Genomic DNA, 112,988 nt, shown 5'->3' on the forward strand with positions numbered 1-112,988 from the left:
TCGGGCCCGCCGAGCTCGGGCCCGCCGCGCTCGGGCAGGGTCGCGCCCGGGCAGGGGCGCCCCCGGCCGAGATGAACGTCAGGCACATTTGATCATGACCGCGAGGTGCCTGAGGTTCATCTCGACTTGACCTGAAGTCGGCTTCAGCTCGTAGCGTTCCGCCCCATGGACGTGAACACCTGGTCGGCGCTGCGCGCGGCCTCGCAGGAGGCGGGGGTGCGGCACGCGCCCGTACCCGCCACGATCCGGCGGATCGCCGGGTTCGCGCGGCCGCATCGCCGTCGGATCGGGCTGTTCGTGCTGTTCAGCGTGGTCGGTGCCGTGCTGACGGTGGCGACGCCGGTGCTCGCCGGGCGGGTCGTCGACGCGATCGACGCCCGCTCCGGGTTCGAGGTCATCGGCGGGCTGGCGGGACTGATCGCCGCGGTCGCCGTCGCCGAGGCGGGGCTGGGGCTCGTCACCCGCTGGTTCTCCGCGACGATCGGCGAGGGCCTGATCCTGCAGCTGCGGACGGCCGTGTTCGACCACGTGCAGCGGATGCCCGTCGCGTTCTTCACCCGGACCCGCACCGGTGCGCTCGTCAGCCGCCTGAACAACGACGTGCTCGGTGCGCAGCGGGCCTTCTCCGACACCCTGTCCGGGATCGTCGGGAACGTGGTCACGCTCGTCCTCACGCTGGTCGTGATGCTCACGATCTCGTGGCAGGTCACGCTGCTCGCGCTCCTCCTGCTGCCCGTGTTCGTGATCCCGGCCCGGCGGATGGGCCGCCGACTCGCCCGCCTGCAGCGCGAGGCCGCGGACCACAACGCCGCCATGAGCACCCAGATGACCGAGCGTTTCTCCGCGCCGGGCGCCACGCTCGTCAAGCTGTTCGGGCGGCCCGCCGAGGAGTCCGCGGAGTTCGCCGCGCGGGCTGGGCGGGTGCGGGACATCGGGGTGCGGTCGGCGATGGTCCAGTGGGTGTTCGTGACGGCGTTGACGCTGGTCTCGGCGCTGGCCCTCGCCCTGGTGTACGGGGTCGGGGGGTCGCTGCTGAGCGCCGGCGAGGTCGTCTCGCTCGCCCTGCTGCTGACCCGGCTGTACGCGCCGCTGACCGCGCTCGCCGGGGCGCGGGTGGAGGCGATGGGGGCGGTCGTGAGCTTCGAGCGGGTGTTCGAGGTGCTGGATCTCGTCCCCATGATCGACGAGCCCGCCGCGCCCCGGCGGCTGCCCTCCGGCCCGCTCGAGGTCCGGTTCTCCGGGGTCGGCTTCGCCTATCCGTCCGCCGACAAGGTCTCGCTCGCCTCGCTCGAGGAGGTCGCCACCCTGGACACCCGCGGCGGCTCCCCGGTGCTCCACGACCTCTCGTTCACCGTGCCGGCCGGGACCATGACGGCGCTGGTCGGCAGCTCGGGGGCCGGGAAGTCGACCATCGCCCAGCTGCTCGCCCGGCTGTACGACGTCGACTCGGGATCGGTGTCGCTCGGCGGCGTGGACGTGAAGGACCTGCGCGCGGCGGATCTCCATGGCGACGTGGGGTTCGTGACGCAGGACGGGCACCTGTTCCACGACACGATCCGCGCCAACCTGCTGCTCGCCGCGCCGGGCGCCTCCGAGGACGCGCTGTGGGACGCGCTGCGCCGGGCCCGCCTGGAACCGCTGGTCAGAGGCTTGGACGACGGCCTGGACACCGTCGTCGGGGAGCGGGGGTACCGCCTCTCGGGCGGGGAGCGGCAGCGGTTGACGATCGCGCGGCTGCTGCTCGCGAAGCCGCGGGTGGTGGTGCTCGACGAGGCGACCGCGAGCCTGGACTCGACCTCGGAGGCCGCGGTGCAGGCGGCGCTGGGCGAGGCCCTCGCCGGCCGGACCGCGCTCGTGATCGCCCACCGGCTCTCCACGATCCGCGACGCCGACCAGATCCTGGTGATCGAGGACGGGCGGATCCTGGAACGGGGCACCCACGGCGAGCTGCTGGGCACGGGCGGCCGCTACCTCGAGCTCCACACCACCCAGTTCGCCGCCGCCTGAGCCCCGCCGCCCCGACCCTCGTGAGTGGCAATAGCCGCCATAGCGACTATTGCCACTCACAGGAGGGTTTCTATCCCGTCGAGGAGGCGGGCGAGGCCGGTCTCGAAGATCTCGTCGAGGTCGAAGTCGATCTCTTGGCGCAGGAAGACCCGGACGGAGGTCGGGAAGGCGCCGGACTCCATGACCGCACGGGTCTCGGCCTCGCGGGCGATCAGCCAGTCCGCCGGGCTGGTGCCGGTCTCCGCGGCCTCCCGGTGCTCGATCTCCAGGCTCGAGGCCCAGCCGTGCACGAACCCGAACAGAGCCAGGTGCAGGCGGAAGATCGTGGGATCGTCCAGGCCCGCACCGCTGAGCGCGCGCAGGTTCCACTCCGAGTAGGGCATCTGGTTGACGCCGGCGGACGGCCTGGTCAGCGACGCGGTGCGGGCCAGCCAGGGGTGCCGGCGGTACATCGCCCACAGGCTCCGGCTCGACAGCTCCAGCTGGGCGCGCCAACCCTCGGGCGGGACCGCGGGCAGCGGGCGCTCCCCGAACACCGCGTCCCGCATGAGCAGCAGCAGCTCCTCCTTGCCGGGGACGTGCCGGTAGAGCGACATCGCCCCGGCCCCGAGCGCGCTCGCGACCCGGCGCATCGACAGCGCGTCGATGCCCTCGGCGTCGACGATCACGATCTCCGCCCGGACGATCCGTCCGCGGCCGAGCTCCGGTTCGGGTTCCGGGGCGCCGGAGCCCGTCTCGACCACCGTGCCGACGCCCGGCACGACCCGCACCAGGCCTTCCTGGCGCAGGGCCGCGATCACCTTGCTGGCCGTGGCCATCGCGATGCCGAACTCGGCGACGATCGTGCGCGTGGAGGGCACCCGCTCCCCCGGTGCCAGCTCACCGGCCTCGATCCGCGCCCGGATGACCTCCACGACGCGCCTGTACGGCGGTGCCGTCACCGCGCCTCCCCTCGTCCGCACTAGTACACCACGCCGGTGCCCTAGTGCACTAGTACGGTTTGCCCGTTGTTCTGATTGTTGCAGGAAAAAGGCTTGGCGAACACCTGCGTACGTCGTACTCTCTGCTGCATCACCTATGGAAGGGAGCACGGCCATGACCACCGTTCTCGTCTCGGGCGCCGGCATCGCGGGCCCGGCCCTGGCGTACTGGCTGCACCGCCACGGCAGCACCGTCACCGTGGTCGAGAGCGCCCCGGCGCCCCGGCCCGGAGGGCAGACCGTCGACCTGCGCGGTGCCGGCCGCGAGGTCGTCGAGCAGATGGGGCTCATGCCCGCGATCCGTGAGGTCGCGATGGAGCAGGAGGGCATCGCGTACGTCGACGCCTCGGGCGCGCACGTGGCCGAGATGCCGGTCGATGCGTTCGGCGGCGAGGGGATCGTCTCGGAGATCGAGATCCTGCGCGGCGACCTCGCCCAGGTCCTGCTCGACGCGACGCCGGACGTCGAGTACGTCTACGGCCGCCGGGTCACCGCGCTCACCGACCGGGCCGACGACGTGGAGGTCACCTTCGACGACGGCACCGTCCGCACGTTCGACCTGGTCGTGGGCGCGGACGGCCCGCACTCGGGGATCCGGCGGCTCGCCTTCGGCCCGGAGGAGCAGTTCGTGAAGCCCCTCGGCGGGTACACGGCGTGGTTCACCGCGCCCGATCCGGTCGGCCTGAACGGCTGGTACGAGATGTACAACGAGCCGGGCCGGGTCGCGTCGATCCGCCCGGACAGCACGGCGGGGCGAGCCAAGGCGGGCCTGAGCTTCCTGTCGGACCCGATCCCCTACGACCGCCGCGACATCGACGCCCAGCGCGCGCTGCTCGCCGCCCGGTTCGCGGGCATGGCCTGGGCCACCCCGGAACTCGTCGAGGCCGCCCGTACGGCCGACGACCTGTACCTCGACAGCGTCGGGCAGATCCGGATGGACCACTGGACGCGCGGACGGGTCGCCCTGGTCGGCGACGCCGGCTACTGCCCCACGCCGCTCACCGGCCTCGGGACGACCCTCGCGCTGGTCGGCGCGTACGTCCTGGCGGGCGAGCTGTCCCGCACACCCGACCACCGGGTGGCGTTCGCGGCCTACGAGGAGCGGATGCGGCCGTTCGTGAAGGAGGCGCAGACGCTCCCGCCCGGCGGCTTCACCGGATACTGCCCGAAGACCCGCGGCGCGATCCGGATGCGGGTGCTCACCACGAAGGCGATGGTCAGCCGCTGGGGGCAGCCGATCGCGAAGAAGCTGTTCTTCTCCCGGTCGAAGGCGATCGAGCTGCCGGACTACTGCGGGATCAGCGCCTGAAGTCGTCCGGGGAGACGTCGTCGAGGAAGTCCCGGAACTCCTGGACCTGCTCCTCCGGCGGGGCCGCCGAGCCCTCGACGGGGAAGACCTCCGAGACGTCCTGACCCACGTCGTCGAGGATCTCGTCGGCGACGCCGATCGGCAGGTCCTCCCGGACGGCGACGGCCAGCGCGTCGCTGGGGCGGACGGAGACCCGGAGATCGTTGTCCAGCACCAGCTCGGCCGAGTAGACGCCGTCGACGAGGGCGGTGATCTCCGCCCCGACCAGCCGGCTGCCGAGCGCCTCGACCACCGGCAGCAGCACGTCCTGGCTCACCGCGGTCTCCTGGTCGGCGCCCTCGCGTTTGCCCACCGAGATCACCTCGGCCTGCTGGGCGCGCAGGAAGACGGGCAGGCAACGGTCGCCGTCCACCTCCCCGAGGACCAGGACCGGTTGCCGGCTCCGTGCGTGGACGACCAGCCTGAGCACCCGCATCGGCCTCATCCGTCCAGTGTGCTGGCTCACACGAGATCGGGCTGTCTCAGTTCGAGACTGCGAGGCTCGGCCGAACTTGTTATAGTTGTTCCATAACAAGATGGAGGTGCGGACATGGACGGGACGAGGCGACGGGCGCTCCTCACCGGACTGCCGTCGGTCGTCGCCGCGGTGCCGGGGATCGTGCTCCTGGCCCGGGCGTGGGACGGGCTCCCGGAGGTCGTGGCGACCCACTTCGGGCTCGGCGGGGCCGCGAACGGCTTCGGCACCCGGGCGACGCTGCTGGGCACGGTGATCGTGCTGCCCCTGGTGCTGGGCGGGCTGTTCGGCCTGATCGGGGCCATGACGCCGGGCCGGCGGGGAGCCGGGTTCGATCCGGCGAAGATCCTCGGCGCGGCGAGCTGGGCGGGCGGGGGCCTGCTCGGCACCATCGGGGTGCTGCTCGTGCTGGCCAACCGGACCGCCACGGCGGAACGGCTGCCGCTCGGGGGCCTGCTGCTCGGGCTCGGCGTCGCGGTCGCGCTCGGCGTCGTCGGTGCCCTGGTCATGCCGCGCAGCACGCTGCAGCCGGGGGCGGACGTGCCGACGCCGGCGCTGGAGCTGGGCGCCGGGGAGCGGGCGAGCTGGAGCGGCTCGTGCTCGTCGGTGTTCGTCACCGCGCTCGGCGGGGTGCTCGTGGTCGCCGGCCTGCTGCTCTTCTGGGCCACGCCCGGCCCGGCCGGGGCGATCATGGGCGCGGCCGGGCTGCTCGTGCTCCTCTTCGGCTCGGCGCGGACCACCGTGGACCGCCGCGGGCTGACGGTCGGGCTCGGCGTGTTCGGGTGGCCGCGGATCCGCATCCCGCTCGAGGAGGTCGCGTCGGCGTCCACCGAGGACGTCGCGGCCCTGCAGTACGGGGGGCTGGGGTACCGGATCGTGCCCGGCGGGGTGGGCGTGATCGTGCGGCCGGGGCCCGCACTCGTCGTCACCCGGCGGTCGGGGCGGCGGCTGACCGTCACCGTCGACCATCCGGAGACGGCGGCGGCGCTGCTCAACGGCCTGCGCTCACGGGCCGGGTGACGGCCGTGCTGATCAGGGTCGATCCCGCGCGACCGATCCCGCTCGCGGACCAGATCGCGGCCAGCGTGCGGCGCGGCATCGCCGACGGCGCCGTCGCGGCCGGCGAACGGCTGCCGCCGGCCAGGGAGCTCGCCGCCTCGCTCGACGTCAGCATCCACACCGTGCTCGCCGGCTACCAGAAGCTGCGCGACGAGGGCCTGATCGAGCTGCGCCGCGGGCGGGGGGCCACCGTCCGGGCGACCACCCGTCCGGGGCACGCCGCCGTCCTCGAGCTGGCCCGCGGGCTGGTCGACGAGGCGCGGAGACACGGGCTGGGCGACGAGGAGCTCGTCGACCTGGTCCGGACGGCCCTCTAGATTGGTCACCCGATAGCCTCACCCCGACGAGAAGAGGGGTGGAACGCACGTGCGCGGCAACCTGTTCGCGGTGGCGGTGGACCTGGTGGTGCTCACCGTCCGCGACGACCGGCTGCACGTGCTGCTCGTCCGGCGGGGTGAGCGGCCCTTCGAGAGTCACTGGTCGTTGCCGGGCGGTTTCGTCCAGGCGGACGAGGACCTCGGCGACACCGCGGCGCGGGAGCTGGCCGCGCAGACCGGCAGCGCCACGGGCGACGCGGTCTCCGGGCACCTCGAGCAGCTCGGCGGGTACGCCGCCCCGGACCGGGACCCGCGCGGGCGCGTGCTGTCCGTCGGGTACCTGGCGTTGCTGCCGGAGGTCCCCGATCCGGTCGGGCCGCTGCAGGCCGCGTTCCTGCCGGTCGAGGACGTCTACGGGCTGGCCTTCGACCACGACCTGATCCTCGCGGACGGCATCGAGCGGGCCCGGGCGAAGCTCGAGTACACCACCCTGGCCGCCGCCTTCTGCCCGGCCGAGTTCACCGTGACGGACCTGCGCCGGGTCTACGAGGCGGTCTGGCGCACGGAGATCGACCCGCGGAACTTCCAGCGCAAGGTCACCTCGACACCGGGCTTCCTGGTCCCGACCGAGACGAGGGTGACGGGAGGCCGCGGCAGGCCCCCACAGCTCTTCCGCCGAGGCCCGGCCACCACGCTGCATCCGCCGATGCTCCGCGAGCCGGCAGCCGCCCTCTCCTGACCGACCGCGTTAGGGAACCATAACGCGATAATCCGGCCCCGAAATTCGCGTTATGGTTCCATAACGCGACAGAAAAGGGGCGGGGGTTAGAAGCGGGGGTGTTCGCCCTTGAGGGTCACTCTCGAGCCCAGTTCGCCGGTGCCCTCGCCTCGGGAGACCTCGCCGAGGACCCAGGCCGGGACGTGGCGGGCCGTCAGGACGGCGAGGGCGCGGTCCACGTCGTCCGGCGGGAGGACGGCGACCATGCCGACGCCCATGTTGAAGGTCTTCTCCATCTCGACGCGCTCGACGCGGCCGCGGCCGGCGATCAGCTTGAACACCTGGTCCGGGGTCCACGAGCCGCGCTCGGCGGTGGCGACCAGGCCCTTCGGCAGCACCCGCTCCAGGTTGCGGGCGAGCCCGCCGCCGGTGATGTGCGAGAACGTGCGGACGCCGGTCTCCGCGGCGAGGGCGAGGCAGTCCCGGGCGTAGATCCGGGTCGGGACGAGCAGCTCCTCGCCCAGGGTGTGGCCGAACTCCTCGACGTGCCCGTCGAGCGGCATGCGCGCGATGTCCAGCAGCACGTGCCGGGCCAGCGAGTAGCCGTTCGAGTGCAGGCCCGAGGAGCCCATCGCGACCAGCACGTCCCCGGGGCGGACGCGCTCGGGGCGCAGCATCGTCTCGGCGTCGACGATCCCGACGCCGGTGGCCGAGAGGTCGTAGCCGCCGGCCTCCATCAGGCCCGGGTGCTCGGCCGTCTCGCCGCCGAGCAGCGCGCAGCCCGCCTGCTGGCAGCCGTCCGCGATGCCCTTGACGATCGTCGCGATCTGGTTCGGGATGACCTTGCCGACGGCGATGTAGTCCTGCAGGAACAGCGGCTCCGCGCCGCAGACCACCAGGTCGTCGACCACCATGGCGACCAGGTCGAGGCCGATGGTGTCGTGCTTGTCCATCGCCTGCGCGATCGCGACCTTCGTGCCCACCCCGTCCGTGGAGGACGCCAGCACCGGCTCGGCGTACTTGCCGAGCTTCGGGGCGAAGAGGCCGGCGAACCCGCCGATCCCACCGAGCACCTCGGGGCGCGTCGCCTTCTCGGCGTACGGCCGCAGCTGCTCGACGGCCTCCTCGCCCGCCTCGATGTCCACGCCCGCCGCGGCGTAGCTGGCGTGGGGCTGGTGCTGGTCGGATGTGGGCATGGATCGGTCTCGTTCCTGGTCAGCGCGGGGACGCCGGGCGTCCACAGTCGTCGGTGCGCGGGGCACCGGGGAGTCAGGGCCTGCTGAGGGCTTCCGCAGCACCGTAGCCCACGGCGAGCGGGGCCGAGGGATCCCGAACCGGATCGTCCGGTGCGACCGATCCGCTCCGCTGCCCCGCCTCGAGCAGGTGCTTGCCGAGCCGCGCCTCCTCGGGGAGCGGGATCGGGTACTCGCCGTCGAAGCACGCGCAGCACAGCCGGCTGCGGGGCTGCTCGCTCGCCGCGACCATGTTGTCCACGGAGACGTAGGACAGCGAGTCCGCCCCGATGGAGCGGCGCACGCCCTCGGTGTCCAGGCCGGACGCGACGAGCTCGGCGCGGGAGGCGAAGTCGATCCCGTAGAAGCACGGCCAGCGCACGGGCGGCGACGCGATCCGGACGTGGACCTCGAGCGCCCCGGCCTCGCGCAGCATGCGGACGAGCGCCCGCTGGGTGTTGCCGCGGACGATCGAGTCGTCCACCACGACGAGCCGCTTGCCGCGGATCACGTCGCGGAGCGGGTTCAGCTTGAGCCGGATGCCCAGCTGGCGGATGGTCTGCGACGGCTGGATGAAGGTGCGGCCGACGTACTGGTTCTTCACCAGGCCCTGGCCGTAGGGGATACCGGAGCCCTGCGCGTACCCGATCGCGGCCGGGGTGCCGGACTCCGGGACCGGGATCACCAGGTCCGCCTCGACCGGGCTCTCGCTCGCGAGCCGGCGGCCGATCTCGACGCGCGCGGCGTGCACCGAGCGGCCGGCGATCGAGGTGTCCGGGCGGGCCAGGTACACGTACTCGAACACGCAGCCCTTGGGCTCGGGCGCGGCGAAGCGGGAGCTGCGCAGCCCGTCGGCGTCGATCGCGAGCAGCTCGCCGGGCTCGACCTCGCGGACCATCGACGCGCCAACGATGTCCAGCGCCGCGGTCTCGCTCGCGACCACCCAGCCGCGCTCGAGGCGGCCGAGCACCAGCGGGCGCACGCCGTGGGCGTCCCGGGCGGCGTACAGCGTGTTCTCGTCCGCGAACGCGAACGAGAAGGCGCCCCGGACGCGCGGGAGCAGCCGCAGCGCGGCCTCCTCGAGCCCGATGTCGGCGGAGGTGGCGGCGAGCAGCTCGCACACCAGGTCCGAGTCCGTGGTGGCCAGCAGCCGGGAGGCGGACGAGCTCCCGCCCTCCCCGGCGAGCGCGGTGACCTCGTCCCGGAGCTCGGCGGTGTTCACCAGGTTGCCGTTGTGACCGAGCGCGATGCCGCTGCCGGTGGCCGTGGTGCGGAAGACCGGCTGGGCGTTCTCCCAGGTCGTGGACCCGGTCGTCGAGTAACGGCAGTGGCCGACGGCGAGGTGGCCCTTGAGCGAGGACAGCGTCTGCTCGTCGAAGACCTGGCTCACCAGCCCGAGGTCCTTGAACACGACCATCCGCCGGCCGTCCGACACGGCGATGCCGGCCGCCTCCTGCCCGCGGTGCTGCAGGGCGTAGAGGCCGTAGTAGGTGAGCTTCGCGACGTCCTCGCCGGGAGCCCAGACGCCGAAGACGCCGCACTCCTCCTTGGGCGAGTCGTCGGAGACCTCGGGGAGCTCATCGGGGGTGGTGGGTACGGGGCCGGTGTGGAGGTTCCGGTCGGAACTCAACGCACTCGCTCCTCGAATCGGCGGCTCAGGCTACTCGATCGTACGCGCCGGACCGCCCGGAACCGAGTCTCCGGGACGGGCGTCACCGAACCAGCGACCCTGGCCCTGGTCGCACCCGAGCCGGGCCAGCCGTTCGGCCTGGACCTCGGTCTCGATCCACTCCGCGGTGACCTCGAGCCGCAGCGCGTGGGCCATCGAGACCAGCGAGCCGACGATGCTCTCGTCCACCGGGTCCGGACGGTCGTGGCGCAGGCCGTCGATGAACGAGCCGTCGATCTTCAGGGCGTGCACCGGGAGCCGGCGCAGCCACGCCAGGCTGGAGTAGCCGGTGCCGAAGTCGTCCAGCGCGAGCCGCACCCCGGCGGCCCGCAGCGCGCTCAGGGCGTCCATGGAGGCGGGCTCGTCCCCCAGCACCGCCTGCTCGGTGATCTCCAGCTGCAGCCGGTGCGGCGCCAGGCCGGTCTCGGCGAGCACCGACACCACCTCGTCGACGAAACCCTGCTCGGGCAGCTGCACCGGGGAGACGTTCACGCTGACGTACGGGGCCCTGCCGTCCGGGCCGGGCGCCCAGCCGGCGGCCTCCCGGCAGGCCCGGGCGAGGATCCAGCGGCCCAGCGGGACGATCGCGCCGCTGTTCTCGGCGAGCTCGATGAACCGGCCCGGGCCCAGCAGCCCCTGCTCCGGGTGCTCCCAGCGGACGAGGGCCTCGTAGCCGCGCACGACGCCGTCCCCGAGGCCGACGAGTGGCTGGTACCAGAGCCGGAACTGCTCCCGGTCCACCGCCCCGCGCAGGCCCGCGACCAGGGCGAACCGCGCTGCCTCCCCGGCGTCTCGCTCCGGGTCGAACACCGCGCGGGTGCCGCCGCCCTGCGCCTTCGCCCACGACAGGGCGACGCCCGCGGCGCGCTCGAGCTCGGCGGGGCACTCCACCGCCGTACTGCCCTCGGCGATACCGATGCTCGCCGTCACCCCGACCCAGCGGCCGCCCACGTGGAAGGGCGCGGCCAGCGACTCGAGCAGCCGGTCCGCCACCGCACACACCTCCCCCACGCCCTCGGGATCGGTGAGCAGGACCGCGAACTCGTCCCCGCCGGTGCGCGTGACCAGGTGCGGGCCCGCCGCCGTCCGGAGCCGGTCCGCGAGCGCGGCCAGCAGCTCGTCGCCCACGGCGTGGCCCTGCGCCTCGTTGACCCGGCGGAAGTCGTCGACGTCGATCGCGCAGAGGCCGACCCGCGCGGTCCCCGGACCGAACGCCTGCCGCACGGCCTGCTCGGTGAGGTCCCGGTTCGGCAGCCGGGTCAGCCGGTCCCGCGACGACGCCTCGACGAGCCGGGTCCGCAGACGGTAGCGCTCGGAGACGTCCTCGATCACCGCGATCAGATGGCTCGGCCGGCCCGCGGAGTCCCGGATGAGCGAGCCGGTGACGTGACCCCAGACGTGGCCGCCACCGAGCGCGGCGAAGCGGACGTCGATGCTCATCGTGTCCGGTAGGCCCGAGACCAGCCGGCGGTACGCGGAGTCGAACGCCTCGTAGTCGTCCGGATGAACGAACGCCGCCGCCGGGCGGGGCAGCGGCGGGGTCTCCATCAGGCCGAGCATCCTGCAGGCCGCGGGATTGAGGTCGACGACCTCGCCGTCGAGCGTCGCGACCGCGATGCCGACCGGACCCTGCGTGTAGATGGTGCGGTAGTGCGCCTCGCTCTCGGCGAGCGCCCGCTCCACGTTGCGCCGGGCGCGCAGGGTCGCCCGCATCAGGTCCTCCTGGGCCTGGTGCGCGCGGAAGCGCAGGGCGCCGGCGAAGCCCGCCGCCAGCTCGTCCAGGGCCAGGACCAGCCGCAGCCGCTGAGACGGGCCGACGAACCCGAGGGCGGCCGGTGCGGCGTCGCGCAGCAGCCGCAGCGTGCCGGGCAGCACGTCCTCGGGCGCGTCCCCCACGATCCCGGTCCGGTCCCCGCAGAAGCCGGAGGCCGCCAGGTCCGCGCCGATGCCGCGGGCGGCCAGCGGCCAGAACGGCTCCGCGGCCAGGGCGGCACCGAGCCGGTCGAGCAGCACGCCGAGCGTCTCGACGTTCTCGGCGGAGTCCGCGGACGCCTGCGGCAGCAGCTCGGCCCAGCGCGCGGCGAGCTGCACGACCTCGGGCCGCGGCGTGCGCGCCTGCGCCGGGACCGGCCCGACGGATCCGGCCGCGACCCGCCGCAGCGGACCATCCGCGCCCGGAAGGTGACTCACTGCAACCATGCAGCCACCTCCCGTCGCCCGTCGGGTTCACCAGCCTGCCGATCGGGGCAATCTTCGACCTCGTGACGCCGTTTCGCCACCAGGAGGAGACCAGCATCCCCCATTCGGGGACTCAGGTCACCGGTGGGTTCAGCGCAGCGGCAGCAGGGCACCCACCTCGCCGGCCCGCGAGCCGGACGCACTGACCGCACCCGAGGCGACCGCGTCCGCCCAGGTGGAGCGGCCCGTCGCCAGGGCCAGCCAGGTCCTCGCGTCCGCCTCGACGATGTTCGGCGGGGTCCCCCGGGTGTGCCGGGGACCCTCGATGCACTGGACGGCCGCGTACGGCGGGATCCGGAGCTCGACGCTGTGCCCGGGGGCCAGCTCGACGACCGCGGCCAGCGACTCCTTGACCGCCGCCTTGATCACGCTGCGTGCGGGCGCGGGCCCGCCGTCGAGCCAGGCCTCGAGCTCGTCCGCCTCGCTCACGCGCTCTCGAACAGCCGGGGCAGGGTGGCTTCCCAGGCCTCCCGCAGCTCGGCCAGCGGCAGGGCCGGGATCTCGGCGATCTCCAGCGCGTCACCGCCCACGGTGCCCAGCCGGGTCGCCGGGACGCCGGCCTCGCCCGCCGCGACCAGCAGCGCCGCCGCACCCGCGGCCGGGACCGTGACCAGCACGCGGCCGGTGGACTCGGAGAAGAGACCGACGAACGGGTCCACGGTCGGGAGCGTGACGCTCGCCCCGTGTCCACCGACCAGCGCGGCCTCGACGAGGGCCTGGGCCAGGCCGCCGTCGGAGAGGTCGTGGGTGCCGGTCAGCGTGCCGGCCTGCGCGGTCAGCAGCTGCGCGAGCCGCCGCTCCCCCTCCAGGTCGACGGCCGGGGGCCGCCCACCGAGGTGGCCGTGCGCGACGTGGGCCCACTCGCTGCCGCCCAGCTCGTCCGCGGTGTCCCCGAGCAGCACGATCGCGTCTCCCTCGGTGCGGAACCCGGACGGGATGCGGTCCGCGACGTCGTCGATCACGCCGAGCACGCCGACGACCGGAGTCGGCAGGATCGCGCTCGTGCCGGTCTGGTTGTAGAAGGACACGTTGCCGCCGGTCACCGGGATGCCCAGCTGCGCGCAGCCGTCGGCCAGGCCGCGGACGGCCTGCGAGAACTGCCACATGACGTGCGGGTCCTCGGGCGAGCCGAAGTTCAGGCAGTCGGTGACGGCGAGCGGGACGGCGCCGCTGGTGGCGACGTTGCGGTAGGCCTCGGCCAGCGCGAGCTGCGCGCCGGCGTACGGGTCCAGCGCGGTGAAGCGGGAGTTGCAGTCCGTGGCGACGGCGATGCCGCGGCCGGACTCCTCGTCGATCCGGACGACGCCCGCGTCGGCGGGCTGGGCGGCAGCGGTGTTGCCGCGGACGTACCGATCGTACTGGTCCGTGACCCACGCGCGGCTGCACAGGTTCGGGCTGGCGACCATGCGGAGGATCTCCGCACGCAGCTCGGACGGGGCACCGGGCCGGGGCAGGCTGTCCGGGGAGTTGCGCTCGAGCTCGTCCTGGCCGGCGCCGCGCTCGATGGGGCGGTGGTAGACCGGGCCGTCGTGGGCGACGGTGCGCGGCGGGACGTCGACCACGGTCTCGCCGTGGAAGTCGATGACCAGGTTGTCCCCGTCGGTGACCTCGCCGATGACGGTGGCGATGGTGTCCCACTTCGCGCAGACGGCCATGAACGCGTCGACGTTCTCCGGCGTGACCACCGCGCACATCCGCTCCTGCGACTCGCTGGAGAGGATCTCGGCCGGGGTCATCCCGGTGGCGCGCAGCGGGACCTTCTCCAGGTCGATGTGCATGCCGCCGTCGCCGGCGCTCGCGAGCTCGGAGGTGGCGCAGGACAGCCCGGCGCCGCCGAGGTCCTGGATACCCACGACCAGCCCGGCGTGGAACAGCTCCAGGCAGCACTCGATCAGGACCTTCTCGGTGAAGGGGTCCCCGACCTGCACGGACGGCAGCTTCTTGCGGCCGGTGCCCTCGCCGAAGGTCTCGCTGGCCAGCACGGAGACGCCGCCGATGCCGTCGAGACCCGTGCGGGCGCCGAACAGGATGATCTTGTTGCCCGCGCCCGACGCGAAGGCCAGGTGCAGGTCCTCGGTGCGCATCGCACCCACGCACAGGGCATTGACCAGCGGGTTTCCCGAGTAGGAGGCGTCGAACACGACCTCGCCGCCGACGTTCGGCAGGCCCAGACAGTTCCCGTAGCCCCCGATGCCCGCCACGATGCCGGGCAGCACCCGCGCGGTGTCCGGGGCGTCGGCCGGGCCGAAGCGCAGCGGGTCGCCGACCGCGATCGGCCGCGCACCCATGGCCATGATGTCCCGGACGATCCCGCCGACCCCGGTCGCGGCGCCCTGGTAGGGCTCGACGTACGACGGGTGGTTGTGCGACTCGACCTTGAACGTGACGGCCCAGCCGTCCCCGATGTCCACGACGCCGGCGTTCTCGCCGATGCCCGCGAGCATCTTCGACCGCATCTCGTCCGTGGTGGTCTCGCCGAAGTAGGCGAGGTGCACCTTGGAGGACTTGTAGGAGCAGTGCTCGCTCCACATCACGGAGTACATCGCCAGCTCGGCGTCCGTGGGGCGGCGGCCCAGGATCTCGCGGATGCGGGCGTACTCGTCCTCCTTGAGCCCGAGCCCCTTCCAGGGTTGCGCCTGGTCCGGCGTGGCCTCGGCCTGGGAGACGGTGTCGGCGACGGTACGGGAGTCGAGCTCGGTCACGGGTACCAGCGTAAACGCCCCCCGCCGCCGCCCCCGGAGGCGTCCGTCACCAGGCCGCCACCGCTCGAACGGCGCTGCTGCGGAACCGGGCTCGGCGGTACCGTCGGTGGCGGAGGCGCTGATGTCGAAGGTTCTGCTGCGGGTCGCGCAGGTCGTCGGGGTGCTGGTGCTGGCCGGGCTGGCGATCGGGATCGTCGTCGGCTTCCTGCACATGCTGCTGGGGATCGTGCTCGTCGTCGCGGTCGCGGCGGGTGGGATCTGGCTCTACAAGCAGGTCTCGGGTCGTTCCCGGGCGACGCCGGCCGTCGCGCCGGCGGGCGGGGGACGACGGGAGGAGCTCGAGGGTCGCGCCGTCATGGACCCGGCTGGCCGGTGCGGATGGTGCGGCTCCGCGACCCTCCACACGGACCAGTACGGCTTCCCCACCACCCCGCTGAAGTACCACCGAGCGGAGATCGACGCGCAGCTGTAGCCCGGGCGCTCAGCTGCCCGGGAGCTTGACCACGCTCACGAAGAAATGGTCGATCTGCTTGATCGCCTCGATGAAGCCGTCGAAGTCCACGGGCTTGGTGACGTAGGCGTTCGCGTGGAGCTGGTAGCTCCGCAGCACGTCCTCCTCGGCCTGCGAGGTGGTCAGGACGATCACCGGGATGGAGCGCAGGGTCTCGTCGTTCTTGACCTCGGCGAGGACCTCGCGGCCGTCGCGGCGGGGCAGGTTGAGGTCGAGGAGCACCAGGTCGGGGCGGGGGCTGTCCTCGTACGGCGGCTCCCGGCGCAGGTAGGCCAGGGCGGCGGCGCCGTCGGTGACCACGTCGAGGCGGTTGTGCAGGTGCTCCTCGAAGGCCTCGCGGGTCATGAGGACGTCGCCCGGGTCGTCCTCGACCAGCAGGACGTTGACGATCCGGGCCGGATCGGTGAGGCCGTCGGCGGTGGTCACGAGCGGTTCTCCTTGCTCCCGGCGAGCGCCGGATCGGCGGGCACCGGATCGGCGGTGCGCGGGGTCGACTGTGTCATGGGGAGGGTGAAGCGGAAGGTCGTACCCGGCTCGTCCGCCGAGCCGTGGTCCACCCAGATCCGCCCGCCGTGGAACTCGACGATCTTCTTCGCGAGCGCGAGCCCGATGCCCGTCCCGGTGTAAACGTCCCGGCCGTGGAGCCGCTGGAAGATCACGAAGATCTTGTCGACGAACTCGGGCTCGATACCGATGCCGTTGTCCGCCACGGAGAACTCCCACTCGGGGGGCTCCGCGTCGGGCCGCTCGACCGCATCCACCCGGACGACCGGCGGCACGTCCTCGCGGTGGAACTTGAGCCCGTTGCCCATCAGGTTGAACAGGAGCTGCTGGATCAGGCCCGGGTCTCCCGGGACGGTCGGCAGCCCGTCCGCGATCTCGATCCGGCCGCCGCCCTCCTCCAGCGCCGCGGCGAGGTGCCCGGTCGCGGTGCGCGCGACGGCCTCCACGTCGACCGGCACGAACCCGGTGGTGGTGCGGCCGACCCGGGAGAAGGCGAGCAGGTCGTTGATCAGCCGCTGCATCCGCTGGGCGCCGTCGACGGCGAAGTCGATGTACTGGTCCGCGCGCTCGTCGAGCTGCCCGCCGTAGCGGCGCTGCAGCAGCTGGCAGAAGCTCGACACCTTGCGCAGCGGTTCCTGCAGGTCGTGGCTGGCGACGTAGGCGAACTGCTCGAGATCGCGGTTGGACCGCTCGAGGTCGCGGGTCTGCCCGTCGAGCTTGGCGTTGGTCTCCTGCAGCCGGTCGACCTCGCGCTGGATGTGCGCCCGCATGGCCTCGACATCCGCACCGAGCTCGACGATCTCGCGAGGCCCGCCGCCCCGCACCTGCGCGGTGACGTCGCCCTCGACGACCGCCCGGGTCTGCGCACCGAGCCGGCGGATCGGGCGGAGGATGACGTCCCGGAGGCCGAGCGAGGCGAGCAGCAGGAACACCGTGGCCACCGCGGAGATCGCGATGCCGACGACGGCCACGAACGTGATCGACGAGTCGAGCCGCTGCCGGGCCTCGATCCGGGCCGCCTGCACGCCGTCCTGCAGCCGCCCGGTGCTCTGCCGGACCTGGTCGAACAGCACCCGCCCGAGCTGGAGATCGGGCGCCGGGGCGCCGGTGCGGGCCGCGGTGATCGCGGGATCGGCGTACTGGGTGCGCCACCGGTCCGCCGCCACCTCGACGGCCTGCACCGAGTCGACGATGCCGGCGGTGGGCAGGTCGTCCGCCAGACCCTGCAGGGCCCGGACCGAGGCCGCCTCGACCTCGCGGCCGCGCGGGTACGGGGCGAGGAACTCGTCGTTGGCCACGATCGTGAAGCCGCGCACCCCCGTCTCCTGGTCCAGCAGCGCCGAGGACAGGTTCTGCCCGGCCGTGACGGCGGGGGCGACCTTGTCGAACAGGGCGCTGCGGGCGTCCCCGATCCGGACCACGGCCCAGACCCCGAGCCCCAGCGCCACCAGCGAGACCACGCCCAGGACGGTGGCGCCGACGGTGAACCAGCGGCGCAGCGTCCACCGCGAGCGCGCCTCGGTGAGGTCCACGCTGTAGAGCCGCAGCGGGGAGATCCGGCGGCGGACCTCCTCGGTCACCGGGCGTCCGAGAGCATCAGGATCGCGACGTCGTCCGCGAGCGGGCCGCCGTTGATCCGCTCGACGTGCTCCACGAGCCGGCCCGGCAGATCCGCGGGCGGGATGTCCCGGTCCTCGCCGAGGACGTCGATCAGCCCCTCCTGCCACAACAGCTCGTCCGGGCGCCGCCCGCGGCCCTCGATCAGGCCGTCCGTGAACATCAGCAGGGCCCAGCCGGGCGCGAGATCGGCGCCGGTGGACACCCAGGTGGTGTCCGCGAGCACGCCCAGCGGAACCCCCACGGTGGCCTGCAGCGACATCGGGCCGGGGCGCAGCGACACCGGCGGCGGATGCCCCGCGGAACGGATCTGCAGGTGGGCGCCCCCGCCCGGGACCGGGTCGATCGTCACCGTGCAGACCGTGGTGAACAGCGTGCGATCGTGGCGCTCGCTGACCAGCACCTCCTGCAGCTTGGGCAGGACCTGCGGCTCGTCGACCCCGGCGAGCACCAGCGCCCGCCACGACACCCGCAGCAGCGCACCGAGAGCCGCCTCGTCCGGCCCGTGACCGGAGACGTCCCCGATCATCGCGTGCACGGTGCCCGAGGGGCCGCGCACGGCGTCGAAGAAGTCCCCGCCGATCACCGCCCGGGTGCGGCCGGAGCGGTAGAACTGCCGGGAGCTGACGGTGCTGCCGTCGAGCAGCGGGGAGGGCAGCAGCCCGCGCTCGAGGCGCACGGACTCGGCGGCGACCAGCTGTTCCTCGCGGAGCCGGACCATGCTGGCCTCGGCCCGGCGGCGCTCGACGGCGTACCGGATCGCGCGGATCAGCACGGCCCCGTCCGCCTTGTTCTTGACCAGGTAGTCCTGGGCGCCGACGCCGACCGCGGCGATGCCGAGGTACTCGTCGTCCAGACCCGTGAGCACGCAGACCGCCGCGGCCGGATCGGACTGGAGGATCTGACGGAGCCCGTCGAGCCCGCTCGTGCCCGGCAGGTTGAGGTCGAGGAGCACGCAGTCCGCGACCGGGAGCTGTCCCAGCGCGGCCTCGACCGACTCGGCGACCAGCACGCTCACCGTCGGGTCCACCTCGGCGAGCAGCTCCTGCACCAGGAACACGTCCCCGGGGTCGTCCTCGACCAGGAGGACCCGAATACCCGGCGGACCGGGGAGAGCTCGGGACACGTGCGGCCTCTCGGTCAGCTGCTGCGGACCGTCAGACTAGGACATCACGGCCCCCCGTCAGGCCGCGGAGACCCCGGCCAAGGCCCGCAGGACCGAGGTGAACAGGCCCAGTCCCTCGGCCGAGGGGCCGGTGAGCAGGTCGATGGCGTGCTCGGGGTGCGGCATGAGGCCCACCACGCGCCCGTTCTCCGAGGTCACGCCCGCGATGTCGCGCATCGAACCGTTCGGGTTCCCGCCCACGTAGCGGAACGCCACCCGGCCCTCGCCCTCCAGCGCGTCGAGCGTCTCGGGCGCCGCCACGAACCGGCCCTCGGCGTTCTTGACGGGGACGACGATCTCCTCGCCGGCCTCGTACCCGGCGGTCCAGGCGGTGTCGGCGTTCTCCACCCGCAGCCGCTGGTCCCGGCAGACGAAGTGCAGCTTCTCGTTGCGGGTCAGCGCGCCCGGGAGCAGGCCCGCCTCGCAGAGGATCTGGAAGCCGTTGCAGATGCCGAGGACCGGCAGGCCCTTCGCCGCCCCGTCGACGACCTCGCGCATGATCGGCGCGAGGCTCGCGATGGCGCCGGCGCGCAGGTAGTCGCCGTAGGAGAACCCGCCGGGGACGACGACCGCGTCCACACCCTGCAGGTCGTGGTCGCCGTGCCAGAGGGCGACGGCCTCGGCGCCGGCATAGCGCACGGCGCGGGCGGCGTCGACGTCGTCGAGCGTGCCGGGGAACGTGATGACGCCGATCCGGGCTGCGCCGTCCCCGCTCATACCCGCGTCACCGTCCAGTCCTCGATCACCGGGTTGGCCAGCAGGTCGCCGGCGATCCGGTGCAGCGTCTCGTCGTCGACCGACTCGTCGACCTCGAGCTCGAAGTGCTTGCCCTGCCGCACATCGATCCCGGAGACACCGATCCGGGTGAGCGCACGGGAGACCGCCTGGCCCTGCACGTCGAGGATCTCGGGCTTGGGCATCACGTCCACGACCACTCTCGCCACGCCGCCCAGCCTACGGTGACCAGCACCGACGCCTCGCGTGAGCCTCCTCTCCCGGCCGGCGAGTCGCCCGCACCACCCGCCGGGCGCGCCACCCCGACCCACACCCCCCGCGAGTCGGCACTTCCGGGAGGCCGAAACACACGTCCGCGACGGGCTGTGGCCCACGGGAACGACGGTGACCGCCCTCGACCGGGACACCGCCACGACGGTCTAACGCATCCAGGGCCGCAGCGCGCGGTCGGTCGCGTCGAGGAAGGCGGCGCGACCGTCCTCCCTGTCCGGGTGCCGGGCCAGCGCGTCGGCCGCACCCGTGACCGCCCCGATGAAGGCCCCGACGAGCGCGCTCGCGGTCACGTCGTCGAGCTCGTCCGGGTAGGCGGCGGCGAGGTGCCCGGCGATCTCCCGCTGGGCCTCGAGCTGGCGCATCAGCGCGGCCGCGTGCACCGCGGGGACGCTGCGCATCACCTGCCGGCGCACCGCAGCCTGCCGGTCGACGAAGCCGTGACCTGCGGCATCGACCGTGCGCAGGGCTCGGATCAGGACGTCCGCCGGCCGGTCAGCCGGCCCGCGTTCGGTGATCGCGGTGACCGCGGCGGCCACCCGCTCGTCCCCGCCGGGGAAGAGCAGGTCCTCCTTGCTGGCGAAGTAGCCGAAGAACGTGCGGGTGCCGATGTCCGCGGCCGCCGCGATGTCCGCGACGGTCGTGGCCTCGTAGCCGTCGCGCTCGAACAGCGCGACCGCGGCGTCGAGGATCGCCTGCCGCGTCCGTTCCCGTTTCCGCTCCCGCAAGGTCGGCACGGCGCGAGGTTAGCACTCGACGCCAACTTGCACTCATTGCAAGTTTGCATCTGATGCGAGTACGGTCGGCGGCATGACACGGGTGCTGGTGGTGGGGGCAGGGATCGCGGGATCGACGCTGGCCTGGTGGCTGGCGCGCGGCGGGACGGAGGTCACGGTCGTCGAGAGAACGGCGGGGCGGCGCTCCAGCGGGAGCCCGGTCGACGTCCGCGGTGCGGCCACACCCGTCGTCGCGCGGATGGGGCTCGCGGAACAGCTGCGCGCGGCCGCCACCCGGACCACGGAGATGGCGCTGGTCGACGAGGCCGGCCGCCGGATCGCGCGGATGCCGGTGCAGTCCGGGGACGGCATCGAGCTGCCGCGGGCCGATCTCGCCCGGATCCTCGGCGAGGCGGCGCAGGGCTCCGCGGAGTTCCGGTTCGGCGACACCGTGACCGCGCTGGCGGGCGACCCCCACGGCGTCGACGTCACCTTCGCGCAGGCGCGCCCGGAGCGGTTCGACCTGGTCGTCGGGGCGGACGGGCTGCACTCGCGGGTCCGGCGGCTGGCGTTCGGGCCGGACTCCCGCTTCGTCCGGCACCTGGGGATGCACGTCGCGACCGTCGCCCTCGACGGGGCCGCCGACCCGTCGACCGTCCGGATGCACAACGCGCCCGGGCGCGCGCTCGCGATCCATCCGGCCACCGGGCGGGAGCTCGCCGCGTTCCTCTTCCGTGGGCCGCTCGCGCCCGGCGTCGCGCCGATCGACCTGCTCGACGCGACCTACCGGGGCGTCGGATGGCGGGTGCCGGAGGTCCTGGAGCGGGCCCGCGCGGCGGACGACCTCTGGTACGACGCGGTCAGCCGGGTGCGGCTGCCGAGCTGGTCGCGGGGGCGGATCGCGCTGGTGGGGGACGCGGCGTCGTGCGTCTCCCTGCTGGGCGAGGGCTCGAGCCTGGCGATCGCCGGAGCCGCGACGCTCGCCGCGGCCCTCGCGACCGAGCCGGTCGAGGTCGCCCTGCGCCGCTACGAGCACGCCCACCGGCGGCGCACGACCCCACGCGGCCGGGCGGCGGGCGTGATGTCGCACTTCCTCGTGCCGGCGACGGGTGGGGGGATCGCGCTCCGCAACCGGGCGTTGCGGTTCGTGGCTTGACGCTGCGTGGCTTGACCTCGACCCGACTTCAGCTTGCATGCTGCCGGCATGAAGGTCATCAGGGTGGCGGAGTTCGGCGGTCCCGAGGTGCTGGAGCCGGTGGAGGTGCCCGATCCGGTGGCGGGCCCGGGTGAGGTGGTCGTCGCCGTCGAGGCGACCGGCGTGCTCACGCTCGACACGACCATCCGCCGCGGCGGCGCGGGCCCGCGGTTCGGGGTGTCCCTCCCGTACGTGCCGGGCCGGGGCGCCGCGGGGCGGGTCATCGCCGTCGGACCGGATGTGGACCCCTCGTGGCGGGGCCGCCGGGTGGTCGCGGACTGCGAGGGCTCCTACGCCGAGCAGGTGCTGGTGCAGGTTTCGGCGCTGCACCCGGTCCCGGACGGGCTCGGCGCGGCCGAGGCGATGACCGTGCTGCACGACGGCGGCACGGCGCTGGCCGTGTTCGGCGAGCTCGGGGTGCGGCCCGGCGAGTCGGTGCTGGTCCTGCCCGCGACGGGCGGGGCCGGGACCTTCCTGGTGCAGCTCGCGCGGACCGCGGGCGCCCGGGTGATCGGCGCGGCCCGCGGCCAGGAGAAGGGCGAGCTGGTCCGCTCCCTGGGCGCCGACCTGGTGGTCGACTACGCGGACGCCGGATGGGCGGACGCGATCCGCCGCCGGGTCGGCCAGGTCGACGTGGTGGTGGACGGGGTCGGCGGCGCGCTCGGGCAGGAGGCCTTCGGCCTGGTCGCGGAGGGTGGCCGGTTCTCGGGCTACGGCGCGGCGGGCGGGGCCCCGACCTCCCCGGACCCGGCCGAGGCGCACTCCCGAGGAGTGGCCGTGCGGGGAATGGACCAGCTGGCGAGCTTCGCGGCGGGCCGCCGCTCACGCCAGGAACGGATGCTCGCGGAGGTGGCATCGGGCCGGATCCGCGCCGTGGTCGGCCGGACCTTCCCGCTCTCGAAGGCCGCCGACGCCCACGCCGCCCTGGAGAACCGGGAGATCCAGGGCAAAGCCATCCTCACCCCGTAAGGCGGGCCGACGTGGCGCGAGTCGGGACCGAATCCCCGCGAGTCGGCACTTTCGGGAGGCCGAAACACACGTACGCGACGTTCGGCGGACCGGCGCCTCGGGCCGTCCGGCTCGCGGAGCGGGGGTCGGGGCCCGCCGGTTCGTCCGGGAGACCGGGACGGGCCGGCGGACCGTCCGGCTCGCGGAGCAGGTCGGACCCGCCGGTTGGTCCGGGAGACCCGGAGACCCGGGACGGGCCGGTGGACCGTCCGGCTCGCGGAGCGGGTCGGGCCCGCCGGTTCGTCCGGGAGACCGGGGCGGGCCGGCGGACCGTCCGGCTCGCAGGGCGGGCCTCAGGCCGGTTCGTCCGGTCTCCGCGATGGGCGCCCTCAGGCCGTCCGGCTCGCCGGGGTGGAGGGGAGCGCCGGGTAGGTGATCGGCCACGCCCCCTCGGCGAGCACCGCGTCGACCGTGTCGAGCACCGTCCGCACCCGGTCCGGCCTGCGGAGATCCTTCGCGCGGATCGCGACCCGGACCGCACCGGACCGCCGCGCGACCCGGACCGCCTCGGCGTGGAGCAGCCGGCAGCGCCAGCTCTCCGCGCGGGCGCGGTCACCGCGGTCCATCGACGCGTCCAGCCGGAAGCCGAGGGCACGGGCGCGGAGCACCACGCCGTCGTCGAACAGGTGGACGCCGGTCTCGTCGGCGCACACCCGCAGGCCCTGGTCGCGCGCGGCCTCGACGGTGCCCGGCGAGGCGAGCCAGCGGGGCGCGGCGAAGACGCCCGACGCGAGGCCGAGGCCGGCGAGGGCACGCCGCGCGGCGGTCAGCCGCAGGCCGGCCTCGTGCCGCGGGAGCGCCGCGAACTCGCCCTTGCGCCCGGCCCGCGAGCCGTGGGCGGCGGGATCGGGGGTGTGGTCGAAGCCGTGGAGGGCCAGCGCGTCGCCGTCGGCCGTGCGCCCGGAGAGCCAGGCGAGCAGCTCCGGGGGCGGCGGACCGGCCGGGGAGGCCGGCTGGACCAGGTGGGTCAGCGGGACACCCCGCGCGTCGAGATCGGCGGCGAGGAGGCGGGCGAGGTCGAGGGTGCCGGGCCGGGCGTCGGTGAGCCCGGACAGCGAGACGAGCAGTCGAGCGGGCATGTCCCGAAGGGAACGCTCCGGATGTGAACGTCCGGAGACGGCCACGATGCGTGTCCGGAACAGTCGTACGGCGATTCGGACGCCGGGTCTGCTCGATGCCGGGTGCAGACCCGCGCTACCCGACATGCCGATTCGCGAGGTGGGCGAGCCCGGTCCGCGGGTGGCGCCGGGGCGCGGGTGCGGCCGGGTCGCAGAGTCGGGCTCGACCTGCGGGGCTACTCCCAGGGGGTGCCGGTGATCCGCTCGTAGACCTCGGCGTAGCGGGCCCGGACCGCGGCGATCACGTCCGCGGGGACGTCGGGGCCCGGTTCCGTCTTGTCCCAGCCCGTCGAGAGCGCCCACTCCCGCGCGTACTGCTTGTCGAAGCTGTACTGCGGGCGGCCGGGCTCCCAGTCGTCGGCGGGCCAGAAGCGCGAGGAGTCCGGGGTGAGCACCTCGTCGCCCAGCACGATCTCGCCGGCGGCGTCCCGGCCGAACTCCAGCTTGGTGTCCGCGAGCAGGATGCCGTTCTTCTCGGTGATCTCCGCGCCGAGCCGGTAGACCTCGAGGGTCAGGTCGCGCAGGCGGGCGGCCGTCTCGGCGCCGACCAGGTCCTCGACCTGCGAGAACGTGATCGCCTCGTCGTGCTCCCCCGCCGGCGCCTTGGACGAGGGCGTGAAGATCGGCTCCGGGAAGCGCGACCCGTCCTCGAGGCCGGGCGGCAGCGCGATCCCGGACACCGTGCCGGTCTCGCGGTACTCCTTCAGCCCGCCGCCCGTGAGGTACCCGCGGGCCACGCACTCGACCGGCAGCATCTCCAGCGTCCGGCACCGCACCGCCCGTCCGGCGAACTCCGCCGGCACGTCGGTGGACGAGAGGACGTGGTGCGGCACGAGGGACGCGACCTTGTCGAACCACCACAGCGACAGCGAGGTGAGGATCCTGCCCTTGTCCGGGACGGGCGTCGGCAGGATGACGTCGAACACCGACAGCCGGTCCGAGGCGACCAGGACGATGTCGCCCCGGTCGGAGTAGATGTCCCGGACCTTGCCCGAGTGCAGCAGCTTCACAGGATCGCCCCGGGCGTGTACGCGGCGGAGGCCGGGTGGGCGTCCGTGATCCCGGAGATCTGCGCGACCAGGGCGGCGACCTGCGAGGTCGCGGCGCCGGTGAAGGACAGCGGATCCTTGAGCAGGTCGTCGAGCAACCCGCCCGGCAGCCCGAGCCGCGCGTCGTTCTGCAGCCGGGCGACCAGGTCGTTCTCCAGCTGGCCCTGCTCCCGCATGGCGAGCGCGACCCCGACCGCGTGCTCCTTGATCACCTCGTGCGCGGTCTCCCGCCCGACGCCCGCGCGCACCGCCGCCATCAGCACCTTCGTCGTGGCGAGGAAGGGCAGGTAGCGGTCGAGCTCGCGGGCGATCACGGCCGGGTAGGCGCCGAACTCGTCGAGGACGGTCAGCGTGGTCTCGTAGAGGCCGTCGAGCGCGAAGAACGCGTCCGGCAGGGCCACCCGGCGGACGACGGAGCAGAACACGTCCCCCTCGTTCCACTGCGCGCCGGCCAGCTCCGCGGCCATCGCGGCCGTCCCCCGCAGCACGACCTGCAGGCCGTTGATCCGCTCCGCGGAGCGGGTGTTCATCTTGTGCGGCATCGCGGACGAGCCGACCTGGCCGGGCTTGAAGCCCTCGGTGGCCAGCTCCTGGCCGGCCATGAGCCGGATCGTGGTGGCGAGCGACGACGGCGCCGCGCCCAGCTGCACCAGCAGCGACGTGACCTCGTGATCGAGCGAGCGCGGGTACACCTGCCCGACGCTCGTGAACACGCCCGCGAACCCCAGGTGCGCGGCCACCCGCGACTCGAGGTCGGAGAGCTTGGCGGAGTCCCCGTCGAGCAGGTCGAGCATGTCCTGCGCGGTGCCGACCGGGCCCTTGATCCCCCGCAGCGGGTAGCGCCCGCGCAGCTCCTCGAGCCGCCGGTAGCCGACGAGCAGCTCGTCGGCTGCGGAGGCGAAGCGCTTGCCGAGCGTGGTCGCCTGGGCGGCGACGTTGTGCGAGCGGCCGGCCATCACCAGGTCCGAGTACTCGGCGGCCCGGCGCGCGAGCCGCCCGAGGATCGCCACGGTCCGGTCCCGGACCAGCTCCAGCGAGAGCCGGATCTGCAGCTGCTCGACGTTCTCGGTGAGGTCGCGGCTGGTCAGCCCCTTGTGGACCTGCTCGTGCCCGGCGAGGGCGTTGAACTCCTCGATCCGCGCCTTGACGTCGTGGCGGGTGACGCGCTCGCGGGCCGCGATCGAGGCGAGGTCCACCTGCTCGACGACGCGCTCGTAGTCCGCGATCGCCCCCGCCGGTACCTCGACGCCGAGATCCTGCTGTGCCTTCAGCACCGCGATCCAGAGCCGGCGTTCGAGCACGATCTTGTGCTCCGGCGACCAGATCTCGACGAGCTCGGGGCTGGCATAGCGGGCGGCCAGGACGTTGGGGATCACGTGCACAGATGCTATGCGCTCACCCCTCGTGAGTGGCAATCGCTGCTGGAGCGACAGTGCTCACCCACCCCGCCGGCTGCCGTCCCCCGGCCGCCACTCACGGGCCCGCCGGTCATAGGCCCGGGTCACAGAGCCGCCGGTCAGGCGGTGAGGGCCCGGCGGAGAGCGGTCCGGGCGGTACCGCGAGGATCGGGATCGGCCTCGATCAGGGCGGAGATGACCGCCCCGTCTACGGTCTCGACCACCCGGCGCAGCCCGTCGGCGTCGAGATCATGGCCGGCGCGGGCGAGGGCGTCGACCAGCAGCCCGTCCAGCTCCACGCGCAGCGCACGCATCAGCGGCGCGAGGTAGGGGCGGCGGCCCGCGCCGACGAGCTGCTCGTACCGCAGCAGGACGGCGTCGAGCCCACCCTCGCGGGAGGCGGGGCCGAGCAGCTGGTCGAGCACCAGCTCGAACGGATCGGACTCCAGGTTCGCCCGGCCGGCGGCGAGGTCCTGGCGGCTCGTGTGCTCGACGGCGGCGGTGACCAGCTCGTCGAGGGAGTCGAAGTAGTAGGTGGTCGAGGCCAGGGGCAGGCCCGCCCGCTCGGCGACGGCGCGATGCCGGATCGCGTCGAACCCGCCCTCGCGCAGCAGCTCCCCCGCCGCCTCGGTCAGCGCCTGGCGGCGGCGCTCCCCCTTCTCGGTCGCCACCGGCACAGTCTGCCGCCCGCCCCTCGGAGCGCTCGGCCACCACACCCCCGTCCGCGAGTCGGCACAGTCGCCGAGCCCGGACCACACGCCGACGACGGCTCGCGACCGTCACATTCGCCCTCCCGAAAGTGCCGACTCGCGGGGCGGGGGCGCGTCGGTGCGGCTCGGGGCGGCTCGGTGCGGTTCGCTTGTCAGAGCAGGGGGGCGAGGGCCTTCGCGAGCGCCTCGACCTGGTCCGAGTACGGGACACCGCCGGAGTCCGACGATGCACGGGAGGTCACCGTCACCGTCCCTCCCGACCTGGTGGGCTCGGTCGCCTGCACCCATCCCAAGGCCGCGTCCGTGGGGCCCTGCTCCCCCGCGGGGGTGTCGACCACGCTGAACAGGCCGGTCAGGGCGCCGTCGGTCACGTCGAGATGGACCTCACGGCCCCCGCCGGGGCGGCAGATCATCGTGGTCGGGGCCTCCGTCGCCGACGAGAGCGCCGGCAGCGCGGCGTCGACCAGCGACCGCAGGCCCGGGTCCTGCTGGTTCACGCAGCCCCCGCCGAGGGCCGGCGGAACGGGCGCCGCCTCGCGGGCGAGCCCGCTCCCCGCGGAGTCCTGCGCCGGGGCGGACGCCGCGGAGGTCACCGAGCCGCGGTCCTGCCCCAGCACCACCCCGGTCGTCACCCCACCGGCCAGGACGATCACCGCGGCGGCGATCCCGCCCGTCACCAGCATCCGGTGCCGGCGGGCCGCGCGGTGCGACCCGGCCAGCACGTCGGAGTGCCCGAAGCCCGGCTCCGGGGTGTCCGCCACGGCGGCGCGGAACGCCGCGGCCAGCGTGTCGTCGTCGAGTCCCCTGCCCATGTCCGTCACCCCGCAGCCCTCAGATCGTCGAGCGAGTCCCCCAGCGTGGCCCGCAGCGCCGCCAGCCCGTGCGCGGTCTGGCTCTTCACGGTGCCCGGCGAGCAGCCGAGCGCCTCTGCCGCGCCCGCCACGTCCAGCCCCTCCAGGTAGCGCAGCACCAGGACCGCCCGCTGCCGCGGCGGGACGCTCCGCAGCGCCTCCACCAGCGTGGTCCGGGTCGCGACATCAGGACCTGCCGCCGCCGATTCCGGCAGCCGCTCCACGAACCGCTCGCGCCGCCACGGCCGGCGCGACTCGTCCACCACCGCACGCACGAGCGTGCGCCGCACCCACGCGTCGAGCGCCTGCGGATCGCGGATCCGCGACCAGTGCCGGTGCAGCGCGACGAACGCGGCCTGGGCGTGGTCGTCGGCGCGGTGCCAGTCCCCGCACAGCAGGTAGGCGGTGCGGCGCACGGCGTCGCGGCGCGCGCGGAAGTACTCCGCGAACGCCTGCTCGGCGGCTGCGTCCACCGTGCTCCTCTCGTGACCGTCACCCCCAGGACGGGACGGACGGGCCACACGGTGGCACGCCGGCCGCGCCTTCACCCGGAAGGAGCAATGTCCGTGACCATTCCGTGACCCGACGTTCTCCGGATCGACTCCGGCTGGCAGGATCGGCCTCGATGCAGAGACCAGCGAGGACACCGGCGCGGACCACGGCGCGCACCCGCCGCCCGGCGACGACCGCCCTGTCCTCCGCCCGGGCGAGGGCCCGCGCGAAGGCCGGGCCGATCGACCTCCGCTCGGACACCGTCACCGCGCCGACCCCCGAGATGCGCAAGGCGATGGCCGCGGCCGAGGTGGGGGACGACGTCCTCGACCACGACCCCACCATGCGTGCGCTCGAGGAGCGGGTCGCCGGCCTGGTCGGCGCCTCCGCCGCCCTGTGGACGCCCAGCGGCACGATGGGGAACCTCATCGCGCTGATGTCCCACCTGCAGCGGGGCGACTCCTTCCTGGCCCCGCGCGGCGCCCACGTCCTCGACTCCGAGCTCGGCTCCGCGGCGTGGCTGGCCGGGGGCATGCCGAACCCGCTGGAGCACGACGCAGGCCCGGGCCGGATCAGTCCCGGCGCCGTCACCCGCGCCGCCTCGACGGACGGGCCCTACTTCACCCTGCGCACGCGCCTGCTCTGCCTGGAGAACACGCACAACTCCGCGGGCGGCACCGTCACCCGCCCCGAGGAGCATGCGCAGCTCGCGGCGGCCGCACGGGCCGCCGGCCTGGCCGTGCACCTCGACGGCGCCCGCCTGTGGCACGCCGCGGTGGCGCTCGGCGCCCCGCCCGCGGCGCTGACCGTCGGCACGGACACCGTGCAGGTCTGCCTGTCGAAGGGTCTCGGCGCGCCGGTCGGCTCCGTCGTCGCCGGCTCGGTCGAGTTCGTCGCGCAGGCCCGCCGGCTGCGGAAGATGCTCGGCGGCGGGGTCCGGCAGGGCGGCGTGCTCGCCGCGGCCGGGCTGGTCGCCCTGGACCGGATCGACCGGCTGGCCGAGGACCACGAGCGCGCCCGCACCCTGGCCGCCGGCCTGCGCGAGCGCGGCTGGCGGGTCGCCGAGCCGGAGACGAACATCGTGCTCGTGGCGGTGTCCGACCTGGCCGGCACCATCACCCGGTTCACCGACGCCGGGGTCCGGGTGAGCTCGATGTCCGGCCAGGTCCGCCTGGTCACCCACGCCGACCTGTCGGACGCCGACATCACCGCGGTGCTGGACCGGATCGGTCCGCTGGTGAAGGCCGGTCCGAAGGCGCCTCCAGCGCGTCGAGCCGAGCGCGGAGCATCCTGACCTCGGCGAGCAGCAGGTCGAGCTTCTGGTCGGCCTCGTTCAGCTCGGTCTCGGTGCGCTCGGTCGACTCCCGCAGGTTCGCCACGAACCAGCCGGCGATCGACGCCGTCACCACGCCGAGCAGGGCGATCCCGGCGACCATGAGCGTGGCGGCGATGATCCGGCCCTCGACGGTCACCGGGTAGCGGTCGCCGTAGCCGACGGTCGAGATGGTGGTGATCGTCCACCACACGGCCTCGCCGAACGAGGTGATCGTCGCGCCGGGGGCGTTCCGCTCGGCCTCCAGCACGGCCAGCGCCGCGGTGAACCCGACCAGCCCCACCGTGCCGGTGACGTAGACGGCGATCCGGCCGCGGAAGTCGTCGCGCAGCTGGCGGTTCAGCACGCTGATCACCGTGACGATCCGCAGGACCCGGAGCTGGCGGAACATCGGCAGCAGCAGGATCACCAGGTCGATCACGTGCGTGCCGACGAAGCGCCACTTCCGCCGGGCCAGCGCGAGCCGGACCAGGTACTCCAGCCCGAAGACGATCCAGATGACGGTGAGCGCCGCGTCCACGACCGGCCCGGCGCCGAGCGTCGGATCCAGCACGGACCAGGCGTAGAGCGCGAGGAAGACCACGGCGAGCCCCGTCAGGGGCCAGTCGAGCCGGCGGTCCCAGGCGGCGATCCGCGGCTCGTCCGCGTACGGGTCGGCCATGCGCGCATCATGCCTGGTCACCCCCTGTGAGTGGCGATGGTCGCCGGAGCGACCATCGCCACTCACGAGGGTCGGTGCAGGAAGGACGCCAGACGCTGCAGGGCCTCCTCGACGGGCGCGGTGGCGCCGGCGAAGGAGAACCGGATGTGGTGGTGCCCGTCGACCGGGTCGAAGTCGATGCCCGGGGCCACCGCGAGGCCCGCACCGTCGAGCAGGTCGTAGGTGAACGTCATCGAGTCGCCGGTGAACCGGCTGACGTCCGCGTAGACGTAGAACGCGCCGTCCGCCGGGGCCAGCCGGTCGATGCCGAGCCGCGGCAGGCCGTCGAGCAGGAGCGCCCGGTTGGTCGCGTAGCGGGTGACGTGCGAGTCCGCCTCCGCGTAGGACTCCGGCGTCAGCGCGGCGACGGCGGCGTGCTGGGGCAGCGCGGGCGGGCACACCGTGAAGTTCCCGGCCAGCCGGTCCACCGCGCGGCGCAGGCGCTCCGGGACGAGCAGCCAGCCGAGCCGCCAGCCCGTCATGGAGAAGTACTTGGAGAACGAGTTGACCACGATCGCCTCGCGCGAGGTCTCCCACGCACACGCCGTCGCGGGCGCTCCCGGGTAGGTGATCCCGTGGTAGATCTCGTCGCTGACCAGCTGGATCCCGCGGTCCTCGCAGTACCGCGCGAGCGCCGCGAGCTCGGCCGGGTCGAGGACCGTGCCCGTCGGGTTGGCGGGGCTGGCGACGATCAGGCCCTGCAGGTCCAGGCCCTCGAGCATCTCCACCGTGGGCTGGAACCTGGTCTCGGGGCCACAGGGCAGCTCGACGACCTCGCACCCGAGCGCGGCGAGGATGTTGCGGTAGGCGGGATAGCCGGGGCGGGCCATCGCCACCCGGTCGCCGACGTCGAAGGCGGCCAGGAAGGCGAGCAGGAAGCCGCCGGACCCCGCCGTCGTGACCACGACCTCGTCCGGGTCGACGGCGATGCCGTACGCGTGCCCGTGGTGCCCGGCGATGCCGGCGCGGAGCTCGGGGATGCCGAGGGCGGTGGTGTAGCCGAGGACCTCGGTGGCGAGCGCGTCGGCCGCGCGGGCCCGCACCGCGGCCGGGGCCGGGGTGGACGGCTGCCCGGCCGAGAGGTTGATCAGGTCGCCGTGGAGCCGCTGCCGCTCCGCCGCCGCGGCCCACACGTCCATGACGTGGAAGGGGGCGATGCCGGAGCGGCGGGACGGGCCGGGCAGGGAGCTCACCGGTCGAGCCTAGGCGACGGCCCCGGGGCCGGGCGGCGGTCAGGAGAGGCCCGCCGCCCGGCCACCTGCTCAGCTGCTGAACTGCCCGGTCAGGACACCGACCACGTCGAAGATCTGGTGGTCGGTCGAGGCGACCGCGTCGTCGACGTAGGCGCCGACCGGCTCCAGCGGCGGGGTGCCGTGGGTGACGTTCTCGTCGAGGTAGGCGCCGACCGGGGCGAGCTCGGCGGCCGAGGCCTGACCGGCGACCGCGATGATCGCGGCGGGGGCGGCCAGGGCCGCGAAGCCGATCTTGGCCAGCGTGGTGCGCTGCATGGGTTTCTCGCTTTCGAGGGGGAACGGAGATTCCTTCACCCGCCGCTCACGTCGTGGGCGGCGATGACGACACCCTGACCGGTGTTCCCCTCGGTGATCAACCACGCTTCCTGGCGGTTTACACGCTGTTTGCAGGAAGATCATCTCGCCTGTAGCTACTCCGAACGGCCTAGTGCTGGTCACCGGCCGGATCCCGCTCGTCCGGTTCGGAGGTCTCAGCGACACGGCTGCGAAACACAGCCGCAACCTGCGACACGACCGGGTGGGGCGGAGATCACCGCCCGGGGACGGTGATCTCGCCCTTCTCCGCCCGCAGGCCGATGTCCGTGCGGTGGTGCGAGCCCGCCAGGTGCACGCCCTCGAGCCGGCCGTAGGCCTCCGCCCGCGCCGCCGCGAGGTCCGCGCCGGTGCCGACGACGGACAGCACCCGCCCGCCCGCCGAGACCGTCGCGCCGTCGTCGCGGCGCCGGGTCCCGGCGTGCAGCACGCCCTCGCCGTCCCCGCCCGCGATGACGTCGCCGAGCCGCGGGGTGCCCGGATAGCCGTCCGCGGCCACCACGACCGTCACCGCGGCGCCGTCGCTCCACTCCAGCGGCGGCAGCTCGGCGAGCCTGCCGGTGGCGACGGCGTGGAGCACGCCGGCGAGCGGGGTGCGGAGCAGGGCGAGGACGACCTGGGTCTCCGGGTCGCCGAAGCGGCAGTTGAACTCGATGACGGACGGGCCGTTCGAGGTCAGCGCGAGCCCGGCGTAGAGCAGCCCGCTGAACGGGGTGCCGCGCTTGGCCATCTCGTCCGCCACCGGCTGCACGACCAGCCTGACCAGCTCGTCGGCGAGGTCGGCGCCCGCCCAGGGCAGCGGCGCGTAGGCGCCCATGCCGCCGGTGTTGGGGCCGGCGTCGCCGTCGCCCACCCGCTTGAAGTCCTGCGCGGGCAGCAGCGGGACCACGGCGGTCCCGTCGACCAGGCAGAACAGGGAGGCCTCGGGCCCGTCGAGGTAGGCCTCCAGCAGCACCGGGTGGCCCTCGTCGAGCAGGTGCATGGCGTGCGCCCGCGCCGCGTCCAGGTCCTCGCTCACCACGACGCCCTTGCCGGCCGCCAGGCCGTCGTCCTTCACCACGTAGGGCGGGGTGAACCCGGCCAGCGCGTCGTCGAGCCGCGCCGGGTTGTCGACGATCACCGAGGCCGCCGTGGGCACACCGGCGGCGGCCATGACGTCCTTGGCGAAGCCCTTCGAGCCCTCGATCCGCGCGGCCTCGGCACCGGGCCCGAAGCAGGCGAAGCCCGCGTCGCGGACGGCGTCCGCCACGCCCGCGACCAGCGGGATCTCCGGGCCGATCACGACCAGGTCCGCCGTCCAGTCCCGGGCCAGGGCCACCACCGCGGCCCCGTCGCGGACGTCGAGCCCGCGCTGTTCGGCCACGGCGGCGGTGCCGGCGTTGCCGGGGGCGCAGGCCAGCGCCGTCACCTGGGGGTCCTGCGCGAGGGCGAGGACCAGGGCATGTTCGCGGGCACCGCTCCCGACGACAAGTACGCGCACGGGAAGCGAGGATAGAGGGCCCGATTCGCCGACCTGTGCGCCGTTCATGCGATCGACGTCACCCGGACGCCCTCACGACCGTTGGGACAGGCAGCCTGGAGCACCTCCGCACGAAGGGAACCCCGTGGCCGACCTCGCCACCGCGCCGCTCGTCATCGCCCACCGGGGCGCGTCCGGCTACCGCCCCGAGCACACGCTCGCGAGCTACGAGCTCGCCGCCCGGATGGGCGCCGACTACCTCGAGCCGGACCTGGTCAGCACCGCCGACGGCGTGCTCGTCGCCCGGCACGAACCCGGCATCGGCCAGACGACGGACGTCGCCGCCCATCCCGAGTTCGCCGCCCGCCGCACCGTCCGCGAGATCGACGGCATCGAACGCGACGACTGGTTCGCGGACGACTTCACCGCCGCCGAGCTGCGCACCCTGCGCGCCGTCGAGCGGCTGCCGCAGCTCCGCCAGGGCAACACCGTCTACGACGGACTGTTCCCCGTCCCGACCTTCGACGAGATCCTGGAGCTGCGCGCGCGGCTGTCCGCGGAGCTCGGCCGCGAGATCGGGGTGTACCCGGAGACCAAGTCCCCCACCTACTTCGCCCGCCGCGGCCTGGCCTGCGAGCCCGCGCTGGTCGCGTCGCTGCGCGCGCACGGCCTGGACCGGGCGGACTCCCCCGTCTTCGTCCAGTCCTTCGAGACGGCCAACCTGCGCGCGCTGCGCACCGAGCTCCCGGTCCGGCTGGTGCAGCTGATCGACGCCCACGGTGCCCCCGCCGACCTCGTCGCCACCGGGGACCCGCGGACCTACGCCGAGCTGGTCCGCCCCGACGGGCTGGCGTGGATCGCGGAGTACGCCGCGGCGATCGGCCCCGCGAAGTCCCTGGTGCTGCCGCCCGGGGGCGCCCCGACCCCGCTGGTGTCCACGGCCCACGCCGTGGGCCTGCTGGTGCACGCCTGGACCTTCCGCAACGAGAACTCGTTCCTGCCGGAGAGCCGCCGGCGCACCGGTCGCGAGGCCGACCACGGGGACGTCCTGGCCGAGTACCGGGCCTTTGTGGACGCCGGTGTGGACGGTCTGTTCACCGACCAGCCGGACACCGCGCGCGTCGCCCTGGACCTCGTCGGGCGCGGACCGGCCGCCCGGACCGAGCTCGTCAGCTCCTGAGGGCCGCGAGGAGCAGGCCGGTCGTCTCCACCGGCCGCTCCTGGTGCGGGAAGTGTCCCGTGCCGGGCAGGACGTGGTGGGTGAACCCGCCCGCCGTCCAGCGCCGCGAGAGCTGCGCCGTGGACTCCAGCAGGCACGGATCGACCTCACCGTGGATCTGGACGACGGGCATCTCGGCGGGCCGGGCGACCGCGGCGGCGAACCGGCGGCCGTCGGCACGGAACTGGGAGCGCAGGGCCCAGCGGTAGTACTCGAGGCTGCAGTGCGCGACGGTCGAGATCCGCATGGCCTCGCGGTTGCGGCGCACGGCCTCCGCGAAGTCCGCGGTGCCCACCCAGTCCGGCCCCGACCAGGCCCGCATGATCCGCTCGACGCGGGCGCCGTCGTCCGTGCGCAGGGAGCGTTCGGGGCGGCGCGGGACCTGGAAGCCGAGCGCGTAGCGGGCGGTGGCGAGTCCCTGACCTCGGGGGTTGCGCGCGATCGCGCGGCGGACGGCCAGCGGGTGCGGCGCGTCGAGCACCACCAGCGAGCGGACCAGGCGGGGGTGCAGGGCCGCGACCGTCCAGGCGATCAGGCCGCCCCAGTCGTGCCCGACGACGTGCGCGCCCGGCTCCCCGAGCGCCCGGATCAGGCCCGCGACGTCCCCGGCGAGCGTCCACAGGTCGTAGCCGCGCGGCGTCTTGTCCGTGTCCCCGTACCCGCGCAGGTCGATCGCGACGGCCCGGAACCCGGCATCCGCCAGGGCGGTGAGCTGGTGGCGCCATGACCACCAGAACTCCGGGAAGCCGTGCAGCAGCACGACGAGCGGCCCCTCACCGGCCTCGACGACGTGTAGCCGGATCCCGTTGGCCGACACCGAACGGTGCGTCCAGGGGCCGGGGACGCGGACGACCGACGGCTCCGGACGGGCGCCCACCACCCGTCAGCGGCTGAGCTCGGGGGTGTCCGAACCGGACTTGCCGCGGTTGCCCAGCACCTGGGCGGTGTCCTTGAGGGACGAGATGGTGCGCTCCGGCTTGCGGATCTTCTTCACCCGCAGGTAGCCGATGAACGCCGCCGCGCCCGCCGCCAGGATCATCAGGCCGAAGACGATCCCGAAGGCCGCCGCCCGGTTGAGCCAGATCGCCAGCAGCTCGCCGATCGCGAAGAACAGGAAGAACAGGCTGAACAGCGCGATGACCAGGGCGACGATGAAGAAGATGCTGCCCTGCACACCCTTCTTGACCTCGGAGGTCACCTCCGCCTTGGCCAGCTCCACCTCGGAGCGGACCAGGGTCGAGACGTGCGAGGTGACGTCCCGGACGAGGTTGCCGATCGACTGGTCGGCGGAGCCGGGAGCGGGCTCCTTGGTCAGCGGGATCGAGGGCAGGACGGGCGGAACGTCCGTGCCGCTGGAGCTGGTCGGGGTGGCCACCGAGGGTCCCTCCTGCTGGGCTCATCGTCTGGATCGGCTCGATTGATCCTGCTGCTCGCCGCACCCGGAGGAGGTGAGGCGGAGGTCATCCTGTCACGTGGTCGGACGGGCTGCCCGGGCGGACGGCCCCTCCGCGGAGGACTTCCCCGGATCGTGCACCCCAACCCCCGTGAGTGCGGATAGTCGCTATGGCGACTATCGCCACTCACGAGGTCATTCGTCGGGGCGGCCGCGGAGCTTCTTGACGCGGCCGCGGCGGGTCTTGGAGTCGAGGCGGCGGCGCTGCGAGCCCTTCGTCGGTTTCGTGGCGCGGCGGGCGGGCGGGTCGGCCTTCGTCGCCTCCCGCAGCGCCTGCGCCAGCCGCTCCCGCGCCGCCTCCCGGTTGCGGAGCTGGCTGCGGGAGTCGCCCGCGGCGATCGTCAGCACGCCGTCGACCAGCCGCGGTCCCAGCCGGCGCAGGGCGCGGTCCCGCAGGTCGTCGGGCAGGCTGGGCGATCCCGCGACGTCGAAGCTCAGCTCGACCCGCGAGTCCGTGGTGTTCACACCCTGCCCACCCGGGCCCGACGACCGCGAGAACCGCCAGTGCAGCTCCCGTGCGGGCACGACGACCCCGCGGCGCACGAACACGCCGTCGGGATCGTCGCTGCGGTCGTCCGGGGAGGTCACGCGATCAGCATGCCGCACGGGCGTTGCGCACGAACGGCACTTTCGTTCGTGCCCGGTGAGCGAGCGGCACTCTCGTTCACACCTACGGAGCGAGAGCGCCGTTCGCCCACACGGTCAGTCCTCGCCCTTGCCCTCGTTCAGGCCCGACTGGATCAGGCTCATGACGGCCGAGTCGGCCAGCGTGCTCACGTCCCCGACCTCGCGGTTCTCCGCGACGTCACGGAGCAGCCGGCGCATGATCTTGCCGGAGCGGGTCTTGGGCAGCTCGTCCACGACCATGATCTGGCGCGGCTTCGCGATCGGCCCGATCTCCTTGGAGACGTGGTCGCGCAGCGCCTTGATGGCCGCCTCGCCCTTGGCCTCGTCCTTCGCGACGTTGCCGCGCAGGATCACGAACGCGACGATCCCCTGCCCGGTGGTCTCGTCCGAGGCCCCGACCACCGCCGCCTCGGCCACCGTCGGATGGCTGACCAGCGCGGACTCCACCTCGGTGGTCGAGATGCGGTGGCCGGAGACGTTCATCACGTCGTCCACCCGGCCGAGCAGCCAGATCGCGCCGTCGTCGTCGTACTTGGCGCCGTCGCCCGCGAAGTAGTAGCCCTGCTCCTCGAAACGGGACCAGTACGTCTCGCGGTAGCGCTCCTCGTCCCCCCAGATGCCGCGGAGCATGCTCGGCCACGGCTTGTCGAGGACCAGGTAGCCGCCGGAGCCGTGCCCGACCGGCGTGCCCGACTCGTCCACCACGGTGGCCCCGATGCCGGGCAGCGGCCGCATCGCCGAACCCGGCTTGGTGGCCGTGACACCCGGGAGCGGCGAGATCATGATCGCGCCGGTCTCCGTCTGCCACCAGGTGTCGACGATCGGGCAGCGCTCCCCGCCGATGACCTGGCGATACCACATCCAGGCCTCGGGGTTGATCGGCTCGCCCACGGAGCCGAGCACCTTCAGCGAGGAGAGGTCGTACTTCTCGGGGATCTCCCTGCCCCACTTCATGAACGTACGGATCAGCGTGGGCGCGGTGTAGTAGATCGTGACGCCGTACTTCTGCACGATCTCCCAGTGCCGGCCCTCGTGCGGGGTGTTCGGCGTGCCCTCGTACATGACGGACGTGGCGCCGTTGGCGAGCGGGCCGTAGACGATGTAGCTGTGCCCGGTCACCCAGCCGATGTCGGCGGTGCACCAGTACACGCTCTCGCCGGGCTTGTGGTCGAACACCGCGTCGTGGGTGTACGCGGCCTGGGTGAGGTAGCCGCCCGAGGTGTGCAGGATGCCCTTCGGCTTCCCCGTGGTCCCCGAGGTGTAGAGGATGAAGAGCGGGTGCTCGGCGTCGAAGTTCTCCGGGGTGTGCTCCTCGGAGGCCGCCTCGACGGCGTCGTGCCACCAGACGTCGCGGCCCTCGGTCCAGGGGACCTCGGTCTCGGTCCGCTTGACGACGAGGACGTGCTCGATCGTCGTCCCCTCGACCGCCTGGTCCGTGTTCTCCTTCATCGGCGCCGGCTTGCCGCGGCGGAACTGGCCGTCGCTGGTGATCAGCAGCTTGGCCTCGGCGTCCTCGATGCGGGCCTTGAGCGCACCCGGGGAGAACCCGCCGAACACCACGCTGTGCAGCGCGCCGAGGCGCGCGCACGCGAGCATCGCGAAGACGGCCTCGGGGATCATCGGCAGCTGGATCGCCACCCGGTCGCCCTTGCCCACACCCAGCTCGGCCAGCGCGTTCGCGGTCCTCGAGACCTCGCGCAACAGGTCGGCGTAGGTGATCGTGCGGGTGTCGCCGGGCTCGCCCTCCCAGTGAAAGGCGACCCGCTCGCCGTTGCCGGCCTCGACGTGGCGATCCACACAGTTGTAGGCGACGTTGAGCTTCCCGCCGACGAACCACTTGGCGAAGGGCGCCTGCCAGTCCAGGACCTGCGACCACTTCTCGCCCCACGACAGGCGGTCGGCCGCAGCGGCCCAGAACGCGTCTCGATCCGCGTCGGCCCGCTCGTACCACTCCGCCGTGGCGTTCGCCTGGCCTGCGAACTCCTCGCTCGGCGGGAAGCTCCGGCTCTCCGTGGAGAGGTTGTCGAGCGTCGCTCCGGACTCGGCCATCTTCTCGTGTCCTCCTCGTGCGCCTGGCGCGCGCGGCACCGCACTGAGCGCCGGCGCTCGTCGCAGTCGAACGTAGTGCTCCGCGGTCGCATGCGCACCGTCGGTACGGAGAGGGCCTCCCCCGTTCGGCGGGGACGGGAAACCCACCGACAGCACGGTCCTTCCGCTCGGGGAACCGATCACGCGCGCACGGGGCAGGGCCGCCGTGACCCGGCCCCGGTGGCAGCATGGTGGCCGTGCCCGCCCGAACGGACCCTCTCGCGCCGCTCCTCGATCTCCCCGGGGTGAGCGCGGCCGTCGCCGGTGCGCGGGAGGCGCTCGTCCCGGTGCACAACCACACGGTGAACCGGCGCGGCTGGCCGGCCACCTCCGCCGAGGCCGCGCTGCGCGGGGCGCGGGCCTCCGCCGCGATCGACGGTGCGCCGCTGCTCCCCGCCCGGGAGGAGCACGTCTCCGATCCGGTGCTGGCCGGCGCGGTCCGGGTGGCCGACGAGGCCGGCAGGCTGCTCGCCACCTGGAAGACGGCGCCGCTGCAGGCGCTCGCCCGGCTGCACGTGCTGGCCGCCACGGACCTGGTGGAGGACTCGCAGACGCTCGGCCGTCCGCGCGAGGGGACCTCCGCCCGGCTGTCGCTGCTCGCGGACCTCGCCACCGGGGGCACCTCGGTGCCTGCACCCGTGCTCGTCGCGGTGGTGCACGGTGAGCTTCTCGCGTTGCGGCCCTTCGGGACCGCCGACGGCGTGGTGGCGCGGGCGGCGGCCCGGCTGGTCGCGGTGGCCACGGGGTACGACCCCAGGTCGCTGGCGGTGCCCGAGGTGGGTCACCTCCGCCGGGCGGCGGAGTACCGGGCCGCGGCGGCGGGCTTCGCGGGCGGGACCGAGGAGGGTCTGCGCGCGTGGATCGTGCACTGCTGCGCGGCCTGGGAGACCGGGGCGCGCGAGGGGATGACGATCGCGGAGGCGCGGAACGTCTGACACATGGTTCGGGCGGTGCCCCTCCGGAGAGGGACACCGCCCGAGTCGCACGAGAAGTCCGGGTTCCAGGCGTGCACTACGTGTCGTGAGATGGCCTCGGCGCCCGGCGTCCCGGTACGCAGGCCCACGACGACATGCCTCCCGCGGCGTGCTGTGCGTGGAGGGCCCGTCCCCTCGTGCACGGAGCCTCGAGAGGGGGAGTCGGGTGCTTCTCTGCCGCACCGACCCTGGCCTTCCGTGGGTCCGTGGGGACAGTTCTACGCCGTGACGGGGGCCACAGCAAGGGTTTCGCCGAAGTGCACCGGTTCAGCAGCGGAGGGTGTCGATCAGGTACCCCGGACGCGACCCGGACGGCGGATGCGACGCCGCACGACGTCCGTCACCATGCCCCTGATCTGCGCAAACGTGCGGGCCGCGGACGGCGGCCCCAGATGCCCGCCGAGCCGATCGCCACGATTCCGATCCCGACGACCGCCAGCGCCAGGACGGTGGGCCGCCGGGCGCGCAGGGACACGGGACTACGGAACGTGAGGACGGGCCAGCCGCGTTCCGCGGCCTCCTTGCGGAGCGCCTTGTCCGGGTTGACGACCGTGGGGTGCCCGACGGCGGACAGCAGCGGCAGATCCGTGATCGAGTCGGAGTAGGCGCGGCAGTCCGCGAGGTCGTAGCCGCGCTCGGCGGCGATCCGCCGCGCCGCCGTGGCCTTCTCCTCGCCGTAGCAGTAGAAGTCGATCTCGCCGGTGTAGCGGCCGTTGCGGGCGGCCATCCGGGTCGCGAGGCAGCGGTCGGCGCCCACGAGCGCGGCGATCGGCTCCACCACCTCCAGCCCGGAGGCGCTCAGCACGATCACCTCGTCCCCCGCCGCGTGGTGCTCCGCGATCAGCTCGACGGCCTCGGCGTAGATCATCGGCTCGACGACCTCGTGCAGCGTCTCGGCGACGACCGACCGCACCTGCGCGACCTCCCAGCCGGTGGCGAGCGCGGTGATCCGCTTGCGCAGGAGGTCCATGGTGTCCTCGTCGGCGCCCGAGAGCAGGAGCAGCAGCTGCGCGTACCCGCTGCGCAGCACGGCGCGCCGGGAGATCAGGCCCTCCTTGCGGAAGGGTCTGCTGAAGGCCAGCGCACTCGACCCGGCGATGATCGTCTTGTCGAGATCGAAGAACGCGGCGCGGGGCGCGGGAGCGATCGGACCGGGCACGGCGGGGAGCCTGCCAGACCCGCCACCGGACCCCGCACATGGGACGACCCCCGCCAGGGGGGATTGGCGGGGGCCGTCGGGCGGTTCAGCCCCGGGGGGTCGAGCTGAACCTGCTCGGACACAGTCCGAGCCATCGACAACTGTAACCGCAACGAGCGCCCCACTGCCATGACCCGTTTCGCGTCCGCGGCGGGCCCGTGCGGGCGCGCGATCCAACCATGCGGCCCCGATGATCCACAGCCCCTCCGGCCTGCGCACGCCGAGTTGTCCACACCGCACCCAGGTTGTCCACAGCTGCGCGGAAACCCGCCCCGATCCGCCCCCGGGGCCGCACGCTCGTTCCCGGTCCCGCACACGGCGGGCCGCGGGGGTCACGGGAGCGGGAATGGGCGAGCGGACACTGCTGATGGTCGAGGAGCCGGAGCTGCTCGACGCGCTGTTGAGGCTGGCCGCCGCGGCCGGCTGCGAGGTGCACCGGGCGGCCGACGCCGCCGACGCGAGACGGCACTGGTCCACGTCGCCGTTCGCGGTGCTCGACGCGGCCTCCGCGATCCGCTGCCTGTCCGGGGGGCTGCCCCGGCGCGGCGGGGTCGTGCTGGCCGGGTTCGGGTCGGCCTCGGTCGAGGCGTTGCGGTGCGCGGTGGCGATCGGCGCGGAGCAGGCGATCGAGCTGCCGGCCGGGGAGGCCTGGCTGGTCGAACGGCTGGCCCGGGCGGCGGAGCTCGGCTCGGGCGAGGATCCGGGGCGGGTGCTCGCCGTCGTCGGCGGGCGGGGTGGGGCGGGAGCCTCCGTGCTGGCCGCGGCGGTGGCGGTGGTGTCCTCGCGGACCGGCGGCCGGACGTTGCTGGTGGACTGCGATCCCCTCGGCGGCGGGCTCGACCTCGTGCTGGGTGCGGAGGAGGTCAGCGGGCTGCGCTGGCCCGAGCTCACGATCACGGACGGCCGGGTGCCGGCCTCGGCCCTGCACGCGGCGCTGCCGGCCCCGGCGATCGGCCGCTCCCGAGGTGAGCTCGGGGTGCTGTCCTGCGCCCGGTCCACCTCCGGTCCCTCGGCCGCCGCGGTCGCGGCGGTGCTCGACGCCGGCCGCCGAGCCGGCGAGACGGTCGTCTGCGACGTCCCCCGATACCCGACGGACGCGGCGCTCGCGGCCCTCGCCGAGGCGGACCTGACGGCGCTGGTCGTCCCCGCGGACGTCCGGGCGGCCGCGGCAGCGGGCCGGGTGGCGGCGGTGCTGGCGGAGCAGACCCGGCGGGTCGGGCTGGTCGTGCGGGGCCCCTCGCCGGGCGGCCTCGCCCCCTCGGATCTCGCTGCGGCCCTGGACCTCCCGGTGCTCCCGGAGATGGCGCCCGAGCGGGGCCTGGGCCGGGCGATCGAGCAGGGCGTCCCGCCCGGCCGGGGGCGCGGCCCGCTCGCCCGTGCCGCCCGCGAGCTCCTCGTGGCGCTGCGGAACGCGGGACCGTCGGACGAGCTCGAGGCGCTGTGGAGGGCGTCGTGAGCGCGGCGCTGGTCGATCGGGTGCGGGCCCGGCTCGCGACCGACGGGCGGGAGCCCACCGCGGCCGCCGTCGCGCAGGCGGTGCGCGCCGAGTCGGGCGGGGTCGCGTCCGATCTGGACGTTCTGGCCGCGCTCCGGGTACTGCGGGAGGAGTTCGTGGGCGCGGGGCCCCTGGACGGCCTGCTCCGCGATCCCCGCACCACGGACGTGCTGGTCTCCGGGGGCGGCGAGGTGCGGGTGGACCGCGGCGCGGGGCTCGAACCCGTCGCGGTCCGGCTGCCGGACGAGGCCGCCGTCCGGCGGCTGGCGCAGCGGCTCGCCCTGGCGGCCGGCCGCCGCCTCGACGACGCGAGCCCGTACGTCGACGGCTGGCTCGCCGGCAACGGCGTCAGGCTCCACGCGGTGCTCGCCCCCGTCGCGGCCGACGGCACCTGCCTGTCGCTGCGCGTGCTGCGCCCGGCGGCCCACGACCTCGGCTCCCTGGCTCGCCTCGGCACCCTCGACCGCACGGCGGAGGCGCTGGTCCGGGCGGTGGTCGCCGCCCGCCTCGCGTTCCTCGTCTCGGGGGGCACCGGTTCGGGGAAGACCACGGTCCTGGGGGCTCTCCTCGGTGCCGCCGACCCGGCCGAACGGATCCTGACCGTGGAGGACGCCCAGGAGCTGCGGCCCCGGCATCCCCACGTCGTCCGGCTGGTGGCGCGGCCGCCGAACATCGAGGGCGCGGGCGGGGTGTCACTGCGGGACCTGGTCCGCGAGGCGCTCCGGATGCGGCCGGACCGGGTCGTGGTCGGCGAGGTGCGCGGGGCCGAGGTCTGCGACCTGCTCGCCGCGCTCAACACGGGGCACGACGGCGGCGCGGGCACGGTCCACGCCAACTCCGTCCGGGAGGTCCCGGCGCGCATGGAGGCCCTCGCCGCCCTGGGCGGGATGGACCGCGCCGCTCTGCACAGCCAGCTCGCCGCCGCGGTGCAGGTGGTCCTGCACATGCGCCGGATCCCCGGTGGCACACGGGTTCTCGAGGCGGTCGGCGTCCTGGTCCGGGACCCGGCCGGGGTCTGCGTCCGCCCCGTCTGGGAGCGGGTCCGGGGCTGGACCACCGACCGCCCGCTGTTCGCCGAGCTGCTGGCCGAGCGCGCGGTCCCCCTCCCCTGGTCCGATCTGTCCACACAAGATTCGGTCTCCTTCCGATGACCCCCGCGACCTGCGCGGCGCGCGGCCACTCCCCGACCGCACCGCTGCCCCGGACACCCCGCCCGGACGCGGGACGGTCATCGTGAGCGGCGTCCTCGCGGTGCTGGCGACCGCGGTGCTGTGTGCGCCCGGATCACCTGCCCGGCAACGGGTTCGAGCGCTCGGGCCCGCGGCGTCCCGGCGCGTCGTCCGGCTGCCGCCGGCCCGGACCGGCGTGATCGTGGTGGGGCTCGGGATCGGCGCGCTGGCGTGCGGGATCGCCGGTGCCGTCGCGGGCGCGGTCACCGCGGCGGTGCTGTGGAGGCGGCGGGAGCGCGCGGCCACGCGGGCCCGGACAGCCGAGACCTCCACGGAGCTCGCCGACTCCCTCGCCCGGATCGTGGAGGAGCTGCGGGCGGGTGCCCATCCGGCGGCGGCGCTGGACGGGGTGCGCTCGGACGGGCCGCGCGCCGCCCTCGCCCTCGGCCCCGCAGCCGCGGCGGCCCGCCTCGGCGACGACGTACCGGCCGCCCTGGCCCGCACGACCGGGCCGGCGTCGGCCGATCTGCGCCGGGTCGCCGCGGCCTGGGCACTCGCCGACCGGCACGGGGCACCCCTGGCCCAGCTGCTGGCCGGAACGCTCACCGACCTGCGCTGGCGGGTGGCGTTCGAGGGCCGGGTCCGGGCCCGGATGGCCGGCCCCCGGTCCACAGCGACCGTCCTCGCGCTCCTGCCGCTGCTCGGCCTGGGCCTCGGCCACCTGCTCGGCGCCGACCCGATCGGGGTCCTGCGCGAGGGCGTGCTCGGCCAGGTGCTGGTGCTCGCCGGCACCGCCCTGCTCCTGGCCGGCCTCGCCTGGGCGGACCGGATCGCGGCAGGACCGGTGTCGTCATGAACAGCGGTTGGTCGGTCGCCGCGGCGGCTCTCGCCGGGGCACTGCTGCTCGTGGGCTCGCCCGGGCGACCGCGCCTGCGGTCCCTGATCGGGGGCGAGGTCACCGCGGTCGTCCCTCCGCCCGCGCTGCGACGCCGGTGGCTCGTCGTGGCCGGGAGCGCGGTCGCGCTCCTGGGGTGGGTCGCCGCCGGCGGGACCGGGGGTGGCGTGGGTGCGGTGATCGTCGGGCTGGGGCTCGGTGGAGCTACCGGTGCCGGCCTCGTGACGGCGGCCCGCCGGGTCGCGCGCCCGCGGGCCACGGACCCCGGCGGGCTCGCCGCGGGCTGGGAGCTGCTGGCAACCTGCCTCGACTGCGGCCTGCCGGTCACGGCGGCGGCCGAGGCGGCCGCGATCCGGATCGACGGTGAGGTCGGCGCCGGGCTGCGGCGCGCGGCAGGGCTGCTCGAGCTGGGATCGGCACCCGGCGAGGCGTGGCAGGCGGTCGCCACCGTGCCCGGCCTGGAGGCGTTCGGACGCGCGGCCCTGCGTTCCGCCGACACCGGCGCGGGTCTGGCGCGGGTCGCCCGTGCCGAGGCGACACGGCTGCGGGCGGGCCTCTCCGACGCCGCCGAGGCGAAGGCCGAACGCGCCGCGGTCCTGGTCGCGGCACCCCTCGGCCTCTGCTTCCTGCCGGCCTTCCTCGCCCTCGGGATCGCGCCGGTGGTGATCGGCCTGGCCGGGGAGGCCCTGGCCCGATGGTGAGCCCCTCCACCCGGACGGTCCCGTACCGCGCCCGCGGACCGTGAACGTCGCCCATCCGACATCCCCCACACCGATTCGAGGAGACGCCATGTCCATGTCCCCGCTCGCCCGCCCCGCCACCTCTCGCGACGATTTCCGGCCGCGATCCATCCGCTTTCCGACCGGCGCCCCGGATGGCGTCGCCCGTGACTCGCGGCTCCGCCGGGCCCGCCGGAAGGTGCTGCAGCGCATCCGGTCCGCGCTCCGCCGCATCCGGAGGACGGACTCCGGAATGTCCACTGTCGAATACGCGATCGGGACGCTCGCCGCAGCGGCGTTCGCCGCCGTTCTGTACACGGTCGTCAGCGGCGATTCCGTGGTGACCGCACTGACCGGGCTCGTGCAGCGCGCCCTGTCCATCACGTTCTGATGCGCGAGGCCGAGCGCGGAGCGATCACCGTCGAGGCGGCGATCGCGCTCAGCGTGCTGACCCTCGTCGTGCTCGCCGCGCTCGGCGCCCTCGCGAGCGTCGCCGCGGCGGTCCGCTGCGGCGACGCCGCCCGGGAGATGGTGCGGCTGGCGTCCCGCGGCGAACCCGAGCGGGGGCGAGCTGCGGCGGTCGCGCTGGCGCCCACCGGCGCGACCCTGGCCCTCTCCGTCGAGGGTGACGAGGTCCGCGGGCTGGTCACCGCCGCCCCCGTCCCGCTGTTCCCGCTCACGATCAGCGGCGTCGCCACCGCCCTGCTCGAACCCGGCGTCGCCGATCCCGGACCGGCGACATGACCACCCGGCACCCGGACGACCGGGGATCGGCGACCGTGTGGGCGGCGATCGCCGCCGTGGCCCTGCTCGCGTGCACCGCGCTCCTGACGGATCTCGGCAGCGCCGCGCTCGCGCGGCACCGCGCCGAGGCCGCGGCGGATCTCGCCGCCCTCGCCGCGGCCGGCCGTCCCTTCGACGCCCCCGGCGAGGCTAGCGGTGGATGCGCGGCGGCGCGGCGCGTCACCGACCGCATGTCCGCGGAGCTGGTGCGCTGCACCCTCGACGGCTGGAACGCCCTGGTCGAGGTCCGGGTGCACCGATCCTGGTCGCTGCTCTCCGCCGACGCCGCCCGCGGCCGGGCCCACGCCGGCCCGGTCACCGCCGCGGCCGCGACGGACCGGGCGGCTGCCGAGGACGCGACTGCGCGGCAGCCCGCGGACCAGGGCGAACGACCCGACGATGACGGTCCGGCGAACGGTGCCGGCGGGGCGGGCGTCGCGTTCCTCCCGCGCAGCCGGCTCGGTCGCCCGTCCGGCCTGCTCAGCGTCCTCGTTCGTCGTCGGGGGCGCACCGATCGGCGACGGTCGCCGGCCCCGGGGCTCCGGCCCTCAGGCCCGCAGGGCCCCGATCACGATGTCCAGGACCCGCACCGCACCCGCCTTGTCGAGCGGCGCGTTCCCGTTGCCGCACTTTGGCGACTGCACGCAGGAGGGACACCCCGTGCGACAGCCGCAGTCCCGGATCGCCTGCCGGGTGGCGCGGAGCCAGCGCTCCAGCACCGCGTGCCCCCGCTCCGCGAGGCCGGCGCCGCCCGGATGCCCGTCGTGCACGAAGACGGTCGGCAGGCCAGTGTCCTGGTGCAGGGCGGTGGAGAGGCCGCCGATGTCCCAGCGGTCGCAGATCGCGAAGAGCGGGAGCAGCCCGATCGCGGCGTGCTCCGCCGCGTGCAGCGCGCCCGGCACGTGGGACGGCTCGATCCCGGCGGCGGCCAGCACGTCGTCGGCGATCGTGTACCAGACCGACCGGGTCTCGAGGGTCTGTGCGGGCATGTCGAGCGGGACGGTGTCGAGCACCGTGCCGTCCGGGGTCCGGCGCTGGTAGGCGACGACCTGCCCGGTCACCCGCACGTCGCCGAAGAAGACCGACACCGGGCCGTGGTCGCTGCGCTCCCGCACCGCGACGATCTCGACGTCCGACGTGGAGCGGGCGTCCGTGCGCCAGTTCGGGTCCTCCGCGTGGACGAGCGCGACGCCGGCGTCGAGATCCAGCTCGTCGACCACGTAGCTCTCGCCCCGGTGCAGGTAGACCGCGCCCGGGTGGGCGGTGCCGGGCGCCGAGGCGCCGTCGGCGGTGCCGAGCATCCGGCCGGTCCCGGCCTCCACGAGCGCGACCTGCCCGAGTCCCGAACCGCGGATGTCGACCGAGCCGGCGGGCTTCTCCCGGGTGCTCGGCCAGAACCAGCCGGCGGGCCGGCGGCGCAGCACCCCGTCCTCCACCAGCTCGGCGAGGACCTCCTCCGCGGCGGCCCCGCCGAAGGTCGACTCGACGTCCTCGGCGGTCAGCGGCAGCTCGGCGGCGGCGCACACGAGCTGCGGCGCGAGGACGTACGGGTTCGACGGGTCGAGCACGCAGGCCTCGACCGGCGCGCCGATCAGCGCCCGCGGGTGGTGGACGAGGTAGGTGTCCATCGGATCGTCCCGGGCCACGAGGACGACCAGCGCCTCGTCCGACGCCCGGCCGGCCCGTCCGGCCTGCTGCCAGAACGAGGCCCGGGTGCCCGGGAAGCCGGCGACGACCACGGCGTCCAGCCCCGCGATGTCCACGCCCAGCTCCAGCGCGTTGGTGGTGGCGACCCCCAGCAGCTCGCCCCTCATCAGGGCCGCCTCCAGGGCCCGCCGCTCCTCGGGGAGGTAGCCGCCCCGGTAGGCGGAGATGCGGGGGACGAGATCCGGGTCGATCTCGGCGACCAGGCGCTGCGCGCTCAGGGCGGTCGTCTCCGCGCCGCGCCGCGAGCGCACGAACGCGAGGCTGCGCGCGCCCTCGAGCACCAGATCGGCGAGCATCCGGGAGGACTCCGTGGACGCGGGCCTGCGCACGGGCGCCCCGTTCTCCCCGGTGAGCTCCGGCAGCAGCGGGGGCTCCCAGAGCGCGACCGTGCGCCCGGCGCTCGGCGAGCCGTCCTCGGTGACGGCGACGACCTCGCGGCCGGTCAGGGCCGACGCGAACTCGGCGGGGCGGGCCACGGTCGCCGAGGCGAGGACGACCGTGGGCGCGGCCCCGTAGCGGCGCGCCACCCGCAGCAGCCGGCGCAGGAGCAGCGCGACGTGGGAGCCGAACACCCCGCGGTAGGTGTGGCACTCGTCGACCACGACGTACTCGAGCCGGCGCAGGAAGGTCGCCCAGCGCGCGTGCCAGGGCAGCACCGAGCGGTGCAGCATGTCCGGGTTGCTGAAGATCCAGCGGGAGTGGTGGCGCGCCCAGTCCCGCTCCTCCATCGAAGTGTCGCCGTCGACGGGCGCGGGGCGGACGCCGGGCAGGTCGAGCGCGCGCAGCGACCGGAGCTGGTCCGCGGCGAGGGCCTTGGTCGGCGAGAGGTAGAGGGCCGTGGCCCGCGGGTCCGCGTCGAGCCGGGCGAGCACCGGCAGCTGGTAGACGAGCGACTTCCCGGACGCCGTGCCGGTGGCGACCACGACGTCCCGCCCGGCGTGGGCATGCTCGGCGCCCTCGGCCTGATGGCTCCAGGGTCGCTCGACACCGGCGGCCCGCAGCGACCGGACGACCGCCGGGGGCGCCCAGCCGGGCCAGTCCACCGGCCGGCCGGCCCGCGGCGGCAGTCGCACGGCATGGCGCAGGGGCATCTCCGGGGCGACCGGGTCCGCGAGATCCGGGTCGAGGCCCGGATCGTCGTCCTCGGCGAACCCGGGCGGCAGCTCGCCGTCCGCGCCCAGCTCGAGGACCGGCACGTCCGGATCGACCCCGGAACCGGCCAGGACCCGGCCGAGCAGCTCCAGCCCCCGGGCCGAGCGCGGCGCCGGCCCGTCGACGAGCACGGCGGCACCCGATCCCTCGCCGATCGGTTCGCGCTGCACGGTTCCGAGGCTCGCACACCGCACCGACAACTCCCGCGGCACGGCCCGGACCACCACGAGACCGCTCGCGCGGGCGGGGCGGCCGCTGGGAGCGATGTGTCGACCATCGCTCTCACCTGCGGATCGGGCTCCGACCTGTCTGTGTTTTCGATCACCTACCTCCCCCGAGCACCGGGGTGGCGTGGATCGCAGGTGCGACATCGGACACAATCCCCTGCACTGCGTGTGTCCGTCGGCCTCCGGCGGGTGTGCGCTCGACGTCAGGGATGCCGTCGGCCCCAGCCCGAAAGGTCTCCCGGCGCGCCCCAATGCAACTGGAGGACGAATGCCCACAGAGACCCTCCGCCTCGGAGTGGGGGATCAAGTAGTCGTCGGGGTGGTGGCCGTCGTCGCACTCGCGGCCCTGGCCATCGGCTACATGCTGCTCCGAGAGGTACTCGCCGCCGGCGAGGGCACCGAGAAGATGCGCGAGATCGGCGCCGCGGTGCAGGAGGGCGCGCAGGCGTACCTCCGCCGCCAGTTCCGCACGCTCAGCGTCTTCGTGGTGATCGTCTTCCTGCTGCTCTTCGCGCTGCCGGCCGACGACATCGGCGAGCGGATCGGCCGCTCGATCTTCTTCATCATCGGCGCCGTCTTCTCGGCGACGATCGGCTACCTCGGCATGTGGCTCGCCACCCGGGCGAACATCCGGGTCGCCGCGGCGGCGCGCGAGGAGGGCGGCCGCGAGAAGGCCACCCGCATCGCGTTCCGCACCGGCGGCGTGGTCGGCATGTTCACGGTCGGCCTGGGCCTCTTCGGCGCCGCGATCGTCGTGCTCGTGTACGCCGGTCAGGCCCCGAAGGTCCTGGAGGGCTTCGGCTTCGGCGCGGCCCTGCTGGCGATGTTCATGCGTGTCGGCGGCGGCATCTTCACCAAGGCGGCGGACGTCGGCGCGGACCTGGTCGGCAAGGTCGAGCAGGGCATCCCCGAGGACGACCCCCGCAACGCCGCGACCATCGCGGACAACGTGGGCGACAACGTCGGTGACTGCGCCGGCATGGCGGCGGACCTCTTCGAGTCCTACGCCGTCACGCTCGTCGCGGCGCTGATCCTCGGCTCCGCGGCGTTCGGCCTGCAGGGCCTGCTCTTCCCGCTGATCATCCCGGCCATCGGCGTGATCACGGCCGTCATGGGCGTCTACACCACCCGGGCCCGGGTGGGCGAGAACAGCCTCAAGGCGATCAACCGCAGCTTCTACATCTCGGCCGTCTTCGCCGGGGTGCTGTCGATCGTCGCCGCGTACGTCTACCTCCCGGGCACCTTCGCCGGGCTGACCAACTCCACGGTCGGGAACCTGCCCGGGGACCCGCGCCTGATCGCGTCGGTCGCCGTGGTCATCGGCATCGTGCTCGCCGGCGTCATCCTCTGGCTCACCGGCTACTTCACCGGCACCGAGGACAAGCCGGTCCAGGACGTGGGCAAGTCCTCGCTCACCGGTGCGGCGACGGTCATCCTGTCGGGCATCTCGATCGGCTTCGAGTCCGCCGTCTACACCGCGCTCGTCATCGGCGCGGCCGTCTACGGCGCGTTCCTGCTGTCCGGCTCGATCGTGGTGGCCCTGTTCGCGGTCGCCATGGCGGGTACCGGCCTGCTGACCACCGTCGGCGTCATCGTCGCGATGGACACCTTCGGCCCGGTCTCGGACAACGCGCAGGGCATCGCGGAGATGTCGGGCGACGTCGACGGTCCCGGCGTCGAGATCCTCACCGAGCTCGACGCGGTCGGGAACACGACGAAGGCCATCACCAAGGGCATCGCGATCGCGACCGCCGTGCTCGCCGCGACGGCGCTCTTCGGCTCCTACCGCGACGCCATCGGTCAGGCCCTGCAGAAGGCCACCGGCCAGGCGACGAACGCCGGCACCGCGTTCGCCAGCGAGGTGTTCAACCCGAACACCCTCGTCGGCGTGATCATCGGCGCGGCCGTCGTGTTCATGTTCTCCGGCCTGGCGGTCAACGCCGTGACGCGCGCCGCCGGCGCCGTCGTCTACGAGGTCCGGCGACAGTTCCGCACCCGGCCCGGGATCATGGACGGCACGGAGCGGCCCGAGTACGGCCGCGTCGTGGACATCTGCACCCGGGACTCGCTGCGCGAGCTGGCCACCCCCGGCCTGCTGGCGATCTTCGCGCCCATCGCGGTCGGGTTCGGCCTCGGCGTCGGCCCGCTGGCCGGCTACCTGGCGGGCGCGATCGCGAGCGGCACCCTGATGGCGATCTTCCTCGCCAACTCCGGTGGCGCCTGGGACAACGCGAAGAAGCTGGTCGAGGACGGCAACCACGGCGGCAAGGGCAGCCCGGCCCACGAGGCCACGGTCATCGGCGACACCGTCGGCGACCCGTTCAAGGACACCGCGGGCCCGGCGATCAACCCGCTGATCAAGGTCATGAACCTGGTCTCGGTGCTCATCGCGCCCGCCATCGTCGTGTTCAGCGTCGGCGACAGCGCGTCGGCCCCGATCCGCATCGCCATCTCGCTCGTGGCGCTGGCGATCATCGTGGTGGCGGTCGTCGTGTCGAAGCGGCGCACCTCGTCGATCCAGGAGACGCCGGCGGACGCCACCGTCGGCTGACCGGGGCCGGTCGGCGATCCCGACCGGTCCTCTCGACCGCCCCAGGAGGCCGCTCGTCCGCACCACGGACGGGCGGCCTCCGTCGTGTCCGGGGGTCTCGCTACGGTTCCTCCGCAGGCAGGAGCAGGAGGAGAAGCATGGTCTCGTGGTGGCGCAGGGTGCTGCCGGTGCTGGCGGTGGGTGCGCTCCTCGCCGGGTGCGGCGGCGCGAGCGAGCAGCAGACCGTCGACTGGGCGAACGGGCTGTGCACCTCCTACGCCGGCTTCCGCGAGGCCGCGATCGTCGGCCCGGCCGCCGCGTCGGACGTCCCGTCGCAGGCCCGCAGCCTCTCGACCTACCTCGGCACCACGGCGGCGGCGCTCGACAAGGCGCTCGCCGACCTCGACCGTCTCGGCGCCTCCCCGGTCTCCGGCGGGGACCAGGCCGTCACCCGGTTCCGCAGTCAGCTCGGCGGCTACCGCACCGCGTTCCAGCAGGCCAAGAGCCAGGTCGACGCGCTGGACCTGCGCGGGTCCGGCCTCGCCGACCGGCTGAAGAACGCGGTGGCCCCCGTGCTGGCCCTGCAGGACACCACCCAGGACCCTCTCGCCGGCCTCGATCCCGCGGTCACGGACGCGGCCGGCAAGGCCCCTGCCTGCCAGAACCTCAGCACGCTCGGCACCGGTGCCACCGGAGGCCGCTGACCCCTCACGTACTGTCGAACGCATCCGCTCCCCGGGTCCCACCCCGCTTCACCAGGAGGCTCCCCCGTGCCTCGTCCGATCCAGCGCGCGTCCCGTCCCCTCCGTCAGGCCCTCGCGGCGTCCGCCCTGGGCGGTGTCCTGCTGCTCAGCGGCTGCGCCACGGTCGTCCAGGGCGCTGCCGCAGCCGACCCCGCCCCGCAGCCCACCCAGGGCCGGGGCGCCGATCCCGTCGCGTGGGTCGACAAGGTGTGCGGCGCCGTCCTGACCTACACCACCCCGGTGCTCGCGCAGCCCCAGTTCGACGGCGCCGACCTGCCGGCCATCAAGCAGCGCCTCTCGGACTACCTCTCGGCGAGCCAGACCGGCCTGCAGCAGAGCCGGGACCAGCTCGCGAAGGTGGGCGCCTCGCCGGTCGGCGGCGGGGACGACACGGTCGCCCGGGTCACCGCGGGCCTGGAGAAGCTCCAGGGCGACATCGGTGGGGCGAAGGCGAAGGTCGACGCCGCCGACCCGGCGAACGTGCAGGGCTTCCAGGCCGCGCTCGACGACACGCAGAAGAGCCTGCAGCAGGTCACAGCGCCGGACACCCTCGGCGACCTGAAGACCTCGCCGCGCCTGGACAAGGCCGCCCAGCAGGCCGGCAACTGCACCAAGCTCGCCGCGCTCGCCCAGCCCGCCCAGAGCACCGCTCCCCCGGCCGCCACGCCGCCCCGCTAGGGAGAGTCCGGCCCGCGCCCGATCGGGCGCGCCCTCTCGCCTCCGATCGAACGCATGTTCTATCGTGCGCGGTGTGCCCCAGCTCTCGCTGTTCTCCGCGGACGCCCGGCCGCCCCGGCTCGGCGACCTCGCCGGGCTGCTCTGCGGGCCGGGCCGGATCCTGCGGTTCGGCGAGGGCCTGACGGCGCGGATCAGCGTGGACGTGGCGGACGCGGCGCGCGCGGCCGCCGTCCGGGGCGCCGCGGCACCCTTCGGGATCACGTTCGAGCCGGGCGCGCGCACCTGCGCGGGCCGCGAGCTGCGCACGGCATACCGACGGGACCTGGCCTCCCTGGCCCTGACGTGGACCGAGGCGCGCCGCAAGGCGGTCCCCGAGGGGTTCCAGCTCGACGGCACCGCGCTGCGGCTGTGGGCCGTCGCCTCGGGCCGCGGGGACGGGCGGGGCGGCTACCTGCTGCCCCTGGATCCGGCGGCGCCGGAGACGCACGCACCGCTGATCGCCGCCGCGACCCGGCTGGGCCTCCCGCCGGCCCGGATCAGCCTGCCCGCCTGCCCGGCCTGCCGTGCCCGGGCCGACCTCGAACGCGCCGGACCCGAACCCCCGCCGGGCCGCCGCATCGACCTGACCGACCGGGCGGAGTCCGACCCCACCGACCCCACCGACCACGCGGACGGCCGGGAGACGGCCGTGGGGGAACCCGCCGTCGTCACCACCTGTCGTCCCCATCATCTGGCCCTCGCCCCTCCCGACCCGCGGGAATGCCCGGCCGCGGGGCCGGCGTTGCGCCTGTCCGGGGCCCGGCGGATGCATCGTCTGGTGGAGCTCGTGGGTCCGGCACCCGACGGCGTCGATCCGGCCGAATGGCCCAGGCACTGGGGCCGATCCGCGGGTTGACGACCCGGTTACGCTCGCCACTCGTCCGACGGGCACCCTGTCGTGTGACAGATGCGACACCCGTGGGCGATGTGCGAACGTGGCGGCGGAGCACGGTCGGCGGGCAATACTGTCGGCCCCGGGTCCGACGGGAATGGCACAGTTGGCCGTGAGATGACGGCCGATGTGCCCTCCCGGGACGAGAGGACCGGAATGCGGCTGCGACCGGTGCGGTACCGGTAGGTGGCCGGAGGGATGGAGTAGGACCAACGTGGCAAGCCGAACGACGAGCACCGGGACCGACGAGCCCGCGGAGACCTCGGAGTCCCCGCAGGAGGCCGCCGGTACCCCGACGCGCCGCAAGAGCGCGGCCGGAGGTGGCCGTCGCAACGGCACGTCGACCCCGAGCGCGAACGGCGGGCGCGTGCGCCGGCTGGTGATCGTCGAGTCGCCGACCAAGGCGAAGAAGATCCAGCCCTACCTCGGCAACGACTACGTGGTCGAGTCGAGCGTCGGCCACATCCGGGACCTGCCGCGCGGCGCGGCGGACGTCCCGGCCAAGTACAAGGGCGAGCCGTGGGCCCGCCTGGGTGTGGACGTCGACAACGAGTTCCACCCGCTCTACGTGGTCACGCCGGAGAAGCGGTCCAAGGTCTCCGAGCTGAAGGACCTGCTCAAGGACGCCGACGAGCTCCTCCTCGCGACGGACCCCGACCGCGAGGGCGAGGCGATCGCCTGGCACCTGCTGGACACGCTGCGCCCGCGGATCCCGGTCCGCCGGATGGTGTTCCACGAGATCACGGAGACGGCCATCCGCGCCGCCGCGGAGAACACCCGCGAGCTGGACCAGGACCTGGTCGACGCGCAGGAGACCCGCCGGATCCTGGACCGGCTCTACGGCTACGAGGTCTCCCCCGTGCTGTGGAAGAAGGTCATGCCGCGGCTGTCGGCGGGCCGGGTGCAGTCGGTGGCCACGCGGCTGATCGTGCAGCGCGAGCGGGAGCGCATGGCGTTCCGCTCCGCGGGCTACTGGGACATCGCCGCGACGATGGATGCCGGGGCGGACGCGACCCCGCGCCAGTTCGGCTCCCGCCTGCAGTCCGTCGACGGGCTGCGGGTCGCGACCGGCCGCGACTACGGGCCGGACGGCAAGCTCAAGTCCCGCAGCGAGGTCCGTGAGATCAACGAGGCCGAGGCACGGCGCCTGGTCGAGGCCCTCGCGGACAGCTCGTTCACCGTCTCCTCGGTCGACTCGAAGCCGTACACGCGCAAGCCCTACGCGCCGTTCATGACGTCGACGCTGCAGCAGGAGGCCGGCCGCAAGCTGCGCTTCTCCTCGGAGCGCACGATGCGCAGCGCCCAGCGGCTGTACGAGAACGGCTACATCACCTACATGCGTACGGACTCGACCACGCTGTCGGAGTCCGCGATCCAGGCCGCCCGGGCGCAGGCCCGCGAGCTGTACGGGGACTCCTACGTCCCGTCGGCGCCGCGGCAGTACACGCGCAAGGTCAAGAACGCCCAGGAGGCCCACGAGGCCATCCGCCCCGCCGGCGACACGTTCCGCACGCCGGGGCAGGTCGCCCGCGAGGTCGACGGGGACGACTTCCGCCTCTACGAGCTGATCTGGCAGCGCACCGTCGCCTCCCAGATGGCCGACGCGCGGGGCACGACCGTCTCGATCCGGATCGACGGGGCCGCGGCGACCGGCGAGCAGGTGACCTTCGCCAGCTCCGGCCGGACGATCACGTTCCCCGGCTTCCTGAAGGCCTACGTCGAGACCGTCGAGGACGAGTCGCCGGACCAAGCGGACGACGCCGAGTCCCGGCTGCCGAACCTCACCGAGGGCCAGGCGCTCACCGCCGCGGCGCTCACCCCCGAGGGCCACACCACGAACCCGCCGGCACGGTTCTCGGAGCCGAGCCTGGTCAAGCAGCTCGAGGAGCTGGGGATCGGCCGGCCGTCGACGTACGCGTCGATCATCAAGACGATCCAGGACCGCGGGTACGTCTGGAAGAAGGGCGCAGCACTCGTCCCCTCGTGGGTGGCGTTCTCGGTCGTCGGGCTGCTCGAGCACCACTTCGGGCGGCTCGTGGACTACGACTTCACCGCCGCGATGGAGGACGAGCTGGACTCCATCTCGTCCGGCAACCTGACCCGCAACGCCTGGCTGAACAGCTTCTACTTCGGCGACGGGGCCAGCGCCGAGGGCTCGGTGGCGAAGGCCGGCGGGCTGAAGAAGCTCGTGGGCGTGAACCTCGAGGAGATCGACGCCCGCACGATCAACTCGATCCCGCTGTTCACCGACTCGAACGGCCGCGAGGCCGTGGTCCGCGTCGGCCGCTACGGCCCGTACATGGAGCGCCCGACCGACGAGGTCGACGCCGAGGGCAAGCCGAAGACGCAGCGCGCCAACCTGCCCGAGGACCTCCCGCCGGACGAGCTCACCGAGGAGATCGCCGAGCAGCTGTTCTCGGTCCCCCAGGAGGGCCGCTCGCTGGGGACGGACCCGGTGACGGGGCACGAGATCGTCGCCAAGGAGGGCCGCTACGGCCCGTTCGTCACCGAGCTGCTCTCCGAGGAGGAGGCGGCCGCGGCGAAGAAGGCGAAGACCAAGCCGCGCACCGGCTCGCTGTTCAAGGACATGACGGTCGAGACCGTCACCCTGGACGACGCGCTGAAGCTGCTCTCGCTCCCGCGCCTGGTCGGCAACGACCCGGAGTCCGGGGACGAGATCACCGCGCAGAACGGCCGCTACGGCCCGTACCTGAAGAAGGGCACGGACTCCCGCTCGCTCACCGGCGAGGAGCAGCTGTTCACGGTCACGCTCGACGAGGCGCTGGAGATCTACAAGCAGCCCAAGCAGCGCGGCCGCCGCGCCGCCTCGGCCACCCCGCCCCTGCGCGAGCTGGGCAAGGACTCCGCCACGGACAAGCCGATGGTGATCAAGGACGGCCGCTTCGGCCCCTACGTGACGGACGGCGAGACCAACGCCAGCCTGCGCAAGGGCGACAGCGTCGAGGAGATCACCGACGAGCGGGCCAGCGAGCTCCTCGCGGAGCGCCGCGCCAAGGCCCCGGTCAAGAAGAAGGCCCCGGCCCGCAAGTCGCCCCCGAAGACCACCACCCGCACGGTCTCCAAGCGCAAGTCCCCCGCCAAGTAACCCTGTGAGTGGCGATAGTCGCTCCGGCGACTATCGCCACTCACGAGGTCAGAGCAGGGCGCGGACGGCGGTGGAGAGGGCCTTGCCGTCCGCCCGGCCCTCCGCGGCGGCCGTGGCCTTCTTCATGACCTGGCCCATCTGCTTCATGCCCGGCTTCTCGCCCGTCTCCGCCTCGAAGTCCGCGACCGCCTTCGCCGCCAGGGCGCTGAGCTCGTCGGCGGTCAGGGGCCGGGGCAGGTAGCGGGCCAGGATCTCGCCCTCGGCGGTCTCCTGGGCGGCCATCTCGGTGCGGCCCGCGGCGCTGAACGCCTCGGCGGACTCCGCGCGCTTCTTGGCCTCCTTGCGGATCACGCCGAGCACCTCGTCGTCGGAGAGCTCGCGCTGCTCCGTGCCCGCGACCTCGGCGGTGCCGATCGCGGTCAGGGTCAGCCGCAGGGTGGCCTTGACCAGCTCGTCACGGGCCTTCATCGCCGCGGTCAGGTCGCTGCGCAGCTGCTCCTTCAGGGTGCTCACAGGCGTGCACGCTAGCCGACGCCCCCCGCGTCGTACCCTGGGATTCGTGAACAGCCTCGCTCGCCTGGCCCTCGGCGCCGTCACCACCGGAGCCGCGGGGATCGCGTACGCGGCGGGATACGAGCGCCGCCGCTGGACGCTGCGCGAGGCCACGCTGCCGGTGCTGCCCGAGGACACCCGGCCGCTGAGGATCCTGCACATCTCGGACCTGCACCTCATGCCCGGGCAGGAGAGCAAGAAGCGCTGGGTCGCGGAGCTCGCGTCCCTCGACCCAGATCTCGTGGTCGACACCGGCGACAACCTCGCGCACCCCAAGGCCGTCCCCGGCGTGCTCGCCGCACTCGGCCCGCTGCTCGGGAAGCCGGGCCTGTTCGTGTTCGGCAGCAACGACTACTTCGGCCCCACCCCGAAGAACCCCGCCCGCTACCTGCGCAAGGACGAGCGGCGTTCGCACGGCGAGCCGCTGCCCTGGCGGGACCTGCGCGCGGCCTTCGTCGAGCGGGGCTGGCAGGACGCCACGCACCAGCGCCTGTTCCTCGACGTCGACGGGCGCCGGATCGGTGTCGTGGGCGTCGACGACCCGCACCTGTCCCTGGACCGCTACGACGGCGTCTCCGGCCCGATGACGGCCGACCTGAGGCTCGGGCTGACCCACTCCCCGGAGCCCCGGGTGCTCGACGGCATGGCGACGGACGGCGTCGACCTCGTGCTGGCCGGCCACACGCACGGCGGGCAGCTGCGGCTGCCCGGGTACGGCGCGATCGTCACGAACTGCGGGATCGACCGCTCCCGGGCCCGCGGGGCCTCGCGCTGGGGCGCCCACACCTGGCTGCACGTGTCCGCCGGCATGGGCACCTCGCCCTACGCCCCGGTGCGCTTCGCCTGCCCGCCGGAGGCCAGCCTGCTGACCCTGGTGCCCCGCCCGGCGGTCCCCCGCGCGGAGAGGGCAACCCCCGCGCGGCCCGCGGAATCGGTCAGGTAGAGTTCTCCACGGCTCGCAGGAAGTTCGGTCGAGCCTTCGGGGTGTGGCGCAGCTTGGTAGCGCGCTTCGTTCGGGACGAAGAGGTCGCAGGTTCAAATCCTGTCACCCCGACAGCAAAGGCCCAGGTCAGCAGACCTGGGCCTTCGTCGTTCCCGGGATCAGGTCTCGCAGGCCACGCCGTCGCCGTCCCGGTCGAGGGCCTTGCGGTAGCCCGGGTCGCCGACGTGCAGCGGGGCGGCGCCCGCGTTCTTCGCGGCGGTGCAGTTGGCGTAGTAGGCGCTCGACGCCGCCGGAGCCTCCGGGGTGGCCTCTCGCACCGGGGCGGCGGGAGCGGCGACCCGGGTCTGCGGGGCGGAGACCAGCGGGCGCGGCGCGACGGGGGCCGCCGGCTCGGCCACGGCGGCGGGCGCCGGGGCGATGACCGCGACGGGTGGGGCGTCGGCCTCACCCAGCACGATCGGGTCGGTCGCCGAGGCCCGCGCCCCGGCGGGCGGCAGCTGGGTGGTCACCGTGCCGGCCGCGACGCCCGCCACCGAGCCGGTCGACGGGCCGAGCGTCACCACCGTGAAGCCGGCGGCGGTGAGGGCCTGCCGGGCCTGCGCATCGGTCATCCCGACGACGTTCGGCACGGCCAGCAGCACCGGCGCGGGCTGAGCCACGACGGGAGCCACGACCGGCGCCGCGGCAGGCACGACGACCGGTGCGGGCGCGCCGGCCGCACTGACGATCCCGACGACGCTCATCACCACGCAGAGCACGGTGCCGATCATCCCCAGCACCAGACCGGCCCCGCTGCGACCGGCGGTGGCCGCCCGGCCGGTCCGGAACCGCGCCCGTCCGGCCCGGGACAGGAGCAGCGCGGGCACGGTCACGACCAGCCCGAGGATCGGCACCCAGCCGGCCGCCAGCCCGATCAGGCCGAGCACGAACCCGGCCGTGGCCTGCGGGTTGCCGGCGCGGTCCGGGCCGGTCGGCGCGGGCGGGGTCCACGGCTGCGTGCTGGTCATCGGGTGCCTCTCCTGGTGCTCTCGGGGTGCGGCGCACCTCCGAACAGCCCATCGGGAAGCGTGAGCGACCCATTACGGCACGTCATCAGTCCTGGGGAGCAACCCCTCGGGCGGCGACCGGCGCGCGGCGGGAGCGCAGGATCGCCCAGGCCACGATCAGGCCCGCGACGACCGTGAGCCCGAGGCCCGAGATCGTGATCGCCTCGCGGAACTCCCCGGTCTGCTGCGGGCTCCAGTCCGAGGTCGCGATGCTGCCGGTGAACAGCACGGCGAGGACCGTGCCGGTGGCGGCGATGCCGATACCCGTGGTGACCTCGCCGGCCGTGTCGACGAGGGCGGCGCCGATCGTCGTCCGGTTCTCCGGCAGGCCGCGGAGCACGTTCGTCCCGGCGACCACGCCGACCACCCGCAGCCCGGCCGCGACCAGGACGAGCGCGAGCGCGATCCACACGTAGCCGAGGCGACCGAACAGGCCGTAGACGGCGAGGCCTGCGACCACCGCGCACGAGCTGAGCCAGGCCGCCTTCTCCAGGCCGACCCGCTTCACCAACGGCGTGACGACCGCGCCGCCGGCGACGAGCACCACGACCTGCGGCAGCATCCCGAGGGAGGCGAGCGCCGGCGGCCATCCCCAGTCGAGCTGCAGCTGCAGGGTGACCAGATAGCCGAGCGAGGCGATGGCCAGGCCGGCCGCGGCCTTGAACGCCAGCCCGCTGGAGACGAGCGGGCGGGCGACGAGCGCCAGGTCGAGCAGGGGATGGCGGGCCGTCCGCTCCCGCACGACGAAGAGGGCCCCGGCCAGCCCGGCCGCGGCGGTCGCCGTCCACGGTGCCCAGCTGCCGGCGCCCTCGTTCACGAACAGCGTGGGCGCGACCAGCGCGAGGAGGATCGTCGCCGTGCCCAGCACCGCCCCGGCGACGTCGACCGGGTCGCGGTGCAGGCCGGCCGGGTCGTCCGCGGCCACCCCGAACCGGACGCCGACGAACGCGAGCGCGGCGATCGGCACGTTGACCAGCAGCAGGACCTGCCAGGGCGCGACCGCCAGCACGAGGCCGCCGGCCGTCGGGCCGATGGCGAGCCCGACCAGGCCCACCGTCGAGATGACGTTGATCGCCCGCACGCGCAGGCCGTCCTCGGTGAACAGCCGGAAGGCCAGCGCCATGGAGCCCGGGGTCGTCATCGCGGCGGCGACGCCCATCGCCACCCGCACCGCGACGAGCTGCTCGGCGGTGGTGACGAACGCCGTCGCCAGGCTCGCCGCGCCCAGCAAGACCAGGCCGACCAGCATGATCCGCCGCCGGCCGGCGCGGTCGGCGAGCGCACCGAAGGCCAGCATCAGGCCCCCGAACACCACGGAGTAGGCGCCGGTGACCCACTGCAGGCCGGTGGTCGAGGCGTGCAGCTCGCGGCCGATGGTGGGCAGTGCGACGTTGAGGATGGAGTTGTCGAGCATCTCGAAGAGGAACACCGCGGAGAGCCCTGCCAGGGCGATCCACGCCTCGCGCAAGGATCGGGGTTCGGTGAGCATGTCTCTAAGTTAATCGACTAAACTTAGTGACACAAGGGGAACGGAGGGACGGATGCCCCGGACGGGTGCACGAGGAGGACCGCAGACGCGGGCGCGGATCGCGGAGGCGGCGGCCGCGCTGTTCCTCGTCCGCGGGTTCGACGAGGTGACGGTCGCCGAGGTCGCCCGGGAGGCCGGCGTCTCGAGCGTGACCGTGTTCAAGCACTTCCCGCGCAAGGAGGATCTCTTCCTCGACCGCTCCGACGAGGCCGTCGACTTGCTGCGCGCCGCGGTGCGGGACCGGACCGGCGACGTCCTGGGCTCCCTGCGCGCCACCACGCTCCGGCTGGTCGAGGAACGACACCCGCTCTCCGGCGTCGACGAGCGGTCGCTCCCCTTCTTCCGGACGGTCGCGGCCTCGCCTGCCCTGATCGCGCGGGCCCGGGAGATCGCGGCGGACCTGCAGCGGACCCTCTCCGAGGAGCTCCGGGACGATCCCGGGTTCGACGGCGACGGGCCGCTGCTCGCCGCCCTCTTCCTCGCCGGCTACGCCACGGTGACGGTGGAGACCGCGCGCCGGATCGTCGCCGGGGAGGCGCCGACCACGGTGGTGGCGGACCACCGCGCCCGCTTCGAGGTCCTGTTCGACGCCCTCACCCGGACGGGAATCGAGCGGCGGGCCGAGGGCACGGGGTCCGTGTGAGTCCGCCGGGCGCCCGACCGGGGGCGATCCCCACTCGCGACCGGGGTTGAGCTGCGCAGAGAGTGGGGCGGACACCCTGGCGCCGGGGTGTCCGATCGGCGAGTATCAGCTGCGGTAACGGACGGACCGTCCCGAACCGAGAGTTGGACGACGGAAGGCGCCGAGGCTCTTCCCCGAGCCGGGAGGCACCCGATGACGACAGGTCAGGACCCGTACGCGGAGGGCAACCGACCCCAGGACGGGCAGTGGCAGGCGCAGCAGGGCGCGCCACAGCAGCAGTGGGGCTACGACCCGCAGACGGGCCAGCCGGTGCAGCAGCAGTGGTCGGCCGAGCAGCAGCAGTGGCCGGCCCAGGGCGGGCAGCCGTGGGCCGCCCAGCAGCCCGGCCAGCAGCAGTGGCCGGCGCAGCAGAACGCCCAGCAGCAGTGGCCCGCGCAGCAGGACCACCAGCAGCAGTGGCCGGCTCAGCAGGACGCCCAACAGCAGTGGCCCGCGCAGCAGGCCCAGCCCGCCCAGCAGGAATGGCCCCAGCAGAACCACCAGCAGCAGAACCCGCAGCAGTGGCCCGCCGCCCAGCAGGGCCAGCAGCAGGCCTGGAACTCCGGGCAGCACCAGGCCCAGCCCGGCTGGACCCCCGAGCAGCAGCAGTGGGCCGCCCAGCAGCAGAACCAGTACCCCCAGCAGAACCAGCAGCAGTGGGGCGCACCCCAGTACGGCGGCCAGCAGTACCCGCAGCAGAACGGCGCCCCGCAGTTCGCGGCGCAGCAGACCTGGACCCCGACGGCGCCGAAGGCCACCGGCCTCCCGATCGGCACGATCCTGACCGCCGTCGCGGGTGTGCTCGCCGTAGGCGGCACCTTCCTGCCCTGGGTCTCCGCGAAGGTCCCGTTCCTCGGGGGTCTCTCCTTCAACGGCCTGGACGTCGACCACGGCGTCTTCGCCCTGGTCGCCGGCATCCTGCTGCTGATCGTGGCGGGGCTGCGCTTCTTCCTGCCGCAGGCGGCACTGGCACTGCGGATCGCCGCCGGTGTGTTCGGCGCGGTCGCTGCGGCGATCGCCGGGCTGGCGTTCATCGGGTACAGCCAGGGCGTGTCCGACGCGGGCGAGTTCTCCGACGCCGTGTCGGTCGGTCCCGGCCTCTACGTCCTGGTGGTGGGCGGCGTGATCGGTATCGCGTCGGCGATCGTCAAGCGCTGACACCGGGCGGCGGCTCACGCACCCAGAGCCGCCTCGAACCCGTCCAGCAGCATCGTCAGCCCGAGGTCGAACTCAGCGCCGAACGCGTACCCGGGCTGCATCACGTGCTCGCGACCGAGCCGGGTGAGGTGCGGGAACTCGCCGTCGGCGAAGCTCGACATGATCGACTCGGCGACCGCCGTCGTCTCCGCGCCGGGGCTGAACGGCAGGCTCGCCTCCTGCAGCGCGAAGCCGTAGAGATAGCTGTCCAGGATCGCGAAGGCGCTCGCCGCGAGCGGCACGGGGAAGCCCGCGCCGAACAGGCAGCCGAGCACGGCGTCGTGGTGCCGCAGCGTCGCCGGGCCCGGTGAGGAGCGGGACTCCATCAGCCCGATGGACCACGGGTGCCGCACGAGCACCTCCCGCGCCGAGCCGTAGCGGCGGGTGAGTGCCGCCCGCCAGTCCGGCCCCGCGGGCAGCGCGATCTCGGTGAAGACGGCGTCGACCATGCCGTCGAGCAGCGCGTTCTTGTTCGCGACGTGGTGGTAGAGCGACATCGCCTCCACCCCCAGCTCCGCGCCGAGCCGCCGCATCGTCACCGCCGCGAGCCCGTGCGCGTCCGCCAGGGCGACCGCGACCCCGAAGATCTGCGCGCGACCGAGCGCCACGGGAACCTCCTTGACCAGCCTTACGTTGTCAGGCCATCCTGGCCGTACTTACAGCGTAAGGGAGACGACATGCGCGCGATCGTGCAGGACCGCTACGGGGACGCCTCGGTGCTCCGCCCCGCGGAGATCGAGAAACCGGAGCCGGGCGAGGGCGAGGTCGTGGTCCACGTGCACGCCGCCGGGCTCGACCGGGGTGCGTGGCACCTGATGGCCGGGCTGCCCCTGCTCGTGCGCCCCGCCTTCGGCCTGCGCGCGCCGAAGGAGCCCGTCCGCGGCCGGGAGTTCGCCGGACGGGTCGAGGCGATCGGCGCCGGCGTCACCGGCCTCGCGCCGGGCGACGAGGTGGCGGGAGTCGGCGAGGGTTGCTTCGCCGAGCTGGCCAGGGCCCGGGTGGACCGGATCGCCCCCGCACCGGCCGGGCTCGGTCCCGTGGACCTCGCCGCCCTGCCGATCTCGGGCCTGACCGCGCTGCAGGCGGTGCGCGACCAGGCCCGCGTCGAGCCCGGGCAGCGGGTGCTGGTGATCGGGGCGTCCGGCGGTGTCGGGAGCCTCGCGGTGCAGATCGCGAAGGCCCGCGGCGCCCACGTCACCGGCACGGCGAGCCCGGGCAAGCTCGATCTCGTGCGGGAGCTCGGGGCCGAGCCGATGGACCACACCCGGCCCCTGACCGGCGTCTACGACGCGGTGCTCGACGCCGGCGGCCACCGCCCGCTGCGCCGGCTCCTCCCGCTCCTCACCCCCCGCGGAACGCTCGTGATCATCGGCTCGGAGCCCGGCGGTCGGCTCCTCGGCGGCACGGACCGGCAGCTGCGCGCGCTGCTGCTGAGCCCGGTCGTGCGGCGCCGGCTGCGCAGCTTCGTCTCCTCGGAGAACGCCGCCGACCTGCGCGAACTGTTCGCCCTCGCCGAGGCGGGGACGATCCGGGCCGTGGTCGGCGAGACGCTGCCGCTCGACGAGCTCCCCGAGGCGATGCGCCGGATGGTGGCGGGCGCGACCCGGGGAAAGGTCGTCCTCGTTCCCTGAGCGTCACCGTCCATACACCCGTCCCATACGGGCGTTCCGATCGTCGATAGGGTGGTCCGTCATGGGACATCGCGAGGACCTTCTCGACGGCGCGGCGGATTGCCTGTACCAGAAGGGTTTCGGCCGGACCACGGCTCGGGACGTCGTCGCGGTGTCCGGCACCAACCTCGCCTCGATCGGGTACCACTTCGGGTCCAAGGAGGCACTGCTCACCGAGGCCGCCGTGCGGGCCACGGGCAAATGGGCGGACACGCTCGACGGCGCGCTGGCGCGGGTGGATCCGGCGGGATCGCCGCAGGAGCGGGTCGAGCAGACCTGGCGGGCGATCGTCGACCTCCACGACACCGACCGGAAGACCTGGGTGACCTACGTCGAGTCCCTGGCCGAGGCGGCCCGCTCGCCCCGCCTGCAGGAGGCCCTGGTCGGCGCGCAGCACGAGATGCGCGAGGAGCTGGCCTCGATGTTCCACGCGCTGCCGGAGGACCCGGCCGAGGCCGACCACCGCACCCGCGTGCTCGGCGGGCTCTACCAGGCACTGCTCACCGGGCTGATGGTCCAGTGGACCGTCGACCCCGAGAACGCACCGACCGGCCCGGAGATCGCCGAGGCCCTGGGGATGCTCGTCAACTCCCCCGAGCTCGTCCGCTAGTTGTACTGCCCTGAGAGGTTGGGAACGCGGCTGGCGGGTGGGTGGCCGCCGATGCCGGTGTGTCTGCGGTGGTGATTGTAGAAGTGCAGCCACCCGGGTAGATCAGCTCGGCGGTCGCTCTCACGCTGGTAGGGCCGGGCGTATGCCCACTCCTCGAGCAGGGTGCGGTTGAACCGCTCCACCTTCCCGTTAGTTTGCGGGCGGTAGGGCCGGGTGCGTTTGTGGACGACATCAGCGCTGGTCAGGGCGTCGCGCCAGACGTGAGAGCGGTAGCAGGAGCCGTTATCGGTCAGCACCCGACGCACCGCGATGCCGCAGGAGTCGAAGTAGGCCTGGGCTCGGGCCCAGAACCCGACCGCGGTGATGGCCTGCTCGTCGGCGTGGATCTCGGTGTAGGCCAGTCGGGAGTGGTCATCGACGGCGTTGTGCAGGTAGGCGTAGCCGACGCCGCGTCGGCGGTCACGGCGTCCGGCGGCGCGGCCCAGGACGCGGTGCCCGCCGCCGTCGGGGATGTTGCCGAGTTTCTTGATGTCGACGTGGACCAGGTCGCCCGGGGCGGGGTGTTCGTAGCGGCGCACCGTCTTGCGGATCATGGCGCCGGTGGCGCGGTCGAGCTCGGCCAGGTGCGCCATCCGATAGCGGCGCAGCACCGCGTGCACGGTCGAGGCGGCCAGCCGCAGCAGGCTCGCGATCCGGGCCGGGCCCCAGCGTCTGATGACGCGGACCTTGATGATGCGTCGCTCGATCCGGGTCGGGGTCCGGCGCGGGCTGTGGTGCGGGCGGCTGGAGCGGTCGGTCATGCCGGCCTTACCGTGGAGCCGGTAGCGGTCGGCCCAGCGTTTGGCCGTGGACACCGAGACCTGGAACCTGTCAGCGGCCGCGCGTAGCGACCATTTGTCGACCACGACGCACAGGGCCAGGCGCAGCCGGCCGGTCTCAGACAGCGGGGCGTTACGGTGGGTCATGAGGGCCTTCCAGGTCACGGGGTAGATGTCGCAATCCACACCGGACCTGGAGGCCCTCACCTACATCAAGATCATCCCGCCCGTGTCGCCGTACTCAACCTCCGTGGGCAGTACAGCTAGTCGCGCCTCGGGCGTCCGATACCGAAGGAGTAGAGGACGCCGAGCACCACGAGCGGCAGCAGGTTCCACACGAACCAGGGGTAGACCGACTCCCCGTTGGTGACCGAGACGAGCCCCCAGATCACCACGTTGAGCACCATGATCGATGTGAAGATGATCGTCAGCACCTTCATCGCGGTGCCGCCGCCGGTGTCCGAGAAGACGCCCGGCCGTTGCCTCGCGACGGGCGCGGGGGTGGTGGCCCGGCGCTCGGGCAGGTCCCGGACCAGGTGCGCGAGATCGCCGCGGGTCTTCGCCGCCCACAGCTGTCTCGAGCGCTCGTCGAACTCGTCGAGATCCAGCAGGCCCTCGCCCTGGGCCCACTGCAGATGGCGCCCGACCACGGTGCGGTCGGCGTCGGAGACCCTCATGTCCTGGGGACGCACCGGCTCGTTCACCCGCTCATCGTCCCAGCGCGACGCCCGTCACGGATCAGGGTTTCCCCCGATACGCGATCGGGCAGGATCTCCGGTGTGACCACGCACCCCGCCGCCCCCGTCCCCGAGCGGCTCTTCGACGACGAGCGGGAGCAGCGCTGGCGCGCCCGCTTCACCGCGGTCCGCATGTCCCGCCCCGCCTGGGCCCTCGACGCACCGGACCGCAGCGTCTACTCGTCGAACGCCAGCGGCACCACCCAGGTGCACTCCTGGGACCGGTCCACGGACCTCCACCGCCAGGTCACGACCCGCCCGGCCGGGACGTACTACGCCACCGTGACCCCGGACGGCGAGCACATCTGGTGGTTCTCCGACACCGACGGTGACGAGTTCGGGCACTGGGTCAGCGAGCCCTTCGCCGGCCCCGCGGAGCCCGTGAACCCGCTGCCCGGCGTCGAGGACGGCTACCCGGCCGGCCTGGACATCGGCCGGGAGACGGTCGCCGTCGGCACGTCGACGGACGACGGCACCTCGGTCTGGGTGCGGCGCGGCGACGGTCCCGTGGCCCGGGTCTACCAGCACAGCGAGGACGCCGGCGTCGGCGGCCTGTCGGAGGACGAGACGCTGCTGGCGATCTCCCACTCCGAGCACGGCGACTCGCGGCATCCGGCCCTGCGCGTGCTGACCCTCGACGGCGAGACGGTCGCCGAGAAGTCCGACGGCCCGGGCAAGGGCCTCAACCCGATCTCCTTCTCCCCCGTCCGCGGGGACCAGCGGCTGCTGGTCGGCCACGAGCGCCGCGGCCGCGAGGAGCTGCTGATCTGGGACGTCGCGGCGGACACCGAGCGCGAGCTCGCGCTGGATCTGCCCGGCGAGCTCGACGCCGACTTCTACCCGGACGCCTCGGCCCTGCTGGTCTGGCACACCCACGCCGCCCGCACCCGTCTGTTCCGCTACGACCTCACGAGCGGTGCGCTCACCGAGCTGGGGACCGCGCCGGGCTGCATCGGCTCGGCGGACGTGCGGCCGGACGGGACCGTCGAGTACACCGCCTCCTCCGCCGCCGTCCCGTCCGCGGTGCGCGCGCTGCACCCCGACGGCACGGACCGCAGCCTGCTCACCCCGCCCGGCGAGCCCGCGCCCGGGTCGGTGCCGGTCGCGGACCTGTGGGTCGGCGAGGTGCACGCGTTGATCGCCTCCCCGCCCGGGCCCGGCCCGCATCCTGCGGTGTTCTCCCTGCACGGCGGCCCGCACGCCGCGGACGAGGACCGCTTCAGCGCCGCCCGCGCCGCCTGGGTGGACGCCGGGTTCGCCGTCGTCGAGATCAACTACCGGGGCTCGACGGGCTACGGCTCGGCCTGGCGGGACGCGATCGAGGGACGCCCGGGGCTCACCGAGCTCGAGGACGTCGCAGCGGTGTACGACGCCGTCGTCGCCTCGGGGCTGGTCGATCCCGCCCGCTGCGTGGTCGAGGGCTGGTCGTGGGGCGGGTACCTCGCGCTGCTGGCCGCCGGGACCCAGCCCGAGCGCTGGGCCGCGGTGATCGGCGGGGTGCCGGTGGCGGACTACCTCGCGGCGTACGAGGACGAGATGGAGCAGCTGCGCGCCTTCGACCGCGCCCTGTTCGGGGGCTCGCCCGAGGAGGTGCCCGAGACCTACCGGGTGGCGTCGCCGCTCACGTACCTCGCCGAGGTGCGGGCGCCGGTGCTGGTCCTCGCCGGGGAGAACGACCCGCGCTGCCCGATCCGCCAGATCGACAACTACCTCGACGGCCTGGCCGCCCGGGGCGACCTGCCCTACGAGGTGGCCCGCTTCGACGCCGGACACGGCTCGCTCGTCGTGGCCGAGACCCTGCGACACATCGGCACGGAGATCGACTTCGCCCGCCGCGCCCTGGCCGGGATCACAGTTCCCGGCGAGTAGCGGTCATCTCCCCGTCACGATCATGTAACGCGCCGCGGCCACGATGGGGGTGAATCGGCGAGGAGGCGGTTTCGGTGGCGCTCTGGCGGATGCACGTCGAGCTGGAGGATCGGCCGGGCCGGCTCGGTGAGCTGGCCGCGGCGATCGGCCGGGCCGGCTGCAACATCCTGTCCCTGCACGTGGTGGGCGAACCCGCGGGCGACGGATCGGTCACGGACGAGCTGCTCGTCAAGATCCCCGAGCAGGTCGAGCCCGCGAGCGTCGTCGCCGCGGTCGAGCAGGCCGGCATCCCGTGCACGCTCCTGGTGCGGGCGGACGCGGCCGAGCTCGCCGACGGCGCGACGACCGCGCTGGCCCTGGCCCGGATGGTCGCGGCGGACCCGGGCAGCGCGCCCCAGGCCGTCGCCACGCTGTTGCGGGCCCGGATCGTCGATCCCGGCGCGCCCGCGGCCGGTGGCCACGTGCACACCCTGCGGGTCGGGAGGTCGACGGTGCACCTCGGCCGGGCCTGGGCGTTCACCGCCACGGAGCTCTCCCGCGCCGCGGCCCTGCTGGAGCTGGCCGCGCAGCTGTCGCTGACGGGCTCGCCCTCGCGGCTGGTCGCGCAGCTCGACCCGGTCCTGCTGCTGCGCGACGGGTCGGAGGTCCGGCTGCGCACCGCCGTGCCCACGGACGCCCCGCTCGTGGCCGCCCTCAACGCGCGCTGCACCCCCGAGAGCCGCAACGGCCGCTTCCTCTCCGCCGCCCCGCGGCTCGACGAGGAGGAGCTGAGCCGCCTGGTCGGCCCGGACGCGCGGCGGCGCACCCTGCTGGCGGTGACCCCGGACGGCGGGAGCGCAGTCGGGATGGTCGACGTCGGCTGGCGCCGAGGCGAGCCCGCCACCTTCGCGGTCCTGGTCGAGGACGCGTGGCAGGAGCGGGGCCTGGGCACGGCCCTGGTCCGGCGGGCGGCGGAGATCGCCACCGAGCAGGGCTGCGACGAGATCCTCGCGACCACCCACGGCCGCAACATGAAGCTCACCCGCCTGCTCCGCCGCGCGGGGATGCGCCCCACCGCGGAGCTCGCCCCGGAGGGCCTTCTCGAGGTCCGCGCCCGCCTCCTCGCCCCGGTCCGGACCGCCGCGCCGGCCTCGCGCTGATCCCGCCTGCGGCGAGTGTCCGCAGCTCAGCCCGGGTCGGCGAGGATCATCCCGCTCGGGCAGGAGCGTGAGGACGGCCTCGGGCGGCCGCCCGACGACCGCCCGGTCACCGACGATCACGATGGGCCGCTCGATCAGCACCGGATGGGCGGCCAGCGCGTCCACCAGGGCGTCCCGGTCGGCGCCGGCGAGGCCGAGCTCCTTGTAGATCTTCTCGCCGGTGCGGACGATCGCGCGCGGGTCGTCCGTGCCCAGCAGCGCCAGGACCCGCTCGATCTCCGCCCGGGACGGGGCCTCGTCGAGGTAGCGGACCACGGTCGCGTCCACGCCGCGCTCCTCGAGCAGGGCCAGGGCACCGCGGCTCTTGGAGCAGCGCGGGTTGTGCCAGATCGTCGCGTCCACGGGCCCAGTGTCCCAGCCGGCTCTCCCGGCCGGCATAGCCTGGCAGGATGCCGATCCCGGATGAGGGCCTGCTGGTGTTCGACGGCGAGTGCGGCTTCTGCACGCGCAGCCTCGGCTGGCTGCGGCTGCTCGACCGGGGCGCCCGCATCACCTCCCTGCCGCTGCAGGCGCCGGGAGTGCCGGAGCGGGTCGGCGCCACCCGCGAGGCCTGCAAGGCCACGCTGCATTTCGCCGCGGAGGGCCGGGTGCTCACCGGCGCCGCAGCCGTCAACGCCGCGCTGGCCGTGGCCCTGCGCCATCCGCTGCCCGAGCGGCTCTACGCCCGCACCACCGCGCTGCAGGACCGGGTCTACACATGGGTCGCCCGCAACCGGGGGCGGCTGCCGGGCACCTCGCCGTGGTGCACCCGGCACCCGTCCGTCTGCTGAAAAGTCCGACCTGAAGACACGCTGAGTGACCGCGCCGTGCGCACCGCGCACTCGGGCAGACTGAACGGCGATGAGCGAATCCTCGACACCGCGCCTGCGCGACGCACCGACCTCGCGCGGCGAGGGAGAGCGTTGAGCGCGCCCCCGAGCCACCCGTCCGTCCCCGCGGCCGACCGCGCGGACGAGCCCCCGCCTGCCCGCCCCGCACCGACGCGGCGGCGCCCCTCGCTGACCGCACGGCTGGTGATCGCCGCGCTGCTCGGGCTCGCCCTGTCCGTGGTCGTCCTGCCGGACCGCTGGTTCGGGCTGGACCAGTACAGCCCGTTCGCGCAGCTGGGCGCCTTCCGCCCGATGGCGTTCCTGGCCGTCGCGGCACTGGTCGTCGTACTGGGCCTGATCACGATCAAGGTGAGGATGCTCTGGCCGTTCACGGCGGCGGCGCTCGCCCTGGCCCTCACCTCCGGGGCCTTCCTGCTGCCCCGGACGATCGCCGACCCGGTACCTGCGGGCGGTTCGACCCTGAAGGTCCTCTCCTACAACGTCTACGAGGGCCGGGCGGACGTGACCACCCTGGCCGCGCTGATCCACGCCGAGAAGCCGGACCTGATCGCCCTGCCCGAGGCCGGTGAGCGCTTCCGTCAGAAGCTGGCCCCGCTGATCGAGGACCTCGGCTACCGCTCGCGCTCGTCCGTCACGACGAGGCAGCCGGACGTCTCGGGGGTCACCGTGTTCACGGCCGCCCGGCTGGGCGACGTGCAGTTCGAGGTGGCCCCGTCCGACGTCACGTTCCGCTCGGTGACGGCCACCGGCGGGGCGCTCGGCGACCTGCGGTTCGTCGGCTTCCACTCGGTGGCCCCCACGCCCGGGTACGGGGTGGGGCAGTGGAAGGAGGACCTGCTCGGCGTGCAGCAGTGGTGCGGTGCCACCACTCCCACGATCGTCGCCGGCGACTTCAACGCGACGTTCGACCATTCCGTCATGCGTGAGGGCACGGCGGGCTGCGGCGACGCCGCGTCCCAGGCCGGTCAGGGGCTGACCTCGAGCTGGCCGACCTGGGCGCCGCGCTGGGTGGGCCCACAGATCGACCACGTGCTCGGGACTTCGGGGATCGCCGCCGAGTCGTTCGCGGTGGAGGAGGGGGCGGGCAGCGACCACCGCCCGATCCTCACGACCCTCCGGGTGCCCTGACCGGCCAGGACGGCAGCCGGTCCTCCTTGACGACGCCCGCGGCGTTGAGGAAGCCGGCTGCCATCCGGTAGAAGCCCACGAGCAGCACCAGCTCGCACAGCTGCGCGTCGGTGTAGTGCTCGGCGAGCTCCCACCAGGTCGCGTCCGTGACGTCCGCCTCGGCCAGCACCTCGTCCGCGAGCCGGAGCAGCGCCGCGTCCACCTCGGACCACTCGCCGCCCGTGGCGATGCGCTCGATCTCGGCGTCGGTGAGGCCGGCGTCGCGGCCGATCAGCACGTGCTGCGCCCACTCGTACTCGCAACCGCTGCGCCAGGCGGTGCGCAGCACGACCAGCTCGCGCTCGCGGGCCGGCAGGTCGCCGCGGGTGAGGAAGAAGCCGCCGAGCACGTTGAACCGCTTCATCATCCGGGGATGGCGCGCCATCGTCCGGAAGATCGCGAGCGGGACGCCGTCGCCGCCGGTCAAGGTCTTGGCCAGTGCCTCGGCGACCTCCGGTGCCGGCTCCTCGACCGGGGCGACCCGGGGTGCGGACGCGTGCGGGTAGGGCATCAGCCGACCACCTTCGACTCGCGCAGCGCGGCGATCGCCGCGTCGTCCAGGCCCAGTCTGGTACGCAGGACCTCGTCCGTGTGCTCGCCCAGACCGGGCAGCACGGCCTCCTCCTGCCCGACGAGCGACGACGCGACCTTGATCGGGTTCCCGACGGTCCGGATCGTGCCGAGCTCGCGGTTGTGCGTGTCCTGCCGCATCCCCCTCGCGGTGACCTGGGGATCGTCGAGCAGGTCCTCGGTGGTGTTGACCGGGGCGGAGGGTACCCGGGCGGCCTGCAGCGCGGCGACGGCCTCGGCGCGGGTGCGCGTGCGCGTCCATTCCTCGACGGCCGGCCGGACCAGCGTCTCGTGCGCCTTCGACCGCTGGTGCCCGGTCCCGAGATCCGGGTGGTCCACCAGGTCGGGGCGGTCGATGCACTCGCAGAGCGCGGCCCACTCGCGGCCGTTGAGCACCGCGACGATCACGTAGCCGTCGGTCGTCTCGAAGGGGCCCCACGGCGACTGCAATGCGTACTGCCCGCGGCCCATCGACTCGCCGAGGTGCTCCTGGTAGGCCATCGGCAGGTCGTTCATCAGCAGGGACGCGTCGAACATCCCGATGTCCACGCGGGTGCCCTCGCCGGTGCGGTCGCGGTCCCGCAGCGCGACGAGGGTGCCCGCGAAGGCGCAGGTGCCGGAGAAGATGTCCGACATCGCGAACCCCATCCAGGCCGGCGGGCGGTCCTTCTCCCCCGCCAGGTGGGTCAGCCCGGCCATGGCCTCGGCGATGATCGCGTAGGCGGGCAGGTCCCGGTACGGGCTGGGCAGCACGTCGTCGTGCCCGAAGCCGCTGATCGAGGTGTAGACGAGCCGGGGGTTCAGCTCGTGCAGCCGCTCCCACGGAAACCCCAGCCGGGCCAGGACGCCGGGGCGGAAGTTCTCCACCAGCACGTCTGCCTGTGTGACCAGCTCGGCGAGGATCTCCGTGCCGCGCTCGGACTTGAGGTCCAGCTCGACGCTCTTCTTGCCGCGCGTGAACCGCAGGATGTTCAGGTTCGTCGCGCCGCCCGGGCCGTGGAGCTCGTAGCCGGCCCTGCGATAGGTCTCACCGCCCACCGGCTCGATCTTGATCACGTCGGCGCCGAAGTCCGCCAGCATCATGCTGGTGACGGCCCCGCTCACGATCTGCGTCAGGTCGACGACGGTCACGCCGTCCAGTGCGGACACCCGAACTCCCATCCAATGAGCGCTACGCTTGCCAGATGAGATGACGGTAGGAAAGCTCGGCCACGTCGTCAAGCCCAGTACGCTCGCGGTGGAGGGGATGCACGTGCGGTCCATGCAGCGGGTCGTCGCGATCCTGGAGTGCGTCGCGGAGGCCCACGTGCCTGCCAGCGCTGCCCGGGTCGCGACCGGGACCGGGCTGTCCCTGTCCACGGTGTCGCGGATCATGCGCGACCTCGCCGAGGACCAGCTCCTCGACCGGCTCGACGACGGCAGCTACCTGCTCGGCGCACGGGTGTTCAGGCTGGTCCGCACGGCGCGCGAGGGCGGGGACGCGATGGCCACGATCCATCGCGTGCTGGCCGACCTGCGGGACCGCACCGGCGAGACGGCCTCGCTCAACGTCCGCCGCGAGGACGTCCGGGTCTGCATCGCCTCCGTCGACTCGCGGCACGAGCTGCGCCGGGTGGTCCCGGTCGGGGACGCGATCCCGCTGGTCGGCACCGCGACGGGGGACGTGCTGATGGCGGGGCTCCCGGCGGCCGAGCAGACCGCGCTGATCGACCGGGCCCGACACGCCGACGGCTCCCGCGTGGAGCTGCTGGCACGCCTGCGCGAGGCCGCCGCCCAGGGCTGGTCGGTGCAGCGGGACGGCCTGATCTCGGGCGTCACGGGGGTCGCGGTGCCGGTGCGGTCGGGCGAGCGGGTGGTCGCGGCCCTCACCCTGTCGGGCCCGACCACCAGGCTGTCCCCCGAGGCCGTCGAGAAGTGCGTCCCGGACCTCGAGGACGCGGCCCGCCGGATCGCCCCCTGGGTCCGCGAGCCCTGAGGTCCTGATGATCACCGCGACAGGCGGGCCGCCCTCCAGTCACCGGTGATCACCAGGACCTGAGCGCCCCCGCCGGTGATCATCAGAACCTGAGCGCTCCCCTGTCGATGATCATCAGGACGTGGGCGTGCATTTTCCTTGATCAATCAGCAGTGACGTCCTGGTGATCGCCGCGGGGAGAGATCACCAGGGCAGGAGCGCGCCGGGGCCACCCGCAGCCGATGATCACCAGGACCTGAGTGCGCTGTCGGTGTGCCGCCACATGATCACCAGGACCTGACCACGGCCAGCGCGAGCCTGGCCACCTCGAGCTCCCGCGACGAGTGATCACCAGTGCCCGGATGCTCTTGACGGGTGATCAACAGGACTCAGCTGCAATTCTTCCTTGATCGATCAGCAGTGGCGTCCTGGTGATCACTGCGGGGGATGATCACCAGAGCCTGGCTGCACCCGCGGTGCCCATGGGCGAGCACGGTCGATGATCAGCAGGGCCCCACTGCTGCCAAGCCCGCTCGGGCCGCTGCGAAGAACGGAAGATCAGCAGGACCTGGCTGCTGTCAGCGCTGCTCGGGCGCCCTCTGCAGCGCACTTCGCGGCCTCCTCGACCGGCAGGGCGTTGACCTCCCTGCACATGATCTCGACCGCGAGGGGGACGTCGATGCCCAGACGGGCGAGACCGGCGAGCCAGGCAGGGAGGTCGATCGCCCCGGCGCCCGGGGCGAGCCGGAACTCCAGGGCGTCCTCGGCCGGGTCGGGACGCGGGGCGGCGAGCATGTCGTTGAGCTGCACCGAGGCCACCAGCCCCGCCACCGGCTCGAGATCCGCGAGGGTCACGCCGGCGCGGTGCACGTGGTAGGCGTCGAGCACGATCCCGGCGTTGCCCGCCCCGGAGGCCTCGATCAGCGCCGCGGCCTGCGCGGGCGTCGAGACCGCGGAGTTCGCCCGGGGCTCGAAGCCGACCACGAGGCCGTGCTCCGCCGCCCTGGCGCAGAGCCCGGCGAAGCGTTCCGCCAGGAGGTCCGCGGGGACGTCCGACACCAGCTGGATCGTGGTGACCTGACGGCAGCCGAACGTCCCGGCCAGCGCGAACACGGCGTCCTCGTCGCCCTGTCCGCCCGAGTCCCAGCCCTTCAGCGGCTCGATCTCGGGCACCGGGAACCCGCCGACGGCCGCGGCCACCGCTCCCACCGCACCCCCGTACAGGGCGAGCTCGGCAGGCGACAGCGCGATCCCCGTGAAGCCCGCCTCCGCCGCGGCCCGCACCCGATCCTCCAGCGGGTGCCGCGGGGGCTGCGCCATGTGCGCCCCGGTCAGCGTGAAGTAGCTGGCCACGAGGTCGGTGCGGTCGAGAAGGCCCCGGGCCGATGACTCGCTCGCAGGCTCGCTCGTTGCCGACGCCCCGCTCGCAGGCCCGTTCACCGGCCCGGCACCAGAGCCATGCCGTGCGAGCCCCCGAAACCCGGGCCGATGTTGTTGTCCAGCCGTGCCCGCACCGAGTAGGTCCCCAGGTCGATCACCGACACCGAACCCGTCTTCAGGTTGGCGACGTACGCCGTACCCCCGTCCGCCGAGAACCGCGTGGTGAACGGCAGCTCGTCGACCTCGACCGAGGCGAGCAGCTCCAGCGTCTCCGGGTCGACGACATGCACCCGGCCCGCCACCGGCCCCGCGTCCCCGAAGCGGAACTCCGTGACCAGCACCCGCCCGTCCGGCGTGACCCGCAACGCGGAGAGGTACTCGTCGAACTCCCGCTGCCCGACCACCTCGTCGGTCGCCGTGTCGATCTTCAGCAGCCTCGGCGACGGGGTGCCGGGCGGCGGCTCGGCCTTGGTGAGCTGCCCCTTCGAGACGTTGACGACCAGGCTCATCATCGGCGTCGCGACGAAGGCGAAGCGCCCGTCCGGCGAGCAGTCGACCTCCTCGGCACCGCCGGCCGAGGCGATCTCGCCGAGCTGGGTCCGGGACCGCAGGTCGACGACCGAGACGACCGGCGCCTCCTTGTGCGCGACATAGGCCTTCGCACCGTCCGGGGTGATCGCCGCCCAGTGCGCGTTGGGCGCCGTCAACGGGATCGCGCCCACCACCGTGCGGGAGGCCGCGGAGATCACCAGGATCCCGTTGCCCGCCTCCCCGCGCTCGACGCCCGTGTAGATCAGGTCGGCCGCGGGGTCGTACTCCACGTCGTGCGGCGCCTCGTACGGGCTCACGTCGATGACGTCGACGACCGCGCGCGCGTCCACGTCGATCACGCTGATCTCGTGGGCCTTCGGCTTGCCCTCGTTGTAGGCGCCGGCGCGGTAGGTGTGGGCGAGGTACGCGAGCCGGCGGCCGGCGTCGAACGCCATCTCGTGCGGTTGCGCGATCAGGTCCGGGATCGTGTGGACCTTCTCCAGCGTCGTCGCGTCGAAGAAGTCCAGGGTCTGGCCGAACTGGCTGGCGACCAGCAGCACGTCGCCGCTCACGCCAGCCCGCTCGCCGGGTCGACCATGCCCACCGTGAACTGGTGCAGCTCGTAGGTCGCGGTGCCGTCGACGACGAAGGGATCGGAGTCGAACAGCGCGCGGGCGGCGGCCTCGTCGTCCCCGTAGGCGACGATCGCCCCACCGGCGACGCCGACCCGCGGGCCGGAGCAGAGGAAGCGGCGCGCCTCGGCGTTCTCCGCGACGAACGCCTTGTGCGCCGCGAACAGCGGTCCCTCGCGGTCGATCTCGCGGTGATAGGTCAGCAGGCAGACGAACATGGCCGCATCATTCCCCGCGGAGGCATCGTCGTCCAGCGCTTCCCACTATCATTGTGTGGTTGCTACGCTCACTGTGCGAGCAAGGGTGCTGAGACGAGGAGTGGTAGTGGCAGGCACGCAGAAGGAGATCCGCTTCAACGCCCTGGAGCAGGGCAACCCGAGCTTCCAGTCCTTCGGGCTGTGGGCGCACCCGCGGGACAAGGCCGTCGACTACACGTCGATCAAGTACTGGGCGGAGTACGCGCAGCTGCTCGAGCGGGGACTGTTCGACAACCTGTTCCTCGCCGACGTCTACGGCATGCCGGACGTCTACGAAGGCACCAAGGACGGCGCGCTGCGCAACGGCTGCCAGTCCCCCAGCGTCGACCCGGCCGTCCTGCTGCCGGTGATGGCCGCGGTGACCGACAACCTCTGCTTCACCATGACCGGCAGCTGCACCTACGAGCAGCCGTACCAGTTCGCGCGCCGGATCTCGACGCTCGACCACCTGCTGGAGGGCCGGCTCGGCTGGAACATCGTGACCAGCTACCTGGCCAGCGGCGCCCGCGCGATGGGCCTGGAAGGCCTGATCGCCCACGACAGGCGCTACGACATGGCGGACGAGTTCTGCGAGGCCGTCTACCGGCTGTGGGAGCAGAGTTGGGCGGACGGCTCCCTGGTCAAGGACAAGGCGAGCCGGGTCTACGCGGACCCGTCGAAGGTCGAGGAGATCGTCTTCGACGGCGAGTTCCACAAGTTCCGCGCGGTGCACGCCACCGAGCCGTCCCCGCAGCGCACCCCGGTGCTCTTCCAGGCCGGCGGCTCCGAGCGCGGCCGGCGGTTCGCGGGCACCCACGCCGAGGGCATGTACCTCAACGGGACCACCACGGACATCGTCCGGGACAAGATCGTCACGATGACGAAGGAGCTGGAGGCCGTCGGCCGCAGCCGCGAGTCGGCCCGCTTCTTCGCCGGCGTCTCGATCTTCGTGGACGAGACCGAGGAGCTCGCCCGGGCCCGCTACAACGACTACCTGCGGTACACGAGCTTCGAGGGCCTCATCGCCACGATGTCCGGGATCATGGGCATCGACCTGTCGAACTACCCGGTGGACAAGCCCATCGAGTACGAGGAGAACGACGCCAACCGCTCCGCCCTGGAGATGTTCACCCGCGGCAACAAGTGGACCCTGCGGCAGGTGCTGGAGGAGAAGGCCCTCTGCGGCACCAACATGGCGATGATCGGCAGCCCCACCCAGATCGCGGACGAGCTGTGCCGCTGGATGGACGAGACGGACCTCGACGGCTTCAACGTCGCCCGGATCGTGGCGCACGAGACCTACGAGAACGTCATCGACATGGTCGTCCCGATCCTGCAGGAGCGGGGCCGCTACAAGACCGAGTACGCCCCGGGCACCTTCCGGGAGAAGCTGTTCGGCGAGAACCGGATCCCCGCCACCCACATGGCGGGCGGCTTCCGCCGCTGAGCGCGAACGGTGCGCTCGCCCGCGCCTGCCGGGCGAGCGCGCCGTTCGTCCCGGGGTCACCCGTCGAGGAAGACCTCCTGCAGGTTGAAGCTCTCGATGTCCAGCACGAACCCGCGGACCCGGGTGTCCGGGTGCAGGAACGGATCGTGCCGGAGCTGGCGGACGCCACGGCGGACGCTCACCACCGGGTCACGGAACGCGTGCGTGCGCCACGAGGGGCGCATCCCCGTCTCGTCCGCGAGCGCCTCGGCATAGTCGTCGTCGGTGAAGGTCGCGAGCCCGCACCCGCTGTGCTGCACGAGGAGCACGTCGCGGGTCTGCAGCTTGCGCTGGCTGATGGACAGCGAGCGGATGACGTCCTCGGTCACCACCCCGCCCGCGTTGCGCAGGACGTGCGCCTCGCCCAGCTTCATGCCGAACAGGGCGAACACGTCGATCCGCGAGTCCATGCACGTCACGATCGCGACGTGCAGCGACGGCGGGACCGCCAGTCCCTCCGCGTTCGCGGCGGCCAGCTGCCCGCCGCCGTCCTCGTACCGCTTCAGCAGCTCCTCGTTGCTCACCCGCCCATGATTGCCGACGAGCACGGCGGACGTCCCGGCGTGGCGCCCCATCTCACGCCCCCGAAACGCACGAACGGCACTTTCGTGCAGCAGGTGTGCACGACAGTGCCGTTCATACGGTCAGCGACGGCTCAGAACTCGCCGGCGATGGTCTCCGCGATCTCGTAGGTGTTCAGGGCGGCGCCCTTGCGCAGGTTGTCGCCGCACACGAAGAGCTCGAGGGTGTTCGGGAAGTCCAGGGCCTGGCGGACCCGGCCGACGTGCGTCGGGTCCTGGCCGACGACCGCGGCGGGGGTCGGCCAGACGCCGTTCGCCGGGTCGTCGTCGACGACGATCGTGGGCTGCGCGGACAGGACCTTGTGCGCCGCCTCGACGGTGACCTCGCGCGCGAAGGTCGCATGGACCGACAGCGCGTGGGTGGTGACGACCGGGACCCGCACGCAGGTCGCGGACACCTTGAGGTCCGGGATGCCCAGGATCTTGCGGGACTCGTTGCGGACCTTGAGCTCCTCGGACGACCAGCCGTCGTCCTTGAGCGAGCCCGCCCACGGCACCACGTTCAGGGCCAGCGGAGCCGGGAACGGGGAGTCGTCCCCGAGCGGGGCCACGGCCGCGGCGACGTCGCCGGACACCGAGCCCAGGTCCTTGCCGGCGACGGCCGACAGCTCCGCCTGCAGCCGGTCGATGCCGGGCTGGCCCGCACCGGAGGCGGCCTGGTACGAGGCCACGACCAGCGCCTCGAGCCCGAACTCGCGGTGCAGCGCCCCCATCGCGGCCATCATCGACAGCGTGGTGCAGTTGGGGTTCGCGATGATCCCCTTGGGCCGGTTGGCGGCCTGGTCGGCGTTCACCTCGGGGACCACGAGCGGCACGTCCGGGTCCATGCGGAACGCGCCGGAGTTGTCCACGGCCACCGCGCCGCGGGCGGCGGCGATCGGGGCCCACTCGGCCGAGATCTCGTCCGGGACGTCGAACAGCGCGATGTCCACGCCGTCGAACGCCTCGGGGGACAGGACCTGGACCTCGACCCCGGCGCCGCGGATCTGCAGGACCTTGCCCGCGGAGCGCGCCGACGCGATGGGCCGGATCTCGCCCCACGGGACCTCGGGGCGCGCGTTGATGATGTCGATCATGGTGGTGCCGACGGCGCCTGTGGCGCCCACGATGGCCAGAACCGGTGCCTGTGCCATCTCCTACCGTCCCGTCCCGGCCGCCACGACGGCCTCTTCCTCGGAGTCCAGCTCGAAGGCGGCGTGCAGCGCGCGCACCGCGTCGTCCAGCTGGTCGGAGCGGCAGATCACGGAGATCCGGATCTCGGAGGTGTTCATCGTCTCGATGTTGATGCCGGCGTCGGACAGCGCCTCGCAGAACTTGGCGGTGACGCCCGGGTGGTTGCGCATGCCCGCGCCCACCAGCGAGACCTTGCCCACCTCGTTGTCGTAGATGAGCTCGGCGTAGCCGATCTGCTCCTTCGACCGCTCCAGCGCCGCGATGGCGTTGGGGCCCTCAGAGCGCGGCAGCGTGAAGGTGATGTCGGTCTTCTTGTCCGCCGCGTTGGAGATGTTCTGCAGCACCATGTCGATGTTGATGTCGGCATCGGCCACGACACGGAAGATGCGGGCGGCCATGCCGGGGGTGTCCGGCACACCGGTCACGGTGATCTTGCCCTCGGACCGGTCGTGCGCCACCCCCGTGATGATGGGGTTCTCCAACGGAATCTCCTCGATCGAGCCGGCGACGAGCGTGCCGGTCTTGTCGTTGTAGCTGCTGCGGACGCGCAGGGGGACGTTGTAGCGACGGGCGTACTCGACGGCCCGCAGGTGCAGCACCTTGGCACCGCACGCGGCCATCTCGAGCATCTCCTCGTAGGTGACCGTGTCGAGGTGGCGCGCCTTGGGCGCGATCCGCGGGTCGGCCGAGTAGATGCCGTCGACGTCCGTGTAGATCTCGCAGACGTCGGCGTTCAGCGCCGCCGCCAGCGCGACGGCGGTGGTGTCCGAGCCGCCGCGGCCCAGCGTGGTGATGTCCTTGGAGTCCTCGCTCATCCCCTGGAACCCCGCGACGAGCACGATCTGCCCCTCGGCCAGCGCGTTCTTCAGCCGGTAGGGGTTCACCTCGACGATCCGGGCGTCACCGTGCTTGCTGGTGGTGAGCATCCCGGCCTGCGAGCCGGTGAACGAGCGGGCCTCGGCACCGAGGGAGTGGATCGCCATCGCCACCAGCGCGTTGGAGATGCGCTCACCGGCGGTGAGCAGCATGTCCATCTCGCGCGGGGGCGGGGCCCCGGTGGACACCTGCTCCGCGAGGTCCGTCAGCTCGTCCGTGGTGTCACCCATCGCGGACACGACCACGACGACGTCGTGACCCTCCTTGCGGGTTCGGACGATGCGTTCGGCGACCTTCTTGATCCGCTCCGCGCTCTCGACCGAGGATCCGCCGTACTTCTGCACGACGAGGGCCACGCCGACCTCCTTCTCCAGCGCACAGTGCGCCTTAGGTTCTCGCTGGTCGGAAGTCGAGGCTACCGGTCGCGAGCTGCACCGTTAACCTGTTTGACCGATGCCACAGAGGCCGATGCCACGTTTAGCCCGACCGGGGGCCGGGCAGGGCCGCGCACGGCAGTCCGTCGCGACGCCGGCCGCGGCCGTGGGCCACGATGTCCCGATGTCGTCGACCGAGCGGGAGGCCGCCCCCACGCAGCCGATCCCGGCCGCGCGCGCCGGCGCGGTGCCGTGGGCGCGCATCGGCCGGGCGCTCCTGCCCGCGGGGCTGTTCGTCGGCGTCCGGCTGGTCGGGCTGGCCGTCCTCGCGATGATGGCGACGGGCTCGGGGACCCGCCTGGGCGACGAGCTCGGGTCCTGGGACGGCCAGTGGTTCCTCGGCGTGGCCCAGGGCGGCTACGACGCGGTGCCGCCCGGCCTGGTCGACGCGTACGGGAACCGCACCCCGGACACCCCCCTCGCCTTCTTCCCGGGCTATCCCGGCACGATCTCCCTCGTCCGCTTCCTCACCGGGCTGCCGTCGCTCCCGGCCGCGCTGGTCGCCGCGGCCCTCGCCGGGATCGTCGCCTCCTACGGCGTCGCGCGGCTCGGTGAGCTGGTGCCCGGCGGATCGCGCCGCGTCGGGCTCGTCCTGGTCACGCTGTTCGCGAGCATGCCGATGGCGGTCGTGTTCTCGATGGCCTACTCGGAGGCGCTGTTCTGTGCCGGCGCGGCGTGGGCGCTGGTCGGGGTGCTGCGCCGGCAGTGGCTGCTCGCCGGGATCGCGGCCGGGGTCGCCGGGCTGGTGCGGCCGACCGCGGCCGCCGTGGTGGCCGCCGTGGGGCTCGCCGCGGTCGTCGCGATCGTCCAGCGCCGGGACGGCTGGCGCCCCTGGGCCGGCGGCCTGCTCGCCACCTCCGGGCTGCTCGGGTACCTCGGGTACGTCGCCGCGCGCACCGGATCACCGACGGGCTGGTTCACCGTCCAGCAGGTCGGGTGGGACTCCCGGTTCGACGGCGGTGCCGCCACCGTCTCGTTCGCCGTGGAGGCGCTGGGCGACGGCCGGACGGTCATGGAGGTCGGCACCGTCGCGATCCTGGTCGGGGCCCTGGTCCTGCTGGTCGTCACGGCGATCCAGGCGAAACGCGGGGAGTACCCGTGGCCGCTGCTGGTGAACTCCGCCGTCGTGCTGTTCATGGACATCGGCAGCAACGGCCTGATGGGCTCCAAGGCGCGCCTGCTGATCCCGGCGTTCACGCTGCTCGTGCCGGTCGCGGCCGGGCTCGCGCGTCGGCGGCCGGGCACGCGGGTGGCGGTGCTCGTCGGGTGCGTGCTGGTGTCGGCCTGGTTCGGCGCCTACGCCCTCACCGGCTGGTCCTACGCGATCTAACGCTCTGGGCCTTTCGGACGACTACCCCGTCATGAGGATCTCCCCGGCCGCCGTGCTGCTGATCGGCGCGCTGTCCGCCGCGCTCGTCGCCGGATGCGGCACGTCGTCGAGTACGCGCGCGGCCGTGGCGAGCGCCGCCCAGGGCGCCCCGGCGGGCAGCAGCGTGCAGAGCGCGGTGCAGGAGGCCGAGCAGAGCGCCTCCGAGCTGGCCGGCCGCGGGACCGATCCGAAGCCCGTCGACGGCTGCGCGCTGCTCAGCGCGGCCGAGGTGGAGGCCCTGATCGGCACCAACGACGGCCCCACCCCCAACGGCAGCGGCTGCACGTGGCAGAACAACGACAACTACTTCTCGGTGACCATCGAGGTCGGGAACCCGGGGACCGCGACGAACGGGCTGCCCAAGTGGGAACCGGCGCTCGGCCCGGAGCGCGTGGTCGGCAAGGACATGCGGGACATCAACGGCGGCATCGAGTTCGTCGCGGGCACGCGGGACTGCATCGTGCAGGTCGCCAGCAACCGGGGCACCGAGGACCAGCAGGCCGGGATCGCGCTCGTCCCGAAGCTGCAGAGCCGGATCGGCAGCTGAACGCCGCGGGCCGGATCGGCAGCTGAGCGCCGCGGGCCGGATCGGCAGCTAGCCGACCCGCCGCACCAGCTTCACGACGACAGTGGTGATGACCAGCCAGATGATCGCGGCGGTGCCGTAGTTGAGCGTGACGGCGAGCTTGGGCTCCGCGGGCAGGAACAGGTTGTTCAGGCCCAGGTTGAAGTAGTCCGCGAGGTCCCGGACCACCTGGGTGAGCCCGTTGCCCGGGTTGGCGTCGAGCAGCGTCAGCACGATGTGGATCACCAGCACCGCGACGATCAGCGTGCCCACCAGCCGCAGTGCCGTGGCCAGCAGGCCCGCCCCGCGACGCACCGTCGTACCCACCGCCATGAGAGACCTCCCGCGTCGCCGTCATCCTGACAGATCGGGCGCGTCGCGCAGGGTGAAGCGACCGTCACCGTGTCGGGCGGGTTGCGCCCGCACGGGGGTGGCGGGCTACAGTCGTCCCATGGCGCGCCTGCTCCTTCGCCGCCGCGGCGGGGTCTGACCGACCGGCCCCTCGTCGCGGGTTCTGGCGTGCGCCGGTCTCTCCCAGATCGGCACACCCTCAGGAGCCTCCCGCGATGACTGTCTCTCCCGACGCGTACACCGCCTCGAACTCGAGCCGCCTGCGCACGCCCTCGGTACCCGCGCCCGCCGGCCAGGCGCCGTGGAACCAGCAGAAGGGCAGCCATATGCCCTTCGGCCGCTACCGCTCGTTCCACGACCTGGTCGAGCCCGTGTCGCTGCCGGACCGCACCTGGCCGGACAAGGTCATCACCACGGCGCCGCTGTGGTGCGCCGTCGACCTGCGCGACGGCAACCAGGCCCTGATCGACCCGATGAGCCCGGCCCGCAAGCGCCGCATGTTCGACCTGCTGGTGCGCATGGGCTACAAGGAGATCGAGGTCGGCTTCCCGGCCGCCTCGCAGACGGACTTCGACTTCGTCCGCGAGATCATCCGGCAGGACGCCATCCCGTCCGACGTCCGGATCCAGGTGCTCACGCAGGCCCGCCCCGAGCTGATCGAGCGGACCTTCGAGGCCTGCGAGGGCGCGCCCAACGCGATCGTCCACCTCTACAACTCCACCTCGGTGCTGCAGCGGCGCGTGGTGTTCCGGCAGGACCGCGCGGGCATCACCAAGATCGCCACGGACGGCGCCGAGCTGGTCCAGCAGATCAGCGAGAAGTACTCGGACACCGATTGGCGCTTCGAGTACAGCCCGGAGTCCTACACGGGCACCGAGCTGGAGTACGCCGTCGAGATCTGCAACGCCGTCTCGGCGATCTGGCAGCCGACGCCGGAGAGCCCCATGATCGTCAACCTGCCGGCGACGGTCGAGATGGCCACCCCGAACGTCTACGCGGACAGCATCGAGTGGATGCACCGCAACCTGGAGCGCCGCTCCGGCATCGTGCTGTCGCTGCACCCGCACAACGACCGGGGCACCGGCGTGGCGGCCGCCGAGCTGGGCTACCAGGCCGGCGCGGACCGCATCGAGGGCTGCCTGTTCGGCAACGGCGAGCGCACCGGCAACGTCGACCTGGTCACCCTGGGCATGAACCTGTTCACCCAGGGCGTGGACCCGCAGATCGACTTCTCGGACATCGACGAGATCCGCCGCACCGTCGAGTACTGCAACCAGCTGCCCGTGGCCGAGCGCCACCCGTGGGGCGGCGACCTGGTCTACACGGCCTTCTCCGGCTCCCACCAGGACGCGATCAACAAGGGCTTCGACGCCATGGCGGCCGACGCCGCCGAGGCCGGGCACTCCGTGGACGAGCACCCGTGGGAGGTGCCGTACCTGCCGGTCGACCCGAAGGACATCGGCCGCACGTACGAGGCCGTGATCCGGGTGAACAGCCAGTCCGGCAAGGGCGGCGTCGCCTACATCATGAAGACCGAGCACTCGCTGGACCTGCCGCGCCGGCTGCAGATCGAGTTCTCCAAGGCCATCCAGGAGGTCACGGACTCCGAGGGCGGCGAGGTGTCGCCCAAGGAGATGCGGGACGTCTTCGACACCGAGTACCTGGGCCGCGAGACCCCGCTCAAGCTGATCCGGCACCGCCTGACCAGCGACGGCGAGGGGCGCGACGAGATCGTGGCCACCGTGCGGGTGGAGAACGACCTGCACGAGATCACCGGCAGCGGCAACGGCCCGCTCGCGGCCTTCGTCGACGCCCTGGCCGGCATCGGCTTCGACGTCCGGGTCCTCGACTACCACGAGCACGCGATGGGCGGCGGCGACGACGCCCGCGCCGCGGCCTACGTGGAGTGCGCGGTCGAGGGCACCGTCCTCTGGGGCGTGGGCATCGACTCGTCGATCGTCTCCGCGACCCTCAAGGCCCTGGTCTCGGCGGTCAACCGGGCCATGCGCTGACCCCGTGAGTGGCGATGGTCGCTCTGGCGACTATCGCCACTCACGAGGCCTGGGCTGCACCGTCGCGGAAGAACGGGAGCAGGGTGTCCCGGTCCTCGTGGATCGCGCCGAAGGGCGCGTTCCAGAACGGGCCCTCGCGGGGCGTCCACGGACCCACGTACGCGTACGGCGTCTCGTGCCCACCATCCCCGGGTGAGACGCCGTAGTTGACCTCGTCCTTGGTGATCGCGAGATCCAGGTGCTCCGGCCAGAGCACCGGCTCGAGATCCGGGGCGAACGCGCGCAGCGCCTGCTCCCCCGCGGCGAACCACGCGGTGAGCAGGGCGACGGCCTCCCCGTCGACGACGATCTCGTCGGCGGGCGAGATCCCGGTGACGTCGGGGTACACCCCCTCCGGCGCCCCGGGTTCCGTCCCCGCGCGCGCGGCCAGCTCGCGGTACGTGCCGGCCAGCGGCGCCCGGCCCGTCGCGGTCTCGGCCCACACCAGCTCGGTCCCCTCCACCCTCAGGGGACCGTTCACCTGCCCGAACCCGCCGGGCGTGACCCGCAGGCGGATGGTGCCGCAGGTGCGGAACTGGGGGCCGGCGAGCAGCAGCTCGGCGACGCCGTGCAGCGAGCGACGCGTGGTGGCGAGATCCATCGGGCGGCTCCGTGGGCGGCTCAGCGTTCGACGACGCCAGTGAGCCTCCCACGGCCGACGACGGGCGCGTCGACGGCGGACAGGACCGCGCGGGGTCTCGCGTCGGGAGCACCGGGCAGCGCGCTCCCGAGGGCGAACAGCTGGAAGACGTACCGGTGCGGCCCGTGGCCCTTGATCGGGCCCGGGCCGTGGTAGCCGCGCCCGACGGTGGAGCGCAGCACCCGCACCCCGGGCCCGGGGTGCCGCCGTCCCAGCGCACCGGGATCCAGGTGCCCCACCGCCGGATCGACGAGGGCGAGGCAGTGCACGGCGGGCCTGCCGAGCGGGATGTCGACGTCCTCCACGACCAGCAGGAGCTGCGCGGTGCCGGCGGGGACCGCGGTCCACGCCAGGTGCGGGGAGACGTCCCGGCCGCCGACGTGCCGTGCGTGGTGCTCCGGCGGGATGTCCCCGCCGTCGCCGAAGTCGCGGCTGGTCAGGGCCACGGTCTCCGGCCCACGCAGCTGCGGCAGGTTCCAGGCCAGGTGCTCCTCGCCCGCCCTGCGCCCCTTCAGGATCCGGCCCAGCATCAGCGAGCGCCCTCGACCGCGCCGACGATCTCGGCGGTGGTGGCGGTCTCCGCGATCTTGGGGAAGACGCGGTCGACGCTGTGCCGGTGCGCGTCGGGGTCGGTGTCGGTCATGGCGTCCGTGGCGAGGACGACGTGGTAGCCGTGGTCGAACGCCGAGCGCGCGGTCGACTCCACCCCGGAGCTGGTCGAGACGCCGGCGAGCACGACCTGGGTGACGCCCAGGTCCCGCAGCAGGGTGTCGAGGCCGGTGTCGTGGAAGGCGCTGCGCCGCCGCTTGGTGACGCGATGGTCGGAGGGCTGCGCGTCGAGCTCGTCGACCACCTCCGGCTGCCCGGCGGGGCGGATGGTGTCCCGCTCGGGCCGACGGCGGTCGGTCCGCCCGAAGGGCCCACCGGCGACCGTGACCAGGACGACGGGCAGGCCGCGGCGGCGGAACGCGGCGGCGAGGTCCGCGGCCCGCTCCACGACGGTGAGGCCGGCGGGCCCGCTGCGCCCCGGGACGAGGTCCTTCTGCAGGTCGATCAGGACGAGCGCGGACACGGGATCGATCCTCGTCAGGCTCATGGGTGCTCCGGTGAGAGGTCGGGCGACGGGGCCACCCGGGGGCGGGGCGCGGCGGTCCCGCGCAGCAGGGAGGCGATGCCGGCGACGAGGGCGAGGACGGCGCCGAACGCGAACACGACGACCAGGCCCGAGTGGAAGGGCCCGGCGATCAGCGTCGGGAAGAACTCGCGCCCGGTGAGGGTCTGCTGCTGCGCCGCGGTCAGGTGGGCCAGGACGCCGCTGGGCTCGAGCAGGTGCTGGATCGGGTTGACGCCGAGCTGGGCGGCGAACAGGGACGTGACCGGCGGCAGGTTCCCGATCTGGGCGGCGACGTCGGCCGGGACGCCCTGCGCCTGCAGCCCGCCGGTCAGCGTGCGCGGGAGCTCGCCGGCCAACCCGGCGATCATGAGCGAGAAGAACACCCCGATGGACACGGCGGTGCCGGAGTTCTGGAAGGTCGAGCGCATGCCGGAGGCGACCCCGCGCAGCGGTGCGGGCACGCTGCCCATGATCGACGAGGAGTTGGGCGAGGCGAACATGCCGCTGGCGATCCCGTTGACCGCGATGAGCAGCGCGAACGCCCAGTAGCCGAAGTCGACCGGCAGGAGCATCAGGCCCACGAAGCTGGCCCCGAACAGCAGCGCGCCGGTGGTGGCCGGCAGCCGGGAGCCGATCCGGTCCGACAGGTACCCCGAGATCGGGCCCGCGGCGAGGAAGCCCGCGGTCAGGGGCAGCATGAAGATGCCGGCCCACAGCGGCGTGCTCTCGTAGTCGTAGCCGTGCAGGGGCAGCCAGATGCCCTGCAGCCAGATGATCAGGACGAACTGCATCCCGCCGCGTCCGATCGAGATGGCCAGGCCCGCGATGTTGCCGAAGGTGAAGGCTCGCCGCCGGAACAGGCTCAGCTGGATCATCGGGGCGCTCACGCGCTGCTCGACGAGGACGAACACCAGCAGGAGCACCATCCCGCCCACCACCAGCACGTCGACCACGGGATTCGTCCAGCCCATGGTGTGGCCGTCGTAGGGCTGCAGGCCGAAGGTGATCGCGACCAGGATCGCGCTGAGCCCCACGGCGAACGTGGTGTTGCCCCACCAGTCGATCCGGCCGCCGTTGTGCCGGCCGGTCTCGCGCAGGGTGCGGTAGGCCCACACCGTGAAGAACAGCCCGACGGGGACGTTCACCCAGAACACCGCGCGCCAGTCCCAGACGACCAGCAGCCCGCCCGCGACCAGGCCGATGAACTGCCCGGCCAGCCCGGCGACCTGGTTGACGCCCAACGCGAAGCCGCGCTGTTCGGCCGGGAACGCGTCCGTGAGGATCGCCGCCGAGTTCGCGGCCAGCATGGACCCGCCGACCGCCTGCAGCACCCGCCAGCCGATCAGCCACATCGCCGCGGGGCCGCCGTCGAGGGGATCGAAGGACAGCAGGATCGAGGCGACGGTGAACACCGCGAACCCGGCGTTGTAGATCCGGACCCGCCCGTACATGTCCCCGAACCGGCCCACGGTGACCACGAGGACGGCCTGGACCAGCCGGTATCCCATGATCATCCACAGGAGGTAGGCGAAGTTGCCCGGGGCCAGCGGGTCCAGGTGGATGCCGCCGAAGATCGCCGGCAGCGCGATCAGCACGATCGAGCCGTCCAACGAGGACATGAAGACCGCGGCGGTCGTGTTCGTGAGTGCGGTCCAGCGGTAGCGGTCCCGGACCGCGGGCGCCTCGCGCGTGGCGGTCACCGCCGGGGCCCGTCGGGGATTCCCTGGGCCAGCCGCTCGAGGAGCGGGGCCGCGGCGGCCAGCAGCTCCAGCTCGGCCGGGGTGAACGCGCCGCCGGTCAGGGCCCGGGCGAGGAGCTCGACCCTCCCGTTCCGCTTGTCCTGCAGGGCCTGGCGGCCGGTCGCGGTGATCGTCAGGACCACGCGCCGCCCGTCGTCCGGGTCCTTGCGGCGGTCGACCAGGCCGCCCTCCCCCAGCTCGCCGAGGGTCGCCCCCATCGCCTGCGCCGTGATCTGCATCTCGCGGGCCAGCGCGGCCGACGTGGTGGGACCGGACCGCTCCACCGCGGCCAGCGCGGCCCGCTGGGGCATCGAGAGGGCCCCCGTGGGCACCAGGCGGACCCGCCGGACCAGGGTGCCGACGCCCGCCAGCAGGGCGGCGGCGACCTCAGCGGGATCTCGCTCGTCCATGTAGTAAGGCTACTTTATCAATCAGCCTTATGGTTGTTCGGTGCAACGAGACGCCGACCACATCAGCTCCGCGGTCACCCGCCGCCGTAGGCCGAGAACGCGGTGTGCAGGACGAACCCCCGCGGGTCGTCCACGTCGACACCGGTCCGGGCGGTGTGCACCGCCTCCGCCATCCCGGCCCCCGCGGCCAGGGCGCGGTGCAGGTCGATCGAGAAGCCGACCGTCTCCGCGTCGCCGAGAGGGGCGACGCTCGCCCCGATCGCCGCGGTGCCCCGCGCCAACAGGGCGCTGATCAGGCCCAGCACCTCGTCGCCCTCGACCGCGACCCCGCTGGCCGAGTCGCAGACGGCGAGCACCGCCCGGCGGGGCGCGGCGCCGAGCAGGTCGAGCTGGTGCAGGGTCATGTCGCCGTCCGCGAGCCGGACGGCGGAGAAGGTCGGGTTGTCCGCACGCAGGTAGCCATGACACGCGAGATGCGCGAGGCCGGCCCCGGCGAGCGCCCGCGTGACCCGCTCGACCCCGCCGACGGGTGGCACGAGCACCTCCGCACCGGGGTGGAGGGCCGACAACGCCTCGACCTCCCGAACCGCGCCGGGCAGGCCCGGGCCCGCTACCAGCACCGTCGGCCCGTCGCCCGGTCCGGCGGCGGCCGAGCGCGCCCACGACGACATCGAGGGGGCCGCCGTCACCGGACCCGGGTGCAGTGCCGACCAGGGCACGTCACGCGTGGTCGGATCGGGGAGCACGACGACCGGCGCCTCGGGATCCAGCCGGAGCGGCGCGACGAGCAGCGCCCGCAACCGGTCGAGGGCGTGCCGCGCGCTGCGCCAGGCCGCCGCGAGCGTGGCCGGCCGCCCGCCCGCGGGCCGGCTGAGCCGCCGCAGGGCCGTGCCCAACGCCTCCGCCTCGACGAGGATCTCCGACCGATCGCCCAGCGGGACCAGCACCGCGCGGTGCGCACCGAGGCGGATCGCGAAGACCTGTCCCTCGTTCGCGCCGTAGGCGACGAGCGGGCGTCCCGCGAGCAGCCGCCGCACCTCGGCGACACCGATCCGGTTCGCTCCGCCGGGCGCGCCGGGTTCCGAGCCGCGCCGCCAGGCCGCGCGCCGGATCCGGCCCTCCAGCTGCGCCTGTTCGACGAGCAGGGCCTGCGGTTCGTCCGCGCCGTCCCGGCGGAGCTGGGCCAGCTCGCCCTGCACGGCGGCCAGCGCCGAGAGCTCCTCCCCGACCTCTCCCCCGGCGGGAGGGGCCGAGGTCAGCAGCACCGCGGCACGCGTGCGGTCCATCCAGCGGAGCACGTCGGCCGGCGGCGCCGACCGCAGGAGGGACCGCAGCCCCAGCCGGCCGAGCTCGGCGCCGTGCCCCGAGGCGAGTGCCCGCAGCTCGACGGATCCGAGCGTCTCGCGGTGCCGCGCCAGGTCGAGCAGGCCGGTGCGGGCGTGCCGGACCGCGCCCGCGTCGTCGCCCACGATCGACGCCCGGAGCGCACCGGCGACCCTGCCCTGCAGCCTGACCAGCACGGATCCACGCCGGCTCGCCTCCCGGGCCGCCGCCAGGTGCTCGGCCGCGGGGCGAGCCCGGTCGAGGGCGAGGGCCGCCCGGCCGGCGACCAGGTGGGCGTCGACGACGTCCGCGCCCCGGCCGCCACGCTCCAGGGTGCGCACCGCACGCCGGGCACCCGCCAGGTCGGCCGGATCGACCCGCCCCGCCCGCACCAGGGCGCCGACGCGGGTGATCTCGGCGCGGGCGACCCACCCCGGCCGGCCCTGGGCCCGGAACTCGGCCGCCGCGCGCGACGCGGGATCGAGCGCCGCCTCCGGCTCCGTCGACCTGGCCGCGACCTGCGCGAGCCGCAGCAGCGCCTCGGCCCCCATCAGCCCGACGCCGTGCGCGGTGAACGCGGCCCCGGCCCGCTCGGCCAGTGCCCTCGCCTCCGCGGTGAGGCGCAGGTCGAGCAGGGTGTCGAGCTGCTCGAGATGCAGCTCGGCGAGCGGCAGCCCGACCTCCCGGTACCGGACCTCGGCGTCGTCGAACTGGCGGAGGCTCTCCGCCAGCCGCCCGGCCCGGGCGAGCACCCAGCCCCGGCTGCAGGCGACGATCGCAGCGAGCGCGGGTCCGGCCAGCTCGTCGGCGCGGTCGAGCAGGCCGAGGGCCGCGGCCGGGCGACCGAGCTGCGCCTCCAGCAGCGCCAGGTTGTTCGCGATCTTGGCCTGGGTCTCGACGGTGCTCCGCGGATCGGCGAGGATCCGGCGGCAGATGCGGGCGGCGTCCCGGAGGCGCCCGACGTTGTAGAGGACGGACGCCCGTTGCAGATCCAGCTCCGTGTCGTCCCCGGGACCGAGCCGTTCGGCGGCGTCGAGGTCCCGCGCGGCCGAGGCGAAGCGGCCGCGCTCGAGCTGCACGACCGCCCTCGAGACCAGCACCTCGTGCAGCCGCCCGGACAGCTCGGCCGCGCGGGCCAGCCGCGCCGCCTCGTCCAGCAGCCGCTTCGCGCTGCCGTGCGCCATCCGCGAACGCTCGTAGGCGGCCTGGGCGCGCAGGGCCACGACCAGCGGTTCTCTCGCCACCGCCTGCCGCCGGGCCTCGGCCACGAGCCCGGTCGCGGACGGCCCGGCGCTCCGCGGATCCGCCACGACATCGGCATGGAGGGCGACAGCACGTATCAGGAGATCGGTGGATCCGTCCTGACTCATTGACACCGCCTGCCCGCCCGAGAGGTCAAGGCAGGATAACGAGGGTTCGAGCGCGGAGGCATCGATGCGACTGGGTAATCAGGATCCCCTCTGGCACGACGGGGAGTTCGCGGTCCCGGAGGACCGGACCGCGTACCCGCGGTCGGCGGACCAGCGGCTCGAGGACCGCGTGGGCGTCAGCGCCCAGGCGGGGTTCTTCACCGGGCCCGGCGCCGCGGCCTACCAGGCCGCGTTGCTGCGCGAGATCAACCAGCGAGCCGCGGCCCGCCCGCACGACGGCCAGGCCGCCTACGCCGTCTGCCGTGGCGACCGCGAGGTCCTCGCCACCCCGAACGAGCTCCTGCTGCGGGCCGAGCGCCTCGACGACGCCACCCGCCAGTTGCTGGTGGAGCTCGGTTTCGACGTCACCGCCGCCGTCGACGCGCTCGGCGGCCGGGTCAAGGTCATCCGGGCGAACCCGGGCCTCGAGCCCGACCGCCTCGACGAGGTCCTGCTCGTCCTGCAGAGCCGCGGCATCCCGGCCTCGCTGAACCACCTGACCCCCCTGGGCCCGTGGGCCAAGGGGCAGGGCGGCCCCGAGCCGACCGACGGCGTCGCGCGGGTCGCGCCGCCGCAGGTCGGCGGCGACCCGCTGGTCGCGGTGATCGACACCGGCGTCAACACCGAGGGTCGCGGGGACGACTGGCTCGCCGGCCTGCAGAACGACGGCAACAAGGACCTCCTCGACGTCTTCGGCGACGACCAGGAGCTCGACTTCGCCGCCGGTCACGGCACGTTCGTGGCGGGCGTCGTGCAGCAGGTCGCGCCCGCGGCGCCGATCCGCGTCTACAAGGCGCTGAACTCCGACGGGATGGGCAGCGAGGTCGCCGTCGCCGAGGCGATCGTGCAGGCGGCCGCGGACGGCGCGAAGGTCGTCAACCTGTCGCTCGGCACCCGGACCCTCGACGACCAGCCGCCGGTGGCCATCGACGTCGCGCTCGAGGTGATCCCGGCCGACGTCGTCGTCGTGGCGGCCGCCGGCAACTACGGCGACGAGCGACCGGTCTGGCCGGCGGCGTTCCGGCAGGTCGTGTCGGTGGCCGCGCTCAGCGCCACGGGCCAGGGGTCACCGTGGTCCACGCGCGGGTTCTGGGTGGACCTGTCGGTCGTCGGCGAGGGGATCGTCTCGACCTACGTGCAGGGCCAGGAGTCCGCGATCATCGACCCGTACCCGGACACCTTCCCGGTCGCCGGCTGGGCGGTGTGGAGCGGCACCTCGTTCGCGGCGCCGCAGGTCGCGGGGCTGATCGCGCGGCTGATGCTGGCCGAGAACCTGTCGGCTCCGGAGGCTCTGCAGCGGGTCTCGGCCGTCGGCGTCCGGCGCCCGGACTTCGGGCGCGCGCTGCGGATCCTGCCGGGCACCTGACCGGTGGGCGGAGCCCGGCAGGATCCGGGCTCCGCCGTCGCGGGTCAGAGCAGGATCGGCGCGGTCCGCACGGTCCGCTCGCCCGCGCGGACGAGTCCCACGGCGACCCGCACCCGGGTCACCGGGAGGTCCGCGGAGAAACGGCCCAGCTGATCGACGACGGCCGTCGAGGACCGGCCGTCGACGGAGATCTCCACCTCGGCCGCGGCGGCCGGGACGGTCTGCCCGACGAGCCGGCGCCCCTCCGCCCCCGGCACGATCTCGATCTCGATCTCGGTGTCGCCCGCGGCGAACGCGACGGTCCGGGGGCCGGCGACCGACCGGACCTGCAGCTCCTCCTCGTCGACGAGGGAGTCGAAGACGAGGGCGGCCAGCTCGGCGTCGACCGTCCGCCAGGTGAAGAGCGCCTTGGCCGCGGCCGTGACGTCCGAGGGCGCCCGGTGGTCGGCCAGCGCCGCGGCCAGCTCCAGGGCGAGCGCCTCGTCGGCGGGGTCGGCGGCGTCCCCGGAACCCACCGCCGGGTTCCCGGGCTCACTCATCGCAGTCCCCCACGGAGCAGTCCCTCACGGAGCGGTCCCTCACAGAGCGGTCCCTCATAGAGCGGTCCCTCATAGAGCGGTCCCTCATAGAGCGGTCCCTCACGGCTCGTCGTCCGGCAGCAGCGCCCGCAGCCGGGCGAGGCAGCGGGCCCGGGTGGGACCGATGCTCCCCACCGGGATGTCCAGCACCGCTGCGACCTGCGCATACGGCAGCGCCAGCACCACCACCAGCTCCAGCAGCCGCGCACAGCGGTCCGACAGCTGGCCGAAGGCCACCCGCAGCACCCGCGCGCGATCCGACTCCAGCGCCCGCTCCTCGGGGCCCGGTTCCGGGGTGTCCGAGTCGGGCTCCTCCTCGGTGGGCAGCTCCTTGGCCGCCTGCCGGGACACCCGCCACGCCTCGCGGCGCGCGGTCGTCGCCAACCAGCCACCGAGCCGCTCCGGCTCGCGGACCTGGTCGAGCTTCTCGACGAGCCGCAGGAACGTCGCCTGCACGACCTCGCCCGCGTCCGCCCGGCTCAGTCCGGACCGCAGCCCGATCGACCAGACCAGCGACGAGAACGCGTCGACCAGCGCGGCCCATGCGGCCTCGTCGCCCGCCGCGGCACGGCGCACGGTGTCGGCCACCTCGCCCTGCTCCACGCGCGCCCGGCCCTCCCCCACCACGGTCACTCACCGTGGCGGGGATCAACTTAACGGACTCGTCTCTCACGGCACACCCTCTCCCATACCGGTGAAGAGGCGGGGCCGTGACCGCCGATACGCGCGGACGAGGGACATCGTTCACCGCGCGTCAACCCGTTTTCGGCTGTCCGGGTGAGAGGGGTCATCGCTCAGGTGTCCCTCAGCAGGGTCCCGTACCGTCGTGGCCGTGGTCCTGCCCGTGGCTCCCCTCGCGGTGTACCTGTTCCTCTTCCTCTGGTCCGCCGTCCCCTTCGCTCCCGCCGAGCCCGTGCTGCTCGCGGGCGGTGCGGTCGCCGGTGCCGGCGGGCTCTTCCTGCCGCTGGCGATCGCGGCCACCACGCTCGGTTCCCTGGCCAGCGACCTCGCGAAGTACGCGCTCGGACGCAGTGCCGGGACGGCGCTGCTCGGCCGGATCTCGCGGCTGAGGACCGGGGCCCGGGCGGTGCGGTGGCTCGAGGCGCGGATCCTGGCGTCCGGGCCGATGGTGATCGCGCCGTCGTACTTCGTCCCGTGCGGGGTCGTGGTGGCCACGATCCTGTGCGGCGCGCTCCGGCTCCGGCTGCGGGCGGTCGTGCTGGCCTCCGCGGTCGGTGCGCTGATCTGGTCGACGGTCTTCCTCGGCCTCGGCTACCTCGGTGCCACGGTCACCGGGAACCCGTGGTTCGGGCTCGCCCTCGCGGTCCCGGCCGCCCTGGTCATCGGCCTGCTGGCCAAGCGCCGGGTCACGCGCCAGTGCGCCTGCGAGCCCGAGAACCACGAGGAACCCTGCCCCCTCGCCGTCTAGCTCGTGAGTGGCAATAGTCGCTATGGCGACTATTGCCACTCACAGGGGGTCAGCGGCCGAGGATGTCGGTGACGCTCGTGGCGTGCTCGGGGGCGTCGATGTCCAGGATCGCGGCCTCGTCGACCATCGTCGCGTCCACCGCGTGCGGCTGGATGAGGCCGGCGCGGATGTCCTCGGCGAAGTGGCAGGCCACCCGGTGCCCCGGCGCGGCTCCCTCGAGTTGCCGCAGCTCAGGACGCTCCGACGCGCACCGCTCCTTATGACGCCAGGGGCAGCGGGTGTGGAACCGGCAGCCGGCCGGCGGGGCCGCGGGCGACGGCAGGTCGCCCGCCAGCAGGATCCGTTCGCGCTGGTCCTCGGACTCCGGATCCGGCACGGGGACGGCCGAGAGCAGCGCCTTCGTGTACGGGTGCTGCGGATCGGTGTAGAGCTCCGTCGCCGGCGCCTCCTCCACGATCCCGCCCAGGTACATCACGCCCACCCGGTCGCTGACGTGCCGGACGACGGCCAGGTCGTGCGCGATCACCAGGTACGTCAGCCCCAGCTCGCGCTGCAGCCGGGACAGCAGGTTGAGCACCTGGGCCTGCACCGACACGTCCAGCGCGGACACCGGCTCGTCGGCCACGATCAGGTCCGGCTCCACGCACAGCGCCCGCGCGATCCCGATCCGCTGCCGCTGCCCGCCGGAGAACTCGTGCGGGTACCGGCGCAGGGCCCCCTTGGGCAACCCGACGGCGTCGACCAGCTCCTGCAGACGGGCGTGCCCGCCGGTCAGCCCGTGCGCCTTCATCCCCTCGGCCAGCAGCGACTCCACGGACTGCCGCGGATCCAGCGACGACATCGGGTCCTGGAACACCATCTGGAAGCGCCGCCGCTGCCGCCGCAGCTCCTCCCCCTTGAGACCGGCGATGTCCGTCCCGTCGAAACGCACGGCGCCGCGGGTGGGCTCGGTGAGCTTGAGGATCGCCCGTCCCAGGGTCGACTTGCCGCAGCCCGACTCCCCGACCAGCCCGTACGTCTCGCCGCGCTCGATGCTCAGCGACACCCCGTCGACCGCGTAGACGTGCCCCACGGTCCTGTTGATCACCACGCCACGGGTGATCGGAAAGTGGACGGCGAGGTCCTCGACCTCCAGCAGGCTCACTCCGGTCCCTCCGAAACGGGGTTGTGGCAGCGCAGGAACCGCCCGTCGTCGACAGGTTCGGGTGTCACGGACGTGCAGACCTCCAGCGCCCGCGGGCAGCGCGGCGCGAAGGCGCACGCCGAGTCCCACGGCAGGTTGTCGTTGACCGAGCCCCGGATCGCGGCGAGGTCCTCGCCCGGGTCCCCGTCGAGCCGCGGGATCGAGCCGAGCAGCCCGTGCGTGTAGGGATGGCGCGGCGACCGGAACAGCTCGTGCCGCTCCGCCCGCTCCACGATCCGTCCCCCGTAGAGCACGTTGACCCGGTCGCACAGCCCGGCGACGACGCCGAGATCGTGCGTGATCATGACGAGTGCGGTGCCGGTCTCCGCGACGAGCTGTTTGAGCAGGTCGAGGATCTGGGCCTGGATGGTGACGTCGAGGGCGGTCGTCGGCTCGTCGGCGATCAGCAGCCGCGGGGTGCAGGCCAGCGCGATCGCGATCAGCGCGCGCTGCCGCATGCCGCCGGACATCTGGTGCGGGTAGGAGTCGAGCCGCCGGCGTGGGTCCGGGATGCCGACCCGGTCGAGCAGGTCCGCAGCCTCGTTCTCCGCCGCCTTCCGGCTCATCCCGCGGTGCCGCGTGAGCACCTCCGTGACCTGCAGCCCCACCGAGATCACCGGGTTCAGTGAGCTCAGCGGATCCTGGAAGATCATCGAGAGGTCCCGGCCGCGGCGCTCGCGCATCTCCCGGTCCGACAGGGCGAGCAGGTCCTCGCCGTCCATCCGGACCGAGCCCCGCACCCGGTTGCCGCGCTCCGGCAGCAACCGCATGACCGCCAGCGAGGTCACGGACTTGCCGCAGCCCGACTCCCCCACCAGCCCGACGATCTCGCCGGGCTTCACGTCGAAGCTCACCCCGTCGACGGCGAGCGAGTCCGGCTCGCCGCGCCGGGTGAAGGCGACCTTCAGGTCCTCGACCTCGAGGAGCGCACTCATCGCTCTCCCCCGCTGCGCGGGCTCGGCGCTTCGCGCAGGCGCTGCGTCGATGATTCGCTCGCACGCTCGCTCATGGTCAGCGCCGCCCCTTCGGGTCGAGGGCCTCGCGCAGGGCCTCGCCGAGCAGCGTGAACCCGAGCGCGACGAGGATGATCGCCACCGCCGGGTAGAACGCCAGCGCGGGCCGGACGTCGAGGTAGGTCTGGGCGTTGGCGAGCATGAGCCCCCATTCGGCGCGGGCCGGGTCGCCGTCGCCCAGCCCGAGGAAGGACAGCGCGGCGGCGTCGAGGATCGAGGTCGCGAGCGTCAGCGTGGCCTGCACGATGACCGGCCCCATCGCGTTGGGCAGCATGTGCCGCAACACGACCGCGCTCCGCCGCACCCCCAGCGACGTCGCCGCGAGGACGTGGTCGGACTCCCGCTGCGCGAGCATCGAGCCCCGCAGCAGCCGCGCGAACACCGGCACGCTCACCAGCGCGACCGCGATGATCACCGTCGTCTGGCTGGGCTTGGCGGCCAACGCGGCGATGGAGATCGCCAGCAGCAACGAGGGGATGGAGAGCAGGACGTCCGTCACCCGCATGAGAACGGTGTCCACCCACCCGCCGAACGCCCCCGCCAGCGCCCCGATGACCACCCCGAACACGAGCCCGATGAGCGTGGCGACGACGCCGACGATCAGCGTCTGCCGGGACGCGAGGACCATGCGCGAGAAGAAGTCCCGGCCGTTCTGGTCCGAGCCCAGCGGGAAGCCGGGCAGTGCGCCGGGGATGGAGTCCGGCCGCAGCGTGCGCTGCAGGTCCGGGAAGGACTCCGCGCCGTTGTGGGGCGCGATCAGCGGCGCGAAGATCGAGACGAGCACGAACAGCGTGATGATCACGGCCCCGACGATCGCGACGGGGTTGCGCCGCAACCGGACGAAGGCGTCGGCGGACAGGGAGCGCCCGCCGAGGTCGTCGAGCCGCTTCTTCTTCCGATCCAGAACCGTCACCGGACCCTCACCCTCGGGTCGATGATCGCGTACGAGAGGTCCACGAGGAGGTTCACGATCACGTAGACCAGCGCCCCCAGCAGCACCACCGCCTGGAGCCGCGGATAGTCACGTCTCTCGATCGCCTGGGCCAGAAGGGTTCCCAGCCCGCCCCACACGAAGACCTTCTCGGTGAGCACCGCGCCGGCGAGGAGCAGGCCGGTCTGCAGACCGATCGTCGTCGAGACGGGGAGCAGGGCATTGCGCAGCACGTGCCGCTGTCGCACGGTGCCCGGCGCGAGCCCCTTGGAGTTCGCCGTGCGCACGAAGTCGGAGTCGAGGACGTCGAGCACGGAGGCCCGCGTGATCCGGACGATCACGGCGAGCGGGATCGTGGCCAGCGTGATCGCGGGCAGCACGACGTGCACGATGGCGTCCCACGAGGCGTCGAACTCCCTGGTCACGAGCCCGTCGAGCACCGCGAACCCGGTGACGTGGGTGGCGTCGATGCCCACGGCCTGCCGGCCCGAGGGCGGGAACCAACCGAGGTCCACGGCGAACCACTGCTTGAGCAGGTAGCCGAGGAAGAACACGGGGACTGCGACGCCGACCAGCGTCGCGATGACCGTGGAGGTGTCGAGCGGGCGGCCGCGGTAGCGCGCGGCGACGTACCCGAGCGGGATGCCGAGCAGCACCGCGATGAGCAGCGCGGCGACCGACAGCTCGATCGTCGCCGGCAGGGCGCGGGCGATCTCGGCCGTCACCGGGTCGCCGGTGATCAGCGAGTTGCCGAAGTCGCCGGTCAGGGCGCGGCCGAGGAACTTGACGTACTGGACGGGAATGGGCTGGTCGAGCCCGAGGACGGTGTTCAGGGCGGCGATCTTCTCCGGGGTCGCCTTGTCCCCCAGCAGCGCCGCCGCCGGCCCGCCCGGCAGCGAGCGCAGCCAGGCGAACAACAGGATCGACAGCAACAGGAGAGTCGGAACGACCTGAACCAACCGCCGCACCACGAACCGCAGCATGCAGAGGCCTTTCGAGCGCTCCCTGGGCGCGTTATGGATCCATAACGCGCCCAGGGAGGCCGATTCCGCGCGTTATGGATCCATAACGCGGACGACGGTGGTTACGACTGCGTCTTGCTCACCGTGTTGAAGCGCTCGTCGGTCAGGGGGCTGGGGACCAGGCCCTGGATGTTCTTGGAGACGACGATCGCGGGCGGGCTGCTGCTGATCGGCACCGCGGGCAGGTACTTGGCCATGAGATCCCGGCTGGCCTGCTCGTATGCCGCCTTGTGCTTCGCCTGGTCCGGCTCGGCGTCCGCCGCGTTGATCTCGGCGTACATCGCCGGGTCCTCCGCGCCGAACTCCGCCTTCTGCCGGCCGAAGAACGTGCCGATGAAGTTGCCGGCGTCGTTGTAGTCGCCGGTCCAGCCGAGCAGGTGGAGGTCCTGCTTGCCGGCGGTCTGGACGTCGTCCTTGAAGCCGCCGTTCCAGGGCCGCGGCACCGGGTTGACCGTGATCCCGGCCTGCTTCAGGTTCTCCGAGATCAGCTGGAAGATGTCGGTCGGGTTCGGCATGTACGGCCGGGTGACCTCGGTCGGGTAGTAGAAGTTGAGCGTCAGGTTGCTCGCGCCGGCGTCGGCAAGGAGCTGCTTGGCCTTGGCCGGGTCGTACGGGTACTGCTGCACGTCGGCGGCGTACCCGGCGACCGTCTTGGGCATGAACTGCGTGGCGACCTCGGCGCCCTCGGGCAGCTTGGTCTGCACGAGCGCCTTCCGGTCGATCGCGTAGGCGAGCGCCTGGCGCACCCGGATGTCCTTGAGCGCCGGGTTGTTCTTGGTGTTGATGCCCATGTAGAGGACGTTGAACGGCTGCCGGATCAGTACCTGCTGGCCCGCGCTCTTCAGCGAGTTGTAGTCCGCGGGCGACGGGTAGTCGTACCCGTCGATCGTGCCGGCGGCGAGCTCCTGCTTGCGCGCGTTCTCGTCCGGAATGATCTTGAAGACGAGCTTGTCGAGCTTGGCCTTCTCACCCCAGTAGTCGTCGTTGCGGACGAGGGTGATCGTGTTGGCCGTCTTGTCGTAGCTCTCGAACTTGAACGCGCCGGTCCCGGTCGGATGCGCCGTAGCGTACGCCGGGTAGGAGAACGAGTCGCCGGACTGGGTGACGTTGTCCGCGTCGTACTGCTTGAGCGCGGTGGGGCTCGAGATCGACAGGCTGGTGAGGCCGAACGCGGCCGGGAACGCTCCCTTGTACTTCGTCAGGGAGATCGTGGCCTTGTCCCCGTTGGCCTGACAGCCGGAGTAGATCCCGTCCTTGCCCTTGAAGCCCTCGAAGACGTCCGCGTAATAGATCATGTTGCTCTGCGCGGCCTCGCTGGACATGTTCGACCAACGATCGAAGTTGAAGCAGACCGCGGCCGCGTCGAACGGGGTCCCGTCCGAGAACTTCACGCCCTGGCGCAGCGTGAACGTCCACTGCTTGCCGTCGGGCGTCGACTCCCAGGCCGTCGCGAGGCCGGGCGCGAGGTCGGTCGTCCCCGCCTTGTAGGTGATCAGCGTGTCGTACATCTGACGGATCGGGCGGAAACTCTCGCCGTCGTCGTTGAAAATCGGATCGAAGTTCTTCGGAGCGCCGGCGGCGCCGAAGACCATCGTCCCGCCGGTCGCGCCGGCCTGCGTGCCGCCGGTACCTCTGTCGGAGGTGGCGCAGGCAGCGAGCGAGACGGCGAGCGCGCCAGCGGCGATGGTGGCGAGCAGACGTCGTGTGGTGGGCATTCGGATGACACCTCGAGGTCGTCGGGGTTCAGCGATGCCGCGAGACGTTAGTCACTACCGCTACCCGCCGGTAGCTTCTCGCATCACGTTTGAGTGACGCTTACCTCAAGTGAGTCTTAAATGCCCAAGAAGGACGTAACCTGCGCCCCGCCTGTCACGAGACGGACAAGTCGGACGCTGGTCCGGTCGAGCGACCTCAACCGTCCGGGAAGTCGAACTCGCCGCCTCGCACACCGACCAAGAAGGCGCTCCACTCCTCGCGGGAGAATCGGAGTGACTGATCGGGTTCCGTGCTGTTGCGTATTCTGATCATGCCGTCAGAGGTACGCGTTACCTCGACACACGAGCCCATCGAGCACGCGCTGCTGCGCACGTACACCGGCCCTGGTTCCGCACTCATCAATCACCCTCCGACCCCATGGTGCATCACGAGGCCGGAGGGCGGTAGAGCTACTCGACGAAGGCGTGATCGTCAGATATCGAACTCGCCGTTCTTGACACCTGCGACGAATGCGGTCCACTCGGCAGGCGTGAAAGCGAGCGCACCGGTGCCGGGCGACTTGGAATCCCTGACCTCGACCCCGGACCCCGTATAGCGCGCTTCGACACATTGCCCCATGGAGCAGAAGCTGCTTCGGGTGAACTCGGACGGCAGCACGGGCTCCACGGCGACAGAGGGGCCGAGGTAAGGGGTCATCACTGCGGCATCCAACCATCGTGATTGCCGACAGGCCAGGCACAGTCACACTGTCGGGGCGGCATTTCGGTAACGACGCCCCTCCTCGCTGCGAGCGGCGCATCGGACACGACGGTTGACGGCCCCTTCGCGACGAACGGCGGGAGCTCGCCCCGGACCTACAGTGTGGACAGCGTTCTCTCCAGCTCAGAGTATGTCTCGGTCGACGTGAGAGCAACCTGTCTGGTGTCCTCGAACACCGCCTTGTACGTCTCCACACCGAAATCACCGTCCAGGTAGGACACCCCGGCGTGCGACTCGACCACGACGACGTCCTGATCCCTGGAGTCGGCGAACTCGATCACCGCGAACGAGCCCTGGGTCGCCCTCATGAACCCGGCGTCGAACGGCAGGAGGCCCACCTCCACGTTGCTCCGTTCCATTTCCCGAAGGACGAACTCGATCTGCCGACGGGCCAGCTCCCGGTGCCCGCGCACCAACCTCACGAGAACCGATTCGTCGATCACCTGATAGAGCTCGAGAGGCGACTCGGATCGCGACAGGGACTCCTGTCGACGGCTCCTGAATTCGAGCAGCTGAGCCATTTCACCGGCATCGAGATGCGCGGCGGCGCGCTCGAGAATGAGCCGGGCATAGTCCGGGCACTGGAGAAGTCCGTGGAAGACCGCACCGTCGAAGCACGTGATACGCGTTGCGTCGAACTCCAACGCGGCGTAGCGATCGGCCCCGTCGAGCACGAACGGCTCGGAGGTGAGTATCGGCGTGTACTGCTGCCACCAGCCGGCGGTCGCGCCCGCCCGCGCCAGCCGAAGGAGGCGATCGAGACTGGCCTCGGCCTTGTAGAGCCGGACCAGGTCACGGATGTCCCGTTGCTTCGGCAGACCCTTGCCCGTCTCGAGACGACTCACCTTCGAACTCGAGCACTCCAGGGCGTCGGCCGCCTGATCGAGCGTCAGACCGGCGTCGTCTCGCAACTGCTTCAATTCGTTGCCGAGCCTCCGCCGCGACACTGCCGGACCTTGTGCCATTACCCGGTCATCCCCTTGTGCAATTGCATGAGGCCGTTGCATCATCATTGCGCACTGCGACGGAGAGGTGACCGCCTGTCGGTCGCAGTACACCGGCACGTCGCCAGGAACTGGGCGCCCTCGTCAGGGCGTCGGGAACCGGAACGGGTCCGCTCGTCTCCTCGGACAGCGCCCGAACGTAGCCCCTGAAATTGCATGGTGCAAGACCATTGGCTCTGGGCGTGTCGCGGTGCTCCCGCGTCCCGCCGGGAAAGGGGGCCGCATGACCACGGGGTGGATCGTCGTCCTGGGCCTCGCGGCGCTGCTGACCCTCGGGGTCGCGATCGGCCGCCTCCAGGCGCACGCGCACCGGCAGGCCTGGCGGTCGATCATCGGCGAGACGCCGCCGGTCGAGCCGCGCGCCCGGACGGGCGAAAGGCCTTGCGCCACTTGCCGCGTCCTCACCGGCGCCCTCGACGATCACGTCCACAGGGAGCACTGAGCGCCCCTCGTCACACAGCGAAGTTTGACGAAGATTTGAGCTTTTGCAATTGCATGACGGGATCGCATCCCCGACACTGAAGGCGCGAGACCCCAGTGGATCGCATCACCTCCACCCGGGGTCCCAGGGAGAGGAGGGCGCCCGTGACCAGCACGAACGGCAGCCGCCCCCGCCCGACCCGGCCCGCGCCGAGCGGGCCCACGAAGCGTCCGGCAGTCGCCGGAGAGTCATCGATCGAAGGGTGGGTTCCACGATGAAGTCCGTCAGAGCAGTGCAGGTCGAGACCGGGTCCCGGTCCAGCAAGGTCGCCCGTCGTCTCTCGGGGAGGTGGTCGCCGTGACCGTCGTCGTTCTCGTTCTGGTCGGACTGGGTGTCCTGGCCGTCATCGGGATCGTCGTCGGCGTCACGGACGCCGCGCAGTCCCGGGCATGGCGGCGGGTCGCTGCCGAACGCCGCCGGAACTGGGAGGCCCGACAGGCGGTCACCAGCCGCCCCGTCGACTCCTGGGGCGACGAGGACAGTGACTGACCGCGCAGAACCGGGGGGTTCCTGCGCACCGGACCCACCCGGTCCACCGGAGGGAGAGGAACCATGAATGCCGTGGTCGTGGCCGTCGGGCTCGCGGGGCTGATCGCCCTGTCGATCGCCGTCGGAGCCGGGATCGCCCGCGGCGAGGCGGAGAAGGAGCGGGAGCGGCTGCGGGCGGTCGAATGGGACCTGTGGCTGCGTGAGCACGAGATCGTGTCCGCCGCGGAGCTCGGAGGATGCCCGTGCTGCGCGCTCCTGCGGGCGCGGGCCGACCTGCAGTCTCCGCCACCGCAGGTGTGAGAACAGCCGGGAACGCGGCGCGACCGCGTTCCCGGCCTCCCTCGTGACCGGCACACCGATGAGTCCGGGCCGGGGCGACGGTCTTCCCCGCGACCCCTTCGAAGGAGGCCCCATGCCCACTCTCGACGTCCCCGGTGCCCGGCTGTTCTACGAGGTCCGCGGCTCCGGGCCGGTTCTGGTCGTCGTCGGCTCGCCGATGTCGGCCAGGTACTTCGCGCCGCTCGCCGAGGCGCTGGCCGCGCACCACACCGTGATCACCACGGATCCCCGCGGCATCGCGGCCAGCCCGATCGACGACCCGACGCTCGACGTCCCCGTCGACCAGCGGGCCGACGACCTCGTCCGGATCCTGGACGCCGTCGGCGCCGCGAGCGCGGACGTCTTCGGCTCCAGCGGCGGTGCGATCACCGGGCTGTCGCTCGTCGCCCACCACGGCGACCGGGTGCGCGCGCTGGTGGCGCACGAGCCGCCCGTCATGACCCTGCTCCCCGATGCCGACGAGCAGCTGGCCGCGGCCCGGGAGATCGTGGCGACCTTCCACTCCGACGGGGCCGAGGCCGCGTTCGGCAGGTTCATGGTGCAGGCGGGATTCGTCGGCGAGGACTCCGGCGCGCCCACCGAGCCGATGCCCGGGCCGCCACCCACGGAGCAGGACATGCTCGACGGCGCCCGCTTCCTCGAGCACGACCTGCTGGTGACGACCGGCTACCGACCCGACCTCGAGGCGCTGCGGGCCGCCCCGAGCCGGATCCTGCTCGGGCTCGGCGAGGGCTCCGCCCACCTCGTCACCCAGCGGACGACGACCGTGCTCGCCGAGGCGCTCGGGCTCGAGCCGACAATGTTCCCCGGCGACCACGGAGGCTTCCTCGACGACCCCGCCGGCTTCGCGGACGCGCTGGCGAAGCAGCTCAGCTGAGGACGCGGCGGCCTGCGAGGGCGCGGCCGAGGGTCATCTCGTCCGCGAACTCCAGGTCGCCGCCCATCGGCAGGCCGGACGCCAGGCGCGTCACGGACAGGCCGGGGAAGTCCTTCAGCAGCCGGACCAGGTAGGTCGCGGTCGCCTCGCCCTCGGTGTTCGGGTCCGTCGCGATGATGACCTCGCTGATGTCCGTCTCGTCGCTCGCGGGGCCGGTCCCGCCGAGGCGGGCGAGCAGCTCACGGATGCGCAGCGAGTCCGGGCCGATGCCGCCGAGCGGATCGAGGGCGCCGCCGAGGACGTGGTAGCGGCCCTTGAACTCGCGCGTGCGCTCCACGGCGAGGACGTCCTTGGGCTCCTCGACCACGCAGACGACCGTCGGATCGCGACGCGCGTCCGCGCAGTAGCGGCAGCGCTCGTTCTCCGAGACGTTGCCGCAGACGTCGCAGAACTGCACGCCCTCCTTCACCTTCTGCAGGACCTCCTGCAGCCGGGTGACATCCGCGGGCTCGGCAGCCAGCAGGTGGAAGGCAATGCGCTGCGCGCTCTTCGGACCGACGCCGGGCAGCCGGCCGAGCTCGTCGATCAGGTCCTGGACCGGTCCTTCGAACACGTCAGGCGCCGGGAAGCCCGAACCCGCCGCCGAGGTCCCCCAGACCGCCGGCGAGCGGGCCCATCTTCTGCGCCTGCAGCTCCTGTGCGGCGCGCGCCGCGTCCTGGATCGCGCCGACGACCAGGTCCTGGAGGGTCTCGACGTCCTCCGGGTCCACGATCTTGGGATCGATCGTCACGGAGAGGATCTCGCCCGCCGCCGTCTGCGTGACCTGGACCAGCCCGTTCCCGGCCTGCCCCGTCACCTCTGCCTCGGCGAGCTCCTGCTGTGCGGCCATGAGCTGTTCCTGCATCTTCTGCGCCTGCTGCAGGATCATCGACATGTCCGGCTGACCACCCGGTTGCACCACAACACTCCTCGCCGTGTCGACGTCTCCCGACCAGCGTAGCCGTGTCAGGCTGGGGGTCGTGCCCGCCCCGCTCCGCGTCCTCGTCCCGTCGGTCCTCGCCGCCGGGCTGGTACTCGTGGCCTGCTCGGGGGCGACGAGCGGGACGCCGGTGCCGGCGAGCACCACGACCCCGCCACCCGTCGTGACCTCGGCGGCGGCGGCCGCGACCCCCGCTCCGGCCACCACGACCCCCGCCCGGCCGCTGAGCGGGCGCATCGTCGTCCTCGACCCGGGCCACAACGGCGGCAACGCCGGCGACAAGGCCGCCATCAACCGCCAGGTACCCGACGGCCGGGGTGGCACCAAGCCCTGCAACAGCACCGGCACCGCGACCGACGCCGGGTACTCCGAGCACGCGTTCAACTGGGACCTGGCGCAGCGGATCCGCACCTCGCTGCAGGCACAGGGCGCCACGGTCGTGATGACCCGGGACTCGGACACCGGCGTCGGCCCCTGTGTCGACGTGCGGGGGGCGGCCGGGCAGAAGGCGCACGCGGACCTGATGGTGTCGCTCCACGCGGACGGATCGGCGGCGGCCAACAGCGGGTTCCACGTGGCGTACTCGTCCCCGCCGCTCAACCCCGCCCAGTCCGGTCCCGCCCTCGACCTGGCCAAGGACCTGCGGGACGCGCTGCGCGGCGCCGGGTTCGCGCTCTCGGACTACATCGGCCACGACGGCCTCTCGCCCCGGTCCGACCTGGGCGGGCTCAACCTCGCGACGGTCCCGACGGCACTGGTGGAGTGCGCGAACATGCGCAACGCCAAGGAGGCCGCGGTGGTCTCCTCGGCGGACGGGCGGCAGAAGTACGCCGACGCGATCACCGCCGGGATCGGCACCTACCTCGCTTCCTCCCCGCGGTAGGACCCGCCTGCCGGTCTGCGACGAGGAGCAGCAGGCCTGCGGTGCAGGCGCCGCTCCGGAGCGGCTGAGATCCCGCGGATCGATGGAGATCGCCGCCCATGATCACCGAGAATGCGGATCCGAGGCCGCTGGAGGCCGGAATCGCGCACTCTCGACGATCAGGTCAGCGCTGTTCGAAGGCCTTCGCGCCGAGCTCGGCGGTGAGCAGCTCGATCGCCACTTCCTCGGGGTCCCGGCGGACCGACCGCTCCGCGCGGGAGGCGTCCGCCTCGGCGATCATCGCCTCCTCGTCGTCCGGCGGGGGCTCGTCCGAGGGAGGCTCGGGCGGGAGCGGGACGCCCTCGTCCGGAGCGGGTCGCCGCCCCGCCGAGGGCCGCTGGTAGCCGCGCGGCTGCTCCGCGGCCCCGCGCTGGGGCTCGGGCCGCTGGTAGGCGGGGCGCTGCGGCGGCTGACGCTGAGGCTCGGCGGTCGGCTGCTCCGGGCTGCGCTGCGGCCGGCCCGACTGTTCCTGCTGTTCCGGAGCCTGGTGTTCCCCGCTCTCGTCCCGCGGCTCCGGACGCGAGTACCCCTGGGCCTGCTCCGGCTGCCCTGCCGGGGCCTCCCGGCGGGACGGGCGCTGCGGCGACGTGCGGGGGGGCTGCCTCGGCGCGGCCTGGGCGGGCGGGGGGCCTCCGTCGCCGGTCTCGACCCGGATGCGCCACTGGACGCCGAGGACGGCGTGCAGGGCGGCGCTGATCACGTCCGTGTTGCGGGACTCCGAGAGCCGCCGGGCCAGGGGCGGGGAGCCGATGCTGAGCACCAGCGTGTCCCCCTCCACGGCACGGACGGTGGCGTTGACCATCAGCGCCTCGGTGCTGCGGCTGCGCTCGCGGGCCGCCGCGAGGATCTCCGACCAGACCCGGCGCACGGCCCCGGCGTCGAGACCCGAGGCCACGGGCTCCTGAGCGACGGGCTCCTGAGCGACGGGCTCCTGAGCGACGGGCTCCTGGACGGCGGACGGCTCCTCGGCTGCGGGCTCCGCCCGGCCGGGTTCGGGGGCCGCTGGAACAGTGGGCTCGGCGGAAGCAGTGGGCTCCGCGTGAGCACTGGGCTCCGCGGCGACGGGCTCCACGACCGGGACAGGGCGGTCGGATGCCGGCCCGTCCCCCGCAGCACCGGGCTCCTCCGCGGGCGACGTGTCCTCGACGGTCTCGGCCGGGACCGGGCCGGCCGGGGCCCCCAACGCGGTCGACCGGTCGGTTCCGGTCCCCGCGACCTGGTCCGCGGTGTCGGGCGACGGGGCGGACGGCTCGGGTGTGGGCTCCCGATCGGCGGACGACCGGTGCAATGCCGACGGCTCGGCCGCCGGCACGTTCTCCGCAGAAGGCGAAGGCTCGGCGACCGGCGTGGGCTCGGCGACCGAGGCAGACTCGCCGACCGAGGCAGGCTCGCCGACCCCTGCAGGGTCGTCTGCCACTACGGATTCGCCGACCCTTGAAGGCCCCTCGGCCGCTGCAGTTCCGACGGCCGCTGCAGTTCCGACGGCCGGTGCAGTTTCGACGGCCGGTGCGGATCCGACGGCTGGTGCGGGTTCGACCGGCGGCACGGGCTCAACGACCGGCGCAGACTCGACGGCGGCAGTCTCGACGACCGAGGCAGGCTCGACGGCGACAGACTCGGCGGCCGCTGCGGCCGCGGCCCCGGCATCGGCGGTGCGTTCCGGCTCCACCGGTACCGCAGTCGGCTCCGGCCCGACCGGGGCCGGCGGCTCCACCCGACGACTCGCGGTGTCCGCGCCGGAGGCGGGAGCCGGGCGATCGGGGGCAGCCCGCTGCGAGGGCCGGACGAACTTCGAGCCCGCCGGTGCTCCGGCAGCCGCCGCGGGAGCCCCCCGCTCCGGACCACCGGCCGGTGCCCCCGACGGCTCGACGGCCGGGCCGGGGGCGATCGCGTTCCGCCGCTCGATCCGTTCCAGGCGCTCGAGGAGCCCCGCGTCCGAGGTCGTGGCGGCGGGCAGCAGCATCCGCGCGCACAGCAGCTCCAGGAGCAGCCGCGGCGCCGTGGCGCCCCGCATCTCCGTGAGCCCCGCATGGACGATCTCGGCGTACCGGGTCAGCGTGGCCGGCCCGAGGCGGGCCGCCTGGTCGAGCATCCGGGTCAGCTCGTCGTCCGCCGCCTCGACCAGGCCCTGGCTCGCCGCCTCGGGGACCGCCTGGACCAGCATCAGGTCCCGCAGCCGCTGCAACAGGTCCGCGGCGAAGCGCCGGGGATCGTGTCCGGCCTCCACCAGCCGGTCCACGGCCTGGTAGACCGCCGCGCCGTCGCCCGCGCCGAGCGCGTCGACGACGTCGTCGATCAGGGCGACGTCCGTGACCCCGAGCAGCGCCATCGCCCGCTCGTACGTGACTCCCTCGGGCCCGGCCCCGGCGAGCAGCTGGTCCATGACCGACAGCGTGTCGCGCGCCGATCCGCCTCCGGCCCGGATGACCAGCGGGTACACGGCGGGCTCGACCCGCACGCCCTCGTCGTCGCAGATCTTCTCCAGCAGCGCGCGCAGCGTGCCGGGGGGGATCAGCCGGAACGGGTAGTGGTGGGTGCGCGACCGGATCGTGGGCAGGACCTTGTCCGGCTCGGTGGTCGCGAAGATGAAGACGAGGTGCTCCGGCGGCTCCTCGACGATCTTGAGCAGGGCGTTGAAGCCCTGCGTGGTGACCATGTGCGCCTCGTCGACGATGAACACGCGGTAGCGGCTCTCGGCGGGCGCGTAGAAGGCCCGGTCCCGGAGCTCGCGCGCATCGTCCACGCCACCGTGCGACGCCGCGTCGAGCTCGACGACGTCGATGTTCCCGGGCCCCTCGGGCGCGAGCGCGACACAGGACGAACAGACCCCGCAGGGATCGGGCGTGGGCCCCTCGACGCAGTTCAGCGACCGCGCCAGGATCCGCGCGGACGACGTCTTCCCGCAGCCCCGAGGCCCGGAGAACAGGTACGCGTGGTTGATCCGGCCGGCCGTCAACGCGACGCCCAACGGTTCGGTGACGTGCTCCTGCCCCACCACCTCGGCGAACTTCGCCGGGCGGTACTTGCGGTAGAGAGCGAGTGCCACGGGCCGAGGCTACCGACCGCCACCGACAAGACGGGTGGGGGGAGAGAAAGGGGACCCCGCGCACCCGCCAGAGCCCGTTGACCCTTGCTGCCTTCCGGCCCTGGGGGAGTTCACAGGATGGACGCCGCGCGGGATCCGTGGACGAGTGTAGCGGCACCGTGAACGGAGGGTCCCGGGGTGGGGGCCGGAACCGGTCGCGTAAGGTCTTCCGCGGAGGATTCGCCTAGTGGCCTAGGGCGCACGCTTGGAAAGCGTGTTGGGAGCAATCCCTCAGGGGTTCGAATCCCCTATCCTCCGCGCCTCTGAGCAGCGACAACGCCGGGCGGCCCGTCAAGGGTCGACCCGGCGTTGTTGCGTTCAGTCTCAGTTGCAGTCTCACTTGGCCTTCGGCGAGCCCCAGATGAGGCCACCGACCCGGTCGGCCACGTCGCCGCGGATCGCCCCGGTGATGTGCTGGTAGCGGGCAGCCATCGCAGACGACGACCAGCCCATGAGCCCCATCACCGCGCGTTCCGGAACGCCGAGGAGCAGCAGCACGGTTGCCGCCGTGTGCCGGGCATCGTGGAGCCGGCCGTCACGCAGGCCCGCCTCCGCGAGCAACCGCTTCCAGTGGTGGTAGTCCGTGTTCGGGTTGACCGGCTCCCCAACCGGCGTGGTGAACACGTACCCGGAGTCGCGCCAGAGCTGCCCGGCCGTCAGCCGCTCCGCGGCCTGTTCCTCCCGGTGGTGTTCGAGCAGAACGACCAGCGCGGCCGGGAGCCCGACTGCGCGACGGCCGGCCCGAGACTTGGTGTCGTTCGTCTCGGCACGGACCTGAATCCGGCGCGGGCAGTAGCCGGCCTTGCGCTCACATGATCCGTCGCAGCCGTGCGCGTACTTCGGTCGCAGACGGCCGCGGCGGACCCACATGGTGCCGGTCTCGAAGTCGACGTCCGTCCACATCAGACCAAGTACCTCGCCCTGTCGGAGCCCCAGCGCGAGAGCGATGGCCCACCGAGCCGCGAGCCGACGCTTTCCCGCGACGCGCAACAGCTCCTGGACCTCCTCGACGGAGTAAGGCTCGACCTCGACCTCTTCGAGCCGCGGAGCCTTGGCGAGCTGCGCGGGATTTCTGACGATCCGCCCACGTCGCTCTGCTTCACCGAGAGCAGTGCGGAGGGTCCGGTGGGCCTGGTGCGCCGTTCCCGGGGCACTCCCGTTGGCGATCATCTTCGCGTAGAGGCGCTCCAGGTGCTCGGGCTGCAGCCGGTCGAGCTTGTGCGCACCGAGGCCCGGGATCAGGTGCACGTTGACCGCGACCCGGTAGCCGGCGAGCGTGTTCTCCCGCACGTGGGGAGCGGCGATGTTCTCGACCCAGTAGGTCAGCCACTCCCCCAGCGTCCAGCCCTTCCCGGTGGCCTTCACTCGACCGTCGTCCCGCTCGCGTTCGAGTTGCCGAACGGCCTTGGTCGCGGCGGCCTTCGTCTTGCGCATGACGTGTCGACGGTCAGGGCTCCCGTCGTCCTTGACCCCGACGGTCACCCGTCCATGCCAGGAGCCGTCCTTGCCCAGGTAGACGCTCGAAGCCCCGTTCGGCTGGCGGGTCCGCCCGCTCATGCTGCCTCACCCCGCAGGCCCTCGACGTAGGTGGCGAGAGCGTCCGTCGGGACACGCCGAAGTCGGCCGATCCGGACGGACTCAACCGCGCCGGCGCTGACAAGGGCGTACATCAGGGTCCGCCCGATCCCCAGCCGCTCGGCCGCTTCCTCGATCGTGAGCACGAGCCGCACCGGTGCCGTCCTGTCGTTCATGCTGCCTCGCTCTCAGTTGCCGAACGGTTGTCGGTGGGGTCGGGGGCGGCGATGAGGGCGGCGTCGTAGTCGGCGCGCCATCGCTGCCGTTGGTTGATCGCGTGCAGCAGCAGGACCTGGCGGGGTGGGACATCGGTGTCGCCGGGGGCGGTGCGTTCCCAGGCGAACGGGCCGTCATCGACCGGGTAGGAGGGGGTGACGCCGGCGCGGTCGAGGAGTTGCCGAACGAACTCGGCCCGCTCGGCGCGGTGATCGCCGAGGGACTTGTTGGACCACTTCCGCGACACGAGGACGCGGCGGCCGGCGATGCCGAGGTGTTCGGGGCGGTGGGCCTTGCTCTTGCACTGCCCCGGCTTGGTCGACGGGAGCGCGCCCTTGGGTTGGATGCCGTAGAGCAGCCAGATCCCGCAGCGCGGCGAGCACGGGGTGATGGCGAGTTCGGCGGTGAGCCGGCGGTGGTGGGCGCGTAGCCGGGCGGGTGCGTCGTCGGTGAGCCCGGCCGCCTGGGTGATGGATTTGGTGAGGTACTTGGTCAGGTAGCCGACGTGGCGGCCGGC

At 73.3% G+C, this 112,988-nt stretch carries 108 protein-coding genes, 2 tRNA genes, 1 other RNA gene and 3 pseudogenes (1 of these 114 running past the window's edge); 46 read left to right on the forward strand and 68 right to left on the reverse strand.

Annotated elements, in window-relative coordinates:
• The first annotated feature begins 165 nt into the window (after positions 1-165).
• On the forward strand, positions 166-2,007 hold the full coding sequence (locus ABD324_RS29145) for an ABC transporter ATP-binding protein (RefSeq protein ID WP_344424246.1): 1,842 nt from the start codon (positions 166-168) through the stop codon (positions 2,005-2,007).
• Between the two features lie 56 nt (positions 2,008-2,063).
• Here ABD324_RS29145 and ABD324_RS29150 read toward each other — a convergent pair whose 3' ends face one another.
• Positions 2,064-2,948, reverse strand: coding sequence for a TetR/AcrR family transcriptional regulator C-terminal domain-containing protein (locus ABD324_RS29150; RefSeq protein ID WP_344424249.1), 885 nt, complete (start codon positions 2,946-2,948; stop codon positions 2,064-2,066).
• A 154-nt stretch (positions 2,949-3,102) separates the two neighbouring features.
• Between ABD324_RS29150 and ABD324_RS29155 the strand changes: the two genes are divergently transcribed.
• Positions 3,103-4,296, forward strand: coding sequence for an FAD-dependent monooxygenase (locus ABD324_RS29155; RefSeq protein WP_344424252.1), 1,194 nt, complete (start codon positions 3,103-3,105; stop codon positions 4,294-4,296).
• Here the strand turns inward: ABD324_RS29155 and ABD324_RS29160 are convergent.
• Positions 4,286-4,780, reverse strand: a complete 495-nt coding sequence (locus ABD324_RS29160) for a bifunctional nuclease family protein (RefSeq protein WP_344424254.1) — start codon at positions 4,778-4,780, stop codon at positions 4,286-4,288. The two genes, ABD324_RS29155 and ABD324_RS29160, sit on opposite strands and share 11 nt — an antisense overlap.
• A gap of 105 nt (positions 4,781-4,885) precedes the next feature.
• On the opposite strand from ABD324_RS29160, the gene ABD324_RS29165 reads away from it, so the two are divergent.
• From ABD324_RS29165 to ABD324_RS29175, 3 genes are read left to right on the forward strand one after another with little or no spacing between them, the layout of a single operon-like run.
• On the forward strand, positions 4,886-5,830 hold the full coding sequence (locus tag ABD324_RS29165; protein ID WP_344424256.1) for a DUF1648 domain-containing protein: 945 nt from the start codon (positions 4,886-4,888) through the stop codon (positions 5,828-5,830).
• Between the two features lie 5 nt (positions 5,831-5,835).
• Positions 5,836-6,186 carry a GntR family transcriptional regulator gene (locus tag ABD324_RS29170; protein ID WP_344424259.1) on the forward strand — a complete coding sequence of 117 codons (351 nt, stop codon included), beginning with the start codon at positions 5,836-5,838 and terminating at the stop codon, positions 6,184-6,186.
• A 49-nt stretch (positions 6,187-6,235) separates the two neighbouring features.
• Entirely contained in the window at positions 6,236-6,925 is a 690-nt protein-coding gene (locus ABD324_RS29175; RefSeq protein ID WP_344424262.1) for an NUDIX hydrolase, read from the forward strand.
• A gap of 86 nt (positions 6,926-7,011) precedes the next feature.
• Here the strand turns inward: ABD324_RS29175 and purM are convergent, their stop codons facing one another.
• From purM to purL, 5 genes are all read right to left on the reverse strand, one after another.
• A complete protein-coding gene (gene purM, locus ABD324_RS29180; protein ID WP_344424265.1) occupies positions 7,012-8,100 on the reverse strand; it encodes a phosphoribosylformylglycinamidine cyclo-ligase in 1,089 nt (362 codons plus the stop codon).
• 73 nt (positions 8,101-8,173) lie between these two features.
• Positions 8,174-9,766, reverse strand: coding sequence for an amidophosphoribosyltransferase (purF, locus tag ABD324_RS29185; RefSeq protein ID WP_344424268.1), 1,593 nt, complete (start codon positions 9,764-9,766; stop codon positions 8,174-8,176).
• 30 nt (positions 9,767-9,796) lie between these two features.
• Positions 9,797-12,004 (reverse strand): putative bifunctional diguanylate cyclase/phosphodiesterase, encoded by a 2,208-nt coding sequence (locus ABD324_RS29190; RefSeq protein WP_344424271.1) that lies wholly within the window; start codon positions 12,002-12,004, stop codon positions 9,797-9,799.
• 129 nt (positions 12,005-12,133) lie between these two features.
• Positions 12,134-12,472 carry a sterol carrier family protein gene (locus ABD324_RS29195; protein WP_344424274.1) on the reverse strand — a complete coding sequence of 113 codons (339 nt, stop codon included), beginning with the start codon at positions 12,470-12,472 and terminating at the stop codon, positions 12,134-12,136.
• The gene (gene purL / locus ABD324_RS29200) at positions 12,469-14,745 is read right to left on the reverse strand and encodes a phosphoribosylformylglycinamidine synthase subunit PurL (protein WP_344424276.1); all 2,277 of its coding nucleotides are present in this window, start codon (positions 14,743-14,745) and stop codon (positions 12,469-12,471) included. The genes ABD324_RS29195 and purL overlap by 4 nt, the downstream gene beginning before the upstream one ends.
• A gap of 121 nt (positions 14,746-14,866) precedes the next feature.
• Between purL and ABD324_RS29205 the strand changes: the two genes are divergently transcribed.
• Complete coding sequence (locus ABD324_RS29205; RefSeq protein ID WP_344424279.1) at positions 14,867-15,217, forward strand: hypothetical protein; 351 nt, start codon at positions 14,867-14,869, stop codon at positions 15,215-15,217.
• 9 nt (positions 15,218-15,226) lie between these two features.
• Here the strand turns inward: ABD324_RS29205 and ABD324_RS29210 are convergent, their stop codons facing one another.
• The 6 genes from ABD324_RS29210 to ABD324_RS29235 form a co-directional block, all read right to left on the reverse strand.
• Positions 15,227-15,682, reverse strand: coding sequence for a response regulator (locus ABD324_RS29210; RefSeq protein WP_344424282.1), 456 nt, complete (start codon positions 15,680-15,682; stop codon positions 15,227-15,229).
• Positions 15,679-17,340 (reverse strand): sensor histidine kinase, encoded by a 1,662-nt coding sequence (locus tag ABD324_RS29215; RefSeq protein WP_344424285.1) that lies wholly within the window; start codon positions 17,338-17,340, stop codon positions 15,679-15,681. The genes ABD324_RS29210 and ABD324_RS29215 overlap by 4 nt, the downstream gene beginning before the upstream one ends.
• A complete protein-coding gene (locus tag ABD324_RS29220; protein WP_344424288.1) occupies positions 17,337-18,503 on the reverse strand; it encodes a PP2C family protein-serine/threonine phosphatase in 1,167 nt (388 codons plus the stop codon). Before ABD324_RS29220 ends, ABD324_RS29215 begins: the two co-directional genes overlap by 4 nt.
• A gap of 57 nt (positions 18,504-18,560) precedes the next feature.
• Positions 18,561-19,259: a phosphoribosylformylglycinamidine synthase subunit PurQ gene (gene purQ, locus ABD324_RS29225; RefSeq protein WP_344424291.1), complete on the reverse strand. Its 699-nt coding sequence runs from the start codon at positions 19,257-19,259 to the stop codon at positions 18,561-18,563.
• Complete coding sequence (purS, locus tag ABD324_RS29230) at positions 19,256-19,486, reverse strand: phosphoribosylformylglycinamidine synthase subunit PurS (RefSeq protein ID WP_344424293.1); 231 nt, start codon at positions 19,484-19,486, stop codon at positions 19,256-19,258. The genes purQ and purS overlap by 4 nt, the downstream gene beginning before the upstream one ends.
• A gap of 210 nt (positions 19,487-19,696) precedes the next feature.
• Positions 19,697-20,284: a TetR/AcrR family transcriptional regulator gene (locus ABD324_RS29235; RefSeq protein ID WP_344424296.1), complete on the reverse strand. Its 588-nt coding sequence runs from the start codon at positions 20,282-20,284 to the stop codon at positions 19,697-19,699.
• A 73-nt stretch (positions 20,285-20,357) separates the two neighbouring features.
• Here ABD324_RS29235 and ABD324_RS29240 point away from each other — a divergent pair, with 73 nt between their 5' ends.
• Complete coding sequence (locus tag ABD324_RS29240; protein ID WP_344424299.1) at positions 20,358-21,419, forward strand: FAD-dependent oxidoreductase; 1,062 nt, start codon at positions 20,358-20,360, stop codon at positions 21,417-21,419.
• 48 nt (positions 21,420-21,467) lie between these two features.
• Positions 21,468-22,427: a zinc-binding dehydrogenase gene (locus tag ABD324_RS29245; protein WP_344424302.1), complete on the forward strand. Its 960-nt coding sequence runs from the start codon at positions 21,468-21,470 to the stop codon at positions 22,425-22,427.
• Positions 22,428-22,795: 368 nt separating this feature from the next.
• Here the strand turns inward: ABD324_RS29245 and ABD324_RS29250 are convergent, their stop codons facing one another.
• From ABD324_RS29250 to ABD324_RS29275, 6 genes are all read right to left on the reverse strand, one after another.
• Entirely contained in the window at positions 22,796-23,545 is a 750-nt protein-coding gene (locus tag ABD324_RS29250) for a DUF2334 domain-containing protein (protein WP_344424304.1), read from the reverse strand.
• Between the two features lie 215 nt (positions 23,546-23,760).
• The gene (locus ABD324_RS29255) at positions 23,761-24,594 is read right to left on the reverse strand and encodes a phosphoribosylaminoimidazolesuccinocarboxamide synthase (RefSeq protein ID WP_344424307.1); all 834 of its coding nucleotides are present in this window, start codon (positions 24,592-24,594) and stop codon (positions 23,761-23,763) included.
• Positions 24,591-26,009 carry an adenylosuccinate lyase gene (gene purB, locus ABD324_RS29260; protein WP_425565933.1) on the reverse strand — a complete coding sequence of 473 codons (1,419 nt, stop codon included), beginning with the start codon at positions 26,007-26,009 and terminating at the stop codon, positions 24,591-24,593. The genes ABD324_RS29255 and purB overlap by 4 nt, the downstream gene beginning before the upstream one ends.
• Positions 26,010-26,149: 140 nt before the next feature.
• Positions 26,150-26,701 (reverse strand): TetR/AcrR family transcriptional regulator, encoded by a 552-nt coding sequence (locus tag ABD324_RS29265; RefSeq protein ID WP_344424310.1) that lies wholly within the window; start codon positions 26,699-26,701, stop codon positions 26,150-26,152.
• A 191-nt stretch (positions 26,702-26,892) separates the two neighbouring features.
• Positions 26,893-27,552, reverse strand: coding sequence for a hypothetical protein (locus ABD324_RS29270; protein ID WP_344424313.1), 660 nt, complete (start codon positions 27,550-27,552; stop codon positions 26,893-26,895).
• Positions 27,553-27,557: 5 nt separating this feature from the next.
• Entirely contained in the window at positions 27,558-28,064 is a 507-nt protein-coding gene (locus tag ABD324_RS29275; RefSeq protein ID WP_344424316.1) for a SigE family RNA polymerase sigma factor, read from the reverse strand.
• A gap of 152 nt (positions 28,065-28,216) precedes the next feature.
• On the opposite strand from ABD324_RS29275, the gene ABD324_RS29280 reads away from it, so the two are divergent.
• A complete protein-coding gene (locus ABD324_RS29280) occupies positions 28,217-29,377 on the forward strand; it encodes a threonine aldolase family protein (RefSeq protein WP_344424319.1) in 1,161 nt (386 codons plus the stop codon).
• Here the strand turns inward: ABD324_RS29280 and ABD324_RS29285 are convergent.
• From ABD324_RS29285 to purD, 4 genes are all read right to left on the reverse strand, one after another.
• Complete coding sequence (locus ABD324_RS29285) at positions 29,289-30,077, reverse strand: potassium channel family protein (RefSeq protein WP_344424322.1); 789 nt, start codon at positions 30,075-30,077, stop codon at positions 29,289-29,291. The two genes, ABD324_RS29280 and ABD324_RS29285, sit on opposite strands and share 89 nt — an antisense overlap.
• A 62-nt stretch (positions 30,078-30,139) precedes the next feature.
• Positions 30,140-31,255: a pyridoxal phosphate-dependent aminotransferase gene (locus ABD324_RS29290; RefSeq protein ID WP_344425491.1), complete on the reverse strand. Its 1,116-nt coding sequence runs from the start codon at positions 31,253-31,255 to the stop codon at positions 30,140-30,142.
• A 123-nt stretch (positions 31,256-31,378) separates the two neighbouring features.
• A complete protein-coding gene (locus ABD324_RS29295) occupies positions 31,379-31,624 on the reverse strand; it encodes a hypothetical protein (RefSeq protein WP_344424325.1) in 246 nt (81 codons plus the stop codon).
• A 274-nt stretch (positions 31,625-31,898) separates the two neighbouring features.
• The gene (purD, locus tag ABD324_RS29300) at positions 31,899-33,161 is read right to left on the reverse strand and encodes a phosphoribosylamine--glycine ligase (protein ID WP_344424328.1); all 1,263 of its coding nucleotides are present in this window, start codon (positions 33,159-33,161) and stop codon (positions 31,899-31,901) included.
• A 124-nt stretch (positions 33,162-33,285) separates the two neighbouring features.
• Between purD and ABD324_RS29305 the strand changes: the two genes are divergently transcribed.
• Complete coding sequence (locus ABD324_RS29305; protein ID WP_344424331.1) at positions 33,286-34,320, forward strand: glycerophosphodiester phosphodiesterase; 1,035 nt, start codon at positions 33,286-33,288, stop codon at positions 34,318-34,320.
• Here the strand turns inward: ABD324_RS29305 and ABD324_RS29310 are convergent.
• The 4 genes from ABD324_RS29310 to acs form a co-directional block, all read right to left on the reverse strand.
• Positions 34,310-35,236, reverse strand: a complete 927-nt coding sequence (locus tag ABD324_RS29310; RefSeq protein ID WP_344424334.1) for an alpha/beta fold hydrolase — start codon at positions 35,234-35,236, stop codon at positions 34,310-34,312. The genes ABD324_RS29305 and ABD324_RS29310 overlap by 11 nt on opposite strands.
• Positions 35,237-35,242: 6 nt before the next feature.
• Complete coding sequence (locus ABD324_RS29315; protein ID WP_344424337.1) at positions 35,243-35,734, reverse strand: phage holin family protein; 492 nt, start codon at positions 35,732-35,734, stop codon at positions 35,243-35,245.
• Positions 35,735-35,947: 213 nt separating this feature from the next.
• Positions 35,948-36,400, reverse strand: coding sequence for an alternative ribosome rescue aminoacyl-tRNA hydrolase ArfB (gene arfB / locus ABD324_RS29320; protein WP_344424340.1), 453 nt, complete (start codon positions 36,398-36,400; stop codon positions 35,948-35,950).
• 114 nt (positions 36,401-36,514) lie between these two features.
• Positions 36,515-38,488 carry an acetate--CoA ligase gene (acs, locus tag ABD324_RS29325; RefSeq protein ID WP_344424342.1) on the reverse strand — a complete coding sequence of 658 codons (1,974 nt, stop codon included), beginning with the start codon at positions 38,486-38,488 and terminating at the stop codon, positions 36,515-36,517.
• Between the two features lie 227 nt (positions 38,489-38,715).
• Here acs and ABD324_RS29330 point away from each other — a divergent pair, with 227 nt between their 5' ends.
• Positions 38,716-39,462, forward strand: coding sequence for an oxidoreductase (locus ABD324_RS29330; RefSeq protein ID WP_344424344.1), 747 nt, complete (start codon positions 38,716-38,718; stop codon positions 39,460-39,462).
• A 379-nt stretch (positions 39,463-39,841) separates the two neighbouring features.
• On the opposite strand, the gene ABD324_RS29335 is transcribed toward ABD324_RS29330, so the two are convergent.
• The gene (locus ABD324_RS29335) at positions 39,842-40,660 is read right to left on the reverse strand and encodes an HAD family hydrolase (RefSeq protein ID WP_344424346.1); all 819 of its coding nucleotides are present in this window, start codon (positions 40,658-40,660) and stop codon (positions 39,842-39,844) included.
• A gap of 385 nt (positions 40,661-41,045) precedes the next feature.
• On the opposite strand from ABD324_RS29335, the gene ssd reads away from it, so the two are divergent.
• The 7 genes and pseudogenes from ssd to ABD324_RS29370 form a co-directional block, all read left to right on the forward strand.
• Positions 41,046-42,155, forward strand: coding sequence for a septum site-determining protein Ssd (ssd, locus tag ABD324_RS29340; protein WP_344424348.1), 1,110 nt, complete (start codon positions 41,046-41,048; stop codon positions 42,153-42,155).
• A complete protein-coding gene (locus ABD324_RS29345; protein ID WP_344424351.1) occupies positions 42,152-43,345 on the forward strand; it encodes a TadA family conjugal transfer-associated ATPase in 1,194 nt (397 codons plus the stop codon). Before ssd ends, ABD324_RS29345 begins: the two co-directional genes overlap by 4 nt.
• An 82-nt stretch (positions 43,346-43,427) precedes the next feature.
• Positions 43,428-44,219: a type II secretion system F family protein gene (locus ABD324_RS29350; RefSeq protein ID WP_344424354.1), complete on the forward strand. Its 792-nt coding sequence runs from the start codon at positions 43,428-43,430 to the stop codon at positions 44,217-44,219.
• Positions 44,216-44,959, forward strand: a complete 744-nt coding sequence (locus ABD324_RS29355; RefSeq protein ID WP_344424357.1) for a type II secretion system F family protein — start codon at positions 44,216-44,218, stop codon at positions 44,957-44,959. Before ABD324_RS29350 ends, ABD324_RS29355 begins: the two co-directional genes overlap by 4 nt.
• A 94-nt stretch (positions 44,960-45,053) precedes the next feature.
• Positions 45,054-45,368, forward strand: coding sequence for a DUF4244 domain-containing protein (locus tag ABD324_RS29360; RefSeq protein ID WP_344424360.1), 315 nt, complete (start codon positions 45,054-45,056; stop codon positions 45,366-45,368).
• Positions 45,368-45,721: a TadE family type IV pilus minor pilin gene (locus ABD324_RS29365; protein WP_344424363.1), complete on the forward strand. Its 354-nt coding sequence runs from the start codon at positions 45,368-45,370 to the stop codon at positions 45,719-45,721. Before ABD324_RS29360 ends, ABD324_RS29365 begins: the two co-directional genes overlap by 1 nt.
• Positions 45,718-46,062: pseudogene (locus tag ABD324_RS29370) on the forward strand (Rv3654c family TadE-like protein); the annotation flags it as partial. The gene ABD324_RS29365 and the pseudogene ABD324_RS29370, both read left to right, overlap by 4 nt.
• 246 nt (positions 46,063-46,308) lie before the next feature.
• Here ABD324_RS29370 and ABD324_RS29375 read toward each other — a convergent pair.
• Positions 46,309-48,558 (reverse strand): DEAD/DEAH box helicase, encoded by a 2,250-nt coding sequence (locus tag ABD324_RS29375; protein WP_344425494.1) that lies wholly within the window; start codon positions 48,556-48,558, stop codon positions 46,309-46,311.
• A gap of 556 nt (positions 48,559-49,114) precedes the next feature.
• Here ABD324_RS29375 and ABD324_RS29380 point away from each other — a divergent pair.
• The 5 genes from ABD324_RS29380 to topA all read left to right on the forward strand — a co-directional run bounded on the left by ABD324_RS29380 (position 49,115) and on the right by topA (position 56,834).
• Positions 49,115-51,397, forward strand: coding sequence for a sodium-translocating pyrophosphatase (locus ABD324_RS29380; RefSeq protein ID WP_344424366.1), 2,283 nt, complete (start codon positions 49,115-49,117; stop codon positions 51,395-51,397).
• A gap of 137 nt (positions 51,398-51,534) precedes the next feature.
• Positions 51,535-52,080: a hypothetical protein gene (locus tag ABD324_RS29385; RefSeq protein ID WP_344424369.1), complete on the forward strand. Its 546-nt coding sequence runs from the start codon at positions 51,535-51,537 to the stop codon at positions 52,078-52,080.
• A 66-nt stretch (positions 52,081-52,146) separates the two neighbouring features.
• On the forward strand, positions 52,147-52,797 hold the full coding sequence (locus tag ABD324_RS29390; RefSeq protein WP_344424372.1) for a hypothetical protein: 651 nt from the start codon (positions 52,147-52,149) through the stop codon (positions 52,795-52,797).
• Positions 52,798-52,870: 73 nt separating this feature from the next.
• A complete protein-coding gene (locus ABD324_RS29395) occupies positions 52,871-53,692 on the forward strand; it encodes a hypothetical protein (RefSeq protein WP_344424375.1) in 822 nt (273 codons plus the stop codon).
• A gap of 403 nt (positions 53,693-54,095) precedes the next feature.
• On the forward strand, positions 54,096-56,834 hold the full coding sequence (topA, locus tag ABD324_RS29400) for a type I DNA topoisomerase (protein ID WP_344425497.1): 2,739 nt from the start codon (positions 54,096-54,098) through the stop codon (positions 56,832-56,834).
• A 48-nt stretch (positions 56,835-56,882) separates the two neighbouring features.
• Here the strand turns inward: topA and ABD324_RS29405 are convergent, their stop codons facing one another.
• Positions 56,883-57,347, reverse strand: a complete 465-nt coding sequence (locus ABD324_RS29405) for a GatB/YqeY domain-containing protein (protein ID WP_344424378.1) — start codon at positions 57,345-57,347, stop codon at positions 56,883-56,885.
• Positions 57,348-57,393: 46 nt separating this feature from the next.
• On the opposite strand from ABD324_RS29405, the gene ABD324_RS29410 reads away from it, so the two are divergent.
• Both ABD324_RS29410 and ABD324_RS29415 read left to right on the forward strand, forming a co-directional pair.
• Positions 57,394-58,329, forward strand: coding sequence for a metallophosphoesterase (locus ABD324_RS29410; RefSeq protein ID WP_344424380.1), 936 nt, complete (start codon positions 57,394-57,396; stop codon positions 58,327-58,329).
• 37 nt (positions 58,330-58,366) lie between these two features.
• Positions 58,367-58,440: transfer RNA gene (locus ABD324_RS29415), tRNA-Pro, on the forward strand.
• A gap of 47 nt (positions 58,441-58,487) precedes the next feature.
• Here ABD324_RS29415 and ABD324_RS29420 read toward each other — a convergent pair.
• Both ABD324_RS29420 and ABD324_RS29425 read right to left on the reverse strand, forming a co-directional pair.
• Positions 58,488-59,336 (reverse strand): excalibur calcium-binding domain-containing protein, encoded by an 849-nt coding sequence (locus ABD324_RS29420; RefSeq protein WP_344424382.1) that lies wholly within the window; start codon positions 59,334-59,336, stop codon positions 58,488-58,490.
• 85 nt (positions 59,337-59,421) lie between these two features.
• Entirely contained in the window at positions 59,422-60,864 is a 1,443-nt protein-coding gene (locus ABD324_RS29425) for an MFS transporter (protein ID WP_344424384.1), read from the reverse strand.
• A 52-nt stretch (positions 60,865-60,916) separates the two neighbouring features.
• On the opposite strand from ABD324_RS29425, the gene ABD324_RS29430 reads away from it, so the two are divergent.
• Together ABD324_RS29430 and ABD324_RS29435 are read left to right on the forward strand one after the other, a co-directional pair.
• Positions 60,917-61,546, forward strand: a complete 630-nt coding sequence (locus tag ABD324_RS29430; RefSeq protein WP_344424386.1) for a TetR/AcrR family transcriptional regulator — start codon at positions 60,917-60,919, stop codon at positions 61,544-61,546.
• A gap of 192 nt (positions 61,547-61,738) precedes the next feature.
• Positions 61,739-62,743, forward strand: a complete 1,005-nt coding sequence (locus tag ABD324_RS29435) for a hypothetical protein (protein ID WP_344424388.1) — start codon at positions 61,739-61,741, stop codon at positions 62,741-62,743.
• A 14-nt stretch (positions 62,744-62,757) separates the two neighbouring features.
• Here ABD324_RS29435 and ABD324_RS29440 read toward each other — a convergent pair whose 3' ends face one another.
• On the reverse strand, positions 62,758-63,390 hold the full coding sequence (locus ABD324_RS29440) for a TetR/AcrR family transcriptional regulator C-terminal domain-containing protein (RefSeq protein WP_344424391.1): 633 nt from the start codon (positions 63,388-63,390) through the stop codon (positions 62,758-62,760).
• A gap of 69 nt (positions 63,391-63,459) precedes the next feature.
• On the opposite strand from ABD324_RS29440, the gene ABD324_RS29445 reads away from it, so the two are divergent.
• Together ABD324_RS29445 and ABD324_RS29450 are read left to right on the forward strand one after the other, a co-directional pair.
• Positions 63,460-64,413, forward strand: coding sequence for an NAD(P)-dependent alcohol dehydrogenase (locus ABD324_RS29445; RefSeq protein ID WP_344424393.1), 954 nt, complete (start codon positions 63,460-63,462; stop codon positions 64,411-64,413).
• A 61-nt stretch (positions 64,414-64,474) separates the two neighbouring features.
• Complete coding sequence (locus ABD324_RS29450) at positions 64,475-65,062, forward strand: TetR/AcrR family transcriptional regulator (RefSeq protein ID WP_344424396.1); 588 nt, start codon at positions 64,475-64,477, stop codon at positions 65,060-65,062.
• Here ABD324_RS29450 and ABD324_RS29455 read toward each other — a convergent pair.
• Both ABD324_RS29455 and ABD324_RS29460 read right to left on the reverse strand, forming a co-directional pair.
• Positions 65,059-66,027, reverse strand: a complete 969-nt coding sequence (locus tag ABD324_RS29455) for an IS481 family transposase (protein WP_344424399.1) — start codon at positions 66,025-66,027, stop codon at positions 65,059-65,061. The genes ABD324_RS29450 and ABD324_RS29455 overlap by 4 nt on opposite strands.
• Positions 66,028-66,143: 116 nt before the next feature.
• Positions 66,144-66,584, reverse strand: a complete 441-nt coding sequence (locus ABD324_RS29460; protein ID WP_344424402.1) for a DUF1707 SHOCT-like domain-containing protein — start codon at positions 66,582-66,584, stop codon at positions 66,144-66,146.
• A gap of 75 nt (positions 66,585-66,659) precedes the next feature.
• On the opposite strand from ABD324_RS29460, the gene ABD324_RS29465 reads away from it, so the two are divergent.
• The gene (locus ABD324_RS29465) at positions 66,660-68,486 is read left to right on the forward strand and encodes a S9 family peptidase (RefSeq protein ID WP_344424405.1); all 1,827 of its coding nucleotides are present in this window, start codon (positions 66,660-66,662) and stop codon (positions 68,484-68,486) included.
• A gap of 74 nt (positions 68,487-68,560) precedes the next feature.
• A complete protein-coding gene (locus ABD324_RS29470; protein ID WP_344424407.1) occupies positions 68,561-69,625 on the forward strand; it encodes a GNAT family N-acetyltransferase in 1,065 nt (354 codons plus the stop codon).
• Positions 69,626-69,697: 72 nt separating this feature from the next.
• Here ABD324_RS29470 and arsC read toward each other — a convergent pair.
• Positions 69,698-70,063 (reverse strand): annotated as a pseudogene (arsC, locus tag ABD324_RS29475) (arsenate reductase (glutaredoxin)); the annotation flags it as partial.
• Positions 70,064-70,074: 11 nt separating this feature from the next.
• On the opposite strand from arsC, the gene ABD324_RS29480 reads away from it, so the two are divergent.
• Both ABD324_RS29480 and ABD324_RS29485 read left to right on the forward strand, forming a co-directional pair.
• Complete coding sequence (locus ABD324_RS29480; protein ID WP_344424410.1) at positions 70,075-70,455, forward strand: thiol-disulfide oxidoreductase DCC family protein; 381 nt, start codon at positions 70,075-70,077, stop codon at positions 70,453-70,455.
• A 132-nt stretch (positions 70,456-70,587) separates the two neighbouring features.
• Entirely contained in the window at positions 70,588-71,643 is a 1,056-nt protein-coding gene (locus ABD324_RS29485) for an endonuclease/exonuclease/phosphatase family protein (RefSeq protein ID WP_344424412.1), read from the forward strand.
• Here the strand turns inward: ABD324_RS29485 and ABD324_RS29490 are convergent.
• Complete coding sequence (locus tag ABD324_RS29490; RefSeq protein WP_344424416.1) at positions 71,621-72,193, reverse strand: carboxymuconolactone decarboxylase family protein; 573 nt, start codon at positions 72,191-72,193, stop codon at positions 71,621-71,623. The two genes, ABD324_RS29485 and ABD324_RS29490, sit on opposite strands and share 23 nt — an antisense overlap.
• Positions 72,193-73,401 (reverse strand): CaiB/BaiF CoA transferase family protein, encoded by a 1,209-nt coding sequence (locus ABD324_RS29495; protein WP_344424419.1) that lies wholly within the window; start codon positions 73,399-73,401, stop codon positions 72,193-72,195. The genes ABD324_RS29490 and ABD324_RS29495 overlap by 1 nt, the downstream gene beginning before the upstream one ends.
• A gap of 40 nt (positions 73,402-73,441) precedes the next feature.
• Here ABD324_RS29495 and ABD324_RS29500 point away from each other — a divergent pair, with 40 nt between their 5' ends.
• Positions 73,442-74,227, forward strand: coding sequence for an IclR family transcriptional regulator (locus ABD324_RS29500; RefSeq protein ID WP_344424422.1), 786 nt, complete (start codon positions 73,442-73,444; stop codon positions 74,225-74,227).
• Positions 74,228-74,764: 537 nt separating this feature from the next.
• On the opposite strand, the gene ABD324_RS29505 is transcribed toward ABD324_RS29500, so the two are convergent.
• The 3 genes from ABD324_RS29505 to ABD324_RS29515 form a co-directional block, all read right to left on the reverse strand.
• The gene (locus ABD324_RS29505) at positions 74,765-75,559 is read right to left on the reverse strand and encodes a sugar phosphate isomerase/epimerase family protein (protein ID WP_344424425.1); all 795 of its coding nucleotides are present in this window, start codon (positions 75,557-75,559) and stop codon (positions 74,765-74,767) included.
• An 83-nt stretch (positions 75,560-75,642) separates the two neighbouring features.
• Entirely contained in the window at positions 75,643-76,689 is a 1,047-nt protein-coding gene (locus ABD324_RS29510) for a YncE family protein (RefSeq protein WP_344424428.1), read from the reverse strand.
• Positions 76,686-76,967, reverse strand: a complete 282-nt coding sequence (locus tag ABD324_RS29515) for a YciI family protein (protein WP_344424431.1) — start codon at positions 76,965-76,967, stop codon at positions 76,686-76,688. Before ABD324_RS29515 ends, ABD324_RS29510 begins: the two co-directional genes overlap by 4 nt.
• 106 nt (positions 76,968-77,073) lie before the next feature.
• Between ABD324_RS29515 and ABD324_RS29520 the strand changes: the two genes are divergently transcribed.
• Positions 77,074-78,432, forward strand: a complete 1,359-nt coding sequence (locus ABD324_RS29520) for an LLM class flavin-dependent oxidoreductase (RefSeq protein WP_344424433.1) — start codon at positions 77,074-77,076, stop codon at positions 78,430-78,432.
• Between the two features lie 56 nt (positions 78,433-78,488).
• On the opposite strand, the gene ABD324_RS29525 is transcribed toward ABD324_RS29520, so the two are convergent.
• From ABD324_RS29525 to ABD324_RS29535, 3 genes are all read right to left on the reverse strand, one after another.
• Positions 78,489-78,995, reverse strand: a complete 507-nt coding sequence (locus ABD324_RS29525) for a beta-class carbonic anhydrase (RefSeq protein ID WP_344424436.1) — start codon at positions 78,993-78,995, stop codon at positions 78,489-78,491.
• A gap of 131 nt (positions 78,996-79,126) precedes the next feature.
• Positions 79,127-80,185: an aspartate-semialdehyde dehydrogenase gene (locus tag ABD324_RS29530; protein WP_344424439.1), complete on the reverse strand. Its 1,059-nt coding sequence runs from the start codon at positions 80,183-80,185 to the stop codon at positions 79,127-79,129.
• A gap of 3 nt (positions 80,186-80,188) precedes the next feature.
• Entirely contained in the window at positions 80,189-81,457 is a 1,269-nt protein-coding gene (locus ABD324_RS29535; RefSeq protein ID WP_344424440.1) for an aspartate kinase, read from the reverse strand.
• Between the two features lie 202 nt (positions 81,458-81,659).
• Here ABD324_RS29535 and ABD324_RS29540 point away from each other — a divergent pair, with 202 nt between their 5' ends.
• Positions 81,660-82,865, forward strand: a complete 1,206-nt coding sequence (locus ABD324_RS29540; RefSeq protein ID WP_344424442.1) for a hypothetical protein — start codon at positions 81,660-81,662, stop codon at positions 82,863-82,865.
• A 31-nt stretch (positions 82,866-82,896) separates the two neighbouring features.
• Positions 82,897-83,451, forward strand: coding sequence for a DUF3558 family protein (locus ABD324_RS29545; protein WP_344424445.1), 555 nt, complete (start codon positions 82,897-82,899; stop codon positions 83,449-83,451).
• Between the two features lie 48 nt (positions 83,452-83,499).
• Here the strand turns inward: ABD324_RS29545 and ABD324_RS29550 are convergent, their stop codons facing one another.
• Positions 83,500-83,802 carry a hypothetical protein gene (locus ABD324_RS29550; RefSeq protein ID WP_344424448.1) on the reverse strand — a complete coding sequence of 101 codons (303 nt, stop codon included), beginning with the start codon at positions 83,800-83,802 and terminating at the stop codon, positions 83,500-83,502.
• Between the two features lie 233 nt (positions 83,803-84,035).
• On the opposite strand from ABD324_RS29550, the gene leuA reads away from it, so the two are divergent.
• Positions 84,036-85,832: a 2-isopropylmalate synthase gene (gene leuA, locus ABD324_RS29555; RefSeq protein ID WP_344424451.1), complete on the forward strand. Its 1,797-nt coding sequence runs from the start codon at positions 84,036-84,038 to the stop codon at positions 85,830-85,832.
• A gap of 40 nt (positions 85,833-85,872) precedes the next feature.
• Here leuA and ABD324_RS29560 read toward each other — a convergent pair whose 3' ends face one another.
• From ABD324_RS29560 to ABD324_RS29585, 6 genes are all read right to left on the reverse strand, one after another.
• Positions 85,873-86,472: a hypothetical protein gene (locus tag ABD324_RS29560; protein WP_344424454.1), complete on the reverse strand. Its 600-nt coding sequence runs from the start codon at positions 86,470-86,472 to the stop codon at positions 85,873-85,875.
• Between the two features lie 20 nt (positions 86,473-86,492).
• Positions 86,493-87,041 (reverse strand): YbhB/YbcL family Raf kinase inhibitor-like protein, encoded by a 549-nt coding sequence (locus ABD324_RS29565; protein ID WP_344424456.1) that lies wholly within the window; start codon positions 87,039-87,041, stop codon positions 86,493-86,495.
• The gene (locus ABD324_RS29570; RefSeq protein ID WP_344424459.1) at positions 87,041-87,607 is read right to left on the reverse strand and encodes a cysteine hydrolase family protein; all 567 of its coding nucleotides are present in this window, start codon (positions 87,605-87,607) and stop codon (positions 87,041-87,043) included. Before ABD324_RS29570 ends, ABD324_RS29565 begins: the two co-directional genes overlap by 1 nt.
• Complete coding sequence (locus ABD324_RS29575; RefSeq protein ID WP_425565934.1) at positions 87,604-89,325, reverse strand: MFS transporter; 1,722 nt, start codon at positions 89,323-89,325, stop codon at positions 87,604-87,606. Before ABD324_RS29575 ends, ABD324_RS29570 begins: the two co-directional genes overlap by 4 nt.
• The gene (locus tag ABD324_RS29580) at positions 89,322-89,774 is read right to left on the reverse strand and encodes a MarR family winged helix-turn-helix transcriptional regulator (protein ID WP_344424462.1); all 453 of its coding nucleotides are present in this window, start codon (positions 89,772-89,774) and stop codon (positions 89,322-89,324) included. Before ABD324_RS29580 ends, ABD324_RS29575 begins: the two co-directional genes overlap by 4 nt.
• A gap of 74 nt (positions 89,775-89,848) precedes the next feature.
• Positions 89,849-92,407 carry a CHAT domain-containing protein gene (locus ABD324_RS29585; RefSeq protein WP_344424465.1) on the reverse strand — a complete coding sequence of 853 codons (2,559 nt, stop codon included), beginning with the start codon at positions 92,405-92,407 and terminating at the stop codon, positions 89,849-89,851.
• 124 nt (positions 92,408-92,531) lie between these two features.
• On the opposite strand from ABD324_RS29585, the gene ABD324_RS29590 reads away from it, so the two are divergent.
• On the forward strand, positions 92,532-93,872 hold the full coding sequence (locus ABD324_RS29590; RefSeq protein WP_344424467.1) for a S8 family peptidase: 1,341 nt from the start codon (positions 92,532-92,534) through the stop codon (positions 93,870-93,872).
• 44 nt (positions 93,873-93,916) lie between these two features.
• On the opposite strand, the gene ABD324_RS29595 is transcribed toward ABD324_RS29590, so the two are convergent.
• Positions 93,917-94,411, reverse strand: coding sequence for a hypothetical protein (locus ABD324_RS29595; RefSeq protein ID WP_344424470.1), 495 nt, complete (start codon positions 94,409-94,411; stop codon positions 93,917-93,919).
• A gap of 99 nt (positions 94,412-94,510) precedes the next feature.
• Positions 94,511-95,077: an RNA polymerase sigma factor gene (locus ABD324_RS29600; RefSeq protein WP_344424473.1), complete on the reverse strand. Its 567-nt coding sequence runs from the start codon at positions 95,075-95,077 to the stop codon at positions 94,511-94,513.
• A gap of 205 nt (positions 95,078-95,282) precedes the next feature.
• On the opposite strand from ABD324_RS29600, the gene ABD324_RS29605 reads away from it, so the two are divergent.
• Positions 95,283-95,879, forward strand: coding sequence for a DedA family protein (locus ABD324_RS29605; RefSeq protein ID WP_344424476.1), 597 nt, complete (start codon positions 95,283-95,285; stop codon positions 95,877-95,879).
• A 49-nt stretch (positions 95,880-95,928) separates the two neighbouring features.
• On the opposite strand, the gene ABD324_RS29610 is transcribed toward ABD324_RS29605, so the two are convergent.
• The 8 genes from ABD324_RS29610 to ABD324_RS29645 form a co-directional block, all read right to left on the reverse strand.
• The gene (locus ABD324_RS29610; RefSeq protein WP_344424479.1) at positions 95,929-97,023 is read right to left on the reverse strand and encodes an ABC transporter ATP-binding protein; all 1,095 of its coding nucleotides are present in this window, start codon (positions 97,021-97,023) and stop codon (positions 95,929-95,931) included.
• On the reverse strand, positions 97,020-97,997 hold the full coding sequence (locus ABD324_RS29615; RefSeq protein WP_344424483.1) for an ABC transporter ATP-binding protein: 978 nt from the start codon (positions 97,995-97,997) through the stop codon (positions 97,020-97,022). Before ABD324_RS29615 ends, ABD324_RS29610 begins: the two co-directional genes overlap by 4 nt.
• Positions 97,998-98,073: 76 nt before the next feature.
• The gene (locus ABD324_RS29620) at positions 98,074-98,988 is read right to left on the reverse strand and encodes an ABC transporter permease (RefSeq protein WP_344424486.1); all 915 of its coding nucleotides are present in this window, start codon (positions 98,986-98,988) and stop codon (positions 98,074-98,076) included.
• Positions 98,985-99,989, reverse strand: a complete 1,005-nt coding sequence (locus tag ABD324_RS29625) for an ABC transporter permease (RefSeq protein ID WP_344424489.1) — start codon at positions 99,987-99,989, stop codon at positions 98,985-98,987. Before ABD324_RS29625 ends, ABD324_RS29620 begins: the two co-directional genes overlap by 4 nt.
• Positions 99,990-100,090: 101 nt before the next feature.
• Positions 100,091-101,743, reverse strand: a complete 1,653-nt coding sequence (locus ABD324_RS29630; protein WP_344424492.1) for an ABC transporter substrate-binding protein — start codon at positions 101,741-101,743, stop codon at positions 100,091-100,093.
• 196 nt (positions 101,744-101,939) lie between these two features.
• Positions 101,940-102,143, reverse strand: coding sequence for a DUF397 domain-containing protein (locus ABD324_RS29635; protein ID WP_344424495.1), 204 nt, complete (start codon positions 102,141-102,143; stop codon positions 101,940-101,942).
• A 72-nt stretch (positions 102,144-102,215) separates the two neighbouring features.
• Positions 102,216-102,410 carry a DUF397 domain-containing protein gene (locus ABD324_RS29640; RefSeq protein ID WP_425565935.1) on the reverse strand — a complete coding sequence of 65 codons (195 nt, stop codon included), beginning with the start codon at positions 102,408-102,410 and terminating at the stop codon, positions 102,216-102,218.
• A gap of 188 nt (positions 102,411-102,598) precedes the next feature.
• On the reverse strand, positions 102,599-103,450 hold the full coding sequence (locus tag ABD324_RS29645) for a helix-turn-helix domain-containing protein (protein WP_344424498.1): 852 nt from the start codon (positions 103,448-103,450) through the stop codon (positions 102,599-102,601).
• A 280-nt stretch (positions 103,451-103,730) separates the two neighbouring features.
• Here ABD324_RS29645 and ABD324_RS29650 point away from each other — a divergent pair, with 280 nt between their 5' ends.
• The 4 genes from ABD324_RS29650 to ABD324_RS29665 all read left to right on the forward strand — a co-directional run bounded on the left by ABD324_RS29650 (position 103,731) and on the right by ABD324_RS29665 (position 105,693).
• Positions 103,731-103,949 (forward strand): hypothetical protein, encoded by a 219-nt coding sequence (locus ABD324_RS29650; RefSeq protein WP_344424501.1) that lies wholly within the window; start codon positions 103,731-103,733, stop codon positions 103,947-103,949.
• 336 nt (positions 103,950-104,285) lie between these two features.
• Positions 104,286-104,477 (forward strand): hypothetical protein, encoded by a 192-nt coding sequence (locus ABD324_RS29655; RefSeq protein WP_344424504.1) that lies wholly within the window; start codon positions 104,286-104,288, stop codon positions 104,475-104,477.
• A 63-nt stretch (positions 104,478-104,540) separates the two neighbouring features.
• The gene (locus ABD324_RS29660) at positions 104,541-104,777 is read left to right on the forward strand and encodes a hypothetical protein (RefSeq protein WP_344424507.1); all 237 of its coding nucleotides are present in this window, start codon (positions 104,541-104,543) and stop codon (positions 104,775-104,777) included.
• A 112-nt stretch (positions 104,778-104,889) separates the two neighbouring features.
• Positions 104,890-105,693: an alpha/beta fold hydrolase gene (locus ABD324_RS29665; protein ID WP_344424510.1), complete on the forward strand. Its 804-nt coding sequence runs from the start codon at positions 104,890-104,892 to the stop codon at positions 105,691-105,693.
• On the opposite strand, the gene recR is transcribed toward ABD324_RS29665, so the two are convergent.
• A complete protein-coding gene (gene recR, locus ABD324_RS29670; RefSeq protein WP_344424513.1) occupies positions 105,686-106,306 on the reverse strand; it encodes a recombination mediator RecR in 621 nt (206 codons plus the stop codon). The genes ABD324_RS29665 and recR overlap by 8 nt on opposite strands.
• A 1-nt stretch (position 106,307) precedes the next feature.
• Positions 106,308-106,655, reverse strand: a complete 348-nt coding sequence (locus ABD324_RS29675; protein WP_344424516.1) for a YbaB/EbfC family nucleoid-associated protein — start codon at positions 106,653-106,655, stop codon at positions 106,308-106,310.
• 58 nt (positions 106,656-106,713) lie between these two features.
• On the opposite strand from ABD324_RS29675, the gene ABD324_RS29680 reads away from it, so the two are divergent.
• Positions 106,714-107,556, forward strand: a complete 843-nt coding sequence (locus tag ABD324_RS29680) for an N-acetylmuramoyl-L-alanine amidase (RefSeq protein ID WP_344424519.1) — start codon at positions 106,714-106,716, stop codon at positions 107,554-107,556.
• Between the two features lie 1,333 nt (positions 107,557-108,889).
• Here ABD324_RS29680 and ABD324_RS37405 read toward each other — a convergent pair.
• Positions 108,890-110,641 (reverse strand): annotated as a pseudogene (locus tag ABD324_RS37405) (DNA polymerase III subunit gamma and tau); the annotation flags it as partial.
• A 45-nt stretch (positions 110,642-110,686) separates the two neighbouring features.
• Positions 110,687-110,781, reverse strand: an RNA gene (gene ffs / locus ABD324_RS29690) — signal recognition particle sRNA small type.
• Between the two features lie 72 nt (positions 110,782-110,853).
• Between ffs and ABD324_RS29695 the strand changes: the two genes are divergently transcribed.
• A tRNA-Ser gene (locus ABD324_RS29695) sits at positions 110,854-110,938 on the forward strand.
• Between the two features lie 78 nt (positions 110,939-111,016).
• Here the strand turns inward: ABD324_RS29695 and ABD324_RS29700 are convergent.
• The 3 genes in view from ABD324_RS29700 to ABD324_RS29710 are tightly spaced (each overlapping or abutting the next) and all read right to left on the reverse strand, a layout consistent with a single transcriptional unit that may run on beyond the window.
• Positions 111,017-112,237, reverse strand: coding sequence for a tyrosine-type recombinase/integrase (locus ABD324_RS29700; RefSeq protein WP_344424525.1), 1,221 nt, complete (start codon positions 112,235-112,237; stop codon positions 111,017-111,019).
• Positions 112,234-112,431, reverse strand: coding sequence for a helix-turn-helix domain-containing protein (locus ABD324_RS29705; RefSeq protein ID WP_344424528.1), 198 nt, complete (start codon positions 112,429-112,431; stop codon positions 112,234-112,236). The genes ABD324_RS29700 and ABD324_RS29705 overlap by 4 nt, the downstream gene beginning before the upstream one ends.
• A protein-coding gene (locus tag ABD324_RS29710) for a replication initiator (protein WP_344424531.1) crosses the window boundary here: on the reverse strand, positions 112,428-112,988 show its 3' portion. It continues 1,131 nt past the right edge of the window; only the last 561 of its 1,692 coding nucleotides appear in the window; the start codon falls outside the window, past its right edge; it ends in the stop codon at positions 112,428-112,430. The genes ABD324_RS29705 and ABD324_RS29710 overlap by 4 nt, the downstream gene beginning before the upstream one ends.

The organism is Pseudonocardia ailaonensis, from assembly GCF_039531635.1.
In the GTDB taxonomy this organism is placed as follows: Bacteria; Actinomycetota; Actinomycetes; order Mycobacteriales; family Pseudonocardiaceae; genus Pseudonocardia; species Pseudonocardia ailaonensis.

Excerpts from the sequence above, each read along its gene's own strand:
- ABD324_RS29145 (WP_344424246.1), top strand. The coding sequence starts at position 166 with ATGGACGTGAACACCTGGTCGGCGCTGCGCGCGGCCTCGCAGGAGGCG.
- ABD324_RS29155 (WP_344424252.1), top strand. The coding sequence starts at position 3,103 with ATGACCACCGTTCTCGTCTCGGGCGCCGGCATCGCGGGCCCGGCCCTG.
- ABD324_RS29160 (WP_344424254.1), bottom strand. The coding sequence starts at position 4,780 with ATGAGGCCGATGCGGGTGCTCAGGCTGGTCGTCCACGCACGGAGCCGG.
- ABD324_RS29165 (WP_344424256.1), top strand. The coding sequence starts at position 4,886 with ATGGACGGGACGAGGCGACGGGCGCTCCTCACCGGACTGCCGTCGGTC.
- purM (WP_344424265.1), bottom strand. The coding sequence starts at position 8,100 with ATGCCCACATCCGACCAGCACCAGCCCCACGCCAGCTACGCCGCGGCG.
- ABD324_RS29190 (WP_344424271.1), bottom strand. The coding sequence starts at position 12,004 with ATGGTTGCAGTGAGTCACCTTCCGGGCGCGGATGGTCCGCTGCGGCGG.
- ABD324_RS29205 (WP_344424279.1), top strand. The coding sequence starts at position 14,867 with ATGTCGAAGGTTCTGCTGCGGGTCGCGCAGGTCGTCGGGGTGCTGGTG.
- purQ (WP_344424291.1), bottom strand. The coding sequence starts at position 19,259 with ATGAGCGGGGACGGCGCAGCCCGGATCGGCGTCATCACGTTCCCCGGC.
- ABD324_RS29240 (WP_344424299.1), top strand. The coding sequence starts at position 20,358 with ATGACACGGGTGCTGGTGGTGGGGGCAGGGATCGCGGGATCGACGCTG.
- ABD324_RS29245 (WP_344424302.1), top strand. The coding sequence starts at position 21,468 with ATGAAGGTCATCAGGGTGGCGGAGTTCGGCGGTCCCGAGGTGCTGGAG.
- ABD324_RS29250 (WP_344424304.1), bottom strand. The coding sequence starts at position 23,545 with ATGCCCGCTCGACTGCTCGTCTCGCTGTCCGGGCTCACCGACGCCCGG.
- ABD324_RS29270 (WP_344424313.1), bottom strand. The coding sequence starts at position 27,552 with ATGGGCAGGGGACTCGACGACGACACGCTGGCCGCGGCGTTCCGCGCC.
- ABD324_RS29280 (WP_344424319.1), top strand. The coding sequence starts at position 28,217 with ATGCAGAGACCAGCGAGGACACCGGCGCGGACCACGGCGCGCACCCGC.
- ABD324_RS29285 (WP_344424322.1), bottom strand. The coding sequence starts at position 30,077 with ATGGCCGACCCGTACGCGGACGAGCCGCGGATCGCCGCCTGGGACCGC.
- ABD324_RS29290 (WP_344425491.1), bottom strand. The coding sequence starts at position 31,255 with ATGGACGTGTGGGCCGCGGCGGCGGAGCGGCAGCGGCTCCACGGCGAC.
- ABD324_RS29295 (WP_344424325.1), bottom strand. The coding sequence starts at position 31,624 with ATGCAGCGCACCACGCTGGCCAAGATCGGCTTCGCGGCCCTGGCCGCC.
- acs (WP_344424342.1), bottom strand. The coding sequence starts at position 38,488 with ATGGCCGAGTCCGGAGCGACGCTCGACAACCTCTCCACGGAGAGCCGG.
- ABD324_RS29330 (WP_344424344.1), top strand. The coding sequence starts at position 38,716 with ATGGTGGCCGTGCCCGCCCGAACGGACCCTCTCGCGCCGCTCCTCGAT.
- ssd (WP_344424348.1), top strand. The coding sequence starts at position 41,046 with ATGGGCGAGCGGACACTGCTGATGGTCGAGGAGCCGGAGCTGCTCGAC.
- ABD324_RS29355 (WP_344424357.1), top strand. The coding sequence starts at position 44,216 with ATGAACAGCGGTTGGTCGGTCGCCGCGGCGGCTCTCGCCGGGGCACTG.
- ABD324_RS29360 (WP_344424360.1), top strand. The coding sequence starts at position 45,054 with ATGTCCCCGCTCGCCCGCCCCGCCACCTCTCGCGACGATTTCCGGCCG.
- ABD324_RS29365 (WP_344424363.1), top strand. The coding sequence starts at position 45,368 with ATGCGCGAGGCCGAGCGCGGAGCGATCACCGTCGAGGCGGCGATCGCG.
- ABD324_RS29375 (WP_344425494.1), bottom strand. The coding sequence starts at position 48,558 with ATGCCCCTGCGCCATGCCGTGCGACTGCCGCCGCGGGCCGGCCGGCCG.
- ABD324_RS29380 (WP_344424366.1), top strand. The coding sequence starts at position 49,115 with ATGCCCACAGAGACCCTCCGCCTCGGAGTGGGGGATCAAGTAGTCGTC.
- ABD324_RS29385 (WP_344424369.1), top strand. The coding sequence starts at position 51,535 with ATGGTCTCGTGGTGGCGCAGGGTGCTGCCGGTGCTGGCGGTGGGTGCG.
- ABD324_RS29420 (WP_344424382.1), bottom strand. The coding sequence starts at position 59,336 with ATGACCAGCACGCAGCCGTGGACCCCGCCCGCGCCGACCGGCCCGGAC.
- ABD324_RS29425 (WP_344424384.1), bottom strand. The coding sequence starts at position 60,864 with ATGCTCACCGAACCCCGATCCTTGCGCGAGGCGTGGATCGCCCTGGCA.
- ABD324_RS29430 (WP_344424386.1), top strand. The coding sequence starts at position 60,917 with ATGCCCCGGACGGGTGCACGAGGAGGACCGCAGACGCGGGCGCGGATC.
- ABD324_RS29435 (WP_344424388.1), top strand. The coding sequence starts at position 61,739 with ATGACGACAGGTCAGGACCCGTACGCGGAGGGCAACCGACCCCAGGAC.
- ABD324_RS29445 (WP_344424393.1), top strand. The coding sequence starts at position 63,460 with ATGCGCGCGATCGTGCAGGACCGCTACGGGGACGCCTCGGTGCTCCGC.
- ABD324_RS29450 (WP_344424396.1), top strand. The coding sequence starts at position 64,475 with ATGGGACATCGCGAGGACCTTCTCGACGGCGCGGCGGATTGCCTGTAC.
- ABD324_RS29455 (WP_344424399.1), bottom strand. The coding sequence starts at position 66,027 with ATGACCCACCGTAACGCCCCGCTGTCTGAGACCGGCCGGCTGCGCCTG.
- ABD324_RS29480 (WP_344424410.1), top strand. The coding sequence starts at position 70,075 with ATGCCGATCCCGGATGAGGGCCTGCTGGTGTTCGACGGCGAGTGCGGC.
- ABD324_RS29490 (WP_344424416.1), bottom strand. The coding sequence starts at position 72,193 with ATGCCCTACCCGCACGCGTCCGCACCCCGGGTCGCCCCGGTCGAGGAG.
- ABD324_RS29500 (WP_344424422.1), top strand. The coding sequence starts at position 73,442 with ATGACGGTAGGAAAGCTCGGCCACGTCGTCAAGCCCAGTACGCTCGCG.
- ABD324_RS29515 (WP_344424431.1), bottom strand. The coding sequence starts at position 76,967 with ATGTTCGTCTGCCTGCTGACCTATCACCGCGAGATCGACCGCGAGGGA.
- ABD324_RS29530 (WP_344424439.1), bottom strand. The coding sequence starts at position 80,185 with ATGGCACAGGCACCGGTTCTGGCCATCGTGGGCGCCACAGGCGCCGTC.
- ABD324_RS29540 (WP_344424442.1), top strand. The coding sequence starts at position 81,660 with ATGTCGTCGACCGAGCGGGAGGCCGCCCCCACGCAGCCGATCCCGGCC.
- ABD324_RS29545 (WP_344424445.1), top strand. The coding sequence starts at position 82,897 with ATGAGGATCTCCCCGGCCGCCGTGCTGCTGATCGGCGCGCTGTCCGCC.
- ABD324_RS29550 (WP_344424448.1), bottom strand. The coding sequence starts at position 83,802 with ATGGCGGTGGGTACGACGGTGCGTCGCGGGGCGGGCCTGCTGGCCACG.
- leuA (WP_344424451.1), top strand. The coding sequence starts at position 84,036 with ATGACTGTCTCTCCCGACGCGTACACCGCCTCGAACTCGAGCCGCCTG.
- ABD324_RS29560 (WP_344424454.1), bottom strand. The coding sequence starts at position 86,472 with ATGGATCTCGCCACCACGCGTCGCTCGCTGCACGGCGTCGCCGAGCTG.
- ABD324_RS29565 (WP_344424456.1), bottom strand. The coding sequence starts at position 87,041 with ATGCTGGGCCGGATCCTGAAGGGGCGCAGGGCGGGCGAGGAGCACCTG.
- ABD324_RS29570 (WP_344424459.1), bottom strand. The coding sequence starts at position 87,607 with ATGAGCCTGACGAGGATCGATCCCGTGTCCGCGCTCGTCCTGATCGAC.
- ABD324_RS29580 (WP_344424462.1), bottom strand. The coding sequence starts at position 89,774 with ATGGACGAGCGAGATCCCGCTGAGGTCGCCGCCGCCCTGCTGGCGGGC.
- ABD324_RS29590 (WP_344424467.1), top strand. The coding sequence starts at position 92,532 with ATGCGACTGGGTAATCAGGATCCCCTCTGGCACGACGGGGAGTTCGCG.
- ABD324_RS29595 (WP_344424470.1), bottom strand. The coding sequence starts at position 94,411 with ATGAGTGAGCCCGGGAACCCGGCGGTGGGTTCCGGGGACGCCGCCGAC.
- ABD324_RS29615 (WP_344424483.1), bottom strand. The coding sequence starts at position 97,997 with ATGAGTGCGCTCCTCGAGGTCGAGGACCTGAAGGTCGCCTTCACCCGG.
- ABD324_RS29625 (WP_344424489.1), bottom strand. The coding sequence starts at position 99,989 with ATGCTGCGGTTCGTGGTGCGGCGGTTGGTTCAGGTCGTTCCGACTCTC.
- ABD324_RS29630 (WP_344424492.1), bottom strand. The coding sequence starts at position 101,743 with ATGCCCACCACACGACGTCTGCTCGCCACCATCGCCGCTGGCGCGCTC.
- ABD324_RS29635 (WP_344424495.1), bottom strand. The coding sequence starts at position 102,143 with ATGAGTGCGGAACCAGGGCCGGTGTACGTGCGCAGCAGCGCGTGCTCG.
- ABD324_RS29650 (WP_344424501.1), top strand. The coding sequence starts at position 103,731 with ATGACCACGGGGTGGATCGTCGTCCTGGGCCTCGCGGCGCTGCTGACC.
- ABD324_RS29660 (WP_344424507.1), top strand. The coding sequence starts at position 104,541 with ATGAATGCCGTGGTCGTGGCCGTCGGGCTCGCGGGGCTGATCGCCCTG.
- ABD324_RS29665 (WP_344424510.1), top strand. The coding sequence starts at position 104,890 with ATGCCCACTCTCGACGTCCCCGGTGCCCGGCTGTTCTACGAGGTCCGC.
- ABD324_RS29700 (WP_344424525.1), bottom strand. The coding sequence starts at position 112,237 with ATGAGCGGGCGGACCCGCCAGCCGAACGGGGCTTCGAGCGTCTACCTG.
- ABD324_RS29705 (WP_344424528.1), bottom strand. The coding sequence starts at position 112,431 with ATGAACGACAGGACGGCACCGGTGCGGCTCGTGCTCACGATCGAGGAA.